This window comes from Pseudarthrobacter sp. MDT1-56 (assembly GCF_059383555.1).
This window is the reverse complement of sequence record NZ_JBWZCK010000007.1, coordinates 56,351-168,568: the sequence shown is the minus strand read 5'-3', so window position 1 is coordinate 168,568 and position 112,218 is coordinate 56,351. Positions and strand designations below refer to the sequence as shown.

Sequence of the window (112,218 nt, the reverse complement as noted above, 5' to 3'; positions counted from 1 at the left end):
TCCTCGGCCTGGCCAGCGACGCCGATCTTCGCCAGGCCTACCTGGCGGCGGACCTGTTCTGCATGCCCGGCACGGCCGAACTCCAGTCGCTCGTGACCCTCGAAGCGATGTCCGCCTCCACCCCGGTGCTGCTGGCTGACGCCATGGCGCTGCCGCACCTGGTGCACGACGGCGAAAACGGCTACCTGTTCACGCCCAATGACAGCAACGATCTCGCAGCCAAAATGGTCCGCGTGCTGTCGCTCCCGGCTGCTGAGCTGGCGGCGATGGGCAAGGCGAGCCGGGGGCTGGTGGAGAACCACAGCCTGGAACGCACCCTGCAGGCCTTCGAGGATCTGTACCGCGGCGCAAGCTACGACGACCTCGTTGTCTGAAACGGACCACTACTATTGTTAGAGTGATTTTCGCCCGGAAACCCTCCGGCCCCGCGAGGGTCGGAAAGATTTCCGGGCGTAAGGGGCTATAGCTCAGCTGGTTAGAGCGCGGGACTCATAATCCTAAGGTCCTCGGTTCAAGTCCGAGTAGCCCTACCTTTCCGCGGAACCCTGTCCGGGAAACCGCATCCACGGGAGCCGTGGTCGACGTTGGACGTCGTCCCGGCTCCTTTGTTTTGTCCGGCCGCCCTTTAATCCGGATCCCGAGCCGATCGCCATGCCTCCGCAGGCGAACGCGGCCCCACGCTCATCTTCCGAATGACCTCCATCACTTGCGGCGCCCTTCCGAACTGCGGTAAGTTACTCGTGAGTAACATTCTGCCGACGCACCGCCCCGCGACCTCATGGCCGCTGCTGATCCCTCGTGAAGGAAGACCATGTCCAAAGCTGACATCGATATCAACAACCTCCCTTACGCCGATGGCGACTTCTTTGCGTTCGAGCAGCTGCTCACGGGCAAGGAGCAGGACCGGCTCGCTGAGGTCCGCGAGTTCCTGGCCCGCGAGGTCAAGCCGATCGCCGTCGACTGCTGGAACCGCGCCGAATTCCCGATGGACCTGATTCCGAAGCTCGCCGAGATCGACCTAGTCAGCCCGGTCCGGCGGCAGGGCTACTCCAACCTCTTCGCGGGCATCCTGCACGCCGAAGCAACCCGCGCCGACACCTCCATTGCGACTTTCATCGGCGTCCACGACGGGCTGTTCACCGGCTCCATCGAGGCGCTGGCCTCCCAGGAGCAGCAGGAAGCGTGGCTGCCGGACATCTACTCGCTCAAGAAAATCGGCGCGTTCGGCCTCACCGAACCTCTCGGCGGCTCCGACGTCGCCGGCGGCACCCGCACCACGGCCCGCAAGGAGGGGGACAGCTGGATCCTAAACGGAGCCAAGCGCTGGATCGGCAACGCCACGTTCTCCGACTGGGTGGTCATCTACGCCCGCGACCTCGCCGACAACCAGGTCAAGGGCTTCCTTGTCGACACCAAGACCGAGGGCTACAGCGCCACCAAGATCGAGAACAAGATCTCGCTGCGCACCGTGCAGAACGCTGACATCACCCTTGACAACGTCGTGGTGCCCGAGTTCTTCAAGCTCGCAAACGCCAACAGCTTCCGCGACACGAACAAGGTCCTCAAGGTCACCCGGCTGGCCGTCGCCTGGCAGGCGGTCGGCCAGCAGCTGGCCGCCTTCGACGTCGCCCGCCGCTACGCCGTGGAGCGCAGCCAGTTCGGACGCCCGATCGCTTCCTTCCAGCTGGTCCAGCACCAGCTCGTACAGATCCTCGGCAACGCCGTCAGCTCGATGGGCATGATGGTCCGGCTCTCACAGCTGGAGGACCTGGGTCAGGCCAAGGATGAGCAGTCGGCTTTGGCCAAGGCCTTCACCACGGCCCGCATGCGCGAGAGTGTGGCCCTGGGCCGCGGCATCCTCGGCGGCAACGGGATCGTGACCGACTATGAGATGGCCAAGGTCTTCTCGGATGCCGAAGCCATCTACTCTTACGAGGGCACCCACGAGATTAACACCCTCGTCACCGGCCGGGCGATCACGGGCATCTCCGCGATCGTCTAGGAAACGGCCCCAAGGCGCACCGCGGCCCCAAGACGCCGGCGCCCGGGCCGGCATCACTGCCCGCGGCCCTTCGTCCATATCCACCCCCCACGCGCCTATCCGGGCGCGGGATCGAGGGGAGGAAGCAGGACGGAGGGCCGCAGGTCTGTCACGAAGGCCAGCGGATTGAGGTACTCCTCGCCGCGGCGAACGCCCCAGTGGACGCAGGGCGCTGGCGTGCAGTGGCCGGGCTGGATCCAGCCCAGGACATTTCCCTTGGCGACGGCGGCGCCGGCCTCGAGATCGCTGCGAACCGCCTCGAAGCTGCTCCGCAGCCCGTTTCCGTGGTCGACGGTGATGACCGGGCGGTCCACGACAACGCCGGCAAAGCTCACGGTGCCGGACGCCGGCGAGGTGACCGGGGCGCCGTCGTGCGGTGCCCGGAGATCCACACCGCGGTGACCGCTCAGCCACGGTCTGGCCGGCGGGTCAAAGGCGCGCAGGACAGCGGGCCGGGGATTCAATGGCCAGCTCCATCCGTCGGTCACCGTGCCGGGGCCGTCCAGGGGGCCGGTGCTGGAACCGGGAACCGTCGCTGGGCCCGCGGACGCCGTCGCGGGGGACAGTGCCAGAAGCAGTGCGGCAACAAGGCCGGGAACAGACGCCGGAGTTTTCATGGATCCAGCCTGCCGGTGCCATCGGATCGGCGAAAGCGTCCCTCCGGTCTATGTGGACGGCCCGGTACATGTGGACAACCTGGTACATGTGGACAGCCCGGCGTCTGTGGCTAGCGCCGCGGGCCGGACGGGACAAGGCCCCGCAGGTCTCCTGCAGAGGCGCAAAAGTGACCCTGCCACCCGTCCGCCAGCCCCCGGAAACTGTCCAATCCGGCACCGCCCCTGTAGTACACTTGGTGGAGCAGTTTGCTGTGCCCTCACGCTTGATCACTGTCTTTGTGCTAGCAAGGTAATTGTCTAAGCCGGCACGCCTCATTCAGGGGTGCGGGGGAGCAGCGGCTGACTACGCGTATCCAGCCCTCCTCATTCGAAGCTTGAACTCTTCAGAGTGCGGAGGACTGTGCTTCTTTCGGTCCGGGCCTGTGGTCCGGTGGAGAAGCGCAGTGGATGCCAGGAGTGCCGCCCGCCTGGGTGGTGCTATTCAACCGTCAACTATTGGCAGGGTAAGACAGCCCTTGGGCTGTCTCATGAATGACCTGCCGGAAGGAGCGCCGGCATGCCCGTCGTAACTATGCGCCAGCTGCTTGACAGCGGCGTCCACTTTGGACACCAGACCCGCCGTTGGAACCCGAAGATGAAGCGATTCATCTTCACGGAGCGCAACGGCATCTACATCATTGACCTGCAGCAGTCGCTGTCCTACATCGACCGTGCCTACGAGTTCGTGAAGGCCACCGTTGCACATGGCGGCACCGTTCTCTTCGTCGGCACCAAGAAGCAGGCGCAGGAATCCATCGCCGAGCAGGCCACCCGCGTTGGCCAGCCGTACGTCAACCAGCGTTGGCTCGGCGGTATGCTGACCAACTTCCAGACGGTCTCCAAGCGCATCCAGCGCATGAAGGAACTCGAAGAGATCGACTTTGACGACGTCGCCGGTTCCGCTTACACCAAGAAGGAACTGCTGCTCCTTCGCCGCGAACTCACCAAGCTGGAAACCAACCTCGGTGGTATCCGCAACCTGACCAAGGCGCCTTCCGCGCTGTGGATCGTTGACACCAAGAAGGAACACCTTGCTGTCGACGAAGCCAAGAAGCTGAACATCCCGGTTGTTGCCATCCTGGACACCAACTGCGATCCGGACGAAGTCGACTTCCCGATCCCGGGTAACGACGACGCCATCCGCTCCGTCAACCTGCTGACCCGCGTTGTTGCTGACGCCGTTGCTGAGGGCCTCATCGCCCGCAACCAGCGCGCCACCGGCACCACGGAAGCTCCGGAAGAGCCGCTGGCCGAGTGGGAGCGCGAGCTCCTCGAAGGCAGCAAGACCGAAGAGGCTGCTGCCGCTCCGGCCGCTGAAGCCGCTCCGGCCGCTGAAGCTGCTCCGGCTGCTGAAGAGGCACCCGCGGCTGCCGAGGCCGCTCCGGCTGCTGACGACGCTGCCGGCGAAGCCAAGTAGTCAGACCGACTGCTTTTCTCAGCTGACAAATAAATCCGGATCTCCCCGCACGCTCTCCGCGTAAAGGGAACTGACAGGATGGCCGCTCACGCCGGTGAGCTGCCGTCCTGTCAGTCCGTACACCACATAAAATTTCTAGACAGAGGGGTTCACATGGCGAACTATACTGCTGCTGATATCAAGGCTCTGCGCGAGCGCACGGGCGCCGGCATGATGGATGTCAAGAAGGCTCTCGACGAGGCCAACGGTGACGCCGAGAAGGCCATCGAAATCATCCGCATCAAGGGCCTCAAGGGCGCTACCAAGCGCGAGGGCCGCTCCACCGCGGAAGGCCTGGTTGCTGCCAAGGTCGCCGGCGGCGTTGGCGTGATGATTGAAGTCAACTGCGAGACCGACTTCGTTGCGAAGGCTGACAAGTTCATCCAGCTCGCCGACAAGGTTCTGGCTGTCGCCGTCGAGTCCGGCGCTGCCGACCTCGAGACCCTGCTGGCCACCGAGGTCGACGGCAAGCCGCTGTCCGAGGTTGTCGTCGAAGAGGGCGCCGTTCTGGGCGAGAAGGTTGTTGTCCGCCGCATCGCCCGCCTCGAAGCCGCCACGGTCGACGCTTACCTGCACAAGACCTCCAAGGATCTCCCGGCCCAGGTCGGCGTCCTGTTCGCTGTTGACGGCGAAGGCGAAGCAGCTGCCACCGCTGCCCACGACGTCGCCGTCCACATCGCGGCGATGTCCCCGAACTACCTCTCCCGCGAGGACGTTCCGGCCGAGCTCGTTGAGTCCGAGCGTCGCATCGCCGAGGAGACTGCCAAGGCTGAAGGCAAGCCGGAAGCGGCCATGACCAAGATTGTGGAAGGCCGTGTCACGGGCTTCTACAAGGGCGAGGTTCTCCTTGACCAGGCATTCGCCAAGGATGCCAAGAAGTCTGTCGCGCAGGTCCTCGAAGAGGCCGGCGTCAAGGGCACCGCATTCGCGCGTTTCCGCGTCGGTTCCTAGCAAGACACCAGTCAGACACTAGTCAGACACGCTGAGGGGGTGGTCACTGCGGTGGCCGCCCCTTTTGCATGCACGCAGGGAATGCCTGCAGGTCACAAACCCGGGAGACTTTCCCGGTGCAGCCCCGGACCCGGGCGGAATGCAGGCTTTGGTCCCCGGCACGATACCCTTTTTCAGAGTTCACCAACGGGAAGGCACCATGGAAACCGTCACCACTTCAGCCCAGCCAAAGAAGAGCCGGCGTCGAGTCCTGTTGAAGCTATCGGGCGAGGTCTTCGGCGGCGGCAAGCTCGGCGTCGACCCTGACACCGTCCGCGGCGTGGCCAAGCAGATCGCCGCGGCAGTTCCCGACGTCGAGGTTGCGATCGTCGTCGGCGGCGGAAACTTCTTCCGCGGCGCCGAACTGTCCCAGAGCGGCATGGACCGTTCCCGCGCCGACTACATGGGCATGCTCGGCACGGTCATGAACTGCCTGGCCCTTCAGGACTTCCTGGAACAGGCCGGCGTGGAGACCCGGGTCCAGAGCGCCATCACCATGGGCCAGGTCGCCGAGGCGTACATTCCGCGCCGCGCCATCCGCCACATGGAAAAGGGCCGCGTCGTCATCTTTGGCGCCGGCGCCGGCCTCCCGTACTTCTCCACCGACACCGTGGCCGCCCAGCGCGCCTTGGAGGTCCACGCCGACGTCGTCCTGATGGCCAAGAGCGGCGTCGACGGCGTCTACACCGCGGACCCGAAGAAGGACCCCACGGCCGAGAAGCTGCAACGGCTCAGCTACGACGACGCCCTGCGCCGCGACATCCGCGTGATGGACCAGACCGCCATGACCATGTGCAAGGACAACAACCTCACGATGGTGGTGTTCGGCATGGAAGGGGAAGGCAACGTCACCCGCGCCATTCTGGGCGAGGACCTGGGCACCGTCGTCACCCCCTAGCAACGGCTAGGATGTTTTCAGGACAGTTCCACTCCCCGGATCCGGGGCAGGCCGGTGGAACACAGCCAAGACCGTGCAGCATCCCGCCAGTGGCGGGTGCACCAATTTCTGAGGAGAGATCGTGATCGAAGAAACCTTGCTCGAAGCCGGGGAAAAGATGGACAAGGCGGTTGAAGTAGCCAAGGAAGACTTCGCCTCGATCCGGACCGGCCGCGCCACCCCGGGCCTCTACAACAAGGTCCTCGTGGACTACTACGGCTCCCCGACGCCGCTGCAGCAGCTGGCTTCGTTCGCCGTTCCGGACGCCCGCACCATCCTCATCACGCCGTTCGACAAGACCGCCCTGCGCGATATTGAGCGCGCGCTGAGCGACTCCGAGGTCGGAGCCAACCCGTCGAATGATGGCAACGTCATCCGGATCACCATCCCGGACCTCACGCAGGAGCGGCGCAAGGAATACGTCAAGATCGTCAAGTCCAAGGGCGAGGATGCCAAGGTCTCCATCCGCAACATCCGCCGCAAGGCCAAGGAAGCCCTGGACAAGCTGGTCAAGGACGGCGAGGCCGGCGAGGACGAGGGCAGCCGCGGCGAAAAGGAACTGGACGCCATGACGAAGGCCCACGTCGACGGGATCGACGAGCTGCTCAAGCGCAAGGAAGCCGAGCTGCTCGAGGTCTGATGGCGCAGGAACAGGGGGACCCCGGAGCGGACGTCCGGGTGCGGGGCAAGCAGCGGAGGAACCCGACGCCTAAAGCCGGCAGGAATCTTCCCGCCGCTATTGCGGTGGGCCTTGGCATGCTCGTGTTTGTCCTCGGCGGACTGCTGTTCCTTCCGCTGGGGTTCGTGCTCATCGTCACCGCCTTCGCGGTCTTTGGTGTCTGGGAAGTCTTCCGGGCGCTGGAAACCACCGGCACCAGGCTGCCGATTGTCCCGGTAATGACCGGCACCGTTGCGATGCCGGCCGCCGCCTACTTCGGCGGCACCGAAAGCCTCCTGTTCGCGATGCTGCTCAGCAGCGTTGCGGCGCTGATCTGGCGGTCCCTGGAAGGCGCTGCCGGATCCGCGCGCAGCATCTTCGCCGGTGTCTTCACCCTGTCCTGGATCCCGTTCCTGATCAGCTTCGCCGTGTTGCCGCTGCACACCTTCGTGGGGGAGACGCCGATGGGGCGGTGGCCCGACGGCGCTGTTCCCCCCGGAGCGTGGCAGATCGCCACCCTCCTGCTGCTGGTGGTCGCCAACGACACCTTCGGGTACCTCGTCGGGGCCTCGCTGGGCAAGCACCCGATGGCGCCGAAAATCAGTCCCAAAAAGAGCTGGGAAGGCTTCGCCGGATCCATTGGCGGTGCCACGGTGGTCGGAGTCCTCGCCGCCATCTTCCTGCTCGACAAACCCTGGTGGGTCGGTGTCGCCCTGGCCGTGGGTATGGTGGCCGCGGCCACCGCCGGAGACCTCTCCGAATCCATGGTGAAGCGCGAACTCGGGATCAAGGACATGAGCAGCATCCTGCCCGGCCACGGCGGGGTCATGGACAGGCTGGACTCGATCGTCTTTGCGTGTCCGGCGGCATTCATCCTCTACTCCGTCTTTTCCGGCGCGTAAGGCAGCCCCTGTTTCACCCACCGGCCCCTACAATGGTGCCGGGCAAACCAGCCGAACGGCATTGAAGGAAACAAAAGTTACAGTGGACATTCAACGGCAGATTCCTGCTTCCTTTGACCGCGTGCAGCGGAACCAGTACGGCTACAACGCCAAACAGGTCGACCAGTTCATGCAGCGCGCACGGGTGTCATTTGAAACGCCCCAGTCGGCCGCCCGGCAGGTCAAGAGCGGGGATGTCAGGGCGGTCTCCTTTGACCCCGTCAAGGGCGGCTACGCAGCGGCCGGCGTGGACGCGGCCCTGGACCGGCTGGAGGACGCCCTGGCCATGCGGGAACGCGATGAACTCGTGGCCGAACGCGGCGAGGAAGCCTGGCTCCGCGAAATCGGCCGGATCGCCGGACTGCTCCGCGGCCGACTGCACCGCCCCGACGGTGAGCGCTTCCGGCGCCCCGCCAAGGCTAAGGCCCGCAGCTACAACACCACTGACGTGGACGACCTCTGCCACGACCTGATCGGATACCTCGAACAGGACAAGCCTCTGAGTGTGGACAACGTCCGCCGCGCTGTCTTCCGTCCCGCCGTCGGCCGGGACGGCTACGAGGAAAACCAGGTGGACGCCTTCCTGGACCGGGTCGTCGAACTTATGGCCGCCATCGACTGAGCGTTCTCAGCGCTCAGTGACCAGCGGCCGCTCCGGAGTGTGCAGCCGCGTCATGAGACGGGTGATGCCCCGCGGCACACGGGTCCTGGTGGCCCGCGACACCAGGACCATAACGGCAAACGCCGCCGGCACCGTCCAGGCGGCGGGCTGCGCCAGCCATGGCGGGGACCCGCCGGCACCCAGCACGGCCCCTCCCACCATGGCCCCGCCGCACAGCACGGCTCCCGTCGCCATTCCGGCGATCGCCCCGGTGTCGGTCAGCCCGCGCCACCAGATGCCCAGCAGGAGCACCGGGCACAGCGTGGAGGCGGTGAACGCAAACACCATCCCCACGCTGCCTGCCAGCGCGAGCGAACCCGTCATGGACGCCAGGCCCAGCGGGACCAGTGCCGAAATCACGGCCGCCCGGCGGAAGCCCTTGACGCTGCCGCCGAATAGGTCCTGGCTGATCACACCGGCGAGCGAGACCACCAGCCCGGAGGTCGTGGACAAGAACGCGGCAAACGCCCCGGCCACCACCAGGGCGGACAGCAGATCCCCGGCCATCCCGCCCACCAGCTCTCCGGGCAGCAGCAGCACCAGCGCGTCGGACTGTCCGCTCTGCGCCAGTTCAGGGGCGAACATCCGGCCGATCAGCCCGTACGCCGTCGGGAACAGGTAGAAGACCGACAACAGCCCAAGGACTATCAGGGTGGTCCGGCGGGCCGACTGCCCGTCCGGGTTCGTGTAGAAGCGCACCAGCACGTGCGGCAGCCCGAGCGTCCCGAACAGCAGCGCCACCAGCAGGGAAATATTCTGGTACATCCCCGCCGGAGCCGCGCCCGTCGGGTTCACGTACGCTTCCGCCTCGGCGGGCGTTCCGGCGTCCGCCAGCACGAAGGCGATGAAGAGGATCGGCACCGCCAGCGCCGTCAGTTTCAGCCAGTACTGGAACGCCTGGACAAAGGTAATGGACCGCATTCCGCCCGCCACCACCGTGACGCACACGACGGCGACCACGGCCACCATCCCCACCCACGCCGGCAGCCCGGTGGTGATCCGGATGGCCAGCGCCGCGCCGTGGAGTTGCGGGACGATATACAGCCACCCGACCATCACGACGACGACGCTCGTGACGCTGCGGACCACCCGGGAGTCGAGCCGCGCCTCGGTGAAGTCGGGAATTGTGTAGGCGCCGGAGCGGCGGAGCGGCGCGGCGACGAAGAGCAGCAGCATCAGGTAGCCGGCGGTGTACCCCACCGGAAACCACAGGGCGTCAGTGCCGGAGAGCAGGATCAGCCCGGCGACGCCGAGGAAGCTCGCCGCCGAGAGGTATTCGCCGCCGATCGCGGAGGCATTCCACCAGGGCCGGACGGTCCGTGACGCCACGTAGAAATCCCCGGTGGTGCGCGAGATCCGCAGCCCGTAAAAACCGATGACGGCCGTGGCGAGCGAGACGGCGGCGAACGCCGCAATGCCGACGACCGGGTTCACTCTCGCCTCACTTGTCCCCGACGAGATCCCGGTAGCGGGCCTCGTTCCGGGCCGCCGTCCGGATGTACAGCCAGGCGCTGAGCCCGATCACCGGATAGATGCCGGCGCCCAGCAGCACCCAGTCGAACGGCAGGCCCACAATCGTTGACTCCGCCAGCCCGGGGACCAGCCCCAGCATGAGCGGGAACGCGACCAGGATTAGCAGGAATCCTGCGGCCACCACCACGGCCAGCCGCAGCTGGGAACGGATCAACGAGCGGACGAACACCTGGCCGGCGTCGGATTCCTCGGCGGCGTCGCGCGAATCGGCCGCCGACCGCGCGTCGGGCAGCGCGCCGCTCTCCGGGGTGATGCTGCGGGGGGCGGTGACGCGGACGCGGGTCATGCCTGCGGCCGGATCCGGGTCGCCTCGAGCTTTTCCCGCACGGAGGGCAGGTGCCGCCGGCTGATGGGCAGCTCGGCCCCCGCCACCGTGACGCTGGGCCGGGCGGCGGCTAGCTTCATGTGGCTGACATGGTTCAGCGCGATGAGGTAGGACCGGTGGATCCGCAGGAACCCCGCTTCGGCCCACTGCTGCTCCAGATCGGCCAGCGGGACCCGGATGAGGTAGCTTGCGTCCGCGGTGTGCAGCCGGGCGTAGTCGCCCTGGGCCTGGACATACGTGACGTCTTCGCGGCGGATCATCTTGGTGGTGCCGCCGAGGTCCACGGTGATCATTTCCGGCCGCGGGGCGCCGTCCTTGAGCAGCTCGCTGATCCTGCCGATCGACTTCGCCAGCCGCTCGGCGCGGACGGGTTTCAGCAGATAGTCCACGGCGGCCAGGTCGAATGCTTCCAGTGCGCAGTCCTCATCGGCAGTGACGAACACGACCGCGGGCGGCTTGCTGCTCCGCGCGATGACGCGGGCGATGTCCAGGCCGGAAAGTGCGGGCATATGGATGTCGAGGAACACGGCGTCGACCTCCTCTGCCTCGAGGGCACGCAGGGCTTCGGCCCCGGAGGACGCGCGGTGGATGGTGCCGATCCGGTCATCGCGGCCGAGCAGGAAGGCCAGTTCCTCCACGGCGGGCAGCTCGTCGTCGGCGACGAGGACGTTAATCATGGTCCAAGACTAACGCCGGAGGCGTAGGGCCCCTATCAGGCATCGTGGCGGGGCTGCGATTTGGGCACGCGCATGGTGATCAGGGTGCCTTCCCCGGGCGCCGTCTCGATGACCAGCCCGTGGTCGTCGCCGTAGACCTGGCGCAACCGGGCATCGACGTTGCGCAGCCCGACATGCTCGCCGTCGCTGTGCCCGGCGAGGACAGACCGCAGCTGTTCCGGGTCCATGCCCACGCCGTCGTCCTCGATGGTCACCTCGGCGAAGGCGCCGGAATCGTTGGCCGTGATGGAGATATGGCCGGGGCCTTCCTTGGCCTCGAGGCCGTGCCGGACCGCGTTTTCCACCAGCGGCTGCAGGCTCAGGAAGGGGATCACGGTACTGAGCACCTCGGGGGCGATCCGCAGGCTCACCTGCACACGGTCGCCGAACCGCGCCCGTTCCAGCAGCAGGTAGCGGTCGATGCAGCGCAGTTCCTCGGCGAGGGTGGTGAAGTCCCCGTGCCGGCGGAAGGAATAGCGGGTGAAGTCGGCGAACTCCACCACCAGCTCCCGGGCCCGGACCGGATCCGTGTTGATGAAGGACGCGATCGCGTTCAGCGAGTTGTAGATGAAGTGCGGGCTGATCTGGGCCCGGAGCGCACGCACCTCGGCCTCCATCAGCAGCGTGCGGGACGCGTCGAGTTCGGCCAGTTCCACCTGCGTCGCCACCCAGTCGGCCACTTCGCTGGTGGCCCGGACCAGCCCGGCCCCGGCCGCCGGGGCGAAGGCCGCCACGACGCCGACCACCCGGGTGCCGGCCCTGATCGGGGCGATTACCGCGGCGCGTTCCACGTCCGCGCGGGTCGCCGCGGCGCCCTTGCCCTGGGCGAGTTCCTGCACTTCGCCGGCCGGGATCACGGCGGTATGGCCGCCGTCGAGCACTCCGGCCGCGAGCTCCATCAGCAGCGGTTTGAGCTCCTCGCCGGCACCGTCCCAGGCCAGCACACCATTGGTATCCGTAATCGCCAGCGCGTCGCAGCCCAGCAGGCTGCGCAGCTGCCGGCTGGCCTTGGCGGCACCGGCAGGATTCAGGCCCGTCCGCAGGTGCTGGCCGGCGCGCGACGCCGCGTGCAGGGTCTTGTAAGTGGCCCGTTCGGCGTCGGTGCCAAGCTCCCGGAAGGAGCGGAGCACCTTGAGTCCCACGGCGACGACGACGGCGATCGCCGCCGCGATCACGGCGACAGCGGCGGCGATGAACAGGGGAGAGTCGGGCATGGGCCCAGCGTATCGCGGCACCTGCCGGGCAGGGGCCTTACGGGGCGCCGGACGGTGCTGGAGGCACCGCTGAACGCAGCATCCCGACCGTTGAGCGACGCAGGGCCGGGCGGATATGGCTGTTGGCCGCGTCACGGGAGACAGTGATTGTAGTCACATTGGCCGGAGGGCTGTTCGGAGCAGGCCAAGGCAGCCGGTGTGGACTCAAAAGTCTCAATGAGGAGGAACGATGGGTCACGAAGCCCAAGAAACGGACGCTACGGCGGCCGTGGACTTCAAGGAAGTCCAGTCGACGCCGCGGTTCCAGGAACTGCGCAAGCGTCACCGCAGGTTTGTCTTTCCGATGGCCATTGCATTCCTGCTCTGGTACTTCGCTTATGTCCTGCTGGCCGACTACGCGGTGGAGTTCATGTCCATCAAGGTCTGGGGCAACATCAACGTCGGCCTGATCATGGGCCTGGCTCAGTTCGTGACCACGTTCGCCATCACCGGCTGGTACGTCAGCTACTCGAACCGGAAGCTTGACCCGATCGCAGCGGAAATCCGCCACGAAATCGAGGGCCACGAATTCGACAAGCACGGCAACCAGATCAGTGGGGTTCAAAAATGACGTTTATGGTTCCCGCAGTAATCGTTGCGGATCTCAAGGAAACCACGCTGCTGAACATGGGCATCTTCGCCCTGTTCGTGGCGATCACGATGATCATCGTGGTCAAGGCAAGCAAAAACAACAAGACGGCCGCCGACTACTACGCCGCCGGACGGTCCTTCACCGGATCTCAGAACGGCACCGCCATCGCAGGCGACTACCTCTCGGCGGCCTCGTTCCTGGGGATCACCGGCGCCATCGCCATCAACGGCTACGACGGCTTTATGTACTCCATCGGCTTCCTGGTCGCCTGGCTCGTCGCCCTGCTGCTCGTGGCCGAACTGCTGCGCAACACCGGCAAGTTCACCATGGCCGATGTTCTCTCCTTCCGGCTCAAGCAGCGCCCCGTGCGCATCGCGGCGGCCATCTCCACCCTCGTGGTCTGCTTCTTCTACCTCCTGGCCCAGATGGCCGGAGCGGGCACCCTGATCTCCCTGCTCCTGGGCATCAGCGACTGGGGCGGACAAGCGCTGGTCATCATCGTCGTCGGCGCCCTGATGATCATGTATGTACTGATCGGCGGCATGAAGGGCACCACCTGGGTCCAGATCATCAAGGCCGTGCTTCTGATTGCGGGAGCAGCCGTGATGACCCTCTGGGTCCTCGCCATCTACGGCTTCAACCTTTCCTCCCTGCTGGGAGGCGCGGTGGAAGCCTCGGGCAACCAGAACCTCCTTAACCCGGGCCTGCAGTACGGCAAGACTGAAACCTCCAAGATCGACTTCATGTCCCTGGCCCTGGCCCTCGTGCTTGGCACCGCGGCACTGCCCCACGTCCTGATGCGCTTCTACACGGTTCCGACCGCCAAAGAAGCCCGCAAGTCCGTGGTCTGGTCCATCTGGCTGATCGGCCTGTTCTACCTGTTCACCCTGGTCCTGGGCTTCGGTGCCGCGGCGCTGGTTGGCGCTGAAACGATCAAGGGTGCCCCGGGCGGCGTCAACTCCGCCGCACCGCTGCTGGCGTTCCACCTTGGTGGGCCGCTGCTGCTCGGCTTCATTTCGGCGGTGGCCTTCGCCACCATCCTGGCAGTCGTCGCCGGACTGACAATCACCGCGGCGGCATCGTTCGCCCACGACATCTATGCCAGCGTTATTGCCAAGGGCAAGGCCGACGCCGCCACCGAGGTCAAGGTGGCGCGGCGCACCGTGGTCGTCATCGGCCTGCTGGCCATCGTCGGCGGCATCTTCGCCAACGGCCAGAACGTGGCGTTCCTGGTGGCGCTTGCCTTCGCGGTGGCGGCCTCGGCCAACCTGCCCACCATCCTGTACTCGCTGTTCTGGCGCAAGTTCACCACCCAGGGCGCCATCTGGAGCATGTACGGCGGGCTCGGCTCCGCGATCATCCTGATCGCGCTGTCCCCGGTGGTCTCGGGTGCCAAGACGTCCATGATCCCGGGCGCCAACTTCGCGATCTTCCCGCTCAGCAACCCCGGCATCGTCTCCATCCCGCTCGCGTTCTTCCTGGGCTGGCTCGGTTCGGTGCTGGACAAGAAGCTGGAAGACACCACCAAGCAGGCCGAAATGGAAGTCCGCTCCCTCACGGGTGTCGGCGCCGAAAAGGCCACCGACCACTAAGCATCAACCGCTGGTGATCCACACCGGCTGACAAACGGCAGGAGCCCCTGTGCAACCGCACGGGGGCTCCTGCCGTTCTGGTGTCCGGGGACCCTCAGCCCTCGGCGGAGCCGCGTTCGAGCAGCGGCTGGATCCGGAACGGGATCAGTTCACCCATGGCCAGGGCGGTGTCCGTCCGGTCCACGCCGTCGCAGGCCAGGATCTTGCCGTTGATCCGGAACAGATCCTCGGCGTCGAGCGCCACCACCCGGAGCAGCAGGTCCGCAGATCCGGTCAGGCCGTAGCCCTCCAGGATCTCCGGAATGTCGGCCAGTTCCACCGCCAGTGTGCCGAGTTTCTGCTGCTGGACGTGCACCGAGATGAATGCCATCAGCGGGTAGCCCAGCGAGACCGGATTGATGCGGCGCTCAAAGGAAAGGAAGACGTGTTTTTTCTCCAGCTGGGCCATCCGGGCCTGCACGGTATTCCGCGACAAACCCAGCTTCTGGGCCAGCGCCACTACGGTCCGTCGTGGGTCCCTGGCCATGGCTGAAAGCAGGCGGGTGTCAGTGCCATCCAAGGGTTGCATAATGCGCAAGATTAGCACGGTGGCTGGCTGCCAGACAGTGCAGAATGCTCAATTTATTCGTAGGTGGTTGTACCCAATGGGCATTGTGAGTAGGGTCACAACTATCCGGGGCAACGGCGCCCGGACGGCCGGCGCGCACCGGGATCACGAGTCCCGCGGGCACCGGTCAGACGACGTCAGAAGGTGCGTACAACTGTGTTTACCGACGACGCGGGCAAGGGCGGCATTTCCGCCGGGGGCCCCGGGAACAGTGCAGAATCAAACAGGCGGACGGGCGGGGATCTCGTCCAGCTCATCACCCCCGGGGGTGAACGCGTAAGCCATCCAGAATTCGATCCCTGGGTCCAGGACGTCAGTGACGAACAGCTTGGCGCGCTCTACGAAGACATGGTGGTGATCCGGCGGATCGATGCCGAGGCCACCGCCCTGCAGCGCCAGGGTGAACTCGCCCTCTGGCCGCCGCTGCTGGGCCAGGAGGCCTCCCAGATCGGCTCGGCCCGGGCCCTGCGTGACGACGACTTCGTTTTCCCCAGTTACCGCGACAACGGTGTGGCCTACTGCCGCGGGGTGAGTCCCGAGGACATCGTCAAGGCCTGGCGGGGCAACGCCCTGGCCGGCTGGGACCCCTACACGGTCAACGTCGCAACCCAGCAGATCATCATCGGCGCGCAGACCCTGCACGCCACCGGCTATGCCATGGGAATCCAGAACGACGGCGCCGATTCGGTCGCTGTGGCCTACTTCGGCGACGGTGCCACCAGCGAGGGCGACGTCAACGAGGCCCTGGTATTCGCCGCCAGCTTCCAGTCCCCGGTGGTCTTCTTCTGCCAGAACAACCACTGGGCAATCTCCGAGCCCGTCCGGCTGCAGTCGCACATCCAGATCGCGGACCGCGCGGCCGGCTTCGGTATCCCCAGCATGCGGGTGGACGGCAACGACGTCCTGGCCGTGATGGCGGCCACCCGGATCGCCATCGACCGTGCACGCCATGGCGGCGGCCCCACCTTCATCGAGTCCGTCACCTATCGGATGGGCCCGCACACCACTGCGGACGATCCCACCCGCTACCGCGACGCGAACGAACTCGAGGACTGGGCCGCCAAGGACCCGATCGCCCGGCTGAAGTCCCTACTGGACCGTAAGGGACTGCTCACCGACGAGCTCGAAACCGCCGTCGCCGCCAAAGCGGACGCCGTCGCCAAGGCGCTGCGGACCGGCACCATCAACATGCCCGAGCCGCAGCCGCTGGACATCTTCAAACACGTCTACAGCACGCCGCATTCCCCGCTGGACCGCCAGCAGGACCACTATTCCCGTTACCTGGCTTCCTTCGGCGATCCCGCAGAAGCCGCTACTGAAGAAGGTGCACGCTGATGACGCAGATGACCTTTGCCCGAGCCATCAATTCGGGCCTGCGCAAGTCCCTCGAAAACGATCCCAAGGTGATCCTGATGGGCGAGGACATCGGCGCCCTCGGCGGCGTCTTCCGCGTCACGGACGGCCTGCAGAAGGACTTCGGCAAGCACCGCGTCGTGGACACCCCGCTGGCCGAGTCCGGCATCATGGGCACCGCCGTCGGCCTGGCCTACCGCGGGTACCGCCCGGTGGTGGAGATCCAGTTCGACGGTTTCATCTACCCGGCGTTCGACCAGATCGTCAGCCAGGTCGCCAAGATGCACTACCGCACCCAGGGTGCGGTCAAGATGCCCATCACCATCCGTGTGCCCTTCGGCGGCGGCATCGGTTCCCCGGAGCACCACTCCGAGTCACCGGAGGCGTACTTCACCCACACCTCGGGTCTGCGCGTGATCAGCGTCTCCAACCCGCAGGACGCCTTCACCATGATCCAGCAAGCCATCGCCTCGGATGATCCGGTGCTCTACTTCGAACCCAAGCGCCGCTACCACGACAAGGGCGAGGTGGACGAGACCCTGGACCTCAGCGCTGCCCTGTCGATGGAGAAGGCCCGCGTCGTCACCGAAGGCACGGACGTGACGCTCGTGGCCTACGGCCCGCTCGTCAAGACGGCCAAAGACGCCGCGCTCGCCGCCGCCGACGAAGGCGTCTCGGTTGAGGTCATCGACCTGCGCTCGCTCGCCCCGCTGGACTTCGCGACCCTGGAGGCCTCGGTCCTGAAAACCGGCCGGCTCGTCATCACGCACGAAGCCTCCCAGACCGGCGGCATCGGCGCCGAAGTGGCCGCCGGCATCACCGAACGCTGCTTCTACCACCTTGAGGCTGCCCCGGTCAGGGTCACCGGCTTCGACGTCCCGTACCCGTACTCAAAGCTTGAAATGCACCACCTCCCGGGCCTGGACCGTATCCTGGACGGCGTCGACCGCGCCCTGGGCCGCCCCAACTCCCTGAGCGGGCTGGAAGGATGAGCGCCACCATGATCAAGGAATTCAGGCTGCCGGACCTCGGTGAAGGTCTGACTGAATCGGAAATTGTCGCCTGGAAGGTCGCGGTGGGGGATACCGTCACGCTGAACCAGATCATCGCTGAGGTGGAAACGGCCAAGGCCGTCGTCGAGCTTCCTTCGCCGTTCGCCGGTGTGGTCGCGGCGCTGCACGAACAGCCCGGCACCGTCGTGGAGGTGGGCAAGCCGATCGTCTCCTTCGAGGTGGAGGGCGACGACGGCGGTCCCGCCGGCGGCTCCGGAACCGCCGGAGGTGGGGGTGCAGAGGCGCCCGCCAAACGCGAACCGAACCTCGTCGGGTACGGCGCGGTCCTCGAGAATTCCGGCCGCCCGGCCCGCCGCGCCCGCACCTTCGCTGCCCCAGCCGCTGCAACCGCGCCGGCGCCGGCGGCTGAGCGCGTCGACACCGCCCCGGTGGTACCGGTGGCTGAGCCGGTGGCCGCCCCGGTGGTTCCGGAGACCGGGCGGGCTGAGAGCCTGCCTGCGTCCCACACCGGGGAACGCCCGCGGTCCACACCGCCCGTGCGCAAGCTTGCCAAAGATCTCGGCGTCGACCTCGCCCAGGTCACCGGCACCGGGGAGTTCGGGCTCATCACCCGTGACGACGTCCGCAACTTTGTCGGCGGGGGAGACCTCCCGGTCGCACCCCGGGACCTGGCCGGTGTCTCCGCCCCGGGCCCGGCGCCGGCGCAGGGTGAGCGGGAAACCCGGACACCGATCAAGGGCGTGCGCAAGTTCACCGCCGCCGCCATGGTCTCCAGCGCGTTCACCGCGCCGCACGTCACGGAGTTCCTGACCATTGACGTGACTCCCACCATGGAGCTGCTGGCGAAGCTGAAGGCCAGCCGCGCGTTTGCCGGCTACAAGCTCACGCCGCTGACCCTGGTGTCCAAAGCCGTGCTCATCGCGCTGAAGAACCATCCCACGCTCAACACCCGCTGGGATGAGGCCAGGCAGGAGATCGTCCAGTACAACTACGTGAACCTGGGCATCGCGGCCGCTACCCCTCGCGGCCTGACCGTGCCGAACATCAAGGACGCGGACCGGATGTCCCTGCTGGAGCTCTCCACGGCGCTGACCGAGCTGACGGACACGGCGCGCGCGGGCAAGACCGCTCCGGCGGAGCTCTCCGGGGGCACCATCTCGATCACGAACATCGGCGTCTTCGGCATCGATGCCGGCACTCCCATCCTGAACCCGGGCGAGGCAGCCATCCTGGCCCTCGGCGCCGTACGGAAGATGCCCTGGGAGTACCAGGACGAGGTGGCCCTGCGCCAGGTCATGACGCTCAGCCTGTCCTTCGACCACCGCCTGGTCGACGGCGAGCAAGGCTCACGCTTCCTGCAGGACCTCGGCGCCATGCTGTCCGATCCGGGCATGGCCCTGGCCATGGTCTAGCGGCCCCCGCGCTTACGGCTGCCGGCTGCACACTCTTGAGGGAGCAGCCGGCAGCCTTTTTGTGTGGCGGGAGAGCTGGCTAGCCGAGTGGTTCGGGGACGGCCGGCGCCATCAGGGCCGCCAAAGCCATGCTCTGCAGCAGCGGCCGGGCCCGTTTGACCGCAATCCGCCGCCCATGGCTGCGCACCGAGTGCGGGGTGGAGTTGATCAGGCCGAAGGTGGCATGGGCGCGCATCCGGAGTTCGGCATCATCGGTTCCGGGGTGCAGCCCGGCCAGGACCTCGACCCAGAGCTCCACATAGTTCCTCTGCAGCGTGCGGACCTCGGCCTGGTCCTCGTCGGCAAGGTTGCTGAAGTCCTGGTCCTGCACCCGGATGACGTCGGGGTTGCTGAGCGCGAAATCCACGTGGAACTCCACCAGCCGGTGCAGCGCAACGGCGGCGCCGTCGGAATCGGCGATCACGCCCCGGCCGCCGTCGAGCAGCTCCTGGCTGACGCTCAGCAGCAACGCCCCGAGGACCGCCTGCTTTCCGGCGAAATGCCGGTAGACCGCCGGCCCGCTGACACCGGCCTCGGCGCCGAGGTCCTCGAGGGAGACGCGGTTGAACCCGTCGGCGGCGAACAGCGCGGCCGCCGAGGACAGCAGCGCCTGCCGGCGGTTCTCCTTGGCCTGGCTGCGCAGGGTGGTTGGCGGCAGCGCCGCGGCAGGCAGGGGAGCAGAGGCCAGGGTTGCATTAGGCAGGGCTGCCGAAGGCTGGGTGCCGATCTGGCCCGTCTCGCTGGGTTCGCTCACCGGCACATCCTTCGTCTCACTTATTTGGTGGCTCATCTGGCGCCGTGTTGGACATCACAGTTAATAGAGACTAACCTAAATCTCAGTTATGCGGTACTAACCGAAATGGCTGGAACGGGCGCACTGCAGGTCCCCAGCATGAAGGCCGAGAACGGAAGCAGTCAATGGAGACAATCGCCAGCCAGGTGGACGCCACCAGCGCCGCCTTCGCCGCGAACCGCGAGGCCCAGCTGGGGCTGGCCCGCGAGCTGAGGGAACGACTCGCCACGGCCGCGCTCGGCGGGCCGGAGAAGTCCCGGGAACGCCACGTGGCCCGCGGCAAACTACTGCCCCGCGAACGCATCAACCAGCTGCTGGATGAAGGCAGCCCGTTCCTCGAAATCGCCCCGCTCGCCGCCAACGGCATGTACAACGACGACTCGCCCGGCGCCGGTGTCATTGCCGGGATCGGGCTGGTCCACGGCCGCCAGGTGCTGGTCATCTCCAACGACGCCACCGTCAAGGGCGGCACCTACTACCCGATGACGGTGAAGAAGCACCTCCGGGCGCAGGAAATCGCCCTGGAGAACCGGCTGCCCTGCATCTACCTCGTGGACTCGGGCGGGGCGTTCCTGCCCAAGCAGGACGAGGTCTTCCCGGACAAGGAACACTTCGGCCGGATCTTCTTCAACCAGGCCAAGATGTCCGCGGCCCGGATTCCGCAGATCGCCTCCGTGATGGGATCGTGCACCGCCGGCGGCGCCTACGTCCCCGCGATGAGCGATGAGACCGTGATTGTCCGCAACCAGGGCACGATCTTCCTGGGCGGGCCGCCGCTCGTGAAGGCGGCGATCGGCGAGATCGTCACGGCCGAGGAACTCGGCGGCGGTGACGTGCACGCCAAGATTTCCGGGGTCACCGACCACCTGGCCGAGAACGATGAGCATGCCCTCCAGATCGTCCGCGACATCGTCTCCACGCTGCCCCGCCCGGCCGCACCCGCCTGGGACATTGACACCGCCGTCGAACCTCTGGCGGATCCGGGGGAGCTGTACGGCGCCGTCCCCACCGACGTCAACGCCCAGTACGATGTCCGCGAGGTTATCGCCCGGCTGGTGGACGGCAGCCGCTTCCACGAATTCAAGAAGAACTACGGCACCACCCTCGTCACCGGTTTCGCGAAGCTGCACGGCCACCCCGTCGGGATCGTCGCGAACAACGGGGTGCTCTTCAGCGAGTCCTCGCTCAAGGGAGCCCACTTCATCGAGCTCTGCGACCAGCGCGGTATCCCGCTGGTCTTCCTGCAGAACCTCTCCGGTTTTATGGTCGGCAAGGACTACGAGCAGGGCGGGATCGCCAAGAACGGCGCCAAGATGGTCACCGCGGTCGCCACCGCACGCGTACCGAAGCTGACTGTCGTCATCGGCGGGTCCTTCGGCGCCGGCAACTACTCCATGTGCGGGCGGGCCTACTCGCCGCGTTTCCTCTGGATGTGGCCGGCCAGCCGGATCTCGGTAATGGGCGGCAACCAGGCCTCAGGCGTGCTCGCGACGGTGAAGCGGGACCAGTACGAGGCCCGCGGTGAGGAATGGTCCGCCGCTGACGAGGAAGCATTCAAGGCCCCGATCAAGCAGCAGTACGAGGACCAGGGCAGCCCCTACTACTCCACCGCCCGTCTCTGGGATGACGGCGTGATCGACCCAGCGGACACCCGCACCGTCCTGGGACTGGCGCTCGACGTCGTCTCCCGCACCCCGCTGCCGGAGACCTCCTTCGGCCTTTTCCGGATGTGAGCCAGCCATGACTCTTTCTTCGCCGACTAAAACTTCCCTGAAGCCCCTCTTCGGCACTGTGCTCGTCGCCAACCGCGGCGAGATCGCGTGCCGTGTGATCCGAACCCTGCGGGCGCTGGGCATCCGCTCGGTCGCCGTGTATTCCGACGCCGACGCCGGAGCCCGGCACGTGCGCGAGGCCGACCTCGCCGTGCGGATCGGCCCGGCCGCCGCGGCCGAGAGCTACCTCAGGATCGAGGCAATCATCCAGGCCTGCCGCGACACCGGCGCCGACGCCGTGCACCCGGGCTACGGGTTCCTGAGCGAGAACGTGGACTTCGCCCGCGCCCTGGAAAAAGCGGAGATCACCTTCATTGGCCCCGGCGTTGAATCCCTCAACGTCATGGGTGACAAGATCCGCTCCAAGAACCACGTCACCGGCTACGGTGTTCCGGTGGTCCCGGGCATCGCCGAACCCGGCATGACGGACGCGCAGCTCATCGAGGCCGCGGCCGGCGTCGGTTACCCGCTGCTGATCAAGCCCTCCGCCGGCGGCGGCGGGAAGGGCATGCACATCGTCGAACGCCCCGAGGACCTGGCAGCCACCCTGGTTACTGCCCGCCGGGTCGCGGCCAGCGCCTTCGGCGACGACACCCTCTTTCTGGAGCGCCTCGTCCTGACCCCGCGGCACATCGAGGTCCAGGTCCTCGCGGACAACCACGGCAACGTGATTCACCTCGGGGAGCGCGAGTGCTCGCTGCAGCGCCGGCACCAAAAAGTCATCGAGGAAGCCCCGTCCCCGCTCCTGGAATCCCTGCCCGACGGCGCGGAAATCCGGGCCCGTCTCGGCGAGGCCGCCTGCAACGCCGCCCGCAGCGTCAACTACAGCGGCGCCGGCACCGTGGAGTTCCTCGTCTCCGACAACGCCCCGGACGAGTTCTTCTTTATGGAAATGAACACCCGGCTGCAGGTCGAACACCCGGTCACCGAGATGGTCACCGGCGTCGACCTGGTCGAATGGCAGGTCCGGATCGCCGCCGGCGAGGAACTCACCGTCCGCCAGGACGACGTCGTGCTCACCGGACACTCGGTGGAGGCGCGCGTCTACGCCGAGGTCCCGGAGAACAACTTCCTGCCGTCCACCGGACATGTCCTCCTGCTGGACGAGCTGCCCGGCCCCGCACCACGGCCAAGCGCCCCCGAGCGGACCGAGGTCCCGGCCGGCCAAGGCCGCATCCGGGTGGACTCGGCCCTCGTGGAAGGCCTCGAGATCTCGTCGAGCTATGACCCGATGATCTCCAAGGTCATCGCGTGGGGTGAGGACCGCACCGCGGCCCTGGACACCTTGGACGAGGCGCTCGCCGGGTACACCGCACTGGGTATCGACACCAACGTCGAATACCTGCGCCTGCTGATCAACGATGCCGACGTCCGGGCCGGGCGGCTCGATACCGGCCTGATCGAGCGGAAGATGCCCGATTTCGGCTTCCGGCGTGTGGACGACTTCGAACTGGTCGCCGCCGCTGTATATGCCCTGGCCATGGAGAAGCACAACACGGCCGCCGTTGACGGACCGTGGCGGCGGCGGGACGGCTGGCGTCTCGGCGCTCAGGCTCCACGAATGGTCAGTCTGGGAACACCAGGCGGCGGCGTCGCCTCCGTTTACGTTCACGGCAGCGCAACCTCGGCTGAACTGACCGTGGCGGTCGGCGACGGCCCGCAACGCCGGGCGTCCCTGCAGTTCCGCCGGCGCAACGACATGGTGCTGACCGTGGACGGTACGGCCCGGGCCTACCGCCTTGCCCCGGTCTACGCCGGACCGGTCACGCCGACCCGGGACAACCCGACGCCGGGGGTCCCCACCGAACTCTTCCTCGGCAACGAGGGCTGGTCCTGCAAGCTCGATGTGCTGACCCGCGAGACCCGGCTGGCCCGGGTGCTGGCAGCCATCGACCGCGAGGAGGGCGCTGCCGACCCGGCGGTGCGCTCACCGATGCCCGGCACCGTCGTCTCCGTCTCCGTCAGCAACGGCGACACCGTGGAGGCCGGCCAAGTGCTGCTCTCCGTTGAGGCTATGAAGATGGAACACCAGCTGGTGGCGCCGCTGGACGGGACCGTGCACATCAGCATCAGCTCCGGTGACCTGGTGAAGGCGGACCAGGTCCTCGCGACCATCCACCCCGCCGTGCCGGTCGAACCGTCGAAAGCCGAAGACACCGTCGAGGAAGCCGCCATCGCCATGGGCGCGGCGGAGTAACACCCAGCAGCTTCAGCACCACTTCACCGACAAGCACCACAGACAAAGGAGTCACCATGCCGGATTTTGAACTCAGCGAGGATTACCAGGACCTCAGCGACACGGTCCGCGAATTCGCCGACCAGGTGGTGGCCCCGGTGTCCGCCAAGCACGACGAGGAGCACAGCTTCCCCTACGAGGTCGTCTCCCAGATGGCGGACATGGGCCTGTTCGGACTGCCGTTCCCGGAGGAATTCGGCGGCATGGGCGGCGACTACTTCGCCCTGGCCCTCGCCCTGGAACAGCTTGGACGCGTGGACCAGTCCGTCGCCATCACCCTGGAGGCCGGAGTCTCCCTCGGCGCCATGCCGATCCACCGTTTCGGCAACGCCGCCCAGAAGGAGGAGTGGCTGCCGCTGCTCGCCTCCGGCAAGGCGCTCGCAGGCTTCGGCCTGACCGAGCCGGAAGCGGGATCGGACGCCGGCGGCACCAAGACCACCGCCAAGCTCGGCGGCGGCGAGTGGGTGATCAACGGCAACAAGGAATTCATCACCAACTCCGGCACCGACATCACCCGCCTCGTCACCGTCACCGCGGTGACCGGCCAGCAGGAGCGTCCGGACGGCAGCATCAAGAAGGAAATCTCCACCATCCTGGTGCCCACCGATACGCCCGGCTTCAAGGCCGAGAAGGCCTACAACAAGGTCGGCTGGAACGCCTCGGACACGCACCCGCTGACGCTCGACAACGTCCACGTCCCCGAGGCAAACCTGCTTGGGGCCCAGGGCCGCGGCTACGCCAACTTCCTCTCCATCCTCGACGAGGGCCGGATCGCGATCGCGGCGCTGGCCGTCGGCGCGGCCCAGGGCTGCGTGGACCAGTCGGTGAAATATGCCAAGGAGCGCAGCGCGTTCGGGCAGAACATCGGCAAGTACCAGGCCATCGCGTTCAAGATCGCCCGGATGGAAGCCCGGGCCCACACCGCCCGCCTGGCCTACTACGACGCGGCGGCACGGATGCTCGCCGGAAAGCCGTTCAAGACGCAGGCGGCCATCGCTAAGATGGTCGCAGGCGAGGCAGCCATGGACAACGCGCGGGACGCCACCCAGGTGTTCGGCGGCTATGGCTTCATCAACGAATTCACCGTGGCACGGCACTACCGCGACTCCAAGATCCTTGAAGTCGGCGAGGGCACCACGGAGGTCCAGCTGATGCTGATCGCCCGCGAACTGGGGCTCTGACCGGCCCGCTGGCCGCAACCGTCGAGACAAGGATCAACGATGATTAACAAAGTTGTTGCCAGCGCCGCCGAGGCTGTCGCGGACATCCACGACGGCGCCTCGCTCGCCGTCGGCGGGTTCGGGCTCTGCGGCATCCCGGTGGCCCTGATCGAGGCCCTGCACCAAAGCGGCGCCACGAACCTGGAGACCGTGAGCAACAACTGCGGAGTCGACGACTGGGGGCTCGGGATCCTGCTGAAGGACGGCCGGATCCGCCGCACCATCAGCTCGTACGTGGGGGAGAACAAGGAGTTCGCCCGGCAGTACCTCGCCGGCGAGCTCGAGGTGGTGCTCACCCCGCAGGGCACGCTGGCGGAGAAGCTGCGCGCCGGAGGCGCGGGCATTCCGGCATTCTACACACCGGCCGGCGTCGGCACCCAGGTGTCCGACGGCGGCCTGCCACAGAAGTACGACGCCGACGGCAACGTCGCGATCGCCTCCGCGGCCAAGGAGGTGCGCGGCTTCCACGGCACCGACTACGTCCTCGAGGAGTCGCTGACCCCGGACTTCGGCCTCGTGCACGCCTGGAAGGGCGACCGCCACGGCAACCTCGTCTTCCACGCCACCGCGATGAACTTCAACCCGCTCTGCGCGATGGCCGGGAAGATCACCATCGCCGAGGTCGAGGAACTCGTGGAGCCGGGAGAACTGGATCCCGAACACGTCCACATTCCCGGCATCTTCGTCCAGCGCGTGGTGCTCGCACCGGGGGTCGAGAAGCGGATCGAGAAGCGGACGGTGGCCTTGGCTGCTGCGTCCGCGCCCGGCAATGCAGCGGCCACCTCACCCGGCACGGCTGCCGGCACCGAAGCCACAGCAGCAAACCAGTCAGGAGCCTAGGCCATGGATTCCAACAGCCTGCAGGGGGCGCCGCCCCGTCCCGAAGCGGTCCGCCACGAGTACCGGCCCGCCGCCGTCGAACACCCTGCCGGTGTGGAGAGCAAGGGCTGGACGCGCAACGAACTGGCCGCCAGGGTAGCGCAGGAACTGCGCAACGGGCAGTACGTCAACCTCGGCATCGGCATGCCCACGCTGATTCCCAACTACATCCCCGCCGGCGTCGAGGTGGTCCTGCACTCCGAGAACGGCATCCTCGGCGTCGGGCCGTACCCGGCGGAGGGCGCGGTGGATCCGGACCTGATCAACGCCGGCAAGGAAACCGTCACGGTCAACAAGGGCGCCGCATTCTTTGACTCCGCCGCTTCCTTTGGCATGATCCGCGGCGGGCATGTCGATGTTGCCGTGCTCGGTGCGATGGAAGTGGCCCAGAACGGGGACCTGGCCAACTGGATGATCCCGGGCAAGATGGTCAAGGGCATGGGTGGCGCCATGGACCTGGTGTTCGGCGCCAAGAAGGTGATCGTGATGATGGAGCACGTGGACCGGAACGGCAGGCCCAAGATCGTGGAACAGTGCACGCTGCCCCTGACCGGCAAAGGCTGCGTGGACCGCATCATCACCGACCTGGCGGTCATCGACGTCGTGACCGAGGGAAGCACGTCCCGGCTGGTCCTGCGTGAACTCGCCCCCAACGTCACGGCCGAGGACGTGGCCGCGGCCACCGGCGCCGAACTCTTCGAGGAAGACCAGGAACTGACCGTATGACGACCGAACCCCTGCAGGAGCGCGTGACTGAACCGCGTGTCATTGAACAGCGCGGACTGTACTTCGATGAGCTCGAGGAGGACGTGGTCTACGCGCACCGGCCCGGCCGGACCGTGACCGAGGCGGACAACGTCCTCTTCACCACAATGACCATGAACACCCAGGCCCTGCACCTCGATGCTGCCTGGAGCGCGGAGCAGCCGTTCGGCCAGCGCCTGATGAACTCAATGTTCACCCTGGCCACGGTGGTGGGGCAGTCCGTTCCGCAGCTGACCCAGGGCACCATCATCGCCCAGCTGGGGCTCACCGACGTGTCCTTCCCGCATCCGATGTACCACGGCGACACCCTGTACACGGAGACAGTCGTGACCGGGAAGCGGCTGTCCTCCTCCCGCCCGGGCCAGGGGATTGTGACCATGAAACACACCGGCCGGAACCAGCACGGCGAGGTGGTGGCCCTCGCCACCCGCAGCTGCCTGATGTGGACCCGGGACGCGCACACCGCCGCGCAGCAGGCACACCCGTCCGGAAAGAATCTGCAGCGGTCAAAGACAGGCCGGAAAGAACCTGCACAGAAGGGCAGAATAGACACATGAGCTTCCTGATGGGCCCCGCCCTGCTGTTTTGCCCTGCCGACCGTCCCGAGCGCTACCAGAAGGCCGCCGAGCGGGCCGACGCCGTGATCGTGGACCTGGAGGACGCCGTGGCGCCGGCGGACAAACAGCGTGCCCGCGGCGCCATCCTCGCCCAGCTCGGCGCCACCGGGGACGTCCCCGAGCTGGACCCGAGCCGCACCATTATCCGGATCAACCCGGCCGGCACGGAGGAATTCGAGAAGGACCTGCACTGCCTCAAGCACACTCCGTACCGGCACGTGATGCTCGCCAAGGCCGAAGGCGCCGAGCAGCTCAGGGAGCTGGAGGGCTACAGCGTGATTGCGCTCTGTGAGACGGCGTTGGGGGTTGTCAATGCCGCCGCCATCGCCGCCGAACCCAACGTGGTCGGGCTGATGTGGGGCGCCGAGGACCTGCTCGCCTCGCTCGGCGGCACCTCCAGCAGGACGGACGACGGCGCCTACCGCGCGGTTGCGCTGCACGCCCGCTCCACTGTCCTGCTGGCCGCCCGGGCCTTGGGCAAGGAGGCCGTTGACTCGGTGTACGTCGACATCCCGGACCTGGCGGGCCTCGCCGTCGAAGCCCGCGACGCCGTCGCCTCAGGTTTCGGTTCCAAGGCCTGCATCCACCCGAGCCAGGTGGCCGTGGTGCGCGGGGCCTACGCGCCGTCCGAGTCCGAGGTCGCGGCAGCCACCGAACTGCTGGCCGCCGCCGCCGCGGCCGGCTCGGGTGTGTTCCAGCACCAGGGCAAGATGATCGACGGGCCCATCCTCAAACACGCCGAATCCACGCTGCGGCGGGCGGGGCACTAGCTTCGGGAGGTTCCGGCCCCCATTTCGCTGGCGGGACGTATGGCTGGTGCAGTTCCATGGTGTGAACCTCATCGATCCGCCACGAATGGCCGCTTTGATGGGTCCCATAGCGGCCATTTGCGTCAGGTGGGTGCTCGGTAGCGGCCATTTGCGTCAGATGGATGGTTCCAAAGCGCGCAACCCTGTCCCGGTGCTCCACCGGCGGAAAGGCATGCTCAGCGTTGCACATGAAAACTGGACATGTTCAGCGCTTCCACAAATACCTGTTTTCCGGCCGCCCTGCAGCACCGTAGCGTGGCGTGAGCCGGGCGAAGCCGTGGATGACCAGATATTCGAGGTAGCGCCGTGCGCTGACCCGTGAGAGTCCGAGCTGAAGGGCCATCCCGGCCGCCGAGACGTCCTCCGGGCTGGACTTGAGCGCCCCGATAACGGCATCCAGCGTGGGCCGGGACAGCCCTTTGGGCAGCCTGGCCGGGGGCCCCGCCAGAGACTCCGCCACGGTATTTGCAGCCGTGGCCCGGCGCGACGGCGCCACGAGCCGGTCGATGCTGTCCTGGTCCAGCGGCCCGGCAGACCCGCCCGCAGCGAGTTCGCGGCGCAGGAGCAGGTATTCGTCGAGCCGCTCGTTCAGGGCCTGGGACGTGAAGGGCTTCACCAGATAGTGCAGTACACCGCCGGCCATGGCGCTGCGGACCGTCTCCAGTTCCCTTGACGCCGTAATGACCAGGACGTCCAGGGCCTGCTGGCGGCCGCGGAGCTGCTGGAGCACGTCCAGGCCGGACATGTCCGGAAGGTGGATGTCCAGCAGGACCAGTTCCGGCTGCAGCTGCGCCGCCAGGTCCAGGCCCTGCTGCCCGGTGTGGGCCAGGCTGACGACGTCGAAGCCGCCGCGGGCCAGCAGGAACCCATGGTGGATCCCGGCCACTGCCACGTCATCGTCAATGATGAGGGTGCGTATGGAGCTCATTGCTTTTGTAGTTCCGCCTCTTTTGTCTTCAGGGTTACGGTGAAACAGGCGCCGCCCAGCGCGGAGGACGCAACCGACGCCGCGCCGCCCCGGCGCCGTGCCACGCGCTGGACCAAAGCCAGCCCGAAGCCCCGGCTGTTGATGCCCTCGGCCATTTTGGTGGTGACACCGGCCTCGAAGACAGCGGACCGCTCCGGCTCGGGGACGCCCGGGCCGTCGTCCTCGACCGTGATGGTGCGGTCGCCGTCGGGAGCCTCATCCAGCCGAACGGCCACTGTGCTGTCGTAGCCCGCGGCGTCCACCGCGTTGTCGATCAGGTTCCCCAGGACCGTGATGACGTCACCGGTACCGTCCGGGGTGCACACGGAGTCCGGGCTCACCAGGATCTCGACGCCGCGCTCGGCGCAGACGGTGGACTTGGCAATCAGGAGCGCCCGGACGTCGTGGTCGGTGATTCCTGCGGCCAGCGGGCGGTTGACGAAGGCGGCGTCGCTGTGGCTGCGGCCCAGGTATTCCACGGCCTTCGCCTGTTCGCCGAGCTCCAGGAGGCCCGAGATCACGTGCAGTTTGTTGGCGAATTCGTGGGCCTGGGCCCGGAGGGCCTGCGTCACGTCCAGGGCGCCGTCGCGGTCGCGGAGTACTGTGTGGAGCTCGGTACGGTCACGGAGAATGAGGACTTTGCCGACCTCCCGGCCGTCCACCTTCGCGGCGTTGACTTTCCCGAGCAGGATCCGTTCGCCGGAGAGCACCAGTTCCTCGGTGGCCGATCCGGCGGTGAGCATCCGGCGGACTCCGGGTTCCAGGCATTCGCCGGCTGGTTTTCCGATGATTTCCTCGCCCACACCCAGCAGCCGGCGGGCTTCGTCGTTGACGAGCGCGACCTTGCCTTCGGCGTCGACGGCGACCAGCCCCTCGCCCAGGCCGTGGAGCATCGCGTCGCGGGTCTCGAGCAGGGCCGCAATGTCCTCCGGCTCCAGCTTGTAGATCCGCCGCCAGACGAGCTTGGAGATGTACATCGCCCCCAGCGACCCGAGCAGCGCGGCGCCAAGAAGCCAGCCGAACAACTGCGGCAGGTCCTCGTAGAGATCCTGGGCCAGGGTGCTCTCCAGCACGCCCACCGAGGCCGAGCCGATCACGGTGCCGGCACTGTCAAAGATGGGAACCTTGACCCGCCAGGATTCACCCAGGGTTCCCGTCTGGGTGCCGACGTAGATCTCGCCGGACAGCGGCACGGAGGGATCGGTGGACACGGGCCGGCCGATTTCCGCCGGGTTCGGGTGGGACTGGCGGACACCGTTGCGGTCTGTCACCACCACATAGGTGACATTCGAGGCCTGCCGGATGACTTCGGCGATGGGCTGGATGGTCTGGGCCGGTTGCGGTGTCCCGAAGGCATTCACCACCGAGGGCAGCCGGGCCACACTTTCGGCGACCCCGATCAGCCTGCCCTTGTAAGCGTCCCTGAGCTGCTGCTCCTGCATCCGGATGGTCACAGCCCCCACCGCTGTCAGGACAGCCAGCACGATGCCGAGCTGCAGCGCGACCAGCTGGAAGCGTAAGGGAATCCTGTGAACCATGTCACAAGTTTCCCATCCCGGCCGCCCCCGCCACAGCCAATCCCGGGCTCCGGGCCGTGACCAATATGACCACTACTACCTCTACGGCCAAATTCTGGCCCCCGCGCCCGGCTGCTCCTAGTCTCTGGGGAGTGATTCCGATGACGTGCGTCACATTCATACAAGGAGAAACCATGACCTCCCAGTCCAATTTCACGCGGACCAACTTCACCCGCCGGGCTGCGCTTGCTGCCGGTGCGGCCGGCATCGCACTGGCCATGTCGGCGTGTGCCGGCGGTGCCAGCGGAACCAGCAGCACGGCAGCAGGCCAGGGCTCGGCCGCTGAACCGATCAAGAAGCTGAGCATCATTGTTCCGGCCAACCCGGGCGGCGGTTGGGACCAGACAGGCCGTGCGATGCAGCAGGACCTGCAGTCCAACAAACTCGTCACCTCCGCCCAGGTCAGCAACATCGGCGGCGGCGGCGGCACGAACGGCCTCGCCAAGCTCGCCACCGAAAAGGACGCCAACACGCTCATGGTGATGGGTTACGTCATGGTGGGTGCCGTGGAAACCAACGCCGCCAAGACGCGGCTGGAGGACACCACCCCCATTGCGCGCCTGACCGAAGAACCGCTGGTCCTGGTGGTCCCGGCGTCGTCCAAGTACCAGTCCGTCCAGGACCTCGTGGATGACATCAAAGCCAACGGCAAGGGCGTTGCGATCACCGGCGGTTCAGCCGGCGGCGCGGACCACATCCTGGCCGGCCAGATCCTCAAGTCCCAGGGCGTCGAACCCGACAAGCTGAACTACATCGGTTACTCCGGCGGCGGCGAATCGATCGCCGCACTGCTCGGCAACAAGGTCCAGGCCGGCATCTCCGGCGTGGGGGAGTACGCCGAGCAGGTCAAGGCCGGCAAGGTCCGGGCGCTCGCCGTCTCAGGCACCTCCGAGGCCCCGGCCCTGCCGGGCGTCAAGCCGCTGAAGGACCAGGGCGTCGACGTCGTCCTGACCAACTGGCGCGGGGTTGTGGCACCGGGTTCCATCGACGATGCACAGAAGGCCAAGCTGACCGAGGTTGTCACCAAGCTGCACGACACCGAAGCCTGGAAGGCCACCCTGGCCAAGAACAACTGGGATGACGCCTTCCTCGCAGGCGACGAGTTCAAGACATTCCTCACCGAGGACATCACCAAGGTCAAGACCACGCTGACTGAGATCGGCCTGGTCAAGTAACAATGTCCATCCAAGTCAGCACGCCCGCCAAGCGGCCCACGGGGGAGATCCTCTTCGCCCTGGTCTTCGTGAGCGTGGGCGCAGCGGGCCTCCTGACGGCGGGGTCGATCCCGATCCCGCCGTCGGAGACCGGCATCGGCCCGCGCGCCTTCCCCTACATCGTCTGCACCATGCTGGTGCTCGTCGGCACGGGCATCGTTGCCCAGGTGTTCCGCGGCAAGGTGGGCCAGGCCGAGGAAAGCGAAGACCTCGACGTCACCGCCAAGACCGACTGGGTGGCCCTTGCGAAACTCGTGGGTTTCGTGGTGCTCCACATCTTCCTGATCGAACCGGCCGGCTGGCCCGTTGCCGCAGCCGTCCTGTTCAGCGGTGCGGCATGGACCCTTGAGGCGAAGCCGCTCTGGAAGGCGGTCATCATTTCCGTGGTGCTGGCACTCGTGCTGCAGTACGTCTTCGGCGGGCTGCTGGGCGTCTCCCTGCCGCCGGGCCCGCTGCTTGAGGGGGTGCCGTTCTTCAATGGATAGCTTCATGATGCTCCTTGAGGGCTTCTCCACGGCGCTGCAGCCGGTCTACCTGCTGTACGCCCTGGGCGGCGTCTTCGTCGGCACCGCCGTCGGCGTGCTTCCCGGCATCGGTCCGGCCATGACTGTGGCGCTGCTGATGCCCATCACCTACGCGCTGGATCCTGCGGCCGCCCTGATTGTGTTCGCCGGCATCTACTACGGCGGCATGTACGGCGGCTCCACCACCTCCATCCTGCTCAACACGCCGGGTGAGTCCTCCTCGATCGTCACGGCGCTCGAGGGCAACAAGATGGCCAAGGCCGGCCGCGGCGCGGCGGCGCTGGCGACGGCGGCGATCGGCTCGTTCGTCGCCGGCACCATCGCCACGGTGCTGCTGACCTTCCTGGCGCCAGTCGTCGCGGAACTTGCCGTGGGCCTGGGGCCCGTGGACTACGTGGCACTCATGATCGTGGCGTTCCTCACCGTCGGGGCCCTGCTGGGGGCCTCCGTGCTGCGCGGCCTCGCGTCGCTGGGCCTGGGGCTGTTCATCGGGATGATCGGCATCGATGACAGCACCGCGCAACAGCGCTTCACCTTCGACAACCCCACCCTGGTCGACGGCGTCGACATGGTCCTCGTGGCCGTGGGCCTCTTCGCCCTCGGGGAGGCCCTGTATGTGGCCTCGAAACTGCGGCACGGGCCGGTCGAGGTCATCCCGGTCAGCAAGGGCAAGAACGCCTGGCTGTCCAAGGAGGACTGGAAGCGGTCCTGGAAGCCCTGGCTGCGGGGCACCTTCATCGGCTTCCCCATCGGCACGGTCCCGGCCGGCGGCGCGGACGTTTCCACCTTCCTGTCCTACGCCGCGGAGCGGAAACTGGCCAAGGGCCAGAACAAAGCACAGTTCGGCAAGGGCGCCATCGAGGGCGTGGCCGGTCCGGAAGCGGCGAACAACGCCGCCGCCGCCGGCGTCCTGGTCCCGCTGCTGACGCTCGGAATTCCGACGACGGCGACCGCGGCCATGATGCTCACCGCGTTCCAGCGCTACCAGATCCAGCCCGGGCCCCTGCTCTTCGAGAACCAGGGCGCACTGGTGTGGACCCTGATCGCCTCCCTGTACGTCGGAAACCTGATGCTGCTGGTGCTGAACCTGCCGCTGGTGGGCCTGTGGGTGAAGATCCTGCAGATTCCGCGGCCCTACCTCTACGCGGGCATATTGGTCTTCGCGGCACTGGGCGCCTTCTCGGTGAACTTCGCCGCGGCCGACGTCGGGGTCCTGCTGGTGGTCGGCATCCTGGGCTACTTCATGCGCCGCTACGGCTACCCCGTGGCGCCCCTGGTGGTGGCGATGATCCTCGGCCCGATGTTCGAAGTGCAGCTGCGGCGCTCGCTGCAGCTCTCCCAGAACGATCCCACGGCCCTGTTCTCCTCGCCGTTCGCGGTGGTTGTGTACATCTCCATGGCCCTGATCTTCGTGGGCTCCTGGTGGCTTCGCCGCCGCCAGGCCGCGCTGGAGGCAGTGCCGGTGAAGGACGAGTTGTCCGTCTAGGCAGGGATGCTCCACTGCCTCGCCCCGGATGGCCGGAATGGTGAAAACCATTCCGGCCATCCGGCTTAAACGGCTCTCACGCGTCCAACGGCCTTCAGCCACCCGGCGGCAGGGACAGCGGGGGAATGGACTCGTGCAGCGGGATCCGGATCCAGCGTTGGCCCGTGGCGCGGAATTCCTTCCGGGTGGCGAAGCGGTAAAGGTAGCTGCGGGCCCGCACCCAGCGGGGCCGGGCGCCGTCGAACGGATCATGCCGCAACAGGCGCAGGGTGGGTCGGTCGGCCTCCAGAAGCTTGGACAGAAAGGCGTAGAACCACTCCTCGTGTACGGTACGCAGCGGCAGGAACCACATCAGCCAGTCAAGGCGCAGGTGGTAGGGCGCCCACTGGCGCGGGACGCGCCGGACCTCGCCCGGCTTTCCGCGGAACCCATATTCCCGCCAGTCCGCTGTGTGGTCGGGTTCCGCGGCGAGGGTTCCTTCCACGACGATTTCAATCCGCTGCTTGGTGACCGTGCCGAAGGCGCCGTAGGTGTTCCCCAGCTGCCAGCGGTTGAAGGCGGCGTTCATCAGCTGGTAGCGGGAGAACAGGTTCTCGATCGGGCGGTAGCTGAGCACGACTAGCAGCACGGTGGCGAGCAAGACCACCACGAGCCACGCGACCGGCGCCTGGCTGCCGGGAGCCGCTGTGCCTGCGGCCCCGGCGTGCCAGTCGAGCGGGATCGCCGGGACCAGAGCATGCGCCACCGGGTCGCTGACAGCGGAGAAGGCGAGCAGGATCGCCATCCAGTTGAGCCAGGCGAAGTTCCCGCTCGCCACCAGCCAGAGCTGGGTGAAGATGATGATCCCCGCGGCCACGCTGGCCAGCGGCTGCGGGGCGAAGAGGAAGAACGGCACCACCAGCTGGGCGAAATGGTTGCCCAGGACCTCCATCCGGTGCCACGGCCTGGGCAGCAAATGCGACTGCCGGCTGAGCGGCCCCGGCATCGGCTGGGTCTCGTGGTGGTAGTAGAGGGCGGTCAGGTCACGCCACTCCCGGCCGCCACGGATCTTGATCATGCCGGCGCCGAACTCGAGGCGGAACACCAGCCAGGCCAGCAGGATCAGGATGGTCCGCGGCGGGGGAGTCTGGTCGGAGCCAAGGAAGGCCACAATAAACCCGGCCTCGAGCAACAGCATTTCCCAGCCGAAACCATAGAACGTCTGCCCCACATTGACGATCGACATGTACAACAGCCACAGCGCCAGGAACGCCAGCAGAGGAACCCACGGCGGGCCCAGCTGCGGCAGGCCCAGGATGATCGTGGCGGCAATCGCCATCCCGCCCCAGCAAACGGCCCGCAGCAGCCGGTCCGAATAACGCCAGCTGAACAGGGTGGGCCGGCGGAGGCGGCGGGAGCGTGCCAAAAAGTCCGGCACCGGCAACAGCCCGCGCTCGCCGAGGAGGGCCGGAAACTGGTTGAGCGAGGACAGGAAAGCCACGAAGTAGAGGGTGGCGATGCCGCGCTGGAGCACCTGCCGGGCGAACTCAAACTCCGGCGCATCAAACCAGGCCGTCCACTCCACGATCCCCACGTTACGCCTGAGCTTCGGAGCGTCAATGCGCGGCCACATCCCCGCCCGACGGCCGCTGATGGCACTCCCTCTCGCGGGGGAACCCGGGCAGCGGGCGCGGTGCGGGATACTTGAACCATGCAGCCGCGCAAGATCGTCCTCCTCGGGTCCACCGGTTCCATCGGCACACAGGCGATTGACGTCGTCGACGGCGCCCCGCACCTTTTCGAAGTCGTGGCGCTCAGCGCGGGAGGCGGGAACCTCGAACTCCTGGCCCGGCAGGCCGTCCACACCCGGGCCCAGGCCATCGGTACGGCATCCGGCGACGCGGGCGCCCTCCAGAGACTGATCGACGACGCCGCCGGCGCGGCCGGGGTGACGGGCTACCGCCCCGAAATCATCACCGGGCCGGACGCGTCCACCCGGATCGCGGAGATCGAGGCCGACGTGGTCCTCAACGGCATCACCGGCTCCATCGGACTGGCGCCCACCCTGGCCGCGCTCAAATCCGGCGCGACCCTTGCCCTGGCCAACAAGGAATCACTGATCGTCGGCGGCGCCCTGGTCAAAGCTGCAGCCCGCGAAGGCCAGATCGTCCCGGTCGATTCCGAACACTCCGCCATCGCCCAGTGCCTGCGCTCCGGCGCCGCGGCCGAGGTGGACCGGCTGATCCTCACGGCCTCCGGCGGACCGTTCCGCGGCAGGACCCGGCACGAGCTGCACGATGTGTCCCCGCAGGACGCCCTGGCCCACCCCACCTGGGACATGGGCCTGATGGTCACCACCAACTCCGCCAGCCTGGTCAACAAGGGCCTGGAAGTGATCGAGGCGCACCTGCTCTTCGACATCCCGCTGGAGAAGATCGACGTCGTGGTCCATCCCCAGTCCGTGGTCCACTCGATGGTCCAGTTCATCGACGGATCCACGATCGCCCAGGCCTCCCCGCCGGACATGCGCCTGCCCATCGCCCTGGGCCTGGGCTGGCCGGACCGCGTCCCCGGCTCGGCCCGGCCATGCGACTGGAGCAAAGCCACCAGCTGGACCTTCGAGCCGCTGGACACCGGGGCGTTCCCCGCCGTCGAACTGGCGAAGGAAGCCGCACGGCGGGGGAGCACCTACCCGGCTGTCTTCAACGCCTCGAACGAGGAAGCCGTGATGGCATTCCATGCCGGCCGGATCCGTTTCACCGACATCGTCGATACCATCGAAGCAGTCCTCAGCGAACACACAGGATCCTCCGGGCTGACGCTGGAGTCCGTGCTGGATGCTGAAAGATGGGCACGCGCCCGCACCCACGAACGTTTAGCCGTCAGAAGCGTCTAGGAAGCAGCAGATCCAAGCATGAATCCCGTCCTCCTCTTTATCCTCGGTGTCGTCTTCGTGGCGATCGGCATCGCCGTGTCCATTGCCCTGCACGAGGTGGGCCACCTGCTGCCGGCCAAGCTGTTCAAGGTCCGCGTCACCAAGTACATGATCGGCTTCGGGCCCACGCTCTGGTCCCGCAAGAAGGGCGAGACCGAATACGGCTTCAAGGCCATCCCGCTGGGCGGCTTCGTCTCCATGATCGGCATGTACCCGCCGAACAAGGACGACGGCACCGTGCGCACCTCCAGCACCGGCATGTTCCAGTCCCTCGCCTCGGACGCCCGCTCGCTGGCGCACGAGGAGGTCGGTCCCGCCGACGGGAACCGTGTGTTCTACAAGCTGCCGGTCTGGAAGAAGATCGTGGTGATGCTCGGCGGCCCGGCCATGAACATGCTGATCGGACTCGCACTGACGGCCGTGCTGCTGATGGGCTTCGGTATCGCCACCCAGACCACCACCATCGCCGACGTCTCCAAATGCCAGGTCAAGGCCGGCGAGACCGTGGACCCGGACTCCGCCGACTGCAGGCTCACACCCGCCGCCGCCGCCGGACTGCAGCCCAACGACGTCATCACCTCCTTCGACGGCAAGGCCGTGACCAGCTGGGATGAACTCACCGGCTGGATCCGCGCGTCCGCGGACAAGCAGGTCAGCATCACGGTGGAGCGCGACGGCGTCCCGGTCACCACCACCGTCACACCGGTCCTCTCCGCACGTCCCGTGGTGGGCGACGACGGCCGCCAGGCCAAGAGCGCGGACGGCACCCTCGAGTACCAGGACGTAGGCTTCCTGGGCATCGGTGCGCAGACCGCGCTGGTGCCGCAGCCGGCGACGACGGTCCTGCCGATGGCGGGCGAGAACATCAAGCAGATCGCCGGTGTCGTCCTGAACCTGCCGGCCCGGGTGGCAGGCGTGGCGGAGGCTGCGTTCAGCGAGGCCCCGCGCGACCCCAACGGACCCATCAGCGTGGTCGGCGTGGGGCGGGTGGCCGGCGAGGTCGCCGCGATGGAACAGGTGCCAATGCAGTCCCGGGTGGCCACCCTGGTGGGGCTGCTGGCCGGACTCAACTTCGCCCTGGCCGTCTTCAACCTCATTCCACTGCTGCCGCTCGACGGCGGCCATGTGGCCGGTGCGCTGTACGAAGGCGCCCGTCGCAGGATCGCCAAGCTCTTTGGCCAACCGGACCCGGGCGCGTTCGATATCGCGAAGCTGCTCCCGGTCACCTATGTGGTGGCGGTGCTGCTGATGGGCATGGGCGCCCTGCTGATCTACGCGGACATCGTCAAGCCGGTGAACCTCTTCGGCTGAGCCTGGGCCATGCAAACCGGATCACGCTAATTCTCAACTATCAGCTTATTTTGGCTTATTTTTGGTAATCAGTTGAAAGTGATTGATTCTTCAGGATCAGCCCCCTAGGGTGGGGCTATGTACGTGATGACCATCGACCAGCGCGGCAGCAGCGCCGACGTCGACCGAGTCCCGGGCCTCCTGGCGGAGCTGGCCGGGCTCTCCACCGCCGGGCGCTTCGAACGCTCCGTCGGCGACGAGGTCCAAGGGGTCGTCGAACGCCCGGACGAAGTCGTCGAGATCGCACTGCACGCCCTGCGCAGCGGCCGCTGGTACGTGGGAATCGGGGTGGGAGCGGTGGACCTGCCGCTGCCAGCCAGCCCGCGGGAAGGATCCGGGCCGGCCTTCGTGGCGGCGCGCATGGCCGTCGAGAAAGCCAAGTCCGGCGCCGCTCACGTGCCGCTGGCCGTCGTCTCCGGCGGACTGCGCAGGGGAGAGGCTGCCCCGTCGCCCGCAGGCTCTGCCGGCGCCCGCGCCTGCGCCAACGCCGAGGCGGTGCTGCGGCTGATCGGACGGCTGGTCCAGGACCGGACAGCCGCCCAGTGGAAGGTCGTGGATGTGCTGCGCTCGGTACAGCACGGCCACTCCGGCACGCATGGCACGCAGAAAATCGCTGCCCAACAACTGGGAATCACCGAACAATCGGTGAGCCGTGCACTGCTGCGCTCCGGCTGGCAGGAAGAATGGGCCGCGAGGCCTGCGGCGGAAATGCTGCTCGCCCTTGCCCGCGGAGTCATCGCCGGCAACGACGACGCCCGCGGGCTGACCGCGGACCGCGCCCCGGACGCGGGCGGGCCCCAGCCCCCGGATAACCGCCCCCGGGACAGCACGGAAGGAGACCGGTGAACGCGCTCTGGATCACCCTGACCCTGCTCACGGCCGGTTTCGTCGGCTGGCCGGTGACGGCGCTGGTCTTCCGGCTCGCCCGGACCATCGACGACCGGCAGGACGCAGGGGCCGGCGTCGCCGACCTGGCGAATGACCCCGCGGCGGACGTCACCGTTGATCCCGTTGTCACCACCGGTGCCGCCCCCGCATCATCCGCCACCTCCGGTACCTCTGCCCCGGCACCAGGCTCAGGGGCAGTCTCGGTCAGCAGCGTCCGGATCCTGCGCGGCGGCGCAATCATCGGGGTGCTGGAGCGCCTCGCGGTCTGCCTCGCGGTCCTCGTCGGCGAACCGGTCGCCATCGCCTACGTCGTCGCGATCAAGGGCCTGGGCCGCTTCGCCGAGCTGAAGGAGACGCCGGTCGCCGCGGAACGGTTCATCATCGGCACCCTTACGTCCCTGCTGTGGGCGGCCGGCGTCGCCGCCCTGGCCAAAGTGCTCCTCCTCGGCTGACGCCGGGCGCCCGGAAGGCTTCCCGGCCGCCCGCCGGATGGGTACCTGGCCGACGGGGCGATAGTGTATCCGTATGACTGTTTTTGCTGTTGAGTACGTATACGACGCCGAATCCTCCGAAGCCCGCGACGCCACCCGCCCGGCGCACCGCGAATGGACCGCGGGGCTTGCCCAGGACGGAACGCTGCTCGCCAGCGGCCCCTATGGTGACGGCGCCGGCGCCCTGCTGATCTTCAAGGCTGCCGACGAGCAGGCCCTGAACGAAGTCCTCAAGCAGGATCCCTTCGCCGCCGCCGGTGCCATCTCCGGCGCCCGCACGATGGTCTGGGCTCCCCTGACCGGCCTCCTGGCCGGCCACGCCGCCTAGCCGTCCCCGCCAGACCTACTTCAATACAAGGAGTCCATGTGACCTCGGTCAGCCTGGGAATGCCGTCAGCACCGCCCCCCGTCCTCGCCCCGCGCCGCAAGACCCGCCAGATCAAGGTGGGTTCGGTCGGCGTCGGCTCCGATTCGCCGATCAGTGTGCAGTCGATGACCACCACGCCCACCACGGACATCAACGCCACGCTGCAGCAGATCGCCGAACTCACCGCCTCCGGCTGTGACATTGTGCGGGTCGCCTGCCCGTCCGCGGACGACGCGGAGGCCCTGCCGATCATCGCCCGGAAGTCCCAGATCCCCGTGATCGCGGACATTCACTTCCAGCCGAAGTACGTCTTCGCCGCGATCGAGGCAGGCTGCGCGGCGGTCCGGGTGAACCCCGGCAACATCCGCAAATTCGATGACCAGGTCAAGGAAATCGCCCGCGCGGCCAAGGACCACGGCACCTCCATCCGGATCGGCATCAACGCCGGATCGCTGGAGCCCGGAATCCTGAAGAAGTACGGCAAGGCCACCCCGGAGGCCCTTGTGGAGTCCGCGGTCTGGGAGGCGTCGCTGTTCGAAGAGCACGGCTTCAACGACTTCAAGATCTCGGTCAAGCACAATGACCCCGTCATTATGGTCGCCGCGTACGAGATGCTCGCCGAACAGGGCGACTGGCCGCTGCACCTCGGCGTCACCGAGGCCGGCCCCGCCTTCCAGGGCACCATCAAGTCGGCCACGGCCTTCGGTGCCCTGCTGTCCCGCGGCATTGGTGACACCATCCGGGTTTCCCTCTCCGCCCCGCCGGTGGAGGAAATCAAGGTGGGCAACCAGATCCTGCAGTCGCTCAACCTGCGCCCGCGCAAACTCGAGATTGTCTCCTGCCCGTCCTGCGGCCGCGCCCAGGTCGACGTGTACACGCTGGCCGAGCAGGTCACGGCAGGGCTGGAAGGCATGGAGATCCCGCTGCGCGTCGCCGTGATGGGCTGTGTCGTCAACGGACCGGGCGAAGCCCGCGAGGCCGACCTCGGCGTCGCGTCGGGCAACGGCAAGGGGCAGATCTTTGTGAAGGGCGAGGTCATCAAGACTGTGCCCGAGAACCAGATTGTTGAGACACTGATCGAAGAGGCCATGCGTATCGCTGAAGAGATGGGGGAGGCCGATGGCGAAGATGCTGTCAAGGGTAGCCCCGTGGTTAGCGTCTCGTAAGGACGGCGCCGCTCCCGGCGTCGCGGTCCGGACCCTGGGGGGCTCGGACACATCCCAGCTGGTGGACCTGGCGCGGCAGGACGCCGTCGCCAATGTCTTCATCCTGTCGCATCTGGCCACCGCCGGCACGGCGGCACCCACCACCGGCGGCGCCAGCATTCTTGGTGTGTTCGACGGCGGGGCGCTCCTCGGAGCGTGCTGGGCCGGCGCGAACCTGGTGCCGGTGCAGCTGGATCCCGGCCTTGCCGGTGTGGTGGCTGCCGCCGCACACCGCTCCGGGCGCCGGTACGCCTCGATCTTCGGCCCGGCCGACACGGTCCTGGCCCTGCACGCCGGGTTGGAGCAGCTCGGTCAGACGGCCCATGAGATCCGCGAGGAACAGCCGCTGATGACGATCTCCGGGCCTCCCGCCGTGACCCCCAATCCGCTTCTGGGCTTTGGCCAGCTGGCTGACTTCGACCGCATCCTGCCCGCCTGCGCGGCGATGTTCGAAGAGGAAGTGGGGTATTCGCCGTACCTTGGCGGCCGGGAGTACTACAGCCGCCGGGTCAAGGGCCTCATCCGCGAGGGCCATTCCATGGTCCACCTGGACCCCGCGCGCGAGGTGGTTTTCAAAGCCGAGCTTGGTGCGGTCACCCCGGAGGTGACGCAGGTCCAGGGGGTCTGGATGAACCCCGCGTTCCGCGGCCAGGGCCTGAGCGCCGGGTATATGGCCGCCGCCGTCGTCCTGGCCCAGACCCTCGCCCCGGTCACCAGCCTCTACGTTAACAACTTCAACACCCGGGCCCGGGCGACCTACGAGCGGGTCGGCTTCCGGCAGGTCGGGACTTTCGCAACAGTGCTCTTCTAGCCGCCGAGCGCTCCGGTGGCAGCACTCAGTTCACTGAAGTGCTCTTCTGTCCCAGCAGCAACACCGGCGTCCATGAAAATATCTGGATGCGGACTCTTGTTTTCGTGCCGTGCGTCACATAGGTTCGAGCTAGCCGTGTCGCATGGGCACGCGTTTCCCGGGAGCATCAGCCGGGGATGCAGACGCCCTTGGGGGCAACACAACGGAACTCACAGCCAATAATTTGGCGGTGCTGGGGCCGCAGAGCCACGCCATGACAGGATGACCAGCCGGCAACGGCCAGGGGCTTCCGTCAGTTATGGCGTGGCTCTTCCATGTCCGGGCTGGCGGTAGATTAGTACCTGACCCGTGGGCCGGTTCCGCCGGTTCTACTGATTCACAGCTCTGTTCACAGCTAGATTCACAGCTTTGCTGCTTCGCCCCGCACCTTCCCAGAAACGGATAGATACCCAGTGGTCCTTCGACTCTCCAAGCTGTTCCTGCGCACCCTGCGTGAAGATCCCGCCGACGCCGAGGTGGCCAGCCACCGGCTCCTGGTCCGCGCCGGGTATATCCGCCGGGCTGCCCCGGGCATCTACACCTGGCTTCCGCTGGGGCTGAGCGTGCTGCGCAAGGTGGAAGCAGTCATCCGTGAGGAAATGGCTGCCATCGGCGCCCAGGAAGTGCACTTCCCGGCGCTGCTGCCCAAGGAGCCCTACGAGGTCACGAACCGCTGGACCGAGTACGGCGAGGGCATCTTCCGGCTCAAGGACCGCAAGGGCAACGACTACTTGCTGGCCCCCACGCACGAGGAAATGTTCACCCTGCTGGTCAAGGACCTGTACTCCTCGTACAAGGACCTGCCGCTGAGCATCTACCAGATCCAGAACAAGTACCGCGACGAGGCACGTCCCCGGGCGGGCCTGCTGCGCGGCCGCGAGTTCATCATGAAGGACTCCTACTCCTTCGACGTCGACGACGCCGGCCTGGACGCCAGCTACGCGGCGCACCGCGGCGCCTACCTGAAGATCTTCGAGCGCCTTGGCCTCGAGGTCATTCCGGTCGCCGCGACGGCCGGTGCCATGGGCGGATCCAAGAGTGAAGAATTCCTGCACCCCACCGAGATCGGCGAGGACACCTTCGTGCGTTCCGCCGGCGGCTATGCAGCCAATGTCGAGGCCGTCACCACCGTGGTTCCCGCGGACATCGACTTCAGCAACGCCCCCGCCGCCGAAGTCCGGGACACCCCGGATACCCCCACCATCGAGACCCTCGTGGATGCCGCCAACCTCCTGGTGCCCCGCACCGAGGCCGACGGCGGCGCCTGGACTGCCGCTGACACGCTGAAGAACGTCGTTCTCGCCGTCACCCTGCCGACCGGGGAACGCCAGATCGTGGTCATCGGCGTTCCGGGCGACCGTGGCGTCGACCTCAAGCGCGTGGAGGCGAACATCGGGTCCTTCCTGCCGATCGCCGGCGAAATCATCCTCGAAGCCGCCAACGAGGAAGACCTCAAGAAGCAACCCCTCATCGTCAAGGGCTACCTCGGCCCCGGCCTGTCCCTGGACGCGCCCCTGCTCGGCACCGAGGGCGCCGCCAAGCTGCTCTACCTTGTGGACCCTCGCGTCGTCAGCGGCTCCGCCTGGGTCACCGGCGCCAACGAGGCCGGCAAGCACGTCTTTGGCCTGGTCGCCGGACGCGACTTCGGCTGGGACGGCATCATCGAGTGCACCGAGGTGCGCGCCGGCGACGAGGCTCCCGACGGCTCCGGCCCGCTGGTAACCGCCCGCGGCATCGAAATGGGCCACATCTTCCAGCTTGGCCGCAAATACGCCGAAGCCCTGGAGCTCAAGGTCCTGGACCAGAACGGCAAGCAGGTCGTGGTCACCATGGGTTCCTACGGCGTCGGCGTCACCCGCGCCGTCGCGGCCCTGGCCGAATCCAACCACGACGACAAGGGCCTGATCTGGCCGCGCGCCGTCGCTCCGGCCGATGTCCACGTGGTGGCCGTTGGCCGCGGCGAGGAAATCTTCGCTGCCGCGGAGAAGCTGGCTTTCGAACTGGAGGCCGCCGGCCTCGAGGTGATCTACGACGACCGTCCCAAGGTGTCCCCGGGCGTGAAGTTCGGCGACGCCGAACTCGTCGGCGTGCCGACCATCCTCGCCGTCGGGCGCGGGCTGGTGGACGGGGTCGTCGAGATCAAGGACCGCCGCAGCGGCAACGCCGAGAACATCGCCGTTGAGAAGGCGGTCGACTACGTTCTCGACGCTGTCCGCAACCACTAACCCGCAGTCCGTCCAGGCGTGGTTTCCGGACTCGAGTCGATCGAGCTCAGTACCCTCATCCTGATCGTGGTCGCCGGCTTCGCCGCGGGCTGGGTCGATGCCGTCGTCGGCGGCGGGGGACTGATCCAGCTCCCGGCGATGCTGCTGGTGCCGGGCATCAGCCCGGTGCAGGCGCTGGCGACGAACAAGATGGGGTCGATTTTCGGCACCACCACCAGTGCCGTCACGTACTACGGCAGGGTGCGGCCGGATCTGCGGACCGCGCTGCCCATGGCGGTCATCGCCATGGCCGGCAGCTTCGGCGGGGCGGTGCTGGCGGCGAACCTCCCGGCGAGCGTGTTCAAGCCCATCATCGTGGTGGCGCTGGTCGCCGTCGCGCTGTTTACGGCCTTCCGCCCGAACGTGGGGGAGCTGACCAGGCTGCGGCACAACGGCCACCGGCACTACGTGCTGGCGTGCCTGATCGGCGGCGTGATCGGGTTCTACGACGGACTGATCGGCCCCGGCACCGGGTCCTTCCTGATCATCGCGCTCGTCTCGGCGATGGGTTACGCCTTCCTCGAAGCCAGCGCCAAGGCCAAGATCGTGAACATGGCCACCAACGCCGGCGCCCTGCTGTTCTTCGTGCCGCATGGTGCCGTGCTGTGGGGTCTTGGGCTGGTCCTGGGCCTGGCGAATATGGCCGGCGGCTACCTCGGCGCCCGGACCGCCGTCAAGCAGGGGAACAAGTTCATCCGCATTGTGTTCCTCGCCGTGGTGGGTGCCCTGATCATCAAGCTCGGCTCGGACATCTGGCAGGAAAGCTTCGCTTAGCCCTGCCGGCGGCCGGCCGCCCACCCCCTGTGCCCTTCCTGGAACGCTACCTTCCCCTGGAAGGACTGCCCGTCCCCTGGCCGCGGGCGTAGCATGCAGCTATGTCAGTTCCTGAAGAACGCTACAGCGATGCCCTGGAGGCTGCGGCCCGGCACGCACGCCAGTGGCTGGAGAGCCAGGGAACACGGCATGTGGGCCCGCGCGTGACCGCGTCGGACCTCGCTGCAGACTTCGGTGGTCCGTTGCCCGGGGAGGGAACGCCGGCGGCAGAGGTGGTGGACTTCCTCGCCACGAAGGCCGAACCCGGGCTGATGGCCATGCCCTCCGGACGGTTCTTCGGCTGGGTCATCGGCGGCACGCTGCCTGCAGCGCTGGCCGCGGACTGGCTGGTCAGCGCCTGGGACCAGAACGCCGTACTCCGCTTCGCCTCTCCGGCCACGGCCGCCATCGAGGAAGCCGCCGGCAAATGGCTGCTTGAGCTGCTGGGGCTCCCCAAAGAGTCCGACGTCGGTTTCGCCACCGGCGCCACGATGGCCAACTTCACCGGCCTGGCCGCGGGACGGTGGCGCCTGATCACCGACGCCGGCTGGGACCTCGACGGCGACGGCCTCTCCGGTGCGCCACGGATCCACTGTTTCGTGGGCCAGGAACGGCACGACTCGATTGACCTCGGCCTGCGGTATTTGGGGCTGGGCCGGCCCACAGTGGTCCCCGCGGACCGGCAGGGCCGCATCAACCCGTGGGAGCTGGACCGGGCCCTGGCCCGCGCCGTTGAACACGCCCCAGCCGCTGGACCGGGCCCGGCCCCGCTGCTGGTCTGCCTGCAGGCCGGGAACCTGCACTCCGGAGCCTTTGATCCCTTCGTGGAGGCAATCGCCGTCGCAAAAGCGCGCGGCGCCTGGGTCCATGTGGACGGGGCGTTCGGGCTCTGGGCTGCTGCCGTCCCCGAACTCGCCGCGCTGACCGCCGGGCTGCAGGGCGCCGACTCCTGGGGCACCGACGCGCACAAGACCCTCAACGTGCCCTACGACTGCGGGATCGCGGTGGTCCGGGACGCCCGGGCGCTGCGGTCGGCCATGGGCCTGCACACCAGCTACCTGATCCAGGACGCGGACGGCGCCGCGGACCCCTTCGAAACGGTGCCGGAACTGTCCCGCCGCGCCCGAGGGGTGCCGGTGTGGGCCGCGCTGAAGTCACTGGGCCGGGACGGCGTCGCCGACCAGGTCCGCGGGCTCGTGCTGCACGCCCGGCAACTGGCGGAGCAACTGTCCAGGCTGGACGGCGTCGAGGTGCTCAACGACGTCGACTACACTCAGGTCTCGCTGGCCTTCGGCGACGACGCCACGACCCGTGCGGTGACGGCGCGGATCATCGCTGACGACAGGGTCTGGATGTCCGGTTCGCGCTGGCAGGACCGCGACATCCTGCGGATCTCCGTCAGCAACTGGAGCACGGACGACGCCGACGTGGCAGTCGCCGTCGACGCCGTGAAGGACGCTGTGGCGGCGGTCCGCGCACACGGCAGCTAGCTGGCCGCTTCCCCCGGTTCCGGCAGTTCGTGGGGCGAGGGGAGCTCCGGGAGCGTGCGGCCGGCCAGTGTGCTGGCCACCCAGAGCGACCGGGCGAGGTCGCCCTCGTGCCGGGGTTTCGAGGCGTACCAGAGCGCGTTCCCGACCTCCCGGGCCAGGCTCCATTGCCGGGCGACCTCGGCGTCGAGCCCGGCGGCCCTGGTGAAGTCCCCGCAGCGCTCCCGCAGGCCCCGTTCCGGATCCGCCCGGGACAGCTCACGGATCCGGTTCCACAGCAACGGCGCCACCGCGAATTCCGCCTCGCCGATCAGGGGCTGCGGATCGATCGCGGCCCAGCCCTTGGCCGGTTCACCGCCGCCGCCCGCCTCCGCACTGCCGGGCCGGGCCAGGATGTTCAAACAGTGCAGGTCGGAATGGACCAGCACGTCCCGCCCGGAGCGGCGGCCGACTGCCCCGCGGGTCTGGCAGACCTCAAGCGCGGCTTCCAGAAGCCACCGCGGGAAGGGCCGGCCCAGACGTTCCCAGCTCTCCGGCAGCTCATCACTCCACTGCTCGGCCCGGGCCGCCACATGGTCGAAATCCTGCCATTCCGGGCGGTCATCGGGGACCAGGCTCAGCCGGCGAACCAGGGCGCCCCACACCGGGACCGCCTCGTCCAGGGGCACGTCCTGGAGGGAGCGGGCGGCGTCCAGGCGCTCCAGCAGCAGCGCACCGGCACCGGCGTCGCTGTCCAGCAGCCGGACCGCCCCGTGCCCGTTCCAGAGCGCGAGGGCCTGCGGTTCCACGAGCGCTTCGTCCTGCGCATAGGCGATCTTCAGGACGGCCCCCTGGCGCGCAGCCTGCCCGGGTGCTTCGCCGGCCGTGGTGCCGTTGCCGGTGCGGATGTTGGCGGTGGCGCGAAGCCGCACCGGGAACACGATGGCTCCGTGGCCATTCCATGGCAGGGCGCCGGGCGCTAGGTCAAGCTCGAGCTGCCACTGGTCGAGGCAGTGCCGAACCAGCCGGGGGAGCGAGGCAAGCCAGTCGCGGCCGGTTGAGCTGCCGCCGTAGCGGCGGCTGAGGTCGGGCGGGATCGGGACGTCGGTTGGCTGACTCATCGGATCCAGCGTAGTTGCTGCCGGGCGTCAGGGGCCCGCCGAGCCTGGCTGGCCGGCTAGTCAGGCGAGCCCGCTTGTCAACCGGGCCTGCTTTGTCAGCAGGCCAGGATCCTGCCGGCGCAGCAGGAGGGTCAGACGGTGATGCCGCTGGCTCCGAGCCAGCTGCCGATCAGGAAGGTCGCGACGAGCGCCGCGGCGCCGCCGATCACCACCCGCACGGCCGCCTTCATCTTCGAACCGCCGCCAATCCAGGCGCCGATGGCTCCGGTCAGGGCCAGGGCGACCAGCACAGCCACGAAAGTCAGCGGAACACGGATGTTCTCCGGCGGCAGCAGGATGGCAAGCATGGGGAGGACCGCGCCGACCAGGAACGCCGCGGCGGAGGCGAACGCGGCGTGCCACGGACTGACAATGTCCGTCTCGTCGATGTGCAGTTCCGCGGACAGGTGGGCGCCGAGGGCATCGTGAGCGGTGAGTTCCTTGGCCACGGTCCGGGCGGTGTCCGCGCTGAGACCCTTGCCCTGGTAGATGGCGGCGAGTTCCTCGAGCTCCTCTTCGGGCTGTTCTTCCAGCTCCCGGCGTTCCTTCTCGATCAGCGCGCGCTGGCTGTCCTTCTGGCTGCTCACCGAGACGTATTCGCCCAGGGCCATCGAGATGGCGCCACCGACCACGCCGGCGGTACCGGCAATGAGGATGGGGCCGGACTCCGTGGTGACGCCGGCGACGCCGACCACAATCGCCGCGACGGAAACGATGCCATCGTTGGCCCCCAGCACCCCCGCGCGCAGCCAGTTGAGGCGGTGCGCGATGTCATTGCGGTGGGGTTCGTTCTCGTGCTGGATGGGGGCGGCTTGACTGTCCATGAGTACAGCAAAGCACCGGCGACCACAGCCGGCCAGTATGACGAACCTAACTAAGCGCTTCCTCGCCGCCGCAATCCCTGGCAGCCGGCCGGCGCCCGGAAGCTACAGGCCGGGTGCGGGCAGCTCGGGGAACCCCGCCGGATCGGCAGCCAGACCGGGAAGGGCACCGGTCTCCCCACCCCAAAGGTCGGACCGGCGTGCAGCACCGACGAGGCCGGCGATCGCCCATTGGCGGGTCTGGCCCTCACTCAGGGCCACCAGGTCGCCGTAGACCGGCAGCGCCGAGGCTTCCAGTCTGCCGAGGCCAGCGGCGGGAGAAGCCAGGAAGTCCTGCGCCATGGTGTACCCGGCTTCGCGCGGCGGCACCGGGGTGCAATGGATCCTGCTCAGCGCTTCGGCACCGGCAGCGAGGGCCTCATGCGCGGCGAGCTGCTCCGACGCCCGGGCAGCCGCTTCGCCATCCAGCCGGGTCAGGGCCACCTGGTACCCGTAGACGGCTTCCAGCTCGGTCTCCATCGTCGCCGCCAGCGCTCCGGGCAGGGTCGCGGCACCGGCACCGGCATCAGCTCCTGCCGAAGCGGAAGAAGCATCCACCGGGGCGGACGACGGCGACGCTGCAGCGCGGGGGCATGCCCCGGACAGCTGGGGCGCGGCAGGGGCAGGCACCGCCGGCGCCGGCACCCCGGCGGCCGCGGCGAGGAAGGACGCCTGCAGCAGTTGGGCGGTCCCGACGGCGGCCAGCAGCCGGGCCATTCCGCCGTCGGCCACGGCAGCGTCGGCGAGCATTTGCCCGGCGCTGTCCGCCAGCGCGGTGGCCAGCGCCGCCGCCGACGCCGGCAGGGGAGCAGCAGAAGGAGCGCCGGAAGGAGCACCAGAGGGAGTACCGGCCGAAGGGGTGGCCGGACCGGACGGCAGAGGAGAGTCCGGGACGTCCTGGCCCGGCAGCAGGAGGGCCCGTGCCTGGCTTGTCAGCAAACTCACAGTCTGAACGACGGCAGGCTTCGCGTCCCCGGAACCGGGCTGGCCCAGTGCCTCGCCGGCGGTCCGCAGCCGCAGGGTTTCGGCCAGCGCGGCGGACCGTGCCTGTTCGGAAAACGGCGGTTCGGCGGGCTCCTCAGGACTTCGGGGACTCAAGGCGATCCCGAGGCTCACGACCACGAGGGCGAGGCAGGCCAGGAGGGCGATGCGGGGAATGAGCTTCCGCCGCTGCTTTTCCCCGCTGTCGTCTTTCACAACAGACCATGTTGTCATGCCGGCCGGGAACTGAAGTGCACCACGGCGCCCGGAAAATCGCTAGGCTAGTACACACAACATCATCTAACGGGAGGCGGCCGGCATCATGACCAACGCAGAAGCCACGACTTCAACAGACCGGACCGGGATGGGGAAGGCTGAAGCCGCACCCGCTCACAACTTCGAGGCCGAGCGGCTGCATGCCCTCCTGGAACCCGAGGTCCTGGCAAACCGGCTGTACCTGGAGGACGTTTCCATTCACGTCGCCGGAGCCAACAGGGTGGTCCACGTAGTGGTGGACCTGCCGCAGGAGGAAACGGGCGGCGTTGGTCTCGACGTCATTGCGGAGATCTCCAAGACCCTCTCCGACATCCTGGACAACGATCCCAGCACCGACTCACGCCCCTACGAGCTTGAGGTTTCCTCGCCCGGCGTCGGCCGTCCCCTCACCGAAGAGCGGCACTGGCACCGCGCCCGCGGCCGGATGGTCAAGGTCAACGTCCTGCAGGGCGAGAACGTCACCGGCCGGGTCCAGTCCGTCGACGACGGCGGCGTCACCCTGGTCCCCGAGATCGCCGTGAAGAAGGGCATGAAGCCCAAACAGGGCGAACCCATCAAGCTTCCTTTCGACAAGATCCGCAGCGGAAAAGTCGAAATAGAGTTCAGCCACCTCGAAGAGGCCGGCCTGGAGAACGCAAACAATGGACCTTCTGAGGAGGCCTAATGGATATTGACATGAGCGCACTGAGACTCCTGGAGCGTGAGCGTGAAATCCCGCTGGATCTCCTGATTCCCACGATCGAGCAGGCCCTGCTGGTGGCGTACCACAAGACGCCGGGAGCCTTCGAGAAAGCCCGGGCCGAGCTGGACCGCAAGAGCGGCCACGTGACCATCTGGGCCACGGAGATCGACGACGACGGCGCCCCGATCGGCGAATTCGAAGACACCCCCGCCGGCTTCGGCCGCATCGCCGCCAGCACCGCACGGCAGATCATCCTGCAGCGCCTGCGCGACGTCGAGGACGACAACGTCCTTGGCGAGTTCAAGGGCCGCGAGGGCGAGCTGGTGGCCGGCACCATCCAGCAGGGCAACAACCCGCACATGATCCAGGTCAACCTGGGCACGGTGGAGGCACTGCTGCCGCCGCCCGAGCAGGTGCCGGGAGAGAAGTACATCCACGGCAACCGGCTCCGCGCCTTCGTGATCGACGTGCACCGCGGCACCAAGGGTCCATCCATCACCCTGTCCCGGTCACACCCGGGCCTCGTGCGGAAGCTCTTCGAAATGGAAGTTCCGGAAATCGCGGACCGCTCCGTGGAGATCGTCGCCCTCGCCCGCGAGGCCGGTCACCGCACCAAGATGGCGGTCAAGGCCAACAACCCCGGCATCAACGCCAAGGGCGCCTGCATCGGTGAGATGGGTTCGCGCGTCCGTGCGGTCATGAACGAACTCAACGACGAGAAGATCGACATCGTCGATTACAGCGACGATCCGGCGACATTCATCGCCAGCGCGCTCTCCCCGTCACGGGTGAATTCGGTCACCATCACGGACGAGGCAACCCGCTCGGCCCGCGTCGTGGTCCCGGACTACCAGCTCTCCCTCGCCATCGGCAAGGAAGGCCAGAATGCCCGTCTCGCCGCCAAGCTCACCGGCTGGCGGATCGACATCGTCTCGGATGCCGCGGTCAGCCGCGACAAATAAGTTACCAACAGCGGCCCCGGCAACGGGGCCGCAACAAAATGGGCCTCAGTTCTGGCCTGCCCGTCAGCGTCCGTGTCCCCGCTAGTTCGGGGCCCGGGCGCTTGAGGGGCTAGAATAGACATGACCGCGCCTAATGGCCGGTATCCGCGTGTCCCTTACGCGTCCGGTTTTGCGTCCGGCGAAGGTGTTGATCACAACCCTTGGCCAGGCGGCCTCCGGAAGCCAGGGGCCGGCAGATATGTACTGGCAGGAAGATACTCGTAAGTGGCACACGTGCAACACCTCGAGAATCAGCCGCAGCGTACCTGCATCGGATGCCGGAAAAAGGGATCGCGATCGGAGCTACTCCGGCTCGTCGCCGACGGCAGCGGTTCATCCGCCGTCGTAGTGGATGAACGACGCCGGAGGGCTGGCCGGGGTGCATGGCTGCATCCCAGCGAAAAGTGCCTGGCACTGGCGGTCAAACGTCGAGCGTTCGGTCGCGCCCTGAACGGCGCTGCCGGAACAGCCGACGTCGAACGCCGGATCATGGCGGGCACGCAAGCCGTGGACACCCCGGTGGCCGCAGCAACAACCGTCCAACCTGAAAGCGGGTCAGAAAACTGATGGAAACCCGATGAGTTCCCAGCGATGAGTGCGCAACGATGACAACTTTGTTGCGCTCTGCAATGGACCTTTCAGCTGCACTCGCGGCGGAGGTCCGCAGTAAGAAGTAGACGGTTCGTGCCTGGCTCGGTGCGGACCGAGACAGGAGAAATGTGGCCAAGGTCCGCGTACATGAGCTTGCTAAAGAGCTCGGTATCACTTCCAAAGATGCAGTAACCAAACTGCAGGAACTGGGCGAATTCGTTCGCTCTGCCTCTTCCACCATTGAGGCCCCCGTTGTGAGGAAACTCCGCAACGCGTTCCCCGACGCAGCAGCAGCTTCGAAGTCCGAAGCGCCTGCGTCCGCCCCCAAGGCACCCGCCAGCCCCTCGGCAAACCGTCCGGCGCCCGCGCAGGCTCCGGCTGCTCCCACAGCGCCGGCGGCTGCAGTAACCAAGACTGAAGCTCCGGCTCCGGCACCAGCTGCTCCGGCACCCGTTGCCGCTGCGGCAGCACCGACGGCGGCTCCGGCCGCCCCGGCAGCTCCCGCGTCCCAGGCTCCGGCTGCGCCCTCCACGGGCGCCAAGCCCGGCGCACGCCCGGCACCCAAGGCTGAAGCCCCGGCTGCTCCGGCACGCCAGGGTGGCTCGGCACCCCGCCCGGGCGGTCCCCGTCCCGGCAACAACCCGTTCGCGACGTCCCAGGGCATGCCCCGGGGCCGCGGCGGCGACAACGAACGTCCCTCGCGTCCGGGTAATAACCCGTTCGCTCCTTCCCAGGGCATGCCGCGTCCGGGCGGAAGCCGCACCGAGGGCGAACGCCCCGGCGGTCCCCGTCCCGCAGCAGGCGCTGGTGGTCCCCGTCCGGGTGCTCCCCGCACCGGCGGCGCTCCGGGTGCACGTCCGGGCGCACCGCGTCCGGCCGGCGCAGCTGGCGCTGGCCGTCCGGCAGGGGCCGGCGGAAACCGTCCGACTCCCGGCATGATGCCGAACCGCACCGAACGTCCCGCACCTGCTGGTGCAGGCCGTCCCGGCGGCGGAGCCCGTGGCCCGGGCCGTCCGGGTGGCGCTCCAGGTACCGGTGCCCCCGGCGCCGGTGGCGGCGCTCCGGCCGGCGGTGGCTTCGGCAAGGGTGGCCGCGGTCGCGGTGGCACCCAGGGTGCTTTCGGTAAAGGCGGCGCAGGCCGTGGCAAGCAGCGCAAGTCGAAGCGTGCCAAGCGCCAGGAACTCGAGCAGATGAGTGCTCCGTCGCTGGGTGGCGTCAGTGTGCCCCGCGGCGACGGCAACACCGTAGTCCGGCTTCGCCGTGGCTCGTCCATCACGGACTTCGCCGACAAGATCGAGGCGAACCCCGCCGCACTGGTGACCGTCCTCTTCCACCTCGGCGAAATGGCTACTGCCACGCAGTCGCTGGATGAAGAGACCTTCGCCCTGCTGGGCGAGGAGCTTGGCTACAAGCTCCAGGTCGTGTCCCCGGAGGATGAGGAGCGCGAGCTGCTCTCCGGCTTCGACATCGACTTCGACGCCGAGCTGGAAGCCGAAGGCGATGAGGAACTCGAGGCACGTCCTCCGGTTGTCACCGTCATGGGTCACGTTGACCACGGTAAGACCCGCCTGCTCGATGCCATCCGCAAGTCGGACGTTATGGCGGGCGAGCACGGCGGCATCACGCAGCACATCGGTGCTTACCAGGTCACGCACGCTCACGAAGGTATCGATCGCAAGATCACCTTCATCGATACTCCGGGCCACGAGGCGTTCACCGCCATGCGTGCCCGTGGTGCGAAGGTCACCGACATCGCCATCCTGGTGGTCGCAGCGGACGACGGCGTGATGCCGCAGACCGTTGAAGCCCTCAACCACGCCCAGGCGGCCAACGTGCCGATCGTCGTGGCCGTGAACAAGATCGACAAGGAAGGCGCCAACCCGGAAAAGGTCCGCGGCCAGCTGACCGAGTACGGACTGGTTCCGGAAGAGTACGGTGGCGACACCATGTTCGTGGAGGTCTCTGCACGCCAGAACCTCAACATCGACGAGCTGCTCGAGGCCGTTCTGCTCACCGCAGACGCAGCCCTGGACATGCGCGCCAACCCGAACAAGGATGCCCGCGGTATCGCGATTGAAGCCAACCTGGACAAGGGCCGCGGTGCAGTTGCCACCGTCCTGGTTCAGTCCGGCACCCTGCACGTCGGCGACACCATCGTGGCAGGCACGGCCCACGGCCGCGTCCGTGCGATGTTCGACGACGACGGCAGCGCCCTGACCGAGGCCGGCCCGTCCCGCCCCGTGCAGGTCCTGGGTCTGTCCAACGTCCCGCGCGCCGGTGACACCTTCTTCGTGACCGCTGACGAGCGCACCGCCCGCCAGATCGCCGAGAAGCGTGAAGCTGCGGACCGTAACGCCGCCCTGGCCAAGCGCCGCAAGCGCATCAGCCTGGAAGACTTCGACCAGGCCGTCGCCGATGGCAAGATCGACACCCTCAACCTCATCCTCAAGGGTGACGTGTCCGGTGCCGTGGAAGCCCTCGAAGACGCGCTGCTCAAGATCGACGTCGGCGAGGGTGTCCAGCTCCGCGTTATCCACCGCGGTGTCGGTGCGATCACGCAGAACGACGTCAACCTGGCTACGGTCGACAGCGCCGTCATCATCGGCTTCAACGTCAAGCCCGCCGAGCGTGTTGCCGAACTGGCAGACCGCGAAGGCGTGGACATGCGCTTCTACTCCGTCATCTACGCAGCAATTGATGACATTGAGGCAGCCCTCAAGGGCATGCTCAAGCCGGAGTACGAAGAGGTCCAGCTTGGCACCGCCGAGGTCCGCGAAGTGTTCCGTTCCTCCAAGTTCGGCAACATTGCAGGCTCGATCGTCCGCTCGGGTGTTATCCGACGCAACGCGAAGGCCCGTGTCAGCCGCGACGGCAAGGTCATCGGTGACAACCTCACCGTTGAGACGCTCAAGCGCTTCAAGGACGACGCCACCGAGGTCCGCACGGACTTCGAGTGTGGTATCGGTCTTGGCTCGTTCAACGACATCAACGAAGGTGACACCATCGAGACCTTCGAGATGCGCGAAAAGCCGCGCGTCTAAGTCGGTTTAGCAATACGGGTGCGGGGCCGTTGGAATTTTTCCGGCGGCCCCGCCCCTACGCTGGGCGGCAGTGGATCTGCGATCCATTGCCGCCCAGCTCCGGCAGCGGTGTCAGCCTTCCCAATGCTCGCAAGCTCGCATCGGGGCCCTCGGCTGCCACCTTGGATGCCATCCAGGCCGCCGGAAAGAATCCAACGGGTCCGTCGTAGACTCGCCTTAGGCGCGTGGCAACTAACCAAACGTGTGTACGTGAGCCGTTAACGCGCCGTCGTACATCCAAATTTTTAGGAGTGGAAATGGCTGATCCCGCACGGGCTGCCAAGTTGGCGCAGCGGATTAAGGTTGTTGTTGCTGAGGCCCTGGGCCGGAGGGTCAAGGATCCTCGGCTCGAGGGCGTCACTGTTACCGATGCGCGTGTGACCAATGATCTGCAGCACGCCACGGTCTACTACACCGTGTTCGGTGACCAGCTGGTCCAAGCCGAGGCCGCCAAGGGGCTTGAGAAAGCCAAGGGCGTGCTGCGGCAGGAAGTCGGGCGGAACATCACCGTCCGGCTGACTCCGACCCTGGAGTTCGTGGCGGACCAGATCCCGGTCAACGCCTCCAACCTGGAGGAACTGCTCCGGGCCGCGAAGAAGCGCGACGCCGAGGTCGCCGCACTCGCTGCCAGCGCTAAGCACGCCGGCGACGCGGACCCCTACAAGAGCGATACTCCGCAGGACGTGGAGCTCGACGAGGACGACTTCGACGAAGAGGACCTGGACCTCATCGACGAAGGCGACGTCGACGAGGACAGCAACAAGTAGTTCGGTAACAGCGAAGCACTATACGGAATGGCCGGCCCCGGCAGGGGACCGGCCATTTTTGTCTGGCAGCAGTGCTGTCGCTGTCAGGACTTGCTGGCCCCGTCATGGTCGCCGTCCCGCAGATTCAGGTACATCACCTGGCCGTCGGGCGGACCCTCCGGCCCGGGCAGGGCGTTGACCGTGGCATAAAGGGTGTCTCCGCGGAGGTCCACGTCGGCTACGAATCCGGCCGCGAGCACTACCGTCTGGTCGCCCGAGTCCGGGTCGATCTTGAGCACGCCTTCGCCGAACAGCGAGGCAACATAAAGCCCGCCGTGGTCGTCCAGGGCGAGTCCCGTGGGTGTAATGATGTCGTCCGCCACGAGCTCCACCTCGTCGTCGGCCGGATCCACCTTGAAGATCGCCCCGCGGGCGCCCAGGGCCGGATCTTCCGGTCCGCCGGGGAGCGACGTGACGTACAGCCGGCCATCCGGCCCGACGGCGACATCGGTCGGAACCGCCTCGAAGTCATAGGTCGTTCCCACAACACAGTCGGGAAGCCCGTTCGAGGCCGCGGCTTCGGGGGTGATCTTGTAGGGCCGGGCCGGCAGCACAGCGACGGTCTCGGTCTCGCCGCTCCGGGTATCAACGGACACCACACTGTTCGCCCCTGCATCGGCGACGTAGATGGTCCCGCCGGTAACGGCGATGCCGTACGGATGCGAATCGACTTCGCCCGTGTAGCTGGCAGGCATGTTGGCCGGCAGCTCGGCGGCGCAGCCCTCCGGCAGGTCACGGAAGCCGTACCGGGTAGCGCCGTCGGAGTTCTCCTCCGTTTCCAGGGCGGCGAAATCGCCCAGCGTCCGCTGGCTCCCGTCCTCGTCGATGATGCGGACGTGGCCGGCCAGCTCAGCCGGGTGGGGTCCGGCGCCCTGGCTTTCCAGGAAATACGTCGTCCCATCCCGCTGGGCGTTGCCCGCAACGCTCCAGTCAGGGGTTTCGTAGAGGACGGCCTGGGTCCCCTCGGAGTCGACCCGGGTCAGCCGTCCGGCAAAGGATTCGCTGACCGTGACGGAGCCGTGTCGCCCGGCGCTGACATGCAACGGACCCACCAGCCGGCCGGTGAGCAGAACCGGTGACGCGTCTCCGGCGTTCCCTCCGGAGGGGTCGCCGGGGGCTGCGCCGGCGGCTGTCCCGGTCGAGAGGAACACGGCGGCGGTGGCGGCCGTGGCGAGCAGTGACAATTTCTTTCTCATGGTTGGCTCCCGGGGCGAATGATGAGGTATCCACATCGTTTGAGACCCTTGAGACCGGTGCAGTGGCGGCCGGAGTATGCACGGCGGCCCCCATAGCGGATATTAAGCCTTCGGAGACACAAAGTCGATGCCCGCGCGGCAACCGTGGCTCTTCCACGGCGCACGGCGTTGCTGGCTATGATCGGACCATGGTCACGGCACCCTCAGCTTCGGACATCAACCGCTTCCTGGATCAGGCCATCCGGCTCGCCGCTGCCAATGTGGACGCCGGCGGCGGACCGTTCGGGGCGCTGGTCGTGACTCCCGACGGGCGGACCCACGAGGGCGTCAACCAGGTCACGCGGGACAACGATCCCACTGCCCACGCCGAAGTGGTGGCCATCCGCACGGCCGCGGCCGCTTCCGCCACCTTCGATCTCAGCGGTGCCGTGCTCTATGCCAGCTGCGAACCGTGCCCGCTGTGCCTCGCAGCAGCCCTCTGGGCCCGCATCGACCTGGTCTATTTCGCCGCGGACCGTCACGCGGCCGCCGCCGCCGGCTTCGACGATGCGCTGTTCTATGAATACTTCGACGGCACCCGGCCGGAGCTGATGCCAGTCCGGCAAACGGCCGTCCCGGCGTCGGAGGTTCCCTTCCAGGCCTGGCGCGACAACCCGGACCGCATTGAATACTGAAAGCGGTGGCCACGGCCTGGCCGGGGGACTTTGGACTCTATGCCCGCTCCGCGCGGGGGCGTCCCATGGAACCATGACTGCGGGGACTCGGGAAGGCGGCGGTCCGTGGGCTCGAGCCTGATCACATGCCCCCAGTGCGGGAAGACCAACAGGATTCCGACGGCGGCTGCGGGCCATCCGCGCTGCGGCAACTGCCGCACGGACCTGCCCTGGATTGTCGACGCCGGCGACGCCGACTTCGCCGAGATCGCCGAACAGTCCTCAACGCCCGCCCTGATCGACTTCTGGGCGGCCTGGTGCGGCCCCTGCCGCATGGTCAGTCCCGTGCTGGACAAGCTGGCCCAGGAGCGGGCCGGCCGGGTCAAACTCGTCAAGGTCGACGTTGACAAGTCACCGGCTCTCTCACGGCGCTTCGACATCCAGGCCATTCCGACCATGCTGCTGATCAGGGACGGCAAAGTGGTCGCCCGGCAGGCGGGCGCCCCGCCGGCGGCGGCCCTGCGCCAATGGCTGGACGGCGCCCTCGCGGCGGGCAAACCGTGACCGTCGCACGGGCGAGATGGAGGAAGCAATGACCGAGATACTGCGCTACGAAGTGGGTTCCGGGACGGTGCTGGTCGAGGCCGCCGATAACAGCTTCGGCGTCGAACGCCCCTCCCGGAACGAGCAGGGGATCACCGACGTCGGGCGGCGGCTGGAGGACGCCCTCGCCGCCATCCGCCCGGCGGCCAACGCGGCGGCGGAAGTCCTGAAGGAAGTCGGCGCGGAACACCTCGAGCTCCAATTCGGCGTGAAGCTGGCCGGTGGGGCGGGGGCGATCATCGCGCAGAACTGCTCCGGGGCTCACTTCATCGTCAGGCTGTCCTTCTCCCACATGCCTCCGGCGCAGATGTCGCCGGAGGAAGAGATCATGCTGTGAGGCGGTCCCGCCCAGGGGAGTGAGCGGTGCCGAGGGGCCGCGCCGTCAGCGGCGCCTGCTCCGCGCGCCCCGGGCGCCCAAGCCTCCCAGGAAGGGCGAGCCGACCCCCAGCAGGAAGCCGAAGTCGTACCAGTTTCCGGCGCGGGCCGTGTTGTAAAACGGGAACTCACTCCACTGTCCGAAGACGTGGACGATCAACACAATCCACGCCGTGAGCCCGTTCCAGATGCCCCATAACAAGTCCTGCCACCACATAAGAACCTCCCTGACGAACCCCGACACGCCAGCCCCGGAACGGTACGCCCCGCGACGCACGCGATGACTGCGTGCTGGGCTCAGGTTAGGCGCTGCGGTGCCGTGGCGGTAGGGGACAGAGACCCAGTGGCCGGGCTGTCAGCCTTCAGCTGTGGGCCGGGCCGGGAGCCGTCCGAGGCCTTCGACCAGATCAGCCTGGCTGCTGCAGAGCGCAATCCGGATCCAGCCCTCACCGATCGAGCCGAACGCGGTGCCGGGGGCAAAGGACACCCCGGAATCGGCCAGGAAGCGGCGGACCCAGGACCGCACGTCCCCGCCGCTGACGTGGGACACATCCGCCCAGAGGTAGAAGGCCCCCTGCGCGGTGAGGAACGGGATCCCTTTGGACGCCAGCACGGCCGAGGCGGCGTCGCGGTTGGCCCGGTAGTGCGCGTGGGCGTGGCTGACATAGTCCTGCGGGCCCGTCAGCGCAGCCAGGGCCGCGTACTGCGAGGGCGAGGCGACACAGGAGACGATCGACTCCATCACGTTGTTCATCTTCTGTTCCAGGCCGGGCGGGCAGATCAGTGCGCCGATCCGCAGCCCGGTCAGGCCGTAGGTCTTGGACAGCGTGAGCGAGGTGAAGACACGGGCCTCGCCCGGGACGTCGGTGTCGAATCGGGCAGGGCTCACATGCGGGACGTCATACGTGAACGCCTCATAGCATTCGTCGGAAATGATCCACAGATCGTGCCGGACGGCCATCGCCACGAGGCTGCGGGTGAGCTCCTCGCCCAGGACGGCGCCCAGCGGATTGGACGGCGAATTGAGGATCAGCACCTTGGTCCGCGGTGTGATGAGCTCCTCGATGTCCGCGATCCGGGGCTGGAAGTCATGCTCGGGATACAGCGGGTACTGCACCGGGACAGCGTGCAGCAGGCTGCTGGTCATGGCGAAGGTCGGGTAGCCCGGATTGGGGATCAGGATTTCATCACCGGGGGAGAGCAGCAGGCTCATCGCGAAGTGCAGGCCCTGCTGGGCGCCGTCGACGACATAGACGCGGTCCGCCCCGACCGGCGTCGCATTGTGTTCCCGGAACCTGGCCGCGAACGCCTCGCGCAGGGCCGGAATGCCGGCGTTCGGGGTGTAGTTCGTTTCGTCGCGGTCCAGGCACGCCATCCCGGCTTCGAGGATATGGCGGGGGACGGCGAACCCCGGTTCGCCGATGCTCAACACGATCGCGCCGGGGGTTACCCAGGCGGCTTCAGTGATTTCGCGGATCTGGTTGATGGGGACGTCGCGGACGTGGGCGGCAAGCTCGGGCATGTCTGCCATCCTAGCGGGCGCAGATATACTGGGGAGCGTGCTTTCTGGACTGGTAATAGTGGACAAGCCGCAAGGCTGGACCAGCCACGATGTGGTTGGACGGATGCGGCGGCTCGCCGGTACCCGAAAGGTGGGCCACGCCGGAACCCTGGATCCGATGGCCACGGGCGTTTTGGTGGTCGGCATCAACAAGGCCACCCGGCTGCTCACCTACATTGTGGGCACCTCCAAGACGTATACGGCCACCATCCGGCTCGGCGAATCAACCGTGACGGACGACGCCGAGGGCGAGGTCACTGCGACGCACAGCGCCGCCGCGGTCACCGAGGAAGCCGTCCGGGCCGGCGTCGCCGCCCTGACCGGTGAGATCCAGCAGGTTCCCAGCAGCGTCAGCGCCATCAAGGTCAACGGGGAGCGGGCCTACGCCCGGGTCCGCTCCGGCGAAGAGGTCAAGCTGGCCGCGCGTCCGGTCACCATCCACCGCTTCGAGGTCCACGGGCTCCGGCCGGTGCGCGACGGCGACGCGCTGGACGTGGACGTGACCGTGGAATGCTCCTCCGGGACCTACATCCGGGCCCTTGCCCGCGACCTGGGCGAGGCGCTCGGCGTCGGCGGTCACCTGACGGCGCTGCGCCGCACTCAGGTGGGCCCCTACACGCTGGACCAAGCCCACACCCTGGAACAGCTCGCCGAAGAGCTGGACGTGCTGGAAATGTCCCAGGCCGCCCGGGCACTCATGCCCAACCGTGAACTCAGCGACGAGGAAACCACCGAGATTTCCTTCGGCCGCAGGATCGCTGCGGGGTCGTCCGCCGGCACAGCGGGTGCAGCCACGCCGGAGAATCCGGCCGCCGGCTTCGCCCCGGACGGGACCCTCGTGGCCCTGCTCGCTGACAAGGGGAGCTACGCGAAACCAGTGCTGGTGTTCGCGCCGGACAATGAGAAACATGCGCCCAAGCAGCCGACGGCGGAACAGCAGGCCGGACAGTAGTGGACGCGTATTTCTACATCACCCTTGTCGTCGGCCTGGTCTCCACCGTCATCTGCCTGGTCGCCGGCATCCTCAAGAAGGCCCCGAACGACACGACGATCCTTTCGGTGGCCGCCGTCGAACTGTCCCTGCTGGTCTATCTGGTCGGTTCGATCGTCCGGGTCGCGGGCGGGGAACAGATCGCCGGGGAGCCGTGGGAGTTCTGGGGTTACCTGCTGACGGCCCTCCTGCTGCCGGTGGGCGCGGTGTACTGGGCCATCCTGGAACGCACCCGCTGGAGCAACTTCGTGCTGGCCGCCGTCGGCGTCACCGCCCTGGTGATGGCGGCACGAATGAATCAGATTTGGTACTGACGTGGAAGAGGCAGACAACGTGACCGCGAAACCTTCGCACGAGGACATCGGAACGACACCGGCACCTGCCGGCCCGGCGACGGCCACGGCGGCGGCCCCGTCGGCGAAAGACACGCGTAACACCGGCCCCGGCCGGCTGCTGATCGCCGTCTACGCCGTGTTCGCGATTTCCGCAACGGCCCGGGCAGGATTCCAGATCCTTACCAAGTTCTCCGAAGCTCCCCTGGCGTATCTGCTCTCGGCATTCGCCGCCGTCGTCTACCTGGTGGCGACGGTGTCGCTCGCGAAATCCGGCCGAACCTGGTTCAAGGTCTCCGTTGCGGCGGTCCTCGTGGAACTGGTGGGTGTGCTGGTGGTCGGCGCGCTGAGCATGTTCGACTCGGTCAACTTCCCGCATGAGACCGTCTGGTCCCTGTTTGGCCGCGGTTATGCGTTTATTCCGCTGCTGCTGCCGATCCTGGGCCTCATCTGGCTGTACCGCCGTCGTCCCGCGCCGATGCAGGCCTGAGGCTCCTAGTCCGCGGGCTGGTCCAGCTCCTGGAACAGGGTGAGTTGGAGCCCGGCCGGGCCGTTCAGCCGGGAGTTCACGGACCGCCACGGTGTTTGCCGTGGTTCCGCGATGAGGGTGCCGCCGGCCTTCACGAGGTCCCGCGTGGCCGTTTCCGCGTCGTTAACCTCGAAGGCGACCCGGATCCTGGCGCTCGGCTGACCGTCGGCTTCCACCTGATCGATGTACCGGACCTGCGCCGGGTTGGAGAGCTCCAGGGTGGCGCGGCCAGCTTCCAGGATCGTGATGCGTGCTTCGCCCTCGCTCGGGACGACCTCACGTTCCACGAGGCCCAGGACGTCGCGGTAGAAGGTCAGGGCGGCGTCGTAGTCCTCCGCCTCGACGACGAGACGCAGCTGCCGGACAGGAGGTGGGGTGTGATTTTCGCTCATACCCGAACCCTAGGACGGACCGTTCCAATGCGGAATGCCCGCCGTCCCCAGCTTCCGCGTCCGCCGCGTCGTGGGCTCAGTCCGTCCCGGCGTCGAGCCCCAAAAGTCTGCTGCGAAGGCCCGGCCAGGCGGCTCCGAAGCCGGGATGCAATTCCTTGTCGCCGACACGCTCGACCGGCACCCACTGCAGTTCCAGGCTTTCCGGGTCGCTGATCTCCGGTTCGAACGCGTCCACAACCTCGACGGCGACCGTGGTGTAGGTCCAGTAGCCGACGTCCAAGACTGAGGTGAACAGCACACGGACGTTCTCCGGCGGGACAGCAGCTTCTTCCTTGGCCTCGCGCAGAGCGCCGTGGACTGCTTCTTCGCCCTGGTGCAGGGCTCCGCCGGGGAGTCCCCAGGTGCCGCCCTGATCGCTCCACAAGGCGCGGTGCTGGAGCAGGATGCCCTTGGCGGGGTCGTGGACGAGGAGACCCGCCGAGCCAAAGCGCCCCCAGAATCGTCCGCGGTCACCTTCCACCCAGGCGTCACCGGGATCACGGGGTCCGTGGGGGCGGCGCAGCTCGATGGGAAGCTCGTGGGTTTCTGCGGCGGGGGGCTGTTCTTCGTTGGGCCGTGCGTTGTGGGGGAGGGCCGGGCTGGAGGTCGGGGCAACGGGGCTGTCCATGCCCCCAGTTTCCCACGGCACTGCCCGTGCCGCCCTTAGTGTGACTCCGCGGGGCCAGCCGTGGCCCTAAGCCCCAACTGTCGAGGCGGCACGGCTGCACCGTGGAAATCGTGACTCGACGAATCCTTCCGATCCATGTTGGAAGTCAGCTGGATCAGGCTTTTCGGGTTGCGTTGCAACGGGCTGCATGGACAGTCACTCCGACACTTACAACCAGGCTAAGGAACAGCGCCAGGAAGCCGACAGCGGTGGCGACAAAGTAGCTTGCCGGATCAGGCACCGTATCGACCACCGGCTCCATATAGAACCAAATGGTGGCACCAGAACTCACACCAAGAATTGCGATCAAGCCAGTCAAGAGCCACGCGGCTACAGCAAGAATGACCATTTTTATATCTCCCCCAACTTTGGACGGGCTGCAACCCGTCCCCAACAGAGCACCCTTTCACCCTTTTGGACACATCCCCCAACCCTCAACGCCAAGCCGATGGAAACCACTGGCTAGACGTAGCGCATACTGGCCAGCATTGCTTTGAGCTGGCTGTATTGCTGGGTTTTCATCCATGCTTTTGCACTCTCCAGGGAGTTGAAGGCAGGGCTGCCAAGTTCAACAGATGCTTCGGATGCACCATTTCCTACAATTCGGACATAGCTACCGGAAGTACCTTCGCCGTTAGTGACATGCGCTGCGCCCATGTTGCCCATGCGCTAGAAGACTGAGTGGTCAACAGGATGCTCATACTCAATGAATGCAAAAACTGTCCCTCCGTCCCTGGCCGGGAAGTTCGGGACCGGCTGAGTATCCAGAACTGTCAGTAATGATGGTCCTGCTGCACCGCCGCCGTATCCAGCGCTTGAGATGACTGAAACCTTGTTGCCTTTTTCATCGTAAATGTGGGCTTCTACTGACTTTGCCTTGTCTGTTTCATTCACGTAGTCAAGGTACGGACCTTGCTGGGTTTTGATGGTCCAGTTACCAGGGTGTTCAAAGAAAATATGACCGTCGGGGAAAGTGAATGTTGCCAGTTTCGGTGCGCCTGGCTCAGGGGCAGGAGCCACCGGAACCACAGGAGCCACCGTTGGCTCTACCGCTGCCGAAAGGCTGGGTGTCGGCGTTGTGGTGACGGTTGGGGTTGCGGTGGGCGTCGCAGTAACAGTCTCAGTCGCAGTGACCGAGGTGAAGGGAGATGCTGACGGGGCTGCTTCTTGATTGGCAGGCGCACAGACAGAAAAAGTGGCTGAGGGTTCTGCCTTGGATGAGTGAGGCCTTGAGCTTTGCGGCTAGCGGAACTGTGCAAACACGCGCACCGGTTCGGGTCGGAAATCCGAACCCTCGGTGAAGCCGAGGGCCTCGTAGAAGGCACGCTGCCCGGGTTCGTTGTCGGTGATCAATACGAACTGCCGGACGTGCTGGTACCGCGTCTGCACAGCTTCCAGCAGCCCGCGCCCGGCACCTGATTTCTGGAACGCCGGGTCCACGAGAATGTCCTGCAGGAAACAGATGGTCGCGTCATCGGAGATCAAGGACGATGAACTTCGACATCGGATCAGTGTCGCACACCGGCACACCGGCACACCCCGCGGCCCGGGCGTGAGGTGCTAGCGTAGCGCCGACGCTCAACAGGGGCCGAACATGGACGGAGCCGTATCAAGGGGGAGTATCCATGAACGCAACAGACTCGGCCGGCGTGTACCGGAAGCCATTCATGATCCCGGGGCCGGGTGGGGGCCCTGCATCGCCGAAACTAAGTCCGTCTGCGCCCGCCCGGGTCCTCTTCTACGGGGTGACCGGCAGCGGCAAGTCCTCTGCCGCCCGGGCCTACGCCCAGGCCACCGGGTTGCCAGAGTTCTCGGCGGACCATGACATTGGCTGGCTGCCCGGGTGGCAGCAGCGTACGGTCGAGGAGCAGCGGGACCTCGCGGCCGCGATTGCAGCCCAGGACCGCTGGGTGCTGGATAGTGCCTACGGGGTGTGGCGGGACGTTGTATTGCCTCGGGCGGAGCTCGTCGTAGGCCTGGACTATCCGCGCTGGCTCTCGCTGGCCCGGCTGGTGCGCCGCTCCTTGCGGCGGGCTTTGACCCGGGAACCTGTCTGTAACGGGAACCGTGAGACCTTTGCCAGGCTCTTCGCCCACGACTCGATCATCCGGTGGCATTTCCGGTCGTTCACACGGAAACGGCAGGTGATGCGCAGCCTCCACTCGGATCCTGCGATGCCGCCCGCGGTCCTGTTCCAGCATCCCCGCCAGCTCGACGCCTGGCTCGCGGAGCTCTCCGCCACGGGCGCCGGGTCCGGGCGGGCCGAAAGCCTCTGACCGGACGGCGACGGACCGCGGCTACGCTGGAGGCATGGCTGGACTCAAGGCCCCACGGGAGTTGCAGGCGGCCGAGCGTGCGTCCCTGCTGAGGGCTGTGAAAGCATTCCACACCTTTGCCTGGTTCACGATCGAGGCCTGCATGGTCTACGTCCTGTACGCCGGTATCCGCGGCCGCACCGACCGGCGGGTGGGCCTTGCCGCCGGTGTCGTCACCGCCGAGACCCTGGTCTTTGCCGCCAACGGCTTTCACTGCCCGCTCACCGCCGTGGCCAAGGACCTGGGCGACGAGACGGGCTCTGTCACCGACATCTATCTGCCACGGTGGTTCGCAAGGAACCTCCCGGGGATCCACGTCCCCTTGATCCTGGCCGCCGTGCTGCTGCACTGGCGGAACTACCGTGCCGCCGTCGGATGGCCACGGTTTGCTGGGGGAGCCCCGCGGTGTCGCCGCCGGCGGGCGTGGCGTTCCACCAGCCCCCGGAGCCGGCGCCAGTGAACAGCCGACGCCGGCCCGGCAACCACCGACAACCGCCACCCGGAGCCGCGCCCAAGCGGGCGCGACCCGGCCTGGCCTGTGGCCTACTTCTTCCCGAACAGCCCGCCCAGGATTCCGCCGAGCCCGCCGTCCTCGTTTTTCTTCTCCACCGGCTGGCTCTCCGGAAGGTCGACGTCGATCACCTCACCGGGGCGCGGGGCGCCGCCGCTGGGCTGGCCCTGCGGGTAGGCCTGCGGCTCCGACGAAGAGTCCCGCCCGGCATCAGGCACGGCTGCCGGGGACGACGGCTGGCCGCCGCCGAGCAGCCCGCCCAGCAGATCACCGAGTCCGCCCGTCCCGCCGGCGCCACCGGCGGCAGCGCCACCAGCGCCGCCGAGAATTCCGCCCAGAATTCCACCGAGGTCAATGCCACCCGCGCCGCCGGCTCCGCCGGCTCCGGAGGACTGACCGCGGCCCCCGAGGACCTTGTTGGCAAGGTAGGACATCACGATCGGGGCCAGGATCGGCAGCAGCTTCTTGATCAGGTCCCCACCCACGCCGCCGAGTTGTGACGTGCCGGCCAGCTGGCTGGCGACCTGGTCCTGCTGCCCGCCGAAGACGTGGCTCACGATCTTTTCGCCGTCCGCGGTGTCGACCTGCGAGACATCCACCCCGCCCTCCAGCAGCCCGTCCTGGTGCTGGCCGAGCGCTGACTCCAGCGAGGCTGCGCCGTCGGAGGCTTGCGCATTGTTCTGCATGCCGGCCAGCAGCGTGGGCACGGCGGCCTCCACTGCGGCCTGGGCAGTCTGCCGGTCCGTGCCGAGGAGGCCGGCAATCTGGTCTACCGGGATCTGCCGCAGGATGTCGTGGAGCTCGGTCATGGGGTACTCCTTCAGCCGCAGGTCAGTGCGGGCCTCGCTGGAAACGGCGCCGCGCAGGCGCCGCCGGACTGTTTGCCCTTGCATCGTAGTCCGGGCGTCGTGAACGCGAAAGGACGCCGCCCGGGGCGGGGCAGCGCCGTCGGAGCCTGGCCGCGTTTGCGGGTAATCTAAAAGGGTTCCGGAGCAGGCAGGATTCTCCGGAGGCACACATGGCAGGCAGCAAAAGGCGAGGTTGATGGTCCACATCTGGAACGATCCGTCCGAAGTCCCGGCGGACTTCGGTCCTTCCGTCGTTACCTTCGGCAACTTCGACGGTGTGCACCGCGGCCACCAGCAGGTGCTCTCGCAGCTCATCCGCATCGCCCGCCTGAACCACGCCCGGGCCGTCGCCATCACCTTCGACCCGCATCCGGCGCAGGTCCACCGGCCCGAATCCGCCCCGGAACTGATCATGGGCCTGGAGGACAAGCTGGTCGCGCTCGGCGAACTGGGCCTCGACGCGGTGCTCGTCATGAAGTACTCGCTCGAACTTGCCAGCCTCACGCCCGAAGAATTCGTCGCCAACGTCCTCGTCGGCAGCCTCAAAGCCAGCCACGTCGTGATCGGCCACGACGCCCGGTTCGGCCGGGGTAACTCCGGCGACCTGGACACCATGCAGGAACTCGGCAGGAAGCTCGGGTTCGAGGTTCTGGTCATCAGCGAGTTCGGCTCCGAAGGTTTCCCGCTGCACGGCGATTTGCACGACGACGGCGGCAAGGACCGCCGCTGTTCCTCCACCTGGGTGCGCGAGGCACTGCGCGAGGGCGACGTCGCCACTGCCGCCGCCGTCCTGGGCCGGTCGCACCGGATGCGTGGCGAGGTGGTCCATGGCGCAGCGCGTGGCCGCGACCTCGGCTTCCCGACCGCCAACCTCGCCTCCGACGCCAGCGGCTACATCCCGGCGGACGGCATCTACGCCGGCTGGCTCGTGGACCAGGCCGGTGCGCGCTGGCCGGCGGCCATCTCGGTGGGCTCCAACCCCACCTTCGACGGCGTCAGCCGGCAGGTGGAGGCGCACGTGATCGACCGCCCGGAAGAGGCTGTCGAGGACTTCGATCTGTACGGCCAGACAGTAGTGGTGGAATTCGTCGCCCGGCTGCGGGGGATGGTGGCGTACCGTGGCCCTGAAGCGTTGGTGGACCAGATGCGCCTGGACGTGGTCCAGGCGCACAACATTCTGTTCGCGCGCTGAACCGCTAGGGCGGTTGCGCCGGCGGGTCCGCGCAGTGAAGCACCGCCATTGGGCAAGGAAGGCAAGAAACGTGACGATCGAGAAAAACACCAGGGAGCTGGACAAGGATATTGTCCGGGACTTCAGCTCAAAGATGAGCTACGCGTCCTACCTGCAGCTGCCGACGCTCCTGAGCGCCCAGCAGCCGGTCAGCGCCCCGGAGCACCACGACGAGATGCTGTTCATCATCCAGCACCAGACCACGGAACTGTGGCTCAAGCTGGTCCTGCACGAACTCCGCAGCGCCGCCGCCTGGCTCCGCTCCGACGACCTCGGCTCGGCGCTGAAGGCCATCGCCCGGGTCAAGCACATCCAGAAAACCCTCACCGAGCAGTGGTCCGTGCTGGCCACCCTCACACCCACCGAGTACTCCCAGTTCCGCGGCTTCCTGGGCAACTCCTCAGGATTCCAGTCCAGCCAGTACCGCGCGGTGGAGTTCCTGCTCGGCAACAAGAACCGCAAGATGCTGCCGGTGTTCGAATCCGACCCCGAGGCCCACGCCATGCTGCTGGAGCTCCTCGAATCCCCGAGCATCTACGACGACTTCCTCGCCTACCTCAAACGCCAGGGCTTCGACGTTCCCGCCTCGCTACTGGAGCGGGACGTCACCCAGGCGCACGAGTTCTGCGCCGAGCTTGTCCCGGTCTTCAAGTACATCTACGAGAACGCCGCGGACAACTGGGGCGCCTACGAGGCCTGTGAGGAACTCGTGGACCTGGAGGACAACTTCCAGCTCTGGCGCTTCCGGCACCTGCGCACGGTGCAGCGCACCATCGGCATGAAGTCCGGCACGGGCGGCTCCAGCGGCGCGGCCTTCCTGCCGAAAGCGCTGGAACTGACCTTCTTCCCGGAGCTCTTCGCCGTCCGGACGGAGATCGGCCAGTGAGCGCCCTTCAGCCCGAGACGGCAGGGCCCGCGGCACAGGCCGCCCCCGGCAACGACACAGCCCTGCTCCAGCGCGCCCGCGATCTGGACGCCGCCGACCCGCTGGCCGCCTACCGCGATCACTTCATCGGCACCGACACCGCCCTGTCCTACCTCGACGGCAACTCCCTGGGCCGCCCGCTCAAGCGCACCGTCACGGACATCAGCAGTTTCATCCAGGACAGCTGGGGCGGCCGGCTGATCCGCGGCTGGGACGAGGAATGGCTTGAGCTCCCGCAGGCCATTGGCGACCAGCTGGGCCGCGCCGTCCTCGGCGCCGCTGCAGGGCAGACCATCATCGCCGACTCCACCACGGTGGTGCTGTACAAGCTGATCCGGGCAGCGCTGGCCGCGGTCACGGACCCTGCACGCACCGAAATCGTGCTGGACACGGACAATTTCCCCACCGACCGCTACCTCGTCGAGGGCATCGCCCGCGAAGAGGGCCTCACGCTGCGCTGGATCGACGCCGATCCCTCCTCCGGCGTGACCGTCGAGCAGGTGCGGGCCGCCACCGGCCCGGCCACCGCCGTCGTGGTCCTGAGCCAGATCGCCTACCGTTCCGGGTTCCTCGCGGACCTGCCGGGCATCACCGCGGCGGTGCACGACGCCGGCGCGCTGGTGGTGTGGGACCTCTGCCATTCCGCCGGATCGGTGGAGATCGCCCTGGACGCGGCCGACGTCGACTTCGCCGCCGGCTGCACCTACAAGTACCTCAATGGGGGACCAGGGTCGCCTGCGTTCGCCTACGTCAACTCCCGGCACCAGCGGGGACTGCAACAGCCGATCTGGGGCTGGATGGGCCGTAAGGACGCCTTCGAGATGGGCCCCGGCTATGAGGCCGCCCCGGGGATCCGCGGCTTCCTTAGCGGCACCCCCGCGATCTTCGGGATGCTCGCCATGCGCGGCACCCTGGACCTGATCGAGGAAGTGGGCATGGCCGCCGTCCGGGAGAAATCACGACTGCTGACCGCGTTCGCCGTCGAGCTCCACGACGCCTGGCTCGCCCCGGCGGGTGTTGAACTCTCGACGCCGCGGGATCCGGAACTGCGCGGCAGCCACATCACGGTGGACCACCCGGCGTTCCGGAAGATGACCGCGGCGCTGTGGGAACAGGATGTCATTCCGGATTTCCGGGCGCCACAGGGCATCCGGATCGGCCTGTCCCCGCTCAGCACATCCTTCACGGAGCTGTACCGCGGAGTGGCCGCCATCCACGAACGGCTGACGGAGGGCCCTTCCGGGCAGCAGGACCAGCCGTTTCGACAAGATTAGCGGCGTGCCGGTAAACTAAACGTTGGATCCGGCTGCAGTCCGTGGCGGCTGGCTCTTGTTGTGTACGGGCGATCCTCCCTTCGGTGGGGAATTTCCGGCGCGGCACCCCCGGCAGTGAGTTACTGATTCGGGCCTCACGGCACATCTCTAGGAGTTATTGTGGCACTTGAAGCCGCTGTAAAGACGTCCATCATCCAGGATTTCGCAACGTCCGAGGGCGACACCGGTTCGCCGGAGGTCCAGGTTGCAGTCCTGACTCAGCGGATCAAGGATCTCACTGAGCACATGAAGGTGCACAAGCACGATTACCACACCCAGCGCGGTCTGCTGGCCATGGTTGGTCGTCGCAAGCGCATGCTGACCTACCTCAAGAACACTGACATCACCCGCTACCGTAAGCTCATCGAGCGCCTCGGCCTGCGCCGCTAGTCAGCTTTAAGGGGCGGCCCCTTCCGGACCGGAAAGGGCCGCCTTCTTCAAACAAAAACTCAACAGGAGGATCAACCGCATCACGCATTCGCGGTCTTCGGTAGTGATCTCCGGGAACGGCTTCAAGGGATGAAGCCTTAGCCCGTGGATCTCGATCGATGACCGGGTGCAGTGCAGGCCAGCCGACAGATGCTGGCCTGGGTTGATGCGGCTGGGCTCCGTGAACCATGAAACGGAGGTGACTCTCTATGGAGGGTCCCGAAATCCAGTTCTCAGAAGCAGTCATTGACAATGGCCGCTTCGGCAAGCGTGTAATCCGCTTTGAAACCGGCCGCCTTGCCAAGCAGGCAGCCGGCGCAGCGATGGTCTACATCGACGAAGAGACCGCGCTGCTGTCCGCCACCACCGCCGGCAAGCACCCGCGTGAAGGTTTCGACTTCTTCCCGCTGACCGTCGACGTCGAAGAGCGTATGTACGCCGCCGGCCGCATCCCGGGCTCGTTCTTCCGCCGCGAAGGCCGTCCCTCCACGGAAGCCATCCTGGCCTGCCGCCTGATGGACCGCCCGCTGCGCCCCGCCTTCGTCAAGGGCCTGCGCAACGAGGTGCAGATCGTCGTCACCGTGCTGTCCATCAACCCGGACGAGCTCTACGACGTGGTCGCGATCAACGCTTCCTCAATGTCCACCCAGCTCTCCGGCCTGCCCTTCTCCGGCCCGATCGGCGGCGTCCGCGTTGCCCTCATCGCCGACGAGCACGGCTCGCAGTGGGTTGCGTTCCCGAAGCACTCCCAGCTGGAGAACGCCGTCTTCAACATGGTCGTTGCCGGCCGGGTTGCAGGCGATGACGTCGCCATCATGATGGTTGAAGCCGAAGCCACCGACAACTCCTGGAACCTGATCAAGGAACAGGGCGCCACCGCCCCGACCGAAGAGGTTGTTTCCGAAGGACTCGAGGCTGCCAAGCCGTTCATCAAGGCCCTCTGCGAAGCACAGTCCGACCTGGCGGCCCGCGCCGCCAAGCCGACCGTCGAGTTCCCGGTCTTCCTGGACTACCAGGACGACGTTTACGCCGCTGTTGAGTCCGCTGCCGCCGAGAAGCTGGCCGCTGTCTTCCAGATCGCCGACAAGCAGGAACGCGACACCGCCTCCGACGAGCTCAAGGACGAGGTGACCTCTTCCCTCGCCGGCCAGTTCGAAGGCCGCGAAAAGGAGCTGTCAGCAGCCTTCCGCTCCGTCACCAAGCAGGTTGTGCGCCAGCGCATCCTCAAGGACCAGATCCGCATCGACGGCCGTGGCCTGACGGACATCCGCCAGCTCACCGCCGAGGTTGAGGTTCTCCCCCGCGTCCACGGCTCGGCCATCTTCGAGCGCGGCGAGACCCAGATCATGGGTGTCACCACGCTGAACATGCTCAAGATGGAACAGCAGATCGACTCGCTGTCTCCCGTGACGCGCAAGCGCTACATGCACAACTACAACTTCCCGCCGTACTCCACCGGCGAGACCGGCCGCGTCGGTTCCCCGAAGCGCCGCGAAATCGGCCACGGTGCCCTCGCAGAGCGCGCCATCATGCCGGTGCTGCCGTCCCGCGAGGAATTCCCCTACGCCATCCGTCAGGTGTCTGAGGCTCTCAGCTCCAACGGTTCGACGTCGATGGGTTCCGTCTGCGCCTCCACGCTGTCCCTACTCAACGCAGGTGTGCCGCTGAAGGCCGCTGTTGCCGGTATCGCCATGGGCCTGGTCTCCGACCAGGTCGACGGCCAGACCCGCTACGCCGCCCTGACCGATATCCTCGGCGCCGAAGATGCCTTCGGCGACATGGACTTCAAGGTCGCCGGTACCTCCGAGTTCGTCACGGCCATCCAGCTGGACACGAAGCTCGACGGCATCCCGGCCTCCGTCCTGGCAGCCGCCCTGAAGCAGGCCCGCGAAGCCCGCCTGCACATCCTGGACGTCCTGAACTCTGCGATCGACACCCCGGACGAGCTCTCCGAGTTCGCTCCGCGCGTCATCGCGGTCAAGATCCCGGTAGACAAGATCGGCGAGGTCATCGGCCCGAAGGGCAAGATGATCAACCAGATCCAGGAAGACACCGGAGCCGACATCTCGATCGAGGACGACGGAACTGTCTACATCGGCGCCACGAACGGCCCGTCTGCCGACGCAGCACGGTCCGCGATCAACGCCATCGCCAACCCGCAGATCCCGGAAATCGGTGAGCGCTACCTGGGCACGGTCGTCAAGACCACGACCTTCGGCGCCTTCGTTTCCCTGACTCCGGGCAAGGACGGTCTGCTGCACATCTCAGAGCTGCGCAAGATCGCCGGCGGCAAACGCGTGGACAACGTCGATGACGTCGTCTCCGTCGGCCAGAAGATCCAGGTGGAAATCACCAAGATCGATGACCGCGGCAAGCTCTCCCTGTCACCCGTTGTGGCTGACGAGGCAGGCTCCGAGGAAGCCGACAACGCTGAAGTCTCACTGGAGACCGCAGAGTAGTCTGAGCTGAATCAAGGGGCGGGGCCGGTGGATTATCCACCGGCCCCGCCGCCGTTAACGGCGGCGGCCACGGCGGCTGCCGTCGCCGCCGGCTGCGCTGCCGGAGCCGGACCGTTGGGGCGGTGTCCCGCTGGTACGATTGCAGGCAGATTTGGCATGTTTTTACTGAAAGGCCTTGATGACTGTCGTCCCCCTGCCGCTTGAGCAGAACCAGCACGCTGACACCCTGATCCACGGAGCCGACGGCGGTTCCGAGGTGCGCCGTTCGGTCCTGCCCGGCGGTGTCCGGGTGCTCACCGAAGCGATGCCGGGCCAGCGTTCGGCCACCATTGGTTTCTGGGTCGGCGTCGGCTCCCGCGACGAGGCGCCCGGACAGCACGGCTCCACCCATTTCCTGGAGCACCTGCTGTTCAAAGGCACCCAGCGGCGCACTGCCCTGGAGATTGCCTCGGCCTTCGACGAAGTCGGCGGGGAATCCAATGCCGCCACGGCGAAGGAAAGTACCTGCTACTTCGCCCGGGTGCTGGACACAGACCTTCCCATGGCGATCGACGTCATCGCGGACATGATCACCGGTGCCGTGCTGGATCCGCAGGAGATGGAGCAGGAACGCGACGTCATCCTTGAGGAGATCGCGATGGACAGCGACGATCCCACCGACGTCGCCCACGAGCACTTCGTCGCCGCCGTCCTGGGCACCCACCCGCTCGGCCGCCCGATCGGCGGCACCCCGGACGCCATCCGGGCCGTCGCCCGCGATTCGGTCTGGGACCACTACCGCCGCTACTACCGCCCGGACGAGCTCGTTATCACCGCCGCCGGGGGACTGGACCACGACGTCGTCTGCGGACTCGTCGTCGATGCCCTGCACTCCGCCGGCTGGAGCCTTGAGCCCGACGCAGCGCCCGTGCAGCGCCGCTCCACCGACCGTGCCTCCATCACCGGCACGGCCGGCCTGCACGTAGTCAAGCGCCCGGTAGAGCAGGCCAACATCATCATGGGCTGCCCCACCATCGTCGCCACCGACGACCGCCGCTTCGTCATGAGCGTGCTCAACGCCGTGCTCGGCGGCGGTATGTCCTCCCGGCTGTTCCAGGAGGTCCGCGAGAAGCGGGGACTGGTGTACTCCACCTACTCCTTCGCCTCCTCCTACGCCGACGCCGGCTACTTTGGCATGTATGCCGGCTGCACGCCGTCGAAAGTCCGGCAGGTGCTGGAACTGCTCGGCGCCGAACTCGACAAACTGGCCGGGGGAGGCATCTCCGAGGAGGAACTCCGCAAGGCGGTCGGTCAGCTCTGCGGCGGCATCGTGCTGGCACTGGAGGACACCGGCTCCCGGATGTCCCGGCTGGGCCGCGCCGAACTTGTCTCCGGGGAATATCAGGACATTGATGAGACCCTGCGACAGATCAAGGCCGTCACCGCCGCCGAGGTCCAGGAGCTGGCCCGCGAACTCGCAGCAGCCCCGCGGACCGTCACGGTAGTGGGTCCTTTCGAGGAAACCGAGACCTTCGGCCTCTGACGGTGGGCCCCGCAGGGCGCTGAACCGGGCCTGCACCTGCCCGGGTGGCGGGGACGTCCCTAGACACGGCAGGCGGCGCCGCGGAATGATGGGGACGGGGTCGCTCGGGAGCACCCCTGGAAGGTAAAAATGGACCGACCGCTGCCAGGCAGTGCACACGAGGCGCTTGAGACATTCCTGGGGCATTGGACCGGCACCACGCGGTGGCAGGCCACGCCCTGGGGGCCGGCGCGGGTTGCCACCGTCGAAGTGACCTTTGCCCGGGCAGCCGCCGGGCTGGCCGTCACCCACAGCTACCGGCACACGGAAGCCGACGGCACCCGCTCCGAGGGCCACGGTGTCTTCACCATGGACCCGGACCGTCCGGACACCCTCTGGTACCACGTCAACAGCATGGGACTGCCCCCGGAAGCGCCCGCCCGCGCCAGCTGGCAGGAGGGCACCCTCACGATGGAGCGGCGCAGCGACCGCGGCACGTCCCGGCATACCTTCCGGGTGGAGGACGGCGTGCTGACGCACAGCGCCGGACTCCGGCTGGGCTCCGCGAGCGAATTCACGCCCCTCATGATCTCGGTCTGCCGCCGCGCGGCCCAGGATGCCGCCGTTTCCGCCTAAGCCATCTGGCCTCCCTGCGCTGCTGTCATGCCGCTGTCCGGCGCGGCCACCGCGCCGTGCCGTGCCCAAAAGTTGCCATAACGTTGCAAAGCCGCCCGTGAAATCCGTTGACACGCTGTGAGCCGCATCATAGATTTGCCGTAATCTGAATCACCTTTCAGGTTCAGTGCAGTTCCAGTCAGCTCTCCTGCTCAGCTCTCCTGCTCAGATCTCCTGCCCAGTTTCCGCGGGAGTTTCAACGAAAGGCATCCCGTGAAGGATACAAAGAAGTTCCTGATGGCCGCCGTGATGGCCACCGGGCTCGCCCTCAGCGCCTGTGCCCCCTCGGCCGGCACCGCCGCGCCGGCCGAGTCGGGCGGCACCACGGCCGCCGAACCGGTCAATGTCGGCATCATCTACTCCAAGACCGGACCGCTGGCAGCCTACGGCGCCACCTACTACGAAGGCCTGCAGGCGGGCATCGACCACGCCACGGACGGGACCGGCGCCGTCAACGGCGCCAAGATCAACCTCACCTACGCCGACGACGGCGGCGATCCGGACAAGGCCGTGACGGCCGCCAAAGACATGATCGGCCAGGGCTACAAGATTATCGGCGGAACGGTCTCGTCGGGCATCGCGCTCAAGCTGGCGGAACAGGCCGCACAGAACAAGGTGCTGTACATCTCCGGACCGGCGGCCACCGACGCCATCCAGGGCATCAACAAGTACACCTTCCGCTCGGGCCGCCAGAGCCTGCAGGACGTCGCCACCGCCGGCTCGTTCATCGACACCAACGGCAAGAAGGTGGTCGTCTTCGCGCAGGACAACGCTTTCGGCCAGGGCAACGTCGCCGCGGTCAAGGCTGTCCTCGGTGCCAAGGGCGCCACCGTGGAAGCCGTCCTGGTTCCGGACGGACAGGAACTCACCCCCTTCGCCCGCCAGCTCATTGATGCCAAGCCGGACATGGTCTTCGTCGCATGGGCCGGTGCCACGTCCGGGACCATGTGGCAGACCCTGAGCCAGCAGGGCGCTTTCGACACCGCCCCGGTTGTCACCGGGCTCGGCGATGCCGCCACCTTCGGTGCCTACGGCGAGGCGACCTCCAAGATCAGCTTCCTGAACCACTACTTCCCGGGAGCCGCGGGCACCGAGGTGGAGAAGAAAATGATCGCCGCGGTTGAGAAAGCCGGCCAAAAGGCGGACCTCTTCACCCCCGACGGCTTCGTCGCCGGCCAGATGATCGTCCAGGCCATCAAGGAGGGCGGCTCCGACGCCGATGCCATGGTCAAGGCACTCGAGGGCTTCAGCTTCGACGGCCCCAAGGGCAAGGAAACCGTCCGTGCCTCCGACCATGCCCTGGTCCAGGACATGTACCAGGTGAAGCTCGTCCAGGCCGGCGGCAGCTGGGCCCCCGAGCTCATCAAGGTGGTCCCGGGCGACATCGTCGCCCCGCCGGAAAAGAAGTAGCCCGACGCGGCGCTGTGCCGCCCGCCACCGGACGACACACCGGTCAAGACCGCACAGCGCCGCGCACCACCCTCACGGCCCAGCGAGACATAAGGATCCGAATGAATTCCCCAGCCCTGCCCGCCCTGGCGGTGGACGGCCTCGGTCTGCAGATCGGCGGTGCCCGCATCCTCCAGGATGTGAGCTTCGCGGTCGGCGCCGGCGAGATGGTCGGCGTCATCGGCCCTAACGGTGCCGGCAAGACGACCCTGTTCAACCTGATTTCCGGCGTGATGCGTCCCACCGCGGGCAGCGTCACGCTGAACGGCAGGGAGATCACGTCCGCGCCGATCCACCGCCGGGCCAGGGCAGGGCTGGGACGGACCTTCCAGACCTCCAACCTGTTTCCCCGGCTCAGCGTGCTGGAAAACGTCCGTCTCGCCGCCCAGGCGAAACTCGGCGGCAGCTTCAGTATCCTGCGCTTCCCCTCCGCCTCCGACGAGGCCACCCGGATTGCCCGCGGCACCATCGCGGAAGTCGGGCTCACCGGCCAGCTCACGACGGCGGCGGGGGACCTCTCGCACGGCGAGAAACGCAAGGTGGAGATCGCCGTGCTGCTGGCGACGGATCCCGCCGTCGTCCTCCTGGACGAGCCCATGGCCGGGGTGGCGTCGGGGGACGTCCCGTCCCTCTCCGCGATTATCCGGGGAATGCACCGGGACCGCGGCTGCACCGTGATGATGGTGGAGCACCACATGGACGTGGTACTGGGCCTCGTGGACCGGGTGGCCGTGATGCACCACGGCAGCCTGCTCGCCCTCGACAGCCCGGAGGCCGTGATGTCGGACCCGACCGTACAGAGTGCCTACCTTGGAGAACCCGTATGACCGCTGCAGCGGACCCCCGTCCCATCCTCAGGATTGAGGGTCTCAGCGCCCATATCGCCGGACAACAAGTCGTGGAGGACGTCTCCTTTACCGTCCCGGCCACCGGCATCACCGCGCTGCTGGGCCGTAACGGCGTCGGAAAGACCAGCACCATCAAGGCCATCATCGGCCTGATCGACCGCACCGGCGCCGTGGAGCTCGGCGGCGTGCGGATCGAGAAGGAGCCGACGTTCAAGATCATCCGCAGCGGCGTGGGCTACGTGCCCGAGGACCGCGAGGTGTTCTCCAAGCTCACCGTGGCGGAGAACCTCCGGCTCGCCGAACGCGATGACGCACCCCGGCGCCAGCTCGTCGAGGAGCTTTTCCCGGACCTGCTGGCCCGGTCCGCGCAGATGGCCGGGACTCTCTCCGGCGGCCAGCAGCAGATGGTCTCGCTGGCCCGCGCGCTGCTGAACACGAACAAGATCCTGCTCGTCGACGAACCCACCAAGGGCCTGGCCCCGAAAATCGTCGCCGAGGTCGCCGAGACCCTCGCCGAAGCAGCGAAAACCGTCCCCATCCTTTTGGTGGAGCAGAACCTGCACGTTGTGCGCCAGCTCGCCGAAGGCTCCGTCGTCCTCTCCGGCGGCCGGGTGGTCCACACCGGCAGCGCCCTGGAATTCCTCGACGACGCCGAGCTGACCCAACGCTTGCTGGGTGTCGCCGCTGAGAACCCCGCCGGGAAAGGCGCCGCCCTGTGAGTACCGTCGTCCTCCTGCTTTTCACCGGCCTGGGCCTTGGCGCCCTGTACTTCCTCGTCGCCGCCGGACTCTCCTTGATCTACGGGCTGATGGGTGTGCTCAACTTCGCGCACGGCGCCTTCCTGACCCTCGGAGCCTTCGCCGGCTGGGAAGTCGCCCGCCGCACCGGCTCAGACGACTGGGGGACGTTCCTGCTCTCCCTGCTGGTCGGAGCCGCTGCCGGGGCCGCCTTTGCCGCCTTCACCGAATTCGTCCTGATCCGCAGGCTGTACCAGCGGCACATCGAGCAGCTCCTCATCACGGTGGGCCTCTCGCTCGCAGCGGTGGCACTCTTCGACGGCATCTGGGGCACAGATCCTGTGTTCATCCAGGGCCCTGCCTGGTTCAAGGACACCACCGAAATCCTGGGCGCCCGCGTCCCCAACGACCGGTTTGTCTGCATCATCGCCGCCGTCCTGGTGCTGCTCGCCATGGTGTTCTTCCTGAAGAACACCCGCTACGGCATGATCATCCGGGCCGGCGTCGAGAACCGCTCGATGGTGACGGCCCTCGGCATCGACGTCCGGAAGGCCTTCACCCTCGTCTTCACCATCGGCGGTGCCGCCGCAGGCCTCGGCGGGGTCCTGGCCTCGCACTACTTCGGCTACGTCTCGCCGATGCTGGGCGGTTCGCTGCTGATCTTCGCCTTCATCGTCACCGTAATCGGCGGACTGGGCTCGCTGACCGGCGCGGCCATTGCCGCCGTCGCGGTCGCCGTCCTGCAGCAGTTCGCCAACTTCTACCTCGGCGGTACCGGCGACTTCGTCGTCGTGCTGGCCCTGGCGCTCGTGCTGCTGTTCCGTCCCTCCGGCCTGCTCGGGAGAACCTCATGACCACCGACACCGACGCCGCCGACACCAACGGCACCGCCGCCACCGGCACTGACAGCACCAGCCAAGGAGCTCCCAGCGCCGGCAGCACAGCCGGGAACCCCGCGGGAACCCGCCAGGCAGCGGCTGCCGGCAACTCCACTCCGCCGGACCGTCCGCGCCTGACCCGCCGGACGATCGTCGGCGCCGCGGCCGGGCTCGCCGGAATCGTGCTCCTGGTCCTGCTGCCGCTGCTCAACCTGTCCCTGCCCGGGGTGCTGCCCGGACCCACCTACACTCCGGGATCCCTGCAGCTGCTGGCCATGTGCATGCTGATGGCCGCCGCGGCCCTGACCTACCACCTGTTGCTCGGCGTTGCCGGATTGCTCTCCTTCGGCCATGCCCTGTATTTCGGTGCCGGGGTCTACGGGCTGGCGATCATCCTGGAAAACTTGGATATCCCGTTGCTTCCCGCGATGGGCCTGACGCTGCTGGTCGTGATCGTGCTGGCCCACGTGGTGGGCAGCATCAGCCTGCGGGTCAGCGGAATCCCCTTCGCGATGGTCACGCTCGCGTTCGCACAGGCCGGCTCGGTGATCGTGGGACGCAACCCGGACGGCACCACCGGCGGAGATGAAGGCCTGACGCTGCGCACGGACAACCTGCCGGACTTCCTGGTGGGCGTGGTGAATACCCGCAACCTCTACTGGATGGCCCTGGCGGTGCTCGTGGCCGTCTTCATCGTGGTCACCTGGGTGCAGTCCTCCCGCGCCGGCCACGTCGCCGCAGCGGTCCGCGAGAACGAACTGCGCGTCCGCGTCCTGGGCCTGCAGCCGTACCTCGTGAAGCTGCTGATCTTCGTGGTCTCCGCCGTTCTGGTCAGCATCATCGGCATGGTGTTCCTGCTTCTGCAGAGCGGCGCCGTCCCGCGGGCCATCTCTGCCGACCTGACCATCACCCTGCTCGTGATGGTGGTCCTGGGCGGCGTCGGCTCCCGCTGGGGCGCCGTGATCGGTGGCGTCTTCTACACCATCCTGGACCAGCGACTCACGACCCTCGCGAATTCGGACGCCATCGATGCGCTGCCGGACATCCTGCGGATACCGTTGTCGGAACCATTGTTCATCCTGGGCACTCTGTTCATCCTCGTGGTGCTCTTCCTGCCGGGCGGCCTGACGGGCACGGCGCAGCGGCTGGCCCAGCGCCGCAACCGGCGGTTCCGGGCCACCGGACAAGACAGCACCGGACATGACAGCACCGGAAAAAACAGCACCGCGACGTCCCGCGAGATCCTGGAGGAATCAGCATGAGCAGCACAACCGGTCCCCGGCGGGCTGACGGACTGCACACCCTGGGCCGCTGGACCACCGACCGCAGCCTCGCCACTCCGCAGCGGATCGCCGTCGACGACCGCGGCTGCACGCTGAGCTACGGCGAGCTGGAGCGCCGGGCAGCCGGCCTTGCCACCGGTCTGGCGGCTGCCGGCTACGTGACCGGGGACCGGATCGCAACCCTGACCGGCAACAGCTCGGACCACGTGGTGGTGTTCTTCGCCTGCGCCAAGGCGGGCCTCGTCCTTGTCCCGCTGTCCTGGCGGCTCTCCCCCCGGGAACTCGCCGCGCAGCTTGAGCTCGCCGACCCCCAGCTCCTACTTGTGGAGGACGAACTGGAGTCCCTCGCCGCGGGCGCGTGCACGCTGCTGGCGCACCGGCCCCGGACCGCCGCACTGGGCCCCGGCGGGGCCGAAAAGTCCGTGCCGCCGCCGTCCCGGAGACTGCCGGCCCCGGTGCCCGCTGCGGGCACCGCAGGGCCGGATGTCCGTGGGCTTGACGCCCCCAGGCCTGGAGCGCAGCGGGAAGTCCGCGACGACGACCCCCTGCTGATGGTCTTTACGTCCGGCACCGAGGGGGCCAGCAAGGCCGCCGTGCTGACCCATGCCAACTGCTTCTGGACCAACCTCTCACTGTCCCGGACCATGGACCTGGGCAGCACCGACGTGGTGCTGGCCGTGTTGCCGCAGTTCCACGTCGGCGGCTGGAACATCCAGCCGCTGCTTGCCTGGTGGACCGGCGCCACCGTGGTGCTGGAGCGCGGCTTCGAACCCGGCCGGGTCCTGCAGCTGATCGCCGAGCGCCGGGTCACCATGCTGATGGGTGTCCCCACCCAGTACCTGATGCTTGCCGAACACCCCGACTTCGCCTCCGCCGAGCTCGGCAGCCTCCGGCACGCCGTGGTGGGCGGGGCGCCCATGCCGGCGCCGCTGCTGCGGATCTGGCACCGCAGGGGAGTGGCGTTGAGCCAGGGCTACGGACTGACCGAGGCATCGCCCAACGTGCTCTGCCTGGCCAACGAGGATGCTGCCCGGATGGTGGGTTACTCGGGCAAACCGTACCCGCATGTCGCTGTCGCCGTGGCCGATCCGGTGACCGGGGAGATCCTGGAGGGTGCCGCCTCCGGGGAACTGCTGGTGGGCGGTCCGGGGGTCTTTGCCGGCTACTTCCGCGACCCCGTCGCGACTGCCGCCGTCCTGGCCGGGGACTGGCTGCGCACCGGTGACCTGGTGGAGCGCGACGCCGAGGGCTACATCAAAGTTGTGGACCGGCTCAAGGACATCTATATCTCCGGTGGCGAAAACGTCGCCCCCGCGGAGGTCGAGGCGGCGCTGCTGGCCCACCCGGCGGTGGCGCAGGCCGCCGTCGTCGGCGTGGCGGACGGGCGCTGGGGCGAAACCGGCGTGGCCTTTGTGGTGATCCGCCCCGGCATGGCCACGGATGAACAGGAACTCCTCGAGCACTGCGCGGCCCAGCTGGCGCGGTTCAAGGTTCCCGGACGGATCGAGACCGTCGGAGCGCTGCCGCGCACGGCGCTGAACAAGGTGCTGCGCGCCCGGCTGCGGCAGCAGCTGGACGGGCGCGGGCCGGCGGGCCACCCCGCGGCCATGGACGCGTTCCTGCCCGCGGACGGGGGCCGGCGGTGAGCGCCGTGCCGCGCACCGCAAGGGGCACCCGCACCCGGGCCAAGCTGCTGCAGGCAGCCGAGACGGTGTTCGCATCGGTGGGCTACCACGAGGCCTCGATCGTGAAAATCACCGAGGAGGCCGGCGTCGGCCTCGGCACCTTCTATCTGTACTTCGAAGGCAAACAGGCCATTTTCGATGAGGTGGTCGAGGACTTGAACCGGCGCGTCCGGCACGCCATGACGGAAGCAGCCCGCTCTGCGGGCACCCGGCTCGAGGCCGAACGTGCCGGCTTCCGGGCCTTCTTCAAGTTCACCGCGGAACACCCCGCGCTGTACCGGATCATCCGGCAGGCCGAGTTCGTTTCGCCCGGGGCGCTGCGGCTGCACTACACCCGGATCGTCAACGGCTACATCGAGGGGCTCAAAGCCGCGCAGCTCAGCGGGGAAGTCCGGGAGATGGATCCCACCGTCGCGGCCTGGGCCCTGATGGGCATCGGTGAGCTGATCGGTATGCGCTGGGTGCTGTGGGACGAGGAGGGCGCCGAACCCGCACCGGGTGCCCGGCCGGATGTCCCGGAGGAAGTCTTTGAGGAAATGATGCAGTTCATCGAACGCGCGCTCGCCCCCACACCGGGCGCCACCCCCGGCCCCGCCTCTACCCTGGAAGGGACAGCCCCATGAACGAGCCAGCCAGCACCTCCTATTACCGCACCACCGAGGTCGAGGTCCGTGGCGGAACCCTGCACACCGCCCTCTGGGGTCCCGAGGACCCGGCGGCGCTGACCATCCTCGCGGTGCACGGGGTGACAGCGTCCCACAAGGCCTGGCCTGCGCTGGCCGAGGCCCTGCCGGACGTCCGGATCATCGCCCCGGACCTGCGGGGCCGGGGCCGCAGCAACGCGCTGCCCGCGCCGTACGGCATGCCTTCCCACGCCGAGGACCTCGCGGCCGTGCTGGACGCCCTTAGCACCGGGCCGGTGGTCGTGGTGGGCCATTCGATGGGCGCCTTCGTTTCCGTGGTGCTCGCGAACCTGTTCCCGGAGCGCGTGCGGTCCCTCGTTCTGGTCGACGGCGGACTGCCGCTGCAGGTTCCGGCGGAACTCAGTGATGAGCAGGTCATCGCCACTGTGTTGGGACCGGCGGCCGAGCGGCTGAACGCCATCTTCCCCAGCCGGGAGGCCTACCGCAGCTACTGGAAGCAGCATCCGGCCTTCAGCGCGGACTGGAGTCCGCTGGTGGAGGAGTACGTCGACTACGATCTCACCGGCGAGGAACCCGTGCTCCGGCCGGCCACGCGCTACGAGGCGATGGCGGACGACACCGCCGAACTGCACCGCGGCCCCTCGCTCCTGAAAGCCTTGGATGAGCTCGCGGTGGAGACCCTGGTGCTGCGGGCGCCCCGCGGGCTGCTGGACGAGCCCGGCGGCCTGTACGGGCCCGGCTATCTGGATGCCTGGGCGGAGAAGCTGCCGGCCCTGACCGTCCGCGAGATCCCGGACGTCAACCACTACACGATCATCATGGGCGTTGCGGGCGCTGCCGCCGTCGCGGACGCCGTGCGGGAGGCGCTGGCGGTGGCGTAGCTGCCGGCTGTCGGGTCAGAGGCCTGAGACTCCAGGATTGAGGTCTTCGGGGCACCCTGCAGAGCCGGGGCCGCGGTGCTGGAAGTCCAGACGTTCGCCTGAAGGTTCGCCAGGAGTGCTTCCGCTTCGGTGCGGCGCTCGAAATCGAGTTCGACCACCACATAGTGTGGATCGTCCACCGGGCGGCTGATCCGGTGCGCGGTGACCCCCGACGCCGTGCGGTTTACCGGGTCACGGTCGAACGCTGCCTTCCACAGGCCAAAATCCTTGATCCGGTGCTCTATCTGCAGGGTGTACATCGCACTCAGTCCTTCCGTTTCCATTCCGTGCCTGCTTCTTTGTCTGCAGGGATATTCCACGCTAGGCGCGGCCGGACAACGTGCGGTATCCCAGAAATCTGGTGGGGGGCATACTGAATTCATGACCACCAGCTGGGCGCTGAGCCGGAGCCTGGAACGCATCGGGCAACTCTGCCGGGAGGTGCTCGATGACAGGGAACTGCGCCGGGGAGTGCTGGCGGAACTGGGCCGGATGGTGCCGTTCAGCGCCTTTGCCTGGCCCTTGTCGGATCCCGAATCGGCCACCGGCACCTCGCCGATGGCCAGGATCCCCTGCCCGGAAGAGCTGCCGGAGCTGATCCGGCTCAAGTACTTGACTCCGGAGGGCCGGTGGACGGCCCTGATGGGGCAGGTCCGGCCAGCCACGACCCTGCTGGTGGCCACCGGCGGCCGTCCGGAGCGCAGCCCCGTGTGGAACGGGTTGCTGGCCCGTTACGGGGTGACGGACATGCTCTCCACGGTGTTCGCTGACAAACATGGCTGCTGGGGCTGGCTGGACCTGTGGCGGGCAGGGGAGGAGGGCACCTTCTCTGAGCCGGAGACCGACTATCTGGCCACCGCGGCGCCGCTGCTGGCTGCCGGCCTGCGCCGGAGCCGGGCGGCACAGTGCCGGCGGGAGGCGGAGGGGAGCGGTCCAGCGTGGCAGGCCGTCCGGAAGCCCCTGCCGCCCCAGGCGGTGCTGACCCTGGACGAGGGGCTGGCTGTCGTGGGACAGACGGCCTCGGCGAGCGACTGGCTGGGGCTGCTGCAGCGCGGGCCGCGGCCATATGAGGGCGTTCCGGCGGAAGTGCTCAATGTCGCCGCCCAACTGCTGGCAACCGAAGCCGGCGTGGACTCCCGCCCGGCCATGTCGCGTGTCCCCGTGGGCCTCGGCGCCTGGGCGCTACTGCGCTCCACCCGGATGGACCCGGGCCGGCTGGGGGCAGCCCCTCCGCTCGCGGTGACCATCCAGGAATGCCCGGCGGTGGAGCGGCTGGAGGTGTTCGCCCGTTGTTTTGCCCTGACCCCGCAGCAGCACCGTCTCCTGGGCCTCGCCGCCGCCGGACTCAACACCGCGGAGCTGGCAGCGGCACTGCGGATCCGCCCCTACACGGTGCAGGACCAGTTCAAACTGGTCTTTGCCGCTTGCGGCGTCCGGAGCCGAAGCGCGCTGCTGGGCCTGGCTCTTGGCACCGCGGCTCTGCCGGCGGATGCCGCCGCCCCTGGGATGTCCTGAAATGCCCTGTCGTGAGGTGCCCTGTCGTGAAGTCCCTGTCGTGACGGCCCGGTTGGCCTGGTCGCCTAGCCGCCGGCGAACGGCGGCAGCACGTCGACGACGTCGTCCGGCAACAGCTGCGCTGCACGGTTCCGCACCGCCACCTCGTTGAGCAGGAAGCTGCTCCGGGACAGCAGGCGTGCCAGCGGGGGTGTTCCCGCCGGGGGCTCCGGGCGCTCGACGGCGAGGATCGCCTCCAGCAGCGAGGCGACGGTGGCATCCGCGGGGAGCTCAAAGCGTTCCTCGTCGACGCCGGCGGCAGCGCGCGCGGCAGCGAAATAACGTACGTTCACAGGTGGTTCAGCCTCCGATGGCGCTCATGCTGCGGTCCGGCTGGACGAAGTCCGGGGCGTCCAGACCGACATGGTCCATGCCGTGGGCCTTGGGCTTGATCCACATGGCGTCCTGCCAGCGCCCGGCGAGTTGTTCGTCGCTGGCGCCCTCGCGGAGCAGCCCGAGCAGGTCCACTTCCTCGCGGGAGAACAAGCAGCTCATGATCTTGCCCTCGGCCGTGATGCGGGTGCGGCGGCAATCGGAACAGAACGGCTCGGTTACCGAGGCGATGATCCCCACGGTTCCCAGCACGGGCCCGGCCGCCTCGGCCGTGCCGGGCACGCGGGCCCGGACCTCGAAGCGTTCCGCCGGGGCGCCGTCGCGGTCCCGAGGATCGGCGCTGAGCACGTAATCGACCGAGAGCAGCCCGCGGATCTCCGCAGCGGTGATCATGTTCCGGCGGGTCCAGCCGTGGTCGGCGTCGAGCGGCATCTGCTCGATGAAACGCAGCTCATACCCGCGGTCCAGCGCCCAGGCCAGCAGTGCCGGGGACTCGAGGTCGTTGATGCCGCGCATCAGCACGGCGTTGAGTTTCACGGGGCCCAGTCCGGCGGCCCAGGCGGCGTCGACGCCGGCCAGGACCTTGTTTAGGAAGGGGCGGCGGGTCAGCTGGGTGAACGTTTCCTCATGGAGGGAGTCCAGCGAGACGTTGATCCGGGAGAGCCCGGCGGCCTTGAGCCCTGCGGCTTTCTTGTCCAGCCCGACGGCGTTCGTGGTCATGGAGATCGGAAGATCCGGGTGGGCCCGGCGGAGCGCCGAAATGATGTCCAGCAGGTCGGCCCGGACCAGCGGTTCCCCGCCCGTGAGCCGCAGCTCGCGCACGCCCAGCATGTCGACGCCGATCCGGACGATCCGGACAATTTCCTCCGCGGACATCACCGCCTGCTTGGACAGCCACTCCAGGCCCTCGGCGGGCATGCAGTAGGTGCAGCGCAGATTGCATTTGTCCGTCAGGGACAGCCGCATATCGGTGGCGCGGCGGCCGTAGCGGTCGACGAGACCGGCGGGCATTCCGTCCGGGCGCCCGGCCAGCTGCGGGCCGGAAGTGCCCGCGCCGGAACTGTCCTCCGCGCGGGGCTGGGGCATACCAAGCTGAACACTCATAATGTCAGGCTACGCCACCTCGGCCCCGGCATCACTCCTGTTGAGCCCGGCGATTGCACCGTGGGGGTCCCGCCGGGTTCCCGATGCCGTGGATCATGCATGGGTCATACGGCCGGGACGGTGCGAATCTATGCTGGAGGAGTGAACACCTCCCAGCACGGGCAGCCGGGCACACTTCCAACCCCCGGCCCGCACACCCCGGGGCCGCGTATTACGGACCGGCAAGCTACCGGCTGGGCGGCCGCCGCCGGAGTCGTGGCCGTCGGTACCGGGCTTGCCTTGGGGGAGCTCGCGGCAGGACTCGTAAGCCCCTCGCTCTCGCCGGTGACCGCCGTCGGCGGCGCCGTGATCGATGTGGTCCCGCCGGGAGTCAAGGACTGGGCCATTTCGCTCTTCGGCACGGCGGACAAGATCGCCCTGCTGGCCGGCATGGGGCTCCTCATTGCCGCGCTGGCTGCGCTGTCCGGGATCAGGGAGCTGCGGCGCCGCTTCGCCGGGGTAGCCGTCATCGCGGTATTCGGCGTAGTGGGGGTGGCGGCCGTCCTGGGCCGGGCTGAACTGACGGGGAACGCGGTCCCGGTCCCGCTGCTCGCGGCCGTCGTGGGCATGATCCTGCTGCGCTGGCTGATCCGCCGGTTGGGGGAGTGGCAGTCCGAAGCCGGACCGCCGCAAGCCGGGCCGCCGCCCGATGACGCTGCCCCCACGGCGCAGCCTCCATCCCGCCGCCGTTTCTTCCAGGCGCTCGGGGGAACGGCCGTCGTCGCCGTGGCCGCCGGTGTGCTCGCCGCGACGTTCCGGGGAGCGGCCGCCGTCGTGAATGAAGTGCGCAGCAAGCTGGCGCTCCCGGTTCCCGTGTCACCGGCTCCGCCGGTCCCGGCCGGAGCCGAGGTCCGGCTGGACGGGGTGGGCGCGCTGGTGACCCCTAACAGGGATTTCTACCGGATCGACACTGCACTGCGTGTCCCGGTGGTGGACCCGGCCCAGTGGGCACTGAAGGTCACCGGCCTCGTGGAGCGCGAGATCTCTCTGGACTTCGGAGCGCTGCTGGGCAAACCCCTGATCGAACGGCACATCACCATCGCCTGCGTCTCCAATGAGGTGGGCGGGGACCTGATCGGCAACGCCCGCTGGCTCGGCTGGCCGGTCCGGGAACTGCTGGCCCTCGCCGGCCCGAAGGACGGCGCGGACATGGTCCTCTCCCGCAGCGCGGACGGCTGGACCGCCGGCACCCCGCTGGAGGTGTTGACGGACAACCGGGACGCGCTCCTGGCTGTTGGGATGAACGGCGAACCGCTGCCGCTGGAGCACGGCTTCCCGGTCCGGCTGATCGTCCCCGGCCTCTACGGCTACGTATCGGCGACCAAGTGGGTGACCGAGCTCAAGGTGACCCGCTTCGCGGACGACGTCGGCTACTGGACGCCCCGCGGCTGGAGCGAGAGGGGACCCATCAAGACCTCCTCCCGCATCGATGTGCCCCGCGACGGCCGCTCCGCGAGCGCCGGGACGGTGGCATTCGGCGGGGTCGCCTGGGCCCAGCACACCGGGATCGGCCGGGTGGAGCTCCGGGTCAACCGCGGCGCGTGGCAGGAGGCGGAGCTGGCTCCCGGGATCTCCCAGGACACCTGGTACCAGTGGAAACTGGAGCTGCCGCTGACTCCCGGCCAGTACGAGGTCCAGGTGCGCGCCACGGACCTCAACGGCGCCGCGCAGGTGGAGGACCGCGCGCCGGTGGCGCCCAACGGGGCCACCGGCTTTCACACGGTTAGAGTTGACGTGAAGTCCTAACCGCCCGGCCACCACGCCGGGCCGGGGAGCCGGGCCGGCGAGCCAAGCCAATGGCTCACGACGAGGGGTCACCAACGCATGCACCGCACCCAGACACGGCACGTCACCGTGGAAGCGCACCGCGAGTCCGTCCGCCAGCTGCTGGCCCCGCTCCGCCGCCCGGAACGGATTGAACTGCTCCCGCTCCTCGCGGCACTGGGCCGGGGACTCGCGGAGGATGTTGTGGCTCCGCTGGACCTGCCCCCGTTCCCGAATTCGCAGATGGACGGCTTCGCCATCCGCAGCGCCGACGTGCCCGACGGCGGCACTGAACTCCGCGTTGCCGGGCCCGTGCCGGCCGGTGCCGCGCCCCCTGAACTGGCCCCCGGGACAGCCGCCCCGATCATGACCGGCGCCATGATGCCGCCCGGCGCGGACGCCGTAGTACCGATCGAACAGGCCCTGCCGCCGGTCTTCCCCGCGCCCGGCGTGCCGGCCACGGTCCGGCTGCCCGCCGTCCCGGCCAGGAACTTCATCCGCGACGCGGGCAGCGACATCCGCACCGGGGAGCTGGCCCTGGCCGCCGGAACCTACCTGGGACCCGGACAGCTGGGGCTGCTGGCCGCCCTGGGACTCACCCGGGTCCCGGTCTACCGGGCGCTGCGGATCCTGCTGGTCACCACCGGCGACGAGGTTGTGGAACCGGGCAGCCCCCTGGGTCCCGGCAAGATCTACGACTCCAACGCCACCCTGCTGGAATCCTCCATGCGACAGGCCGGCCTCAACGTCACCCGCACCGGGATCTCCACGGACCGCCCCGAGGAACTCGCCGGCCTGCTGCGCCGGCATGCGGCGGACGTGGACCTGATCGTCACCACCGGCGGTGTCAGCAAGGGCGCGTACGAGGTGGTCCGGCAGGCGATGGAGGGCCACAACGTCGACTTCTTCGGCGTCGCGATGCAGCCCGGCGGCCCGCAGGGGATCGGAACCTTCGACGGCGTCCCGGTCCTCGGCTTCCCGGGGAACCCCGTGAGCTGCCTCGTCTCCTTCGAGATGTTCCTCCGGCCCGCGCTCGGCGACCTCTTCGGCTCGCCGGCGCAGCGCCCCGTGGTCAGGGCACGGCTGGCCGAGGCGCTGGCGTCCCCGGCCGGCAAGCACCAGGTACGGCGCGGCACGGTCCTGGCCGACGGCACCGTCCGGCTGGAAGGAGGCGCCGGCTCGCACCTCGTCAGCGCTCTGGCGCACTCCAACGCCCTGATCCAGGTCCCGGAAGGAATTGCCGCGCTCGCCGAAGGCGCCGAGGTGGAAGTATGGATGCTGTGAACGAAGAAAACCCCGCAACGGGAACCCCAGGCCTGACCCACCTCCGGCAGGACGGCACGGCCCAGATGGTCGACGTGTCCAACAAGGCCGAGAGCACCCGCGAGGCAACCGCCACGGCCACGGTCCGCAGCACCGCCGAGGTCCTGACCCTGCTCGGCGCCGGGGACCTGCCCAAGGGCGATGCCCTCGCCGTCGCCCGGGTCGCCGGGATCATGGCCGCCAAAAAGACCGCGGACCTGATCCCGCTGTGCCACCCGCTGCCGATCGCCAAGGTCACTGTCGACTTCGAGCTCGACACCGACACGGTCACCGTCTTCGCCACGGTCAAGACCCGCGGGCTCACCGGCGTCGAGATGGAAGCCCTGACCGCGGCCTCGGTGGCCGCGCTCAGCGTGTACGACATGATTAAGGCCGTGGACAAACACGCGGTGCTGACGGATATCAAGGTGCTGGCCAAAAGCGGCGGCAAGAGCGGGGACTGGACACGATGAGCATGCCCGAACCACACCGGCACGGCGAAGCTACCGGGCGGAAGGCCGGCGTCGTGATCGCCTCCACCCGGGCCGCGGCCGGCATCTATGAGGACCTGACCGGACCCGTCATCATCGACTGGCTCACCGAACACGGCTTCGAGGCCTACCCGGCCCTCGTGGTCCCGGACGGCGAGGCCGTGGGCGCAGCCCTGCGCGCGCTCCTGACCCAGGCGCCGGCCGTCATCATCACCAGCGGCGGCACCGGGCTCAGCCCCACCGACGCCACCCCGGAGCAGACCCTGCCCCTGCTGGACCGGGAGATCCCGGGCATCATGGAAGGCATCCGCGGGGCCGGGACCGCCAAGACCCCGATGGCGATGCTCAGCCGCGGCCACGCCGGCGCCGCGGGCCAGACCTTCATCGTCAACCTCCCCGGATCCCCGAAGGGTGTGATGGACGGCCTCAGCGTGCTGGATCCCATCCTTGGACACCTGTGCGACCAGCTGGAGGGCAGCCATGGCCACTGACTCAACTTTTGACGTGCTGAACGCCGTGCTCAGCGCCGAACCCATCTCCGTGGACCAGGCCATCGCCGCGGTCGAATCGGACACCGCAGGCGCGGTGGTCAGCTTCAGCGGCGTCGTCCGGAACCACGACGGCGGCAAACCGGTCCGGCGGCTCAGCTACAGCGCGCACCCGACGGCGCACCAGGTGATGGCCGACGTCGTCGCGCAGCTCGTCGCCGAACAGGCCGCCGGGACAGACGCAGCCGGTCCCGGCAGCGCACCGGCCCAGCCGGTGCGGATCTGGGTGGCGCACCGGATCGGGATGCTGGAGATCGGGGACCCCGCCCTGGTTTGCGCCGTCTCCGCCGCGCACCGGGGCCAGGCCTTCGCGGTGTGCTCGGAGCTCGTGGACCGGGTCAAGGCCCAGGTGCCGATCTGGAAGGAACAGTTCTTTACCGACGGCACGGTCGAGTGGGTCGGCGCGGGCGAATAGCCCGGCCCACATCACGGGATCAGCACCGCGCGGCAGGCCTGTAACGCCGGGCCGCCGGTTCAGGCGGGCACCCGCCCCGGCGGTAGGGTTGATGGCATGACCGAACAACTCGCAGTCGCCGTGCTGGGCGCGAACGGGCGCATGGGCGCCGAAGCGGTGACCGCCGTCAAGGCCGCCGCGGACCTGAAACTTGTCGCCGCGCTGGGCCGGAACGACTCCCTGGACACCCTCGTCGACGCCGGAGCCCGGGTCGTGGTGGATCTGACGGTCCCCGGGAGCACCGAGGCGAATGTCCGATTCGCCGTCGAGCACGGCATGCACGCCGTCGTGGGCACGACCGGCTGGGATGCGGAGAAGCTGGGCCGGCTCGAGGAGCTCCTCGCCGGCCAGGCCGGCGTCGGGGTCCTGATCGCGCCGAACTTCGCGCTCGGCTCGGTCCTGGCCTCCGCCTTCGCGGCCAAGGCCTCGCGCTATTTCGAATCGGTGGAAATCATCGAACTGCACCACCCGGACAAGGTGGACGCCCCGTCCGGAACGGCCGTGCGCACCGCGCAGCTGATCTCCGCCGAGCGGGAAGCCGCAAGCCTCCCGGCCAGCCCCGACGCCACCACGAGTGAGCTCCCCGGCGCGCGCGGCTGCGACGTCGACGGCGTCCGCGTCCACAGCGTCCGGCTCCGCGGCCTCGTGGCGCACCAGGAAGTCCTGCTGGGCGGGCCGGGGGAGCAGCTGACCCTCCGGCACGACTCCTTCGACCGTGCCTCGTTTATGCCCGGCGTGCTGCTGGGTGTGCGCAACGTGGCCTCCCATCCGGGCCTCACCGTGGGCCTGGACGGCTACCTGGATTTGGGGCTTTGAGCGCCGTGGCCAACGTCCTGACTGCGTTCAAAGCCAACCGCACCAAGATCTGGGTCGGTGCCGTCACCCTCCTGCTGGTCTTCTACCTCGTGGTGTCCTTCCAGCGCGCGGTGCTGTTGATGACGGACGCCAACCCCGTGGCCAAGGCCATTGGTGTGGCGTATCTGCTCCTGCCGGTGATCGGAGCCTGGGCGCTCGTCCGCGAGCTGCTGTTCGGCGCCCGGACCGAACGGCTGGCGAAAATCCTCGACGCCGAGGGCGGCCTGCCGGAAGACAACCTGCCGCGCACCCCTGCGGGTCGGATCATCCGCGAGGCAGCGGACCGTGAATTCGAGAAATACCGTGCCGAGACGGAAGCCGCGCCGGAGGACTGGCGCTCCTGGTTCCGGCTCAGCTGCGCCTATGACGCCGCCGGCGACCGCAAGCGGGCGCGCGCCTCGATGCGCGACGCCGTCCGGCTGTACCGCACCGGATCCCGCCAGGCCTGAGCTGCAGGCCAGGCACCGGGGAAGCTACCGGACGCGGGCCGGCTGGTAGCGGCCGAGCTGGTTGGCGGCATGCGCCACCCACTCCAGCGGCCCCCGCCACGCCAGGGCCGCGAAGATTCCGCCCAGGACCAGGATCGCCGCGGCCTGCGCCCAGTAGACGCCCTCAACCGTCCACCCGGACGGCAGCGGCTGGCCGTACAGCGAGGCCATTACACACAGGTGGGCCGTGTAAAAGCTCAGGGTCATGGCGCCGGCACCCCGCAGCGGGAGCAGCACGTCCAGCCCGGTCCGCTGGACCAGCCGGCCCAGCAGCAGGCAGACGCCGACGGCGGCGGCCGCCACCCCCGAGGTGTGCAGCAGATCCAGCGTGGTGCCCGAATGCGGGGCGCTGGAGGCGAGCCACCAGGCGGAGCCGGTTTGGTCCACGCCCGCCAGGTTGACCTGCAGGAGGCTCTCTAACGGGTACGACGGATTGAGCAGGGAAGCCTGCAGCGCCGCGCGGCCGCCGAGGTCCTCCATCATCACCACGCTGAACAACTTGGCCAGGACTGCCACTGCCGTTCCCACCGCCAGCAGCAGGACCGGGACCACCGCTGATGTCAGGGCCAGCCGGCCGATCGCGAGGCCGATCAGCAGATAGGCAATCCACTGGAGGACGGGGTAGTAGCCGGTCAGGAACAGGTCCCCGAGGAGCACTGCAGGGGTGGACAGATCGTCCCACTTGGGGTTGTGGCCCAGTTGCAGGGGCGGCTCGGCGGTGAGGAGCCAGGGCCGCAGCAGGAAGGCGAGCGCCGGGCTCACCAACACCCAGCCGGCGGCCAGCACCAGAAGGTGTCTGACGTCCAGGCCGAGGAATGGCAGCACGCAGAGGAACAACACGGCGTAGTGGACCAGGATGATGGCGATGTTCACCTCGAGCCCGCCGATGGAGAGCCCGACGGCGCCGACCACCAGCGCCCGGAGGGCAATACCCCGGCGGGCCGCCCCCAGCTGCGGACCCTGGAGCGGCTGCTGTTTGCCGGTGGACAGTGCCAGCCCGATTCCGGCGAGGACGGCGAACAAGGCCGAGGCGCGTCCGGAAAACACGAGCCCCACCCAGGTGGGGGTGAGCTGGGCATCGGCCTCGAAGGTGGGGAAGACGTGGGTGGCCATCATGCCCAGCAGGGCCAGCCCGCGGGCAGCGTCGATGCCAGACAGCCGTGATCCGGGGCTGGGCGTGTTGCTGCCTCGGCCTTTACGCCCGGCCCTGCCCCTGCCGCGGGCGGTCCTGGCTGAGGAGGCAATTCCGCGCGGGGTCATGTCTCGATCGTCTCATATTGGCCTGTGCGGCAGCCTGCCCAAGCTGTAGGGCGCGGCACCCTTGTGTTCGAATATATATTCGAATAATATGGGCCCATGAACAACACACCAGAGCCCGTCTTCCCCGCATCCGGGACGCGCCGCTCCACCAGCCCGGAACAGCGCGTCGCGGACGCGGGGTCCGGTGTCCTCAAGGCGATGAGTCCCGGCGTCGTGGATTTCCTCTTCCGGCAGCTGGTGGCCGGCGAATCCGCGGAGGATGTCCAGTGGCAGCGGGAGGGCACCGTCCTTTCCGCCCAGGCCCCGGGGGCTGAGCTGGCCCGGCGGCTCGCCGAGACCGACCTCGAGTCCCTGACCCCCACAGAGCTGTTCCACTACGTGCGGGCAGCCCAGCGGCTCGCGGCGTGGGCCGAGTCGCTGCGGGAATCCGCAGTCGGCCGCTACTGCGCCGCCCCGCCTGGAGGAGATACCCCGCCTGGAGGAGATACCCCGCCCGGAGGTGATGCCCCGGCGGTCTGATGCAGCGCCCGCCGGCTGCACTGAGCCTGGCTGACCTGCCCGCCTCGGCGCGCAGTGCCTAGGATGGCAGGGTGACCACCGCGCTGACGCTCTCCGCCATCCAGTACACGGCCCTCGACGGCGGCATTCCCGCCAATGTGGCGGAACATATCCGCCTCATCGAAGACGCGGATGACCACGGTGCCCGGCTGGTGGTGTTCCCCGAGCTTTCCCTGACCGGCTACGACCTCCAGGGGCTGGCGGACCCGGAGCGGTGGGTCACCGCCGAAGACCCGCGGCTGGACGGCCTGCGCGAAATCTGCCGGCGGACCGGGATCACCGCGGTCGTCGGCGCCCCTTTCCGGGAAGCGGACGGCACCCCCCGGCTGGCCTCGCTCGCCCTGCACCCCAATGGTGGGCTGGAAGCCGGTTTCAAGGTGTGGCTCCACGGCCCGGAGCAGCCTTTCTTCCGCGCCGGATACCAGGCGGTCATCCTGGACCTCGACGGCTGGAAGATCGCGTTGGCGATCTGCCTGGACGCAGCCCGTCCGGTCCACGCCGGTGAGGCCGCGACGGCCGGCGCCGACGTCTACGCTGTTTCGGCCCTCTACGCTGCCGGCGAGGACCACCGGCTGGCCCTGCACCTTGGTGCGCGGGCGATGGACAACCGGATGTTCAGCGTGCTGGCCAACCTTGGCGGCACCACCGACAGTGGGCCCTCGGCCGGCGGGAGCGGTTTCTGGGGACCCGACGGGCTGGTGCTCCGGCAGGCGGCCGGCACGGGGACCGAAGTGCTGACCGCGACCCTGCAGCACAGCGCCCTGGACCGCTACGCCCAGGAACGTCCCGCCCGGAATCGTGCTGCCCCGGCATCCCGCGGTCCGGCCGACGGATGAGGCCCCGGGACCGGGTTTGATCTTCATCACGTCGCCGTCATTGTCACATCACGCCGGGGACAGGGTAACGTTTTTCATATGGCTGACTCTGATACTCGCTCTTACACGTTCGGAACCCTCGTGACCGCCATGGTCACGCCTTTCACTTCCGACGGTGAAGTCGATTACCAGCAGAACGCCGAGCTGGCCAACAAGCTCGTCGACGATGGCAACGACGCCCTCGTTATTTCCGGCACCACGGGGGAGACCTCCACGCTGGAGGACGACGAGAAGGAAAAACTCTTCCGGGTGATCGTGGAGGCCGTCGGGGACCGGGCCAAGGTCATCGCCGGAACCGGCACCAACCACACCTCGCACTCGATTGAGATGGCAAAGCGCGCCGCCAAAGCCGGAGCACACGGCCAGCTGATCGTCACCCCGTATTACAACAAGCCCAGCCAGGCCGGCATCCAGGCGCACATCGAAGCCGTCGCGGACGCCGCCGATCTGCCCGTGATGGTCTACGACATTCCCGGCCGTTCCTGCGTGCCGATCCTGCCCGAAACCATGATCCGGCTCGCGGACCACCCGAACATTGTGGCCCTTAAGGACGCCAAGGCCGATTTCGCCGCCATCACCCGGGTCCTCGCGAACACTGACCTGGACGTCTACTCGGGCGACGACGGACTGACCCTGCCATGGATGGCAGCGGGCGCCGTCGGGCTCGTCAGCGTCTCTGCGCACGTAGCGTCGCGGCGGTTCCGCGCCATGATCGATGCCGCACTTGCGGGCGACTTCGCCACCGCCCGCACCATACATTTCGAACTGGACCCCATGGTCCGTGCAGTGATGACCCATATTCAGGGTGCTGTTGCTGCGAAGCAAGTTCTTAAGTGGCAGGGAGTCCTGCCCAACTCGGTTGTCCGTTTGCCCCTCGTGGAGCCGGACGAAGCTGAGATCGAAACCATCCGCGAGGACTTGGCGGAAGCCGGAATGGTCTTTTCCTGATCAGGTGTTCCAACTGACGAGTAGAGACCAGGCCGGTAACCGCCTGGAAAGTAGTGCATTATGACCCAAACCGCCCTTCCCGGTCTTGTCACGCCGCCGAAACTGCTCAAGGACACCCTGCGTATCGTTCCGCTCGGTGGCCTGGGGGAGATCGGCCGCAACATGACCGTTTTCGAAATCGACGGCAAGCTGCTCATTGTCGACTGCGGCGTCCTCTTCCCGGAGGAAACCCAGCCCGGCGTCGACCTGATCCTGCCCGATTTCTCCTACATCCAGAACCGCCTCGATGACATCGTCGCAGTCGTTCTGACCCACGGCCACGAGGACCACATCGGGGCCGTTCCCTACCTGCTGCGCCTGCGCGCAGACATTCCCCTGGTGGGTTCGCGGCTGACGCTGGCCCTCATCGAGGCGAAGCTGCTGGAGCACCGGATCAAGCCGGTCACCCAGACTGTCACCGAGGGACAGGTGCAGAAGTTCGGTCCGTTCGAATGCGAATTCGTGGCCGTCAACCACTCGATCCCTGACGCCCTCGCCGTGTTCCTCCGGACCTCCGGCGGCACCGTGCTGCACACCGGCGACTTCAAGATGGACCAGCTGCCGCTGGACGGCCGGATCACCGACCTCCGCCACTTCGCCAAGCTGGGCGAAGAAGGTGTGGACCTGTTCATGTCGGACTCCACGAACGCCGACGTGCCGGGCTTCACCACCGCCGAGAAGGAAATCGGCCCCACCCTTGACCGGCTCTTCGGCCAGGCCTCCAAGCGTCTGATCGTCGCGTCCTTCTCCTCGCACGTCCACCGCGTCCAGCAGGTCCTCGACGCCGCCGCCAACCACAACCGCAAGGTGGCCTTCGTCGGCCGCTCAATGGTCCGCAACATGGCCATCGCCGAGAAGCTCGGCTACCTCGACGTGCCCCCGGGCATCCTGGTCGACATCAAGAACATCGATAACCTGCCGGACAACCGCGTCGTGCTGATGTCCACCGGCTCCCAGGGTGAACCGATGGCGGCCCTGTCCCGCATGGCCAACGGTGACCACCGCGTCGTGGTCGGCCAGGGCGACACGGTCATCCTCGCGTCCAGCCTCATCCCGGGCAACGAGAACGCCGTCTTCCGCATCATCAACGGCCTGCTCAAGCTCGGCGCCGACGTCATCCACAAGGGCAATGCCAAGGTGCACGTCTCCGGCCACGCCGCCGCCGGCGAGCTCCTGTACTGCTACAACATCCTGGAGCCGCTCAACGCGATGCCGGTGCACGGCGAAACGCGCCACCTGATCGCCAACGGCAAGATTGCCCTGGAGTCCGGCGTCCCCGAGGAAAGCATCCTCCTCGCGGACAACGGCACCGTCATCGACCTTCGGGACCACCAGGCCGACATCGTCGGCCAGGTCGAGGTCGGTTTCGTCTACGTCGACGGCTCCAGTGTCGGCGAAGTCACGGAAGCGGACCTGAAGGACCGCCAGACGCTCGGCGATGAAGGCTTCATCTCCATCATCACGGTGATCCACCGCGCCACCGGCAAGGTTGTCTCCGGCCCCGAGATCCACGCCCGCGGCGTGGCCGAGGACGACTCCGTCTTCGACGAGATCATCCCCAAGATCAACGCCGCCCTGGAAGAAGCCGTGCTCAACCGCTCGGACCACACCACGCACCAGCTGCAGCAGGTTGTCCGCCGCGTGGTCGGCACCTGGGTCAACCGCAAGCTCCGCCGCAAGCCCCTGATCATCCCGGTGGTCCTGGAGGCCTAAGCTCTGGTGGTCCCAGCACTGGCCGCCTAAGCAACTTGCTTCGCACCATGACGGCCTTCCCGGCCTGCCGCAGGCTACCGCATGCGGCGGACCGGGAGGGCCGTTTTTGCGTGTCCGGCCGGCAACATGATCCCCGCGGAGGCCCGGAAATCCGCGGTTTTCGGCCCGGAGTCAGGTACCGTAGCGGGTATGGCGACACGTACTTCCTCCGCGCCTAGAGGAAACCCCAGCGGTAAATCAGGCAGCTCTTCGGCTCGGGGCTCCGGCCCGGCTGCGTCCAAAACCAGCAGGCCCCCCGGAAAAACAGGTACCGCGCGCACCCGCCAGCTGGCCGCCGTCGAACCCAAACAGCCCTGGCCGGTCCGGGTTGTGGCCGGCGCCTGGCTGGGCGTGGCGCACGTCATCGGGGCGGGAATCCGCCGGATCGGCTACGACGTCAGCGACCTCGCCCCCGAGGACCGCCGCGACGGCGCAGCCCTGTTCAACCTCGCTCTCGGGGTCTTTGTCGCCACCTTCGCCTGGTGGGGCTTCCAGGGCTGGTTCCCGGACATGGTCTATGGAATCGTCAACGGCACCTTCGGCTGGATGTCGCTGCTGCTGCCGCTGATGCTGTTTGTCTGCGCCTTCCGGCTGTTCCGCCAGCCCGTCGATGGCCGCGGCAACAACCGGATCGGGATCGGCTTCCTGATCATGACCTTCGCCGGCACCGGCCTGGCCCACGTCATCGGCGGGGAACCGACCGTCGCCGAGGGATTCGACGGACTCCGCCAGGCCGGCGGCATGCTCGGCTACCTCGCCGCTGCCCCACTCGCTGCCATCCACCCCGCCGTCCCGCTGGCCGTGTATGGCCTGCTTGCCTTCACCTCGCTGCTGATCGTCACCGCCACGCCGTTCGGCGCCATCCCGGGCCGGCTGCGGGGCGCCTACGAGCACCTCATGGGAATCGATCTGCAGGACAACGAAGCAGACGGCGACGGCCATGACCGCAGCTACCTGTACGAAAACGACACCCCGGCCCCGGCCAAAAAGAAGCGGCGCCGCCTGTTCGGCAAGGACCAGGACGAGGACGCCGCCCTCGAGGGCTACGTCGGCGACGAGGCTTTCGAGCGTGCCCTCATTGCCGACGAGGAAGCCGAGGCTGCCCGTGTCGCCAAGGGCTCCAAACCGGGCTCCAAATCCGTCGCCCCCGGCGTGCGCCGCCCCACCCAGGCCGAGATCGCCGTCGAGAAGATCAAGGCGGCCCAGGGCCTGGGGACTGCCGCCGGCAGCGCCGCCGGACCGGCGGGGGAGAACGCCACCGAAGCGATCCCGCTCGTCACTCCGGGGATGGTCGCCGCCGGTTCGCTGAACCCGGCAGCCCCCGCGCCGGGTGCCGCCGCCGTGGCCGCCGCCGCGAAGGTTCCCTCCAACCCCGTGGCCCCGGCTCCGCTGCCCACCCCGATTCCGCAGCGCACCGAACAGCTCTCGCTCGCCGGCGACGTGACCTATACGCTGCCGCCGTCGGACGTGCTGACGCCGGGCTCCATCCCCAAGGAACGTACGGAGGCCAACGACGCGATTGTCGCCTCGCTGACCGAAACCCTGAACCAGTTCAATGTCGACGCCCAGGTCACCGGCTTCAGCCGCGGCCCCACGGTCACCCGTTACGAGATCGAACTCTCGCCGGGCACCAAGGTGGAGCGCGTCACCGCGCTGTCCAAGAACATCTCCTACGCCGTCGCCAGCTCGGACGTGCGCATCCTGAGCCCCATCCCGGGCAAGTCGGCCATCGGCATCGAAATCCCCAACACGGACCGCGAGACCGTGTCCCTCGGCGACGTGCTCCGCAGCCAGAACGCGCGCCGCACCGACCACCCGATGGTCATGGGGGTCGGCAAGGACGTCGAGGGCGGCTACGTCGTCGCGAACCTCGCCAAGATGCCGCACCTGCTCGTCGCCGGAGCCACCGGAGCCGGCAAGTCCTCGTTCGTGAACTCGATGATCACCTCCATCCTGATGCGCGCCACGCCCGACGAGGTCCGCATGGTCATGGTGGACCCCAAACGCGTGGAACTCACCGCCTACGAGGGTGTCCCGCACCTGATCACCCCGATCATCACCAACCCCAAGAAGGCTGCCGAAGCCCTCCAGTGGGTGGTCCGCGAGATGGACGCCCGCTACGACGACCTCGCCAACTACGGCTTCAAGCACATCGACGACTTCAACAAGGCCGTCCGCGCCGGCAAGGTGCACCCGCCCGAGGGGTCCAAACGGGTCATCCGGCCGTACCCCTACCTGCTGGTGATCGTCGACGAACTCGCCGATCTGATGATGGTCGCCCCCCGCGACGTCGAGGACTCGATCGTCCGCATCACCCAGCTGGCCCGTGCCGCCGGCATCCACCTTGTGCTCGCCACCCAGCGGCCCTCGGTCGACGTCGTCACCGGCCTGATCAAGGCCAACGTGCCCTCCCGGATGGCGTTCGCCACCTCCTCGGTCACCGACTCCCGCGTCGTCCTGGACCAGCCGGGCGCGGAGAAGCTGATCGGCCAGGGTGATGCGCTCTTCCTGCCGATGGGCGCCTCCAAGGCCATGCGTGTCCAGGGCGCCTGGGTTACCGAATCCGAAATCCACAAGGTGGTCGAACACGTCAAGGGCCAGCTCAAGGCCGTGTACCGCGACGACGTCGCCCCCGAGGCGCCGAAGAAGCAGATCGACGACGACATCGGCGACGACCTCGAGGTCCTGCTGCAGGCCACCGAGCTCGTGGTCACGACCCAGTTCGGCTCCACCTCGATGCTGCAGCGCAAACTCCGCGTCGGCTTCGCGAAGGCCGGCCGGCTCATGGACCTGCTCGAGTCCCGCGGCGTGGTGGGCCCCTCCGAGGGCTCCAAGGCCCGCGACGTCCTGGTCAAACCCGATGACCTGGCGACGGTTCTCGCAGCCATGAAGGGCATGGAGGTGCCCGCCATCGCCGATTCCCAGACCGCAGCGCTGAGCGAGAACGCCAATGCGAACGTCGCCCAGGGCGGGTACGCGGAGGACCTCGTCGCCGCCGACCTTGACCGGCGGACCCAGACCACGGACTATCACGACGGAGCCGACGCCGGCTCCGGCGATGATGAGGAAGGTTCCGAGGACGCCTGGTCGCTCACCGGGCGGTAGCCTAGGAAGGTGACTAGCGCCGAAGCAAACAGCACCGGATCCGCGTCCCGGATCTGGAACCTGCCCAACATCCTGACGATGGTGCGGATTGTGATGGTGCCGTTCTTCGTCTGGTTCCTCCTGCTTGACGCACCGGGGCTGGTCGCCCAGAACGGCGTCTGGCGCTGGATTGCCGCTGCCACCTTCGCCGTCGCCATCTACACGGACAAGCTCGACGGCGACATCGCCCGCAGCCGCGGCCTGATCACCGACTTCGGCAAGATCGCCGACCCGATCGCGGACAAACTGCTGATCGGCTCCGCCCTGGTGATGCTCTCGCTACTGGGGGAGCTGCCGTGGTGGGTCACCATCCTGATCCTTGTCCGGGAATGGGGCGTCACCGCCCTGCGCTTCTTCGTCATCCGCTACGGCGTGATCCCGGCCTCGCGCGGCGGGAAACTCAAGACCGTCATCCAGACCGTGGCCATCTTCCTGTACATCCTCCCGCTGGCCTCGATTGCGCCGTGGCTCGGCGTCGTGGCCTTCGCGGTCATGATGGTGGCCCTGGCCATCACGGTCTGGACCGGCGGCGAATACGTCATCGAGGCCCTCAAGCTGCGCGCCAGCGGCATCCGGGCGCAGCAGCAAAAACTCCAGGAGGGCAAGCCATGACCAGTCCCCACCACACGATCAACCTGCATCACCTGGCCGAAGAGGCCGTCACCGGGGCGATCGGCCGCGGCCTGACCGTCGCCACGGCCGAGTCCCTCACCGCCGGCATGGTCGCCGCCGTGCTGGCAGACACTCCCGGCGCGTCCGGGATGCTCCAGGGCGGTGTCGTCTCCTACCAGAACTCGGTCAAGGCCGGGTTGCTCGGGGTGCCCCGGGAACTGCTGGACACCGTCGGAGCCGTCGACGGCCAGGTCGCGGAGGCCATGGCCGAGGGCGCCCGCAGGGTCTGCGGCGCCGACATCGGCGTCTCCACAACCGGCGTCGCCGGTCCCGAACCGCACGGCGGCAAGGACGTGGGCTCCGTCTATATCGGCGTTGCCACCGCGGAGGGCTCGACGTCGTTCGGGTACAGCTTCGAGGGGAACCGCCCGGAAATCCGCGGCCAGGCCTGCGCCGCGGCGCTGGAACGCCTGCTGGAGGCCTTGGCGTCCGCAAGCTACCGGGCGTAAAGTTGCCGGGAACAAAACTTGATTCCTAATAGTTGTTACATTGTGTCGCTTCCGAATAAGGGAGGCGCCTAGGATGAAAGCATCATCAGTGTCCGCTTTGACCAGCGGGCTCGACACAAAGAGGGAGCAAGGCGATACAGATGGTAAAGCAGCCCGTATCCGTTAACGGCGTTGTCCGCTGGAAGGATGTGGGCCTCGCCGATCAGGCTAAGAGCGAACAGAAGGAGCGCAAGATGGTTGTACTTCGTCACGAAATCGGTGATGTACTGCGCGATGTCCGCCAACGCCAAGGCCGTACCCTCCGCGAAGTCTCGCACAGTGCCCGCGTTTCTCTGGGCTACCTGAGTGAAGTGGAACGCGGCCAGAAGGAAGCCTCCTCGGAGCTGCTCTCCTCGATCTGCTCGGCCCTCGATGTTCCGCTCTCCAGCATGCTCCGCGAGGTCAGCGACCGCGTCGCCGTCGCCGAGGGTGTTGCGGTTCCGGACACCGTCCCGCAGGATTTTGCCCAGCGCTACGGCCGTGACCTGGACCGTGAGCTCAACTCCGACCTCAACGAGGAATTGGCCAAGGGCCTCCTTTCCGGGGCACGCTAGCCCCCCCACACCCACCACTCGACAAAAGACCCCGGCGGTGTGCCGGGGTCTTTTGCGTGCCTTGTTTGCGTGCTCTGTCTGCCTGCCCGGCGGCTCTTGAGTGGCCGGCCGGGCGGGTCTACTGGGGTTCGTCCCGGGGGAAGCCGTCACGCTCATAGGTGGCGTTGAGTTTGGCGATGTAGCGGGACAGGGTCTGCAGTTCCTCCAGCGGCCACTCGCCAAGCCGCTCGCGGAACACCTCGCGCCGCGCGTCCTGCACCTCGTGCATGCGCTCCTCGCCCGTGGGCGTCAGGCGGATGATCTGGGCGCGGCCGTCGAGCGGGTCGGCTTCCTTGGAGACCAGGCCGAGGCGTTCCAGGAAAGCGATCTGTCGGCTGACCGAGGGCTTTCCGACCCCGATGCTGGAGGCCAGCTCGGTCAGCCGCATGGCGCCCTGCTTGCGGATGACCGACAGCAGGCCGTATGCCGCCGGTTCCATGTCCGGGTGAACCTGGCGGGAGAGGTGGTGTGAGATGGAACGGGCGCGCCGCCAGAGCAGGCTCAGCTGGTGCTCGACGGCGGTCAGTGCCGTTTCGGTCGAATCGTCAGCGCCGCCGCTGATCCCAGGGCCTTCGGCGGGGTTGCTCATGGCAATCATTCTAGAGTCCTCCCGTACCGTGAGAGACTCGAAGGGTGCGAATCAGTGACTTTTGGCGCCTTATGGACGATGAATTCGGGGCAGGGTACTCGCGGGTCCTCAGCAGCTCCCTGGTCCTGGCGGGAGTAGGCGGCCGGACCGCGGAGCAGGCCTTGAGGGCCGGGGTACCACCCCGGCAGGTGTGGCTGGCGCTCTGCGAGGTCCAGGATGTCCCGCCCGAACGGCGGCTGGGCCGCGACGTCAAACCCCGCTGATTCCCGTACTCCGGAATCGGCTCCGGAAGGCGCCGTTCCAGGACGGTGCGGGCAGACCGCGCCTGACACGCCGCACTCATTGTTCGAATATCTGTTCGGGTAGGACTATGCTTTTTTTAGAGCTTTTTCCACATACGCGGGGCAAGCAGGCAACTCTGTCGGTGGGTGCCAGTACCTTCAGTAATGACCGAAGAACCGATCAGGAACCCTGATCACAACGACTGATCACGAACACCGATCACCAACACTGATCACGAACACGACACAGGGCCGGATCGGCCACTCCACAGCGAGAAAGTATTAGAGGTGTGAACCATGGCCGCAGCCCCGGATCGCCAGAAAGCGCTTGATGCAGCGCTGGCCCAGATTGACAAGCAGTTCGGCAAAGGCTCGGTCATGCGCCTTGGTGACGAAGTCCGTGCGCCCATCGAGGTCATTCCGACCGGTTCCATCGCGCTGGATGTCGCCCTGGGAATTGGCGGCCTGCCGCGCGGCCGGGTCGTGGAAATCTATGGTCCGGAATCCTCCGGTAAGACCACGGTGGCGCTGCATGCGGTCGCCAACGCCCAGCGCCTCGGAGGCATCGCCGCCTTCATCGACGCCGAGCACGCCCTCGATCCCGAATACGCCGCCAAGCTGGGCGTCGACACGGACGCCCTCCTGGTCTCCCAGCCGGACACCGGCGAGCAGGCCCTGGAAATCATGGACATGCTGATCGGCTCGGGCTCCCTTGACGTCATCGTCATCGACTCCGTTGCTGCCCTCGTTCCCCGCGCGGAAATTGAAGGCGACATGGGCGACAGCCACGTGGGCCTGCAGGCCCGCCTGATGAGCCAGGCCCTGCGTAAGATCACCGGCCGCCTGAGCCAGACCAAGACCACGGCCATCTTCATCAATCAGTTGCGCGAAAAGATCGGCGTCTTCTTCGGCTCCCCGGAAACGACCACCGGTGGTAAGGCCCTGAAGTTCTACGCCTCGATCCGCATCGACGTCCGCCGGATCCAGACCCTCAAGGAGGGCGCGGACTCCGTCGGCAACCGCACCAAGGCGAAAATCGTCAAGAACAAGATGGCCCCACCCTTCAAGATCGCCGAATTCGACATCATCTACGGCCAGGGCATCTCCCGCGAGGGCGGCATCATTGACATGGGTGTCGAGCACGGCCTGATCAAGAAGTCGGGTTCCTGGTTCACCTACGACGGTGACCAGCTGGGCCAGGGCATGGAGAACTCCCGCCGGTTCCTGCGCGACAACCCGGAACTGGCTGCCGAGCTGGAACGGCTCATCAAGGAAAAGCTCGGCGTCGGAGTGAAGGCCCCCGCCGAGACCGAAGCGTCACCGAAGCTGAAGGCCGTTGACGGCTTCTAACGGCCGACGGCGCAAAGGGGCAGGATTCCCATCCGGGACTCCTGCCCCCGGTTTTGCCGGCGGTGCCCTGGCCGGGGACGGGTCACGCCGCACGGGTGCTTCCGCCGAACCGGACCATGACGCGGACCCCGCGGCTGTTGCGCGTGCCATTGTCCTGCGGCAACTGACGAACTCGCCCAAGAGCCGGCTGCAGCTCGCCCGTAAACTGGCCGAGCGCAACGTCCCGGACGCCGTCGCCGAGGCGGTGCTGGACCGCTTCGAGGAAGTGAAGCTTATTGACGACGCCGACTTCGCCGAGATGTGGGTGCGGTCCCGTGCGCAGAGCCGCAAACTCGCCAAAGGCGCGCTCCGGCGGGAGCTTACCGAAAAGGGCATCGACACGGACACCGCGTCGCTCGCCCTGGAACAGCTCAGCGACGAGGACGAGGAAGCCGCGGCCCGCGAACTGGTCCAGCGGAAGCTTCGGGGCGTGACCGGGTTCGATGACCGCGCCGAGCGGGACAAAACCACGCGCCGGCTCGCGTCCATGCTCGCCCGCAAGGGGTACCAGCCATCCCAGGCCTTCCGGATCGTGGGCGAAGTCCTCGACGAGGCCGTGACCGGTTCGGACGCAGGGCCCGACGCTGATTTCTGAGGACGCCCCGGCGGCGTGCCGACCCGGTACCCTTAACAGGTGAGTTTGACCATTCCCTTCCCCGCAGCCGGCACCACCCCTTCCACGGACGCCTCGGCTTCCCCTGGCGCGGAGGCGCAGCCCTCCACCCCGCAGCCCCGCACGTACCAGGTGCGGACTTTCGGCTGCCAGATGAACGTACACGATTCAGAGCGCATGTCCGGGATGCTCGAAGCCGCCGGCTACGTCCCCGCCGCCGGCGAACTGGCCGACGTCGTGGTCTTCAACACCTGTGCAGTGCGGGAAAACGCAGACAACAAGCTCTATGGCAACCTGGGCATCCTGGCACCGGTCAAGGCCGCCAACCCGGGAATGCAGATCGCCGTCGGGGGCTGCCTGGCGCAGAAGGACCGCGACACCATCCTGAAGAAGGCACCCTGGGTGGACGCCGTCTTCGGCACCCACAACGTCGGCGCACTGCCGGCCCTGCTGGAACGCGCCCGCCACAACAACGAGGCGCAGCTCGAAATCCTGGAGTCCCTCGACGTCTTCCCCTCAACCCTGCCGACCAAGCGTGACTCGGTTTATTCCGGCTGGGTGTCGATCTCCGTCGGCTGCAACAACACCTGCACCTTCTGCATCGTCCCGGCCCTGCGCGGCAAGGAAAAGGACCGCCGCCCCGGCGACATTCTGGCCGAGATCGAGGCCCTCGTCGCCGACGGCGCGATCGAAGTAACCCTGCTGGGCCAAAACGTGAACTCCTACGGCGTTGAATTCGGCGACCGGCAGGCCTTCTCCAAGTTGCTCCGCGCCTGCGGTGACATCGCCGGGCTGGAACGCGTCCGGTTCACGAGCCCGCACCCCGCCGCCTTCACCGACGACGTCATCGACGCCATGGCCGAAACCCCTAATGTCATGCCGCAGCTGCACATGCCCCTGCAGTCTGGTTCGGACAGGGTCCTCAAGGACATGAAGCGCTCGTACCGCTCGACCAAGTTCCTGGGCATTCTGGACAAGGTCCGCGAAAAGATCCCGCACGCCGCCATCTCGACGGACATCATCGTCGGATTCCCCGGTGAAACCGAGGAGGATTTCCAGGCCACGCTCGACGTCGTGGAGAAGTCCCGCTTCGCCACCGCTTTCACTTTCCAGTACTCCAAACGGCCGGGCACTCCCGCCGCCGAGCTCCCGGACCAGCTCCCCAAGGCCGTGGTGCAGGAACGCTTCGAACGACTCACCGCCCTGCAGGACAGGATCGCCGCCGAGGAGAACGCCCGCCAGCTCGGCCAGCGCGTCGAGGTCATGGTCACGGCCCAGTCCGGGCGCAAGGCCGGGGAAACCCACCGGCTCTCCGGGCGGTCCCAGGATCAGCGCCTGGTCCACTTCTCCGTGCCGGCCGGCGCCGGGACGCCCCGCCCCGGCGACCTCGTTACCGTGACCATTACCGAGGCCGCGGCGTTCCACCTCGTAGCCGACCCGGCGTCAGCGGACGACTACAGCCTTCGCCGCTCCCGGGCGGGCGACGCCTGGGACAGGTCCCAGGCGGACTCCTGCGGCGCGCCCGTTCCGGGATCCGCCTCCGGCACCACGGGCGTATCCCTGGGCATGCCCACCCTTCCCGTCCGCGGCCGCTAAGGCCGTGGCCGATCCGCAGGACGTCACCGCGGGCAAAGCGCAGGTCACGGAGGCCGGTGCGGTCCGGGCCGGCGAAGTCCGGGCCGGTGCAGTCCGGGATACGGCTACGCCGCCGGTGATCGCCGTCGTGGGGCCGACCGGCTCCGGCAAGTCCGACCTTGCCGTCTCGCTGGCACTGGAGCTGGACGGCGAGGTCATCAATGCCGACTCCATGCAGTTCTACCGCGGCATGGACATCGGCACCGCCAAGATCACCGAGGCCGAGCGCAGGGGAGTGCCGCACCACCTCCTGGACACCCTGGACGTGACCGGGGAAGCGAGCGTCTCGGACTTCCAGCAGCAGGCCCGTGCGCTCATTGCCGACATCCATGCCCGCGGCAAACGCGCCATCCTGGCCGGAGGCTCCGGGCTCTACGTCCGTGCCGCCCTGGACGTGCTGGAATTCCCGGGCACGGATCCGGTCATCCGGCGCCGGCTCGAGGCGGAGCTGGAAGCTGATGGGGCGGGACCGCTGCGGGCGCGGCTGGAAGTCGTGGACCCGGTCTCCGCCGGCCGGCTTGGCGATGCGCGCCGGATCATCCGCGCCCTCGAGGTGTTCGAGCTGACCGGAAGACCCTTCAGCTCATTTATGCCCACCCGCGAGTACGTCCAGCCCGCGGTGCAGATCGGGCTCGACGTGGACCGCGGCCAGCTCCGGGAACGGCTCGCGCGCCGGGTCCACACCATGGTGGAATGCGGGCTGCTCGAGGAAGTCCGGACGCTCGATGCCGCCGGGCTCCGGCGTGGCCGGACGGCACCGCGGGCCCTCGGCTATGCCCAGTTCCTCAGGGTCCTCGACGGGGAATCCGACGCAGCCCAGGCTGCGGAGGAGACCATCGTCGCGACCCGGCAGTTCGCCCGCCGCCAGCTGACCTGGTTCCGGGCGGACCCCCGGATCCATTGGCTCGACTGGCAGGACCCGGACCTCGTGGCCAAGGCCGCCGTCCTCTGCGTCCCCGGCTGAACGTCCCGCGCCAGGCGCTTGGTTTGCCGGGCCGGTTTGCTGGCGGCCCGAGCCGGAACGGTAACCTTGGAGCATGGACGAAACCCTGGCCGTGGCCGCTGATCGCAACTCCACCGGTGACACTGCAGCCCTGACCGGTCTCAAATTTTCCAAGGGCCACGGCACGGGCAACGACTTTGTGCTCCTCGCCGACCCCAACGGCACCCTGGCAGTGACGCCGGAGCAGGTCGCAGTGCTCTGTGACCGGCACCGCGGAATCGGCGGCGACGGACTGATCCGTGCCGTCCCGTCCCGGCTGCTCGCCGAGGGCCAGGAGCTGCTGACGCAGAACCCGGACGCCGAGTGGTTCATGGACTACCGCAACGGCGACGGCTCACTCTCCGAGATGTGCGGCAACGGCGTCCGTGTCTTTGTGCACTTCCTGATCACCGAGGGCCTGGTCGAGCTGCCCGCCGGCGAATCCCTGACTATCGGCACCCGGGGCGGCGCCAAAACGATCGTCCGCACCGCCGCCGGCTACGCCGTCGACATGGGCCCCTGGGAGTTCATCTTCCCGGGCGAGGCCACCGCCCGGGCCATGGATTCGCTGGTCAGCGCCACGGGACTCGAGGTCGCACGGCCAGCCCTGTCCGTCAGCATGGGGAACCCGCATACCGTCGTGGCGCTGGCCGAACTGGCCGAGCTGGAGGCCACGCAGCTGTTCACCGCACCCCACGTCGACCCGACCCCGCCTCACGGCACCAACGTCGAGTTCGTCGTCCCGTCCGAGCCGCTGGTCCACGACGGCGTCGGAACCATCACCATGCGCGTTCATGAACGGGGCGTGGGGGAAACCCAGTCCTGCGGCACCGGCGCCTGCGCGGCCGCCGTCGCGATCCGCCACTGGGCCGGCCAGGGTGCCCCGGACGTGTGGAACGTCCACGTCCCGGGCGGCGTCGTCGGAGTGAAGTTCTTCCTCGGCGCGGAGGGCCACGAGCACGTCGAGCTCAGCGGCCCCGCGGTGATCGTCGCTAGTGGGACGCTTTCCTGACCCGAAGGATGCGGAACGATTTCGAGGTGCTCTCGCGCGTCACGGTGAAGCTGCTGTCCAGCTCGGCCGCCAGCCAGCGCTGCAGGGAATCCGATCCCAGGTTCTTCTGCACCACCAGCCACGCGGAGCCGCCGGGCGCCAGCCGCGGCAGCCACAGCAGCAGCAACGCATGGAGCTCGTCCTTGCCGATCCGGATGGGCGGGTTGGACCAGATCGTGTCGAAGCGGAGCCCGGGGTCGACGGCGTCGGGTGTGCTGGCCGTGACATTGCCCAGTCCCAGCAGCGCGGCGTTCTCGTTGGTCAGGGTCACGCACCGTTCGTTGACGTCCACGGCGTAGACCTGGGCGTGCGGTGCCCGCAGGGCCATGGTCAGGGCGATCGGACCCCAGCCGCAGCCGATGTCCAGCAACGTTCCCTGCGGGGCCGGGGCGGGTGCCTCGGCCAGCAGTACGGCCGTACCCTTGTCGATGCCGTCCGGGCTGAAGATGCCCGAGGACGTCTGCAGGTGCCGGGTCTCACCGGCAAGCTCCACGGTCAGTGGTTTGCGGGTGAAGGGCCCGGCCGGCTGGGCGCTGAAATAGTGTGCAGACTCCATAACTGCCCAGATTAGTTCGCCCCCGGCCCGTAGGCGAAACCGCGGGGACGGGCCGGAGCCAACCGGACCGTCTGCTAATCTTAAAGACATGCTCTCGAACTTCAAGTAGCCGGCACGGGTTAAATCCCGTCCCCGCAGCGACGCAGGTAGTTACCTTCCGCTCAGTGCGCCACCCCGCGATGAACCTGAAAAGGACCCAGCCGCCGGCGCCCGATCCACTTGGACTTTGGCCGTGCTCATGGAGCCCGGCCGGGCGGACAGTCTCTCCCTTCTCAAGGCCACACCACGCCGGTTCCTTCCCCCTTCTCACCGCTCCCTTGCGGAGCCCACCCTTGCCCCGGCACCGCTGCCGCGGGCATTCCAGGAGGCCCCTTTGACGAATAGTCGTCAGCCCAGCGCGAATACCGCCCCAGACAGCACCGATCGGCACTATTCTGAAACTGCCGAACCTCTAAAGGAGACCATGACCAGTCAGCCCAACACCGGACCCGATTCAGCAGCCCAGGACATGAGTCCTGCGGAAATCCAGGCTGTCATCGACCGGATCCTCTCCAAGGACACCCCTGCCCGGAAGGCGGCCCCGGCTGCCGGCGAGCCCACCTCGGTGCTCGGAAAAGCGCAGGCGATCTCCCGGCAGGACGAGGAGCACAGCAACTACGACGGTGACCAGCAGGACCTGGAGGAACGGCACGCACTGCGCCGTACCGCCGGTCTGTCCACGGAACTCGAAGACGTCACCGAAGTCGAGTACCGGCAGCTGCGGCTCGAGCGCGTCGTGCTGGCCGGCCTCTGGACCGAAGGCACCCTGGCCGACGCCGAGAACTCGCTCCGCGAACTCGCCGCTCTCGCCGAGACCGCCGGCTCGGAGGTCCTCGACGGGATCGTGCAGCGCCGCGCCAAGCCCGACCCCGGAACCTTCCTCGGCTCCGGCAAGGCCCAGGAGCTCAAGGACATCGTGATGTCCACCGGCGCAGACACCGTCGTCGTCGACGCCGAACTGGCACCGTCCCAGCGCCGCAGCCTGGAAGACATCGTCAAGGTCAAGGTCATCGACCGCACGGCCCTGATCCTGGACATCTTTGCCCAGCACGCCAAGAGCCGCGAGGGCAAGGCCCAGGTGGAACTGGCCCAGCTCGAATACCTGCTGCCGCGCCTGCGCGGCTGGGGTGACTCGATGTCACGCCAGGCCGGTGGCCAGGTGGGCGGTGCCGGCGCCGGCATGGGTTCGCGCGGTCCCGGTGAAACCAAAATCGAACTGGACCGCCGCCGGATCCGCACCCGGATGGCCAAGCTGCGGCGTGAAATCGCCGCGATGAAGCCGGCCCGGGAGACCAAGCGCGCCAACCGCCGCCGTAATTCCGTGCCGTCCGTAGCGATCGCCGGGTACACCAACGCCGGCAAGTCCTCGCTGCTGAACCGGCTGACCGACGCCGGTGTGCTGGTGGAGAACGCCCTGTTCGCCACGCTGGACCCGACGGTCCGCAAGGCCGAGACCTCGGACGGGCTGGGCTACACCCTGGCCGATACCGTGGGCTTCGTCCGGTCGCTGCCCACCCAGCTCGTGGAGGCTTTCCGCTCCACGCTGGAGGAAGTCGCCGACGCGGACCTGATCCTGCACGTCGTGGATGTCTCCCACCCGGATCCGGAGGGACAGATCGCCGCGGTCCGCAAGGTCTTCAGCGAAGTCGACGCCCGCAAGGTGCCGGAAATCATCGTCCTGAACAAGGCCGACGCCGCCGATCCCTTCGTGATCGAACGGCTCAAGCAGCGCGAACCGCGCCACGTGGTGGTGTCGGCACGCACGGGCGAAGGCATCCCGGAGCTGCTCAAGGCCATCAGCGAAGGCATCCCGCGGCCCAGCGTGAAGCTGGAACTGATGATCCCGTACAACCGCGGGGACCTGCTCAGCAAGCTGCACGAGACCGACGCGGAGATCCTCAGCCTCGACCACGAGGAAGCGGGCACCCGCGCCGTCGTGATGGTGCGCGAAGGATTCGCCGCTGAACTGGATTCGTTCATCAGCAATGACTAAGGCAGCGGTGACCGGGGCGGACACCGGCACGGGCGGTCCGGCCCCGGCAACGGACTCCGCAACGGAGGACCCCGCAGAAACGGATAACACCGGGACGGAAGCCGCCGGGACCGAAACCGCGGGGGCAGAACCCGCGGGAGAACGTCCGGCAGGAACGCGCG

At 67.7% G+C, this 112,218-nt stretch carries 114 protein-coding genes and 1 tRNA gene (2 of these 115 only partly in view); 86 read left to right on the top strand and 29 right to left on the bottom strand.

Translation table 11 applies throughout. The features are described 5' to 3' along the window. The 3 genes from AC50YC_RS11880 to AC50YC_RS11870 all read left to right on the top strand — a co-directional run. A protein-coding gene (locus AC50YC_RS11880; RefSeq protein ID WP_494953711.1) for a glycosyltransferase crosses the window boundary here: on the top strand, positions 1-374 show its 3' end. Its footprint begins 823 nt before the window's first position; only the last 374 of its 1,197 coding nucleotides appear in the window; its start codon lies beyond the left edge, outside the window; it ends in the stop codon at positions 372-374. A gap of 82 nt (positions 375-456) precedes the next feature. Then, a tRNA-Ile gene (locus tag AC50YC_RS11875) sits at positions 457-530 on the top strand. A 281-nt stretch (positions 531-811) separates the two neighbouring features. Further along, on the top strand, positions 812-2,002 hold the full coding sequence (locus tag AC50YC_RS11870) for an acyl-CoA dehydrogenase family protein (protein ID WP_494953710.1): 1,191 nt from the start codon (positions 812-814) through the stop codon (positions 2,000-2,002). Between the two features lie 95 nt (positions 2,003-2,097). On the opposite strand, the gene AC50YC_RS11865 is transcribed toward AC50YC_RS11870, so the two are convergent. Further along, positions 2,098-2,658 carry a M23 family metallopeptidase gene (locus AC50YC_RS11865; protein WP_494953709.1) on the bottom strand — a complete coding sequence of 187 codons (561 nt, stop codon included), beginning with the start codon at positions 2,656-2,658 and terminating at the stop codon, positions 2,098-2,100. A gap of 556 nt (positions 2,659-3,214) precedes the next feature. Between AC50YC_RS11865 and rpsB the strand changes: the two genes are divergently transcribed. From rpsB to AC50YC_RS11835, 6 genes are all read left to right on the top strand, one after another. After that, complete coding sequence (rpsB, locus tag AC50YC_RS11860; protein WP_494953708.1) at positions 3,215-4,114, top strand: 30S ribosomal protein S2; 900 nt, start codon at positions 3,215-3,217, stop codon at positions 4,112-4,114. Positions 4,115-4,267: 153 nt separating this feature from the next. Beyond that, positions 4,268-5,104: a translation elongation factor Ts gene (tsf, locus tag AC50YC_RS11855; RefSeq protein WP_354351297.1), complete on the top strand. Its 837-nt coding sequence runs from the start codon at positions 4,268-4,270 to the stop codon at positions 5,102-5,104. Positions 5,105-5,303: 199 nt separating this feature from the next. Then, positions 5,304-6,041, top strand: a complete 738-nt coding sequence (gene pyrH, locus AC50YC_RS11850) for a UMP kinase (RefSeq protein ID WP_494953707.1) — start codon at positions 5,304-5,306, stop codon at positions 6,039-6,041. Positions 6,042-6,162: 121 nt separating this feature from the next. After that, positions 6,163-6,720 carry a ribosome recycling factor gene (gene frr / locus AC50YC_RS11845; protein WP_354173831.1) on the top strand — a complete coding sequence of 186 codons (558 nt, stop codon included), beginning with the start codon at positions 6,163-6,165 and terminating at the stop codon, positions 6,718-6,720. Continuing rightward, complete coding sequence (locus AC50YC_RS11840; protein WP_494953706.1) at positions 6,720-7,640, top strand: phosphatidate cytidylyltransferase; 921 nt, start codon at positions 6,720-6,722, stop codon at positions 7,638-7,640. Before frr ends, AC50YC_RS11840 begins: the two co-directional genes overlap by 1 nt. Before the next feature lie 82 nt (positions 7,641-7,722). Then, positions 7,723-8,301, top strand: coding sequence for a DivIVA domain-containing protein (locus tag AC50YC_RS11835; RefSeq protein WP_494953705.1), 579 nt, complete (start codon positions 7,723-7,725; stop codon positions 8,299-8,301). A gap of 6 nt (positions 8,302-8,307) precedes the next feature. On the opposite strand, the gene AC50YC_RS11830 is transcribed toward AC50YC_RS11835, so the two are convergent. From AC50YC_RS11830 to AC50YC_RS11815, 4 genes are read right to left on the bottom strand one after another with little or no spacing between them, the layout of a single operon-like run. After that, on the bottom strand, positions 8,308-9,774 hold the full coding sequence (locus AC50YC_RS11830) for a sodium/solute symporter (protein ID WP_494953704.1): 1,467 nt from the start codon (positions 9,772-9,774) through the stop codon (positions 8,308-8,310). 7 nt (positions 9,775-9,781) lie between these two features. Beyond that, positions 9,782-10,159, bottom strand: a complete 378-nt coding sequence (locus tag AC50YC_RS11825; RefSeq protein WP_494953703.1) for a DUF485 domain-containing protein — start codon at positions 10,157-10,159, stop codon at positions 9,782-9,784. After that, positions 10,156-10,875 carry a LytR/AlgR family response regulator transcription factor gene (locus tag AC50YC_RS11820; RefSeq protein ID WP_354173826.1) on the bottom strand — a complete coding sequence of 240 codons (720 nt, stop codon included), beginning with the start codon at positions 10,873-10,875 and terminating at the stop codon, positions 10,156-10,158. The genes AC50YC_RS11825 and AC50YC_RS11820 overlap by 4 nt, the downstream gene beginning before the upstream one ends. A gap of 35 nt (positions 10,876-10,910) precedes the next feature. Further along, positions 10,911-12,128: a sensor histidine kinase gene (locus AC50YC_RS11815; RefSeq protein ID WP_494953702.1), complete on the bottom strand. Its 1,218-nt coding sequence runs from the start codon at positions 12,126-12,128 to the stop codon at positions 10,911-10,913. A 229-nt stretch (positions 12,129-12,357) separates the two neighbouring features. Between AC50YC_RS11815 and AC50YC_RS11810 the strand changes: the two genes are divergently transcribed. Together AC50YC_RS11810 and AC50YC_RS11805 are read left to right on the top strand one after the other, a co-directional pair. Then, entirely contained in the window at positions 12,358-12,738 is a 381-nt protein-coding gene (locus tag AC50YC_RS11810) for a DUF485 domain-containing protein (RefSeq protein ID WP_494953701.1), read from the top strand. Continuing rightward, positions 12,735-14,351: a monocarboxylic acid transporter gene (locus tag AC50YC_RS11805; protein ID WP_494953700.1), complete on the top strand. Its 1,617-nt coding sequence runs from the start codon at positions 12,735-12,737 to the stop codon at positions 14,349-14,351. Before AC50YC_RS11810 ends, AC50YC_RS11805 begins: the two co-directional genes overlap by 4 nt. Positions 14,352-14,445: 94 nt before the next feature. Here the strand turns inward: AC50YC_RS11805 and AC50YC_RS11800 are convergent, their stop codons facing one another. Then, positions 14,446-14,919: an Lrp/AsnC family transcriptional regulator gene (locus tag AC50YC_RS11800; protein WP_494953699.1), complete on the bottom strand. Its 474-nt coding sequence runs from the start codon at positions 14,917-14,919 to the stop codon at positions 14,446-14,448. Positions 14,920-15,114: 195 nt separating this feature from the next. Here AC50YC_RS11800 and pdhA point away from each other — a divergent pair, with 195 nt between their 5' ends. The 3 genes from pdhA to AC50YC_RS11785 are packed head-to-tail and all read left to right on the top strand — an operon-like array spanning position 15,115 to position 18,736. Then, positions 15,115-16,293, top strand: coding sequence for a pyruvate dehydrogenase (acetyl-transferring) E1 component subunit alpha (pdhA, locus tag AC50YC_RS11795; RefSeq protein ID WP_494953698.1), 1,179 nt, complete (start codon positions 15,115-15,117; stop codon positions 16,291-16,293). After that, positions 16,293-17,303, top strand: a complete 1,011-nt coding sequence (locus AC50YC_RS11790; RefSeq protein WP_494953697.1) for an alpha-ketoacid dehydrogenase subunit beta — start codon at positions 16,293-16,295, stop codon at positions 17,301-17,303. Before pdhA ends, AC50YC_RS11790 begins: the two co-directional genes overlap by 1 nt. Continuing rightward, positions 17,300-18,736, top strand: a complete 1,437-nt coding sequence (locus AC50YC_RS11785; protein ID WP_494953696.1) for a dihydrolipoamide acetyltransferase family protein — start codon at positions 17,300-17,302, stop codon at positions 18,734-18,736. Before AC50YC_RS11790 ends, AC50YC_RS11785 begins: the two co-directional genes overlap by 4 nt. Positions 18,737-18,815: 79 nt before the next feature. Here AC50YC_RS11785 and AC50YC_RS11780 read toward each other — a convergent pair whose 3' ends face one another. Further along, positions 18,816-19,529 (bottom strand): SACE_7040 family transcriptional regulator, encoded by a 714-nt coding sequence (locus AC50YC_RS11780; protein ID WP_494953695.1) that lies wholly within the window; start codon positions 19,527-19,529, stop codon positions 18,816-18,818. A 164-nt stretch (positions 19,530-19,693) separates the two neighbouring features. Here AC50YC_RS11780 and AC50YC_RS11775 point away from each other — a divergent pair, with 164 nt between their 5' ends. The 7 genes from AC50YC_RS11775 to AC50YC_RS11745 are packed head-to-tail and all read left to right on the top strand — an operon-like array spanning position 19,694 to position 27,827. Then, positions 19,694-21,301 carry a carboxyl transferase domain-containing protein gene (locus tag AC50YC_RS11775; protein WP_494953694.1) on the top strand — a complete coding sequence of 536 codons (1,608 nt, stop codon included), beginning with the start codon at positions 19,694-19,696 and terminating at the stop codon, positions 21,299-21,301. 7 nt (positions 21,302-21,308) lie between these two features. Then, a complete protein-coding gene (locus AC50YC_RS11770) occupies positions 21,309-23,537 on the top strand; it encodes an acetyl/propionyl/methylcrotonyl-CoA carboxylase subunit alpha (RefSeq protein WP_494953693.1) in 2,229 nt (742 codons plus the stop codon). Positions 23,538-23,593: 56 nt separating this feature from the next. Then, the gene (locus tag AC50YC_RS11765; protein ID WP_494953692.1) at positions 23,594-24,757 is read left to right on the top strand and encodes an acyl-CoA dehydrogenase family protein; all 1,164 of its coding nucleotides are present in this window, start codon (positions 23,594-23,596) and stop codon (positions 24,755-24,757) included. Between the two features lie 39 nt (positions 24,758-24,796). Beyond that, on the top strand, positions 24,797-25,636 hold the full coding sequence (locus tag AC50YC_RS11760; protein ID WP_494953691.1) for a CoA transferase subunit A: 840 nt from the start codon (positions 24,797-24,799) through the stop codon (positions 25,634-25,636). 3 nt (positions 25,637-25,639) lie between these two features. After that, positions 25,640-26,401, top strand: coding sequence for a CoA transferase subunit B (locus AC50YC_RS11755; protein WP_494953690.1), 762 nt, complete (start codon positions 25,640-25,642; stop codon positions 26,399-26,401). Further along, positions 26,398-26,997, top strand: coding sequence for a MaoC family dehydratase (locus AC50YC_RS11750; RefSeq protein WP_494953689.1), 600 nt, complete (start codon positions 26,398-26,400; stop codon positions 26,995-26,997). Before AC50YC_RS11755 ends, AC50YC_RS11750 begins: the two co-directional genes overlap by 4 nt. Next, positions 26,994-27,827 (top strand): HpcH/HpaI aldolase/citrate lyase family protein, encoded by an 834-nt coding sequence (locus tag AC50YC_RS11745; RefSeq protein WP_494953688.1) that lies wholly within the window; start codon positions 26,994-26,996, stop codon positions 27,825-27,827. The genes AC50YC_RS11750 and AC50YC_RS11745 overlap by 4 nt, the downstream gene beginning before the upstream one ends. Positions 27,828-28,071: 244 nt before the next feature. Here the strand turns inward: AC50YC_RS11745 and AC50YC_RS11740 are convergent, their stop codons facing one another. Both AC50YC_RS11740 and AC50YC_RS11735 read right to left on the bottom strand, forming a co-directional pair. Further along, positions 28,072-28,794: a response regulator gene (locus tag AC50YC_RS11740; RefSeq protein ID WP_494953687.1), complete on the bottom strand. Its 723-nt coding sequence runs from the start codon at positions 28,792-28,794 to the stop codon at positions 28,072-28,074. Further along, positions 28,791-30,371, bottom strand: a complete 1,581-nt coding sequence (locus tag AC50YC_RS11735; RefSeq protein WP_494953686.1) for an ATP-binding protein — start codon at positions 30,369-30,371, stop codon at positions 28,791-28,793. The genes AC50YC_RS11740 and AC50YC_RS11735 overlap by 4 nt, the downstream gene beginning before the upstream one ends. A gap of 173 nt (positions 30,372-30,544) precedes the next feature. Between AC50YC_RS11735 and AC50YC_RS11730 the strand changes: the two genes are divergently transcribed. From AC50YC_RS11730 to AC50YC_RS11720, 3 genes are read left to right on the top strand one after another with little or no spacing between them, the layout of a single operon-like run. Beyond that, positions 30,545-31,585 carry a Bug family tripartite tricarboxylate transporter substrate binding protein gene (locus AC50YC_RS11730; RefSeq protein ID WP_494953685.1) on the top strand — a complete coding sequence of 347 codons (1,041 nt, stop codon included), beginning with the start codon at positions 30,545-30,547 and terminating at the stop codon, positions 31,583-31,585. Between the two features lie 2 nt (positions 31,586-31,587). Next, on the top strand, positions 31,588-32,109 hold the full coding sequence (locus AC50YC_RS11725; protein ID WP_494953684.1) for a tripartite tricarboxylate transporter TctB family protein: 522 nt from the start codon (positions 31,588-31,590) through the stop codon (positions 32,107-32,109). Beyond that, on the top strand, positions 32,102-33,634 hold the full coding sequence (locus AC50YC_RS11720; RefSeq protein WP_463907453.1) for a tripartite tricarboxylate transporter permease: 1,533 nt from the start codon (positions 32,102-32,104) through the stop codon (positions 33,632-33,634). Before AC50YC_RS11725 ends, AC50YC_RS11720 begins: the two co-directional genes overlap by 8 nt. 94 nt (positions 33,635-33,728) lie before the next feature. Here the strand turns inward: AC50YC_RS11720 and AC50YC_RS11715 are convergent, their stop codons facing one another. Beyond that, complete coding sequence (locus AC50YC_RS11715; RefSeq protein WP_494953683.1) at positions 33,729-35,198, bottom strand: lipase maturation factor family protein; 1,470 nt, start codon at positions 35,196-35,198, stop codon at positions 33,729-33,731. A gap of 126 nt (positions 35,199-35,324) precedes the next feature. Between AC50YC_RS11715 and dxr the strand changes: the two genes are divergently transcribed. The 10 genes from dxr to AC50YC_RS11665 all read left to right on the top strand — a co-directional run bounded on the left by dxr (position 35,325) and on the right by AC50YC_RS11665 (position 46,266). Then, positions 35,325-36,509, top strand: coding sequence for a 1-deoxy-D-xylulose-5-phosphate reductoisomerase (gene dxr, locus AC50YC_RS11710; protein WP_494953682.1), 1,185 nt, complete (start codon positions 35,325-35,327; stop codon positions 36,507-36,509). Between the two features lie 18 nt (positions 36,510-36,527). Next, on the top strand, positions 36,528-37,859 hold the full coding sequence (locus tag AC50YC_RS11705; RefSeq protein ID WP_494953681.1) for a M50 family metallopeptidase: 1,332 nt from the start codon (positions 36,528-36,530) through the stop codon (positions 37,857-37,859). 117 nt (positions 37,860-37,976) lie between these two features. Further along, positions 37,977-38,744, top strand: a complete 768-nt coding sequence (locus AC50YC_RS11700; RefSeq protein ID WP_494953680.1) for a MarR family transcriptional regulator — start codon at positions 37,977-37,979, stop codon at positions 38,742-38,744. Then, the gene (locus AC50YC_RS11695) at positions 38,741-39,238 is read left to right on the top strand and encodes a hypothetical protein (RefSeq protein ID WP_494953679.1); all 498 of its coding nucleotides are present in this window, start codon (positions 38,741-38,743) and stop codon (positions 39,236-39,238) included. The genes AC50YC_RS11700 and AC50YC_RS11695 overlap by 4 nt, the downstream gene beginning before the upstream one ends. Positions 39,239-39,311: 73 nt before the next feature. Continuing rightward, on the top strand, positions 39,312-39,605 hold the full coding sequence (locus AC50YC_RS11690) for a YciI family protein (protein WP_494953678.1): 294 nt from the start codon (positions 39,312-39,314) through the stop codon (positions 39,603-39,605). Between the two features lie 38 nt (positions 39,606-39,643). Beyond that, complete coding sequence (gene ispG, locus AC50YC_RS11685; protein ID WP_354173800.1) at positions 39,644-40,810, top strand: flavodoxin-dependent (E)-4-hydroxy-3-methylbut-2-enyl-diphosphate synthase; 1,167 nt, start codon at positions 39,644-39,646, stop codon at positions 40,808-40,810. Then, on the top strand, positions 40,773-41,660 hold the full coding sequence (locus AC50YC_RS11680; RefSeq protein WP_494953769.1) for a GNAT family N-acetyltransferase: 888 nt from the start codon (positions 40,773-40,775) through the stop codon (positions 41,658-41,660). The genes ispG and AC50YC_RS11680 overlap by 38 nt, the downstream gene beginning before the upstream one ends. A gap of 452 nt (positions 41,661-42,112) precedes the next feature. Then, positions 42,113-43,924, top strand: coding sequence for a proline--tRNA ligase (locus AC50YC_RS11675; RefSeq protein ID WP_494953677.1), 1,812 nt, complete (start codon positions 42,113-42,115; stop codon positions 43,922-43,924). 18 nt (positions 43,925-43,942) lie between these two features. Further along, positions 43,943-44,737, top strand: a complete 795-nt coding sequence (locus AC50YC_RS11670; RefSeq protein ID WP_354173798.1) for a sulfite exporter TauE/SafE family protein — start codon at positions 43,943-43,945, stop codon at positions 44,735-44,737. A gap of 101 nt (positions 44,738-44,838) precedes the next feature. Beyond that, positions 44,839-46,266: a pyridoxal phosphate-dependent decarboxylase family protein gene (locus tag AC50YC_RS11665; RefSeq protein ID WP_494953676.1), complete on the top strand. Its 1,428-nt coding sequence runs from the start codon at positions 44,839-44,841 to the stop codon at positions 46,264-46,266. Here AC50YC_RS11665 and AC50YC_RS11660 read toward each other — a convergent pair. From AC50YC_RS11660 to AC50YC_RS11650, 3 genes are all read right to left on the bottom strand, one after another. Continuing rightward, on the bottom strand, positions 46,263-47,363 hold the full coding sequence (locus AC50YC_RS11660) for an aminoglycoside phosphotransferase family protein (protein WP_494953675.1): 1,101 nt from the start codon (positions 47,361-47,363) through the stop codon (positions 46,263-46,265). The genes AC50YC_RS11665 and AC50YC_RS11660 overlap by 4 nt on opposite strands. A 131-nt stretch (positions 47,364-47,494) precedes the next feature. Beyond that, a complete protein-coding gene (locus tag AC50YC_RS11655; protein ID WP_494953674.1) occupies positions 47,495-48,226 on the bottom strand; it encodes a VIT1/CCC1 transporter family protein in 732 nt (243 codons plus the stop codon). Between the two features lie 102 nt (positions 48,227-48,328). Continuing rightward, positions 48,329-49,459: a DUF4439 domain-containing protein gene (locus tag AC50YC_RS11650; protein ID WP_494953673.1), complete on the bottom strand. Its 1,131-nt coding sequence runs from the start codon at positions 49,457-49,459 to the stop codon at positions 48,329-48,331. A gap of 106 nt (positions 49,460-49,565) precedes the next feature. Here AC50YC_RS11650 and rimP point away from each other — a divergent pair, with 106 nt between their 5' ends. From rimP to rbfA, 5 genes are all read left to right on the top strand, one after another. Further along, positions 49,566-50,183, top strand: a complete 618-nt coding sequence (gene rimP / locus AC50YC_RS11645) for a ribosome maturation factor RimP (RefSeq protein ID WP_494953672.1) — start codon at positions 49,566-49,568, stop codon at positions 50,181-50,183. After that, positions 50,183-51,163 (top strand): transcription termination factor NusA, encoded by a 981-nt coding sequence (gene nusA / locus AC50YC_RS11640; RefSeq protein ID WP_354351257.1) that lies wholly within the window; start codon positions 50,183-50,185, stop codon positions 51,161-51,163. The genes rimP and nusA overlap by 1 nt, the downstream gene beginning before the upstream one ends. 264 nt (positions 51,164-51,427) lie before the next feature. After that, positions 51,428-51,769, top strand: a complete 342-nt coding sequence (locus AC50YC_RS11635; protein WP_494953671.1) for a YlxR family protein — start codon at positions 51,428-51,430, stop codon at positions 51,767-51,769. Between the two features lie 152 nt (positions 51,770-51,921). After that, a complete protein-coding gene (infB, locus tag AC50YC_RS11630; protein WP_494953670.1) occupies positions 51,922-54,834 on the top strand; it encodes a translation initiation factor IF-2 in 2,913 nt (970 codons plus the stop codon). 296 nt (positions 54,835-55,130) lie between these two features. Continuing rightward, positions 55,131-55,640 carry a 30S ribosome-binding factor RbfA gene (rbfA, locus tag AC50YC_RS11625; RefSeq protein WP_354173789.1) on the top strand — a complete coding sequence of 170 codons (510 nt, stop codon included), beginning with the start codon at positions 55,131-55,133 and terminating at the stop codon, positions 55,638-55,640. A gap of 83 nt (positions 55,641-55,723) precedes the next feature. Here rbfA and AC50YC_RS11620 read toward each other — a convergent pair whose 3' ends face one another. Continuing rightward, positions 55,724-56,875, bottom strand: coding sequence for a ScyD/ScyE family protein (locus tag AC50YC_RS11620; protein ID WP_494953669.1), 1,152 nt, complete (start codon positions 56,873-56,875; stop codon positions 55,724-55,726). Between the two features lie 188 nt (positions 56,876-57,063). On the opposite strand from AC50YC_RS11620, the gene AC50YC_RS11615 reads away from it, so the two are divergent. From AC50YC_RS11615 to AC50YC_RS11605, 3 genes are all read left to right on the top strand, one after another. Then, complete coding sequence (locus tag AC50YC_RS11615; RefSeq protein ID WP_494953668.1) at positions 57,064-57,549, top strand: nucleoside deaminase; 486 nt, start codon at positions 57,064-57,066, stop codon at positions 57,547-57,549. Positions 57,550-57,654: 105 nt separating this feature from the next. After that, positions 57,655-58,092: a thioredoxin gene (gene trxA / locus AC50YC_RS11610; protein WP_494953667.1), complete on the top strand. Its 438-nt coding sequence runs from the start codon at positions 57,655-57,657 to the stop codon at positions 58,090-58,092. 28 nt (positions 58,093-58,120) lie between these two features. After that, the gene (locus tag AC50YC_RS11605) at positions 58,121-58,468 is read left to right on the top strand and encodes a CU044_2847 family protein (protein WP_494953666.1); all 348 of its coding nucleotides are present in this window, start codon (positions 58,121-58,123) and stop codon (positions 58,466-58,468) included. 45 nt (positions 58,469-58,513) lie between these two features. Here the strand turns inward: AC50YC_RS11605 and AC50YC_RS11600 are convergent, their stop codons facing one another. Both AC50YC_RS11600 and AC50YC_RS11595 read right to left on the bottom strand, forming a co-directional pair. Next, the gene (locus AC50YC_RS11600; protein ID WP_354173784.1) at positions 58,514-58,723 is read right to left on the bottom strand and encodes a hypothetical protein; all 210 of its coding nucleotides are present in this window, start codon (positions 58,721-58,723) and stop codon (positions 58,514-58,516) included. 138 nt (positions 58,724-58,861) lie between these two features. After that, positions 58,862-60,028, bottom strand: coding sequence for a pyridoxal phosphate-dependent aminotransferase (locus AC50YC_RS11595; RefSeq protein ID WP_494953665.1), 1,167 nt, complete (start codon positions 60,026-60,028; stop codon positions 58,862-58,864). Between the two features lie 37 nt (positions 60,029-60,065). Here AC50YC_RS11595 and truB point away from each other — a divergent pair, with 37 nt between their 5' ends. The 3 genes from truB to AC50YC_RS11580 are packed head-to-tail and all read left to right on the top strand — an operon-like array spanning position 60,066 to position 61,880. Continuing rightward, on the top strand, positions 60,066-61,019 hold the full coding sequence (gene truB, locus AC50YC_RS11590) for a tRNA pseudouridine(55) synthase TruB (protein WP_494953664.1): 954 nt from the start codon (positions 60,066-60,068) through the stop codon (positions 61,017-61,019). Continuing rightward, positions 61,019-61,372: a hypothetical protein gene (locus AC50YC_RS11585; protein WP_494953663.1), complete on the top strand. Its 354-nt coding sequence runs from the start codon at positions 61,019-61,021 to the stop codon at positions 61,370-61,372. Before truB ends, AC50YC_RS11585 begins: the two co-directional genes overlap by 1 nt. Before the next feature lies 1 nt (position 61,373). Beyond that, positions 61,374-61,880, top strand: coding sequence for a hypothetical protein (locus AC50YC_RS11580; protein ID WP_494953662.1), 507 nt, complete (start codon positions 61,374-61,376; stop codon positions 61,878-61,880). A gap of 5 nt (positions 61,881-61,885) precedes the next feature. On the opposite strand, the gene AC50YC_RS11575 is transcribed toward AC50YC_RS11580, so the two are convergent. The 6 genes from AC50YC_RS11575 to AC50YC_RS11550 all read right to left on the bottom strand — a co-directional run bounded on the left by AC50YC_RS11575 (position 61,886) and on the right by AC50YC_RS11550 (position 64,502). Further along, positions 61,886-62,311 (bottom strand): VOC family protein, encoded by a 426-nt coding sequence (locus tag AC50YC_RS11575; RefSeq protein ID WP_494953661.1) that lies wholly within the window; start codon positions 62,309-62,311, stop codon positions 61,886-61,888. 76 nt (positions 62,312-62,387) lie between these two features. Beyond that, entirely contained in the window at positions 62,388-62,978 is a 591-nt protein-coding gene (locus AC50YC_RS11570) for an NUDIX domain-containing protein (protein ID WP_494953660.1), read from the bottom strand. Between the two features lie 154 nt (positions 62,979-63,132). After that, a complete protein-coding gene (locus AC50YC_RS11565; RefSeq protein ID WP_494953659.1) occupies positions 63,133-63,366 on the bottom strand; it encodes a hypothetical protein in 234 nt (77 codons plus the stop codon). A gap of 113 nt (positions 63,367-63,479) precedes the next feature. Continuing rightward, entirely contained in the window at positions 63,480-63,683 is a 204-nt protein-coding gene (locus AC50YC_RS11560) for a hypothetical protein (protein ID WP_494953658.1), read from the bottom strand. A 3-nt stretch (positions 63,684-63,686) separates the two neighbouring features. After that, a complete protein-coding gene (locus AC50YC_RS11555; RefSeq protein WP_494953657.1) occupies positions 63,687-63,911 on the bottom strand; it encodes a hypothetical protein in 225 nt (74 codons plus the stop codon). 348 nt (positions 63,912-64,259) lie between these two features. Next, positions 64,260-64,502, bottom strand: coding sequence for a GNAT family N-acetyltransferase (locus AC50YC_RS11550; RefSeq protein WP_494953656.1), 243 nt, complete (start codon positions 64,500-64,502; stop codon positions 64,260-64,262). A 140-nt stretch (positions 64,503-64,642) separates the two neighbouring features. Between AC50YC_RS11550 and AC50YC_RS11545 the strand changes: the two genes are divergently transcribed. Together AC50YC_RS11545 and AC50YC_RS11540 are read left to right on the top strand one after the other, a co-directional pair. Then, complete coding sequence (locus tag AC50YC_RS11545) at positions 64,643-65,293, top strand: P-loop NTPase family protein (RefSeq protein WP_494953655.1); 651 nt, start codon at positions 64,643-64,645, stop codon at positions 65,291-65,293. Between the two features lie 34 nt (positions 65,294-65,327). After that, positions 65,328-65,792, top strand: a complete 465-nt coding sequence (locus AC50YC_RS11540; protein ID WP_494953654.1) for a hypothetical protein — start codon at positions 65,328-65,330, stop codon at positions 65,790-65,792. Between the two features lie 83 nt (positions 65,793-65,875). Here AC50YC_RS11540 and AC50YC_RS11535 read toward each other — a convergent pair whose 3' ends face one another. Then, positions 65,876-66,652 (bottom strand): DUF937 domain-containing protein, encoded by a 777-nt coding sequence (locus AC50YC_RS11535; RefSeq protein ID WP_494953653.1) that lies wholly within the window; start codon positions 66,650-66,652, stop codon positions 65,876-65,878. A gap of 235 nt (positions 66,653-66,887) precedes the next feature. Between AC50YC_RS11535 and AC50YC_RS11530 the strand changes: the two genes are divergently transcribed. The 15 genes from AC50YC_RS11530 (at position 66,888) to AC50YC_RS11460 (ending at position 83,629) form a co-directional block, all read left to right on the top strand. Beyond that, positions 66,888-67,883 (top strand): bifunctional riboflavin kinase/FAD synthetase, encoded by a 996-nt coding sequence (locus AC50YC_RS11530; protein ID WP_494953652.1) that lies wholly within the window; start codon positions 66,888-66,890, stop codon positions 67,881-67,883. Positions 67,884-67,953: 70 nt separating this feature from the next. Continuing rightward, positions 67,954-68,808: a tryptophan 2,3-dioxygenase gene (gene kynA / locus AC50YC_RS11525; protein WP_494953651.1), complete on the top strand. Its 855-nt coding sequence runs from the start codon at positions 67,954-67,956 to the stop codon at positions 68,806-68,808. Between the two features lie 62 nt (positions 68,809-68,870). Next, positions 68,871-70,121, top strand: a complete 1,251-nt coding sequence (kynU, locus tag AC50YC_RS11520) for a kynureninase (protein WP_494953768.1) — start codon at positions 68,871-68,873, stop codon at positions 70,119-70,121. Positions 70,122-70,280: 159 nt separating this feature from the next. Next, positions 70,281-70,550: a 30S ribosomal protein S15 gene (rpsO, locus tag AC50YC_RS11515; RefSeq protein WP_024366600.1), complete on the top strand. Its 270-nt coding sequence runs from the start codon at positions 70,281-70,283 to the stop codon at positions 70,548-70,550. Between the two features lie 248 nt (positions 70,551-70,798). Further along, positions 70,799-73,048, top strand: a complete 2,250-nt coding sequence (locus tag AC50YC_RS11510) for a polyribonucleotide nucleotidyltransferase (RefSeq protein ID WP_494953650.1) — start codon at positions 70,799-70,801, stop codon at positions 73,046-73,048. Between the two features lie 178 nt (positions 73,049-73,226). Beyond that, a complete protein-coding gene (locus AC50YC_RS11505) occupies positions 73,227-74,570 on the top strand; it encodes a M16 family metallopeptidase (protein WP_494953649.1) in 1,344 nt (447 codons plus the stop codon). A gap of 129 nt (positions 74,571-74,699) precedes the next feature. Further along, a complete protein-coding gene (locus AC50YC_RS11500; RefSeq protein ID WP_494953648.1) occupies positions 74,700-75,185 on the top strand; it encodes a DUF1579 domain-containing protein in 486 nt (161 codons plus the stop codon). Between the two features lie 252 nt (positions 75,186-75,437). Then, positions 75,438-76,634, top strand: coding sequence for a substrate-binding domain-containing protein (locus tag AC50YC_RS11495; protein ID WP_494953647.1), 1,197 nt, complete (start codon positions 75,438-75,440; stop codon positions 76,632-76,634). 101 nt (positions 76,635-76,735) lie between these two features. Further along, positions 76,736-77,500 carry an ABC transporter ATP-binding protein gene (locus AC50YC_RS11490; RefSeq protein ID WP_494953646.1) on the top strand — a complete coding sequence of 255 codons (765 nt, stop codon included), beginning with the start codon at positions 76,736-76,738 and terminating at the stop codon, positions 77,498-77,500. Then, positions 77,497-78,240: an ABC transporter ATP-binding protein gene (locus AC50YC_RS11485; RefSeq protein WP_494953645.1), complete on the top strand. Its 744-nt coding sequence runs from the start codon at positions 77,497-77,499 to the stop codon at positions 78,238-78,240. Before AC50YC_RS11490 ends, AC50YC_RS11485 begins: the two co-directional genes overlap by 4 nt. Then, positions 78,237-79,112, top strand: a complete 876-nt coding sequence (locus AC50YC_RS11480; RefSeq protein ID WP_494953644.1) for a branched-chain amino acid ABC transporter permease — start codon at positions 78,237-78,239, stop codon at positions 79,110-79,112. The genes AC50YC_RS11485 and AC50YC_RS11480 overlap by 4 nt, the downstream gene beginning before the upstream one ends. Then, positions 79,109-80,398 carry a branched-chain amino acid ABC transporter permease gene (locus AC50YC_RS11475; RefSeq protein ID WP_494953643.1) on the top strand — a complete coding sequence of 430 codons (1,290 nt, stop codon included), beginning with the start codon at positions 79,109-79,111 and terminating at the stop codon, positions 80,396-80,398. Before AC50YC_RS11480 ends, AC50YC_RS11475 begins: the two co-directional genes overlap by 4 nt. Beyond that, the gene (locus AC50YC_RS11470) at positions 80,395-82,065 is read left to right on the top strand and encodes a class I adenylate-forming enzyme family protein (protein WP_494953642.1); all 1,671 of its coding nucleotides are present in this window, start codon (positions 80,395-80,397) and stop codon (positions 82,063-82,065) included. The genes AC50YC_RS11475 and AC50YC_RS11470 overlap by 4 nt, the downstream gene beginning before the upstream one ends. Next, complete coding sequence (locus tag AC50YC_RS11465; RefSeq protein ID WP_494953641.1) at positions 82,062-82,727, top strand: TetR/AcrR family transcriptional regulator; 666 nt, start codon at positions 82,062-82,064, stop codon at positions 82,725-82,727. Before AC50YC_RS11470 ends, AC50YC_RS11465 begins: the two co-directional genes overlap by 4 nt. Further along, positions 82,724-83,629 (top strand): alpha/beta hydrolase, encoded by a 906-nt coding sequence (locus tag AC50YC_RS11460; protein WP_494953640.1) that lies wholly within the window; start codon positions 82,724-82,726, stop codon positions 83,627-83,629. The genes AC50YC_RS11465 and AC50YC_RS11460 overlap by 4 nt, the downstream gene beginning before the upstream one ends. Here the strand turns inward: AC50YC_RS11460 and AC50YC_RS11455 are convergent. Continuing rightward, positions 83,554-83,952, bottom strand: a complete 399-nt coding sequence (locus AC50YC_RS11455) for a hypothetical protein (protein ID WP_494953639.1) — start codon at positions 83,950-83,952, stop codon at positions 83,554-83,556. The two genes, AC50YC_RS11460 and AC50YC_RS11455, sit on opposite strands and share 76 nt — an antisense overlap. A 97-nt stretch (positions 83,953-84,049) precedes the next feature. On the opposite strand from AC50YC_RS11455, the gene AC50YC_RS11450 reads away from it, so the two are divergent. Continuing rightward, complete coding sequence (locus tag AC50YC_RS11450) at positions 84,050-85,183, top strand: helix-turn-helix transcriptional regulator (RefSeq protein WP_494953638.1); 1,134 nt, start codon at positions 84,050-84,052, stop codon at positions 85,181-85,183. A gap of 65 nt (positions 85,184-85,248) precedes the next feature. On the opposite strand, the gene AC50YC_RS11445 is transcribed toward AC50YC_RS11450, so the two are convergent. Both AC50YC_RS11445 and moaA read right to left on the bottom strand, forming a co-directional pair. Beyond that, positions 85,249-85,515 carry a MoaD/ThiS family protein gene (locus AC50YC_RS11445; RefSeq protein WP_494953637.1) on the bottom strand — a complete coding sequence of 89 codons (267 nt, stop codon included), beginning with the start codon at positions 85,513-85,515 and terminating at the stop codon, positions 85,249-85,251. Positions 85,516-85,522: 7 nt separating this feature from the next. Further along, positions 85,523-86,659 carry a GTP 3',8-cyclase MoaA gene (gene moaA, locus AC50YC_RS11440; protein WP_494953636.1) on the bottom strand — a complete coding sequence of 379 codons (1,137 nt, stop codon included), beginning with the start codon at positions 86,657-86,659 and terminating at the stop codon, positions 85,523-85,525. A gap of 99 nt (positions 86,660-86,758) precedes the next feature. Between moaA and AC50YC_RS11435 the strand changes: the two genes are divergently transcribed. From AC50YC_RS11435 to AC50YC_RS11405, 7 genes are all read left to right on the top strand, one after another. Next, the gene (locus tag AC50YC_RS11435) at positions 86,759-88,444 is read left to right on the top strand and encodes a molybdopterin-dependent oxidoreductase (protein WP_494953635.1); all 1,686 of its coding nucleotides are present in this window, start codon (positions 86,759-86,761) and stop codon (positions 88,442-88,444) included. A 78-nt stretch (positions 88,445-88,522) separates the two neighbouring features. Further along, complete coding sequence (locus AC50YC_RS11430) at positions 88,523-89,746, top strand: molybdopterin molybdotransferase MoeA (RefSeq protein WP_494953634.1); 1,224 nt, start codon at positions 88,523-88,525, stop codon at positions 89,744-89,746. Then, positions 89,734-90,237, top strand: coding sequence for a cyclic pyranopterin monophosphate synthase MoaC (gene moaC / locus AC50YC_RS11425; RefSeq protein WP_494953633.1), 504 nt, complete (start codon positions 89,734-89,736; stop codon positions 90,235-90,237). The genes AC50YC_RS11430 and moaC overlap by 13 nt, the downstream gene beginning before the upstream one ends. Continuing rightward, positions 90,234-90,746 (top strand): MogA/MoaB family molybdenum cofactor biosynthesis protein, encoded by a 513-nt coding sequence (locus AC50YC_RS11420; RefSeq protein ID WP_494953632.1) that lies wholly within the window; start codon positions 90,234-90,236, stop codon positions 90,744-90,746. The genes moaC and AC50YC_RS11420 overlap by 4 nt, the downstream gene beginning before the upstream one ends. Next, positions 90,736-91,218 (top strand): molybdenum cofactor biosynthesis protein MoaE, encoded by a 483-nt coding sequence (locus AC50YC_RS11415; protein WP_494953631.1) that lies wholly within the window; start codon positions 90,736-90,738, stop codon positions 91,216-91,218. Before AC50YC_RS11420 ends, AC50YC_RS11415 begins: the two co-directional genes overlap by 11 nt. A 96-nt stretch (positions 91,219-91,314) precedes the next feature. Next, a complete protein-coding gene (dapB, locus tag AC50YC_RS11410; RefSeq protein ID WP_494953630.1) occupies positions 91,315-92,073 on the top strand; it encodes a 4-hydroxy-tetrahydrodipicolinate reductase in 759 nt (252 codons plus the stop codon). Between the two features lie 5 nt (positions 92,074-92,078). Beyond that, on the top strand, positions 92,079-92,561 hold the full coding sequence (locus AC50YC_RS11405; RefSeq protein WP_354173869.1) for a hypothetical protein: 483 nt from the start codon (positions 92,079-92,081) through the stop codon (positions 92,559-92,561). Between the two features lie 24 nt (positions 92,562-92,585). Here AC50YC_RS11405 and AC50YC_RS11400 read toward each other — a convergent pair whose 3' ends face one another. After that, positions 92,586-93,860: a heparan-alpha-glucosaminide N-acetyltransferase domain-containing protein gene (locus AC50YC_RS11400; RefSeq protein ID WP_494953629.1), complete on the bottom strand. Its 1,275-nt coding sequence runs from the start codon at positions 93,858-93,860 to the stop codon at positions 92,586-92,588. A 96-nt stretch (positions 93,861-93,956) separates the two neighbouring features. Here AC50YC_RS11400 and AC50YC_RS11395 point away from each other — a divergent pair, with 96 nt between their 5' ends. The 8 genes from AC50YC_RS11395 (at position 93,957) to AC50YC_RS11360 (ending at position 102,890) form a co-directional block, all read left to right on the top strand. Next, positions 93,957-94,379 carry a hypothetical protein gene (locus AC50YC_RS11395; protein ID WP_494953628.1) on the top strand — a complete coding sequence of 141 codons (423 nt, stop codon included), beginning with the start codon at positions 93,957-93,959 and terminating at the stop codon, positions 94,377-94,379. A 71-nt stretch (positions 94,380-94,450) separates the two neighbouring features. Then, entirely contained in the window at positions 94,451-95,254 is an 804-nt protein-coding gene (locus AC50YC_RS11390; protein ID WP_494953627.1) for a carbon-nitrogen hydrolase family protein, read from the top strand. Positions 95,255-95,332: 78 nt separating this feature from the next. After that, the gene (gene dapA / locus AC50YC_RS11385) at positions 95,333-96,241 is read left to right on the top strand and encodes a 4-hydroxy-tetrahydrodipicolinate synthase (protein ID WP_494953626.1); all 909 of its coding nucleotides are present in this window, start codon (positions 95,333-95,335) and stop codon (positions 96,239-96,241) included. Positions 96,242-96,301: 60 nt separating this feature from the next. Further along, positions 96,302-97,993 (top strand): ribonuclease J, encoded by a 1,692-nt coding sequence (locus AC50YC_RS11380; protein WP_354173757.1) that lies wholly within the window; start codon positions 96,302-96,304, stop codon positions 97,991-97,993. 189 nt (positions 97,994-98,182) lie between these two features. Continuing rightward, entirely contained in the window at positions 98,183-101,137 is a 2,955-nt protein-coding gene (locus tag AC50YC_RS11375) for an FtsK/SpoIIIE family DNA translocase (RefSeq protein WP_494953625.1), read from the top strand. A 9-nt stretch (positions 101,138-101,146) separates the two neighbouring features. Next, a complete protein-coding gene (pgsA, locus tag AC50YC_RS11370; RefSeq protein WP_494953624.1) occupies positions 101,147-101,788 on the top strand; it encodes a CDP-diacylglycerol--glycerol-3-phosphate 3-phosphatidyltransferase in 642 nt (213 codons plus the stop codon). Next, the gene (locus AC50YC_RS11365) at positions 101,785-102,297 is read left to right on the top strand and encodes a CinA family protein (protein WP_494953623.1); all 513 of its coding nucleotides are present in this window, start codon (positions 101,785-101,787) and stop codon (positions 102,295-102,297) included. The genes pgsA and AC50YC_RS11365 overlap by 4 nt, the downstream gene beginning before the upstream one ends. Before the next feature lie 140 nt (positions 102,298-102,437). Beyond that, the gene (locus AC50YC_RS11360) at positions 102,438-102,890 is read left to right on the top strand and encodes a helix-turn-helix domain-containing protein (protein WP_354173753.1); all 453 of its coding nucleotides are present in this window, start codon (positions 102,438-102,440) and stop codon (positions 102,888-102,890) included. Positions 102,891-103,008: 118 nt separating this feature from the next. Here the strand turns inward: AC50YC_RS11360 and AC50YC_RS11355 are convergent, their stop codons facing one another. Continuing rightward, positions 103,009-103,518, bottom strand: a complete 510-nt coding sequence (locus tag AC50YC_RS11355; protein WP_494953622.1) for a MarR family winged helix-turn-helix transcriptional regulator — start codon at positions 103,516-103,518, stop codon at positions 103,009-103,011. A gap of 44 nt (positions 103,519-103,562) precedes the next feature. On the opposite strand from AC50YC_RS11355, the gene AC50YC_RS11350 reads away from it, so the two are divergent. From AC50YC_RS11350 to dapF, 6 genes are all read left to right on the top strand, one after another. Continuing rightward, positions 103,563-103,781, top strand: coding sequence for a DUF3046 domain-containing protein (locus AC50YC_RS11350; RefSeq protein WP_494953621.1), 219 nt, complete (start codon positions 103,563-103,565; stop codon positions 103,779-103,781). Between the two features lie 315 nt (positions 103,782-104,096). Continuing rightward, positions 104,097-105,149, top strand: coding sequence for a recombinase RecA (recA, locus tag AC50YC_RS11345; protein WP_224049150.1), 1,053 nt, complete (start codon positions 104,097-104,099; stop codon positions 105,147-105,149). A 148-nt stretch (positions 105,150-105,297) separates the two neighbouring features. Then, positions 105,298-105,783, top strand: a complete 486-nt coding sequence (locus tag AC50YC_RS11340; RefSeq protein ID WP_494953767.1) for a regulatory protein RecX — start codon at positions 105,298-105,300, stop codon at positions 105,781-105,783. Positions 105,784-105,822: 39 nt separating this feature from the next. After that, positions 105,823-107,397, top strand: a complete 1,575-nt coding sequence (gene miaB / locus AC50YC_RS11335; RefSeq protein WP_494953620.1) for a tRNA (N6-isopentenyl adenosine(37)-C2)-methylthiotransferase MiaB — start codon at positions 105,823-105,825, stop codon at positions 107,395-107,397. A 115-nt stretch (positions 107,398-107,512) separates the two neighbouring features. Further along, entirely contained in the window at positions 107,513-108,400 is an 888-nt protein-coding gene (gene miaA / locus AC50YC_RS11330; protein ID WP_494953766.1) for a tRNA (adenosine(37)-N6)-dimethylallyltransferase MiaA, read from the top strand. Positions 108,401-108,473: 73 nt separating this feature from the next. Next, positions 108,474-109,430, top strand: a complete 957-nt coding sequence (gene dapF, locus AC50YC_RS11325; RefSeq protein ID WP_494953619.1) for a diaminopimelate epimerase — start codon at positions 108,474-108,476, stop codon at positions 109,428-109,430. Here dapF and AC50YC_RS11320 read toward each other — a convergent pair. Continuing rightward, a complete protein-coding gene (locus AC50YC_RS11320; protein ID WP_494953618.1) occupies positions 109,411-110,025 on the bottom strand; it encodes a class I SAM-dependent methyltransferase in 615 nt (204 codons plus the stop codon). The two genes, dapF and AC50YC_RS11320, sit on opposite strands and share 20 nt — an antisense overlap. 463 nt (positions 110,026-110,488) lie before the next feature. On the opposite strand from AC50YC_RS11320, the gene hflX reads away from it, so the two are divergent. Both hflX and AC50YC_RS11310 read left to right on the top strand, forming a co-directional pair. Next, the gene (hflX, locus tag AC50YC_RS11315; RefSeq protein ID WP_354173747.1) at positions 110,489-112,057 is read left to right on the top strand and encodes a GTPase HflX; all 1,569 of its coding nucleotides are present in this window, start codon (positions 110,489-110,491) and stop codon (positions 112,055-112,057) included. After that, a protein-coding gene (locus AC50YC_RS11310; RefSeq protein ID WP_494953617.1) for an ATP-dependent DNA helicase crosses the window boundary here: on the top strand, positions 112,050-112,218 show its 5' end (the start). Its footprint extends 2,039 nt past the window's final position; the window shows 169 of its 2,208 coding nt (coding positions 1-169); the start codon lies at positions 112,050-112,052; its stop codon lies off the right edge, out of view. Before hflX ends, AC50YC_RS11310 begins: the two co-directional genes overlap by 8 nt.

Excerpts from the sequence above, each read along its gene's own strand:
- moaA (WP_494953636.1), bottom strand. The coding sequence starts at position 86,659 with ATGAGTGTTCAGCTTGGTATGCCCCAGCCCCGCGCGGAGGACAGTTCC.
- rimP (WP_494953672.1), top strand. The coding sequence starts at position 49,566 with ATGACCAACGCAGAAGCCACGACTTCAACAGACCGGACCGGGATGGGG.
- AC50YC_RS11565 (WP_494953659.1), bottom strand. The coding sequence starts at position 63,366 with ATGGTCATTCTTGCTGTAGCCGCGTGGCTCTTGACTGGCTTGATCGCA.
- AC50YC_RS11680 (WP_494953769.1), top strand. The coding sequence starts at position 40,773 with ATGCTGTCAAGGGTAGCCCCGTGGTTAGCGTCTCGTAAGGACGGCGCC.
- AC50YC_RS11725 (WP_494953684.1), top strand. The coding sequence starts at position 31,588 with ATGTCCATCCAAGTCAGCACGCCCGCCAAGCGGCCCACGGGGGAGATC.
- AC50YC_RS11485 (WP_494953645.1), top strand. The coding sequence starts at position 77,497 with ATGACCGCTGCAGCGGACCCCCGTCCCATCCTCAGGATTGAGGGTCTC.
- AC50YC_RS11575 (WP_494953661.1), bottom strand. The coding sequence starts at position 62,311 with ATGAGCGAAAATCACACCCCACCTCCTGTCCGGCAGCTGCGTCTCGTC.
- AC50YC_RS11800 (WP_494953699.1), bottom strand. The coding sequence starts at position 14,919 with ATGCAACCCTTGGATGGCACTGACACCCGCCTGCTTTCAGCCATGGCC.
- AC50YC_RS11470 (WP_494953642.1), top strand. The coding sequence starts at position 80,395 with ATGAGCAGCACAACCGGTCCCCGGCGGGCTGACGGACTGCACACCCTG.
- AC50YC_RS11820 (WP_354173826.1), bottom strand. The coding sequence starts at position 10,875 with ATGATTAACGTCCTCGTCGCCGACGACGAGCTGCCCGCCGTGGAGGAA.
- AC50YC_RS11810 (WP_494953701.1), top strand. The coding sequence starts at position 12,358 with ATGGGTCACGAAGCCCAAGAAACGGACGCTACGGCGGCCGTGGACTTC.
- nusA (WP_354351257.1), top strand. The coding sequence starts at position 50,183 with ATGGATATTGACATGAGCGCACTGAGACTCCTGGAGCGTGAGCGTGAA.
- AC50YC_RS11690 (WP_494953678.1), top strand. The coding sequence starts at position 39,312 with ATGACTGTTTTTGCTGTTGAGTACGTATACGACGCCGAATCCTCCGAA.
- AC50YC_RS11735 (WP_494953686.1), bottom strand. The coding sequence starts at position 30,371 with ATGGTTCACAGGATTCCCTTACGCTTCCAGCTGGTCGCGCTGCAGCTC.
- AC50YC_RS11360 (WP_354173753.1), top strand. The coding sequence starts at position 102,438 with ATGGTAAAGCAGCCCGTATCCGTTAACGGCGTTGTCCGCTGGAAGGAT.
- AC50YC_RS11665 (WP_494953676.1), top strand. The coding sequence starts at position 44,839 with ATGTCAGTTCCTGAAGAACGCTACAGCGATGCCCTGGAGGCTGCGGCC.
- recA (WP_224049150.1), top strand. The coding sequence starts at position 104,097 with ATGGCCGCAGCCCCGGATCGCCAGAAAGCGCTTGATGCAGCGCTGGCC.
- AC50YC_RS11560 (WP_494953658.1), bottom strand. The coding sequence starts at position 63,683 with ATGGGCAACATGGGCGCAGCGCATGTCACTAACGGCGAAGGTACTTCC.
- AC50YC_RS11450 (WP_494953638.1), top strand. The coding sequence starts at position 84,050 with ATGACCACCAGCTGGGCGCTGAGCCGGAGCCTGGAACGCATCGGGCAA.
- AC50YC_RS11605 (WP_494953666.1), top strand. The coding sequence starts at position 58,121 with ATGACCGAGATACTGCGCTACGAAGTGGGTTCCGGGACGGTGCTGGTC.
- AC50YC_RS11740 (WP_494953687.1), bottom strand. The coding sequence starts at position 28,794 with ATGAGCTCCATACGCACCCTCATCATTGACGATGACGTGGCAGTGGCC.
- AC50YC_RS11380 (WP_354173757.1), top strand. The coding sequence starts at position 96,302 with ATGACCCAAACCGCCCTTCCCGGTCTTGTCACGCCGCCGAAACTGCTC.
- AC50YC_RS11420 (WP_494953632.1), top strand. The coding sequence starts at position 90,234 with ATGAGCATGCCCGAACCACACCGGCACGGCGAAGCTACCGGGCGGAAG.
- AC50YC_RS11775 (WP_494953694.1), top strand. The coding sequence starts at position 19,694 with ATGGAGACAATCGCCAGCCAGGTGGACGCCACCAGCGCCGCCTTCGCC.
- dxr (WP_494953682.1), top strand. The coding sequence starts at position 35,325 with ATGCAGCCGCGCAAGATCGTCCTCCTCGGGTCCACCGGTTCCATCGGC.
- dapA (WP_494953626.1), top strand. The coding sequence starts at position 95,333 with ATGGCTGACTCTGATACTCGCTCTTACACGTTCGGAACCCTCGTGACC.
- AC50YC_RS11840 (WP_494953706.1), top strand. The coding sequence starts at position 6,720 with ATGGCGCAGGAACAGGGGGACCCCGGAGCGGACGTCCGGGTGCGGGGC.
- AC50YC_RS11600 (WP_354173784.1), bottom strand. The coding sequence starts at position 58,723 with ATGTGGTGGCAGGACTTGTTATGGGGCATCTGGAACGGGCTCACGGCG.
- AC50YC_RS11595 (WP_494953665.1), bottom strand. The coding sequence starts at position 60,028 with ATGCCCGAGCTTGCCGCCCACGTCCGCGACGTCCCCATCAACCAGATC.
- AC50YC_RS11655 (WP_494953674.1), bottom strand. The coding sequence starts at position 48,226 with ATGGACAGTCAAGCCGCCCCCATCCAGCACGAGAACGAACCCCACCGC.
- AC50YC_RS11615 (WP_494953668.1), top strand. The coding sequence starts at position 57,064 with ATGGTCACGGCACCCTCAGCTTCGGACATCAACCGCTTCCTGGATCAG.
- AC50YC_RS11475 (WP_494953643.1), top strand. The coding sequence starts at position 79,109 with ATGACCACCGACACCGACGCCGCCGACACCAACGGCACCGCCGCCACC.
- AC50YC_RS11765 (WP_494953692.1), top strand. The coding sequence starts at position 23,594 with ATGCCGGATTTTGAACTCAGCGAGGATTACCAGGACCTCAGCGACACG.
- tsf (WP_354351297.1), top strand. The coding sequence starts at position 4,268 with ATGGCGAACTATACTGCTGCTGATATCAAGGCTCTGCGCGAGCGCACG.
- AC50YC_RS11815 (WP_494953702.1), bottom strand. The coding sequence starts at position 12,128 with ATGCCCGACTCTCCCCTGTTCATCGCCGCCGCTGTCGCCGTGATCGCG.
- AC50YC_RS11660 (WP_494953675.1), bottom strand. The coding sequence starts at position 47,363 with ATGAGTCAGCCAACCGACGTCCCGATCCCGCCCGACCTCAGCCGCCGC.
- pyrH (WP_494953707.1), top strand. The coding sequence starts at position 5,304 with ATGGAAACCGTCACCACTTCAGCCCAGCCAAAGAAGAGCCGGCGTCGA.
- AC50YC_RS11430 (WP_494953634.1), top strand. The coding sequence starts at position 88,523 with ATGCACCGCACCCAGACACGGCACGTCACCGTGGAAGCGCACCGCGAG.
- AC50YC_RS11825 (WP_494953703.1), bottom strand. The coding sequence starts at position 10,159 with ATGACCCGCGTCCGCGTCACCGCCCCCCGCAGCATCACCCCGGAGAGC.
- AC50YC_RS11545 (WP_494953655.1), top strand. The coding sequence starts at position 64,643 with ATGAACGCAACAGACTCGGCCGGCGTGTACCGGAAGCCATTCATGATC.
- rpsB (WP_494953708.1), top strand. The coding sequence starts at position 3,215 with ATGCCCGTCGTAACTATGCGCCAGCTGCTTGACAGCGGCGTCCACTTT.
- AC50YC_RS11510 (WP_494953650.1), top strand. The coding sequence starts at position 70,799 with ATGGAGGGTCCCGAAATCCAGTTCTCAGAAGCAGTCATTGACAATGGC.
- dapB (WP_494953630.1), top strand. The coding sequence starts at position 91,315 with ATGACCGAACAACTCGCAGTCGCCGTGCTGGGCGCGAACGGGCGCATG.
- AC50YC_RS11355 (WP_494953622.1), bottom strand. The coding sequence starts at position 103,518 with ATGAGCAACCCCGCCGAAGGCCCTGGGATCAGCGGCGGCGCTGACGAT.
- AC50YC_RS11540 (WP_494953654.1), top strand. The coding sequence starts at position 65,328 with ATGGCTGGACTCAAGGCCCCACGGGAGTTGCAGGCGGCCGAGCGTGCG.
- AC50YC_RS11865 (WP_494953709.1), bottom strand. The coding sequence starts at position 2,658 with ATGAAAACTCCGGCGTCTGTTCCCGGCCTTGTTGCCGCACTGCTTCTG.
- AC50YC_RS11700 (WP_494953680.1), top strand. The coding sequence starts at position 37,977 with ATGTACGTGATGACCATCGACCAGCGCGGCAGCAGCGCCGACGTCGAC.
- AC50YC_RS11730 (WP_494953685.1), top strand. The coding sequence starts at position 30,545 with ATGACCTCCCAGTCCAATTTCACGCGGACCAACTTCACCCGCCGGGCT.
- AC50YC_RS11785 (WP_494953696.1), top strand. The coding sequence starts at position 17,300 with ATGAGCGCCACCATGATCAAGGAATTCAGGCTGCCGGACCTCGGTGAA.
- AC50YC_RS11365 (WP_494953623.1), top strand. The coding sequence starts at position 101,785 with ATGACCAGTCCCCACCACACGATCAACCTGCATCACCTGGCCGAAGAG.
- AC50YC_RS11530 (WP_494953652.1), top strand. The coding sequence starts at position 66,888 with ATGGTCCACATCTGGAACGATCCGTCCGAAGTCCCGGCGGACTTCGGT.
- AC50YC_RS11490 (WP_494953646.1), top strand. The coding sequence starts at position 76,736 with ATGAATTCCCCAGCCCTGCCCGCCCTGGCGGTGGACGGCCTCGGTCTG.
- AC50YC_RS11745 (WP_494953688.1), top strand. The coding sequence starts at position 26,994 with ATGAGCTTCCTGATGGGCCCCGCCCTGCTGTTTTGCCCTGCCGACCGT.
- AC50YC_RS11415 (WP_494953631.1), top strand. The coding sequence starts at position 90,736 with ATGGCCACTGACTCAACTTTTGACGTGCTGAACGCCGTGCTCAGCGCC.
- rbfA (WP_354173789.1), top strand. The coding sequence starts at position 55,131 with ATGGCTGATCCCGCACGGGCTGCCAAGTTGGCGCAGCGGATTAAGGTT.
- AC50YC_RS11460 (WP_494953640.1), top strand. The coding sequence starts at position 82,724 with ATGAACGAGCCAGCCAGCACCTCCTATTACCGCACCACCGAGGTCGAG.
- AC50YC_RS11870 (WP_494953710.1), top strand. The coding sequence starts at position 812 with ATGTCCAAAGCTGACATCGATATCAACAACCTCCCTTACGCCGATGGC.
- AC50YC_RS11755 (WP_494953690.1), top strand. The coding sequence starts at position 25,640 with ATGGATTCCAACAGCCTGCAGGGGGCGCCGCCCCGTCCCGAAGCGGTC.
- AC50YC_RS11750 (WP_494953689.1), top strand. The coding sequence starts at position 26,398 with ATGACGACCGAACCCCTGCAGGAGCGCGTGACTGAACCGCGTGTCATT.
- AC50YC_RS11395 (WP_494953628.1), top strand. The coding sequence starts at position 93,957 with ATGAACAACACACCAGAGCCCGTCTTCCCCGCATCCGGGACGCGCCGC.
- AC50YC_RS11435 (WP_494953635.1), top strand. The coding sequence starts at position 86,759 with ATGGGTCATACGGCCGGGACGGTGCGAATCTATGCTGGAGGAGTGAAC.
- AC50YC_RS11500 (WP_494953648.1), top strand. The coding sequence starts at position 74,700 with ATGGACCGACCGCTGCCAGGCAGTGCACACGAGGCGCTTGAGACATTC.
- AC50YC_RS11535 (WP_494953653.1), bottom strand. The coding sequence starts at position 66,652 with ATGACCGAGCTCCACGACATCCTGCGGCAGATCCCGGTAGACCAGATT.
- AC50YC_RS11790 (WP_494953697.1), top strand. The coding sequence starts at position 16,293 with ATGACGCAGATGACCTTTGCCCGAGCCATCAATTCGGGCCTGCGCAAG.
- AC50YC_RS11570 (WP_494953660.1), bottom strand. The coding sequence starts at position 62,978 with ATGGACAGCCCCGTTGCCCCGACCTCCAGCCCGGCCCTCCCCCACAAC.
- AC50YC_RS11400 (WP_494953629.1), bottom strand. The coding sequence starts at position 93,860 with ATGACCCCGCGCGGAATTGCCTCCTCAGCCAGGACCGCCCGCGGCAGG.
- moaC (WP_494953633.1), top strand. The coding sequence starts at position 89,734 with ATGGATGCTGTGAACGAAGAAAACCCCGCAACGGGAACCCCAGGCCTG.
- AC50YC_RS11720 (WP_463907453.1), top strand. The coding sequence starts at position 32,102 with ATGGATAGCTTCATGATGCTCCTTGAGGGCTTCTCCACGGCGCTGCAG.
- AC50YC_RS11375 (WP_494953625.1), top strand. The coding sequence starts at position 98,183 with ATGGCGACACGTACTTCCTCCGCGCCTAGAGGAAACCCCAGCGGTAAA.
- AC50YC_RS11320 (WP_494953618.1), bottom strand. The coding sequence starts at position 110,025 with ATGGAGTCTGCACACTATTTCAGCGCCCAGCCGGCCGGGCCCTTCACC.
- AC50YC_RS11505 (WP_494953649.1), top strand. The coding sequence starts at position 73,227 with ATGACTGTCGTCCCCCTGCCGCTTGAGCAGAACCAGCACGCTGACACC.
- AC50YC_RS11770 (WP_494953693.1), top strand. The coding sequence starts at position 21,309 with ATGACTCTTTCTTCGCCGACTAAAACTTCCCTGAAGCCCCTCTTCGGC.
- dapF (WP_494953619.1), top strand. The coding sequence starts at position 108,474 with ATGGACGAAACCCTGGCCGTGGCCGCTGATCGCAACTCCACCGGTGAC.
- AC50YC_RS11620 (WP_494953669.1), bottom strand. The coding sequence starts at position 56,875 with ATGAGAAAGAAATTGTCACTGCTCGCCACGGCCGCCACCGCCGCCGTG.
- AC50YC_RS11705 (WP_494953681.1), top strand. The coding sequence starts at position 36,528 with ATGAATCCCGTCCTCCTCTTTATCCTCGGTGTCGTCTTCGTGGCGATC.
- AC50YC_RS11805 (WP_494953700.1), top strand. The coding sequence starts at position 12,735 with ATGACGTTTATGGTTCCCGCAGTAATCGTTGCGGATCTCAAGGAAACC.
- AC50YC_RS11455 (WP_494953639.1), bottom strand. The coding sequence starts at position 83,952 with ATGGAAACGGAAGGACTGAGTGCGATGTACACCCTGCAGATAGAGCAC.
- AC50YC_RS11760 (WP_494953691.1), top strand. The coding sequence starts at position 24,797 with ATGATTAACAAAGTTGTTGCCAGCGCCGCCGAGGCTGTCGCGGACATC.
- hflX (WP_354173747.1), top strand. The coding sequence starts at position 110,489 with ATGACCAGTCAGCCCAACACCGGACCCGATTCAGCAGCCCAGGACATG.